Below are 110129 nucleotides of genomic sequence, written 5' to 3'. Positions count from 1 at the left end.
GCCGATGTTGGCGGGACCGGGCGCCGAGAACAGCTTGAAGCCGTTCCTGAAATCCTTCAGCGTCCGCGCCGGGCTGTCGGCCTTGACGACGAACTGCTCGATCACGTGCTGCGCGTTCTGCCCGTTGAGCGAGATGTACTTCAGCGTGTTGGGCCGGCGCGATTCCATGTTGGCGCCTTCGAGCGTCACCAGGTTCACTGCCGCGTCGATGCCGTTCGACACCAGCGCCTGCACGGTCAGCGGGTGGCTGGTCATGGGTACCTCCTCGATCTCCAGGTCGGCCTCCTTGAAGTAGCCGCGGTTCACGGCCACGTAGAACGGCAGTGCCGCGCTCGAGGGAAACACGCCGACCTTGATCCGGTCGGCCGCCTGGGCCGGCAGCACCGCGAACGCGGCGAGGACGAAGGCCACGGCGCCGGCGAGACGGGCGGTGGCACGAAGGGGCGCGGCGAAGGAAAGCTCAGGGCGTGGCATCGTGGGGTTCTCCGGAACGGGGTGGCGGGGGCAGGGCGGGATAGGCAAGCGGATCGAAGAAGGAACTGCCGGCGCGGTACACGCGCGCGGCCGACATGTCGGGCGGCGCGCCGTCTTCCACCGCGCCTTCGAAGGTGAGCTCGAGCTGCACGCCGCTCGGGTCGTAGACGAACAGCTGCCACAGCGTGGTGCCGGGCACGAGGAATTCGCGCCAGTCCAGCCCCGCGGCGCGAAAGCGCTCGACATAGGCGTGGTAGCCCGAGCAGGCCAGCGACACGTGGTCGATGGCGCCGCTGCCGTGCGGCACCTGGCCGCCCTGGCCCAGCGCCGGGCCACCGGCGTAGACGTGGATGATGGCTTGGCCGCCCGGCTGTCCGCAGGCCAGCCATGCGCCGGGGTAGCCGAAGTCGGGCCGCGCGATCTCGCGCAGGCCGATCACGCCGGTCCAGAAGGCGCGGGTGCGGCCGAGGTCCGCGGTCTTGATCGCGAGATGGAAGAGGCCGTGCGTGATGGCGGCGTTCGTCGCTGTCATGGCGCAGGCACCGGCTCGCGCTGCCCCAGCGACACGTCGCGGAACAGGGTGGAAAGGTCGCCGAGGAACCCGGGCCCGGTCTTCCAGCGCGTTCCGGCCACCGGATCGGCGCCGGCCAGCATGGTGTCGGTGGCCGTGATCGACAGCGCCATCGCGAAGCGGATGCGCTCGCGCCGCGCGGCATCCACCAGCGCCAGCCAGCCGCGCGGCGCCCGGCGGCCGGCGCGGATCTCGCGCTCGAGGATCAGCGCGGCGGCGCAGGCGTCCTCCATGGCCTGGGTCGCGCCCTGGCCCAGCGTGGGTGCCATGCCGTGGGCGCTGTCGCCCAGGTACATCACGTTGAAATCGGCTTCGCCGAACAGCACGTCGGACTCCTGCATGCGGGCCCAGTGGCTGTGCGGCAGGTTCGCGCACATGGCGTCCATCAGCCATTGCACCTGCGCGCTCGGCGCGCCCTGCGCGGGCTGGTAGGTGGCGCGCATCGTGGCTTCGGTCTTCCATTCGTCGCGCAGCGGCGCGCCGGGTTCGACCGGGTAGGTCGCCGCGATGTAGACATGCCCCGGCGGCACGCGGAAGGCCAGCAGCCGGTGCGGGCCGTTGAACCACTGGCCGTAGTCGTCGATCAGGCCGGCGCTGGTGTCGGGCACCAGCGTGCGCAGGATCGCCACGCCCACGTGGCGCGGCTCGGGCAGGCCCGAGAACGCGGCGCGGGTGGCGGAATAGCGGCCGTCCGCGCCGACCAGCAGGTCGATGTCGTCGATGCGGTGCTCGACGCCGTCCTGGACGTAGCGCACGGCGGTGCGTCCGCCGCCGCCCGTGGCCGCAGCGATCGACGCGATCTCGCAGCCATACCGGATCGCCGCGCCCGCGCCTTCGCGCAGCACGCGGTAGAGCTCCGACCAGCGGATGCGGATGCCGGGGTTGTCCGCCACCTGCGACAGCGGCAGGTCGAACAGCACCGTGCCGTCGGTCAGCGCGATCTGCCAGTGCTTCCACGGCAGGCTCGCGGCCTCGACCTCGGCGGCCAGCGCCGCGTCGCACAGGCGCAGCGCCTTGACCGCATTGGGGCCCACGTTGAGGCCGGTGCCGGCCTCGGAGTGGTCGTCGGGGCCGACGCGCTCCAGGCAATGCAGTTCGACGCCGGGCAGCGCGGCGAGCCGGCGGGCCAGGATGGCGCCGGCCACGCCGGCTCCGATGATCACGATCTTCATGCGGATGAGCTCTCGCTGAGAGGCGCCGCCGCGGCAGGCGCGCGACGCCGGTGTTGCCAGGGATGGCGTTGTTCGAAGGCGTGGCCGGTGGCGTGCATGGTGGGTGCGGGCACCTGCAGGATGCGTACCAAGTCGGCGCCGGCATCGGTTTGCAGGCGTGCTGTCATGCCGCGTGCGCGATCACCGCGACCAGTCCGCCGCCGTCCGGCCCCTGGTGCTCGGCGCCCCCCGAAACGAAGATGCGCGCGTCCCCCAGCACACCGGCCACCATGCCGCCGACCGCGCCGCGGATGTGGCGCTGGGCATTGATGTCGGTGTCGTCGAGCATCGTGTGGCGCACGCCGCGCACCTGGCCGCGGCGGTCGGGCTCGCACTTGACGAACACCGCCGCCACCCGCGCCGCATCGGCCGCGCTCAGCTGGGGCGCCGCGTTCATGCCCAGCGGCCGCAGCGCCTCGGCCACCGCGCCGATGTCCAGCGCGTCGCGCATCGGTGCGCAGGCCATGCGCAGCGTGCCTTCCCATGCCGCGCTGTGGCCGAGCACGATCACTTCGTTGGCCTCGACCTCGACGCCCGACGAAATGCTCGCGCGGCGGGAGAAGCGTTCGAAGTCGACCAGCATCGAAGCCTCCAGCGCCGGGTCGTCGGGCAGCTCGCCCAGTGCGATCGCCACGCCGAAAGCGCCGGCGGCGCGCGCCGCCGCCATCGAGCGGCCCGAGTCGGCGGTCAGCACCGTGTGGCCGGCCGCGGCGGCGGCCTGGGCGCGCGCGGCCGTCACGCAAGGGCACTTGACCTGCACGAAGGCCACGTCCTCGGCGCGGGCGATGCCGGCGTCGCGCATCGCCTCGCGCACCGCGCCGGCCACCGACGCCACCTGCGCCCAGCGCCCGACATGCTGCGCGGGCAGCGGCGCGCTGACGGCCGTGCCGATCGCCAGCGCGCCCGGGCCGGGCCCGGCGGCCGCGTCCGCCGCGGGCCGCCCGGTGCGGGCGAACACCACGTAGTGCGGACTCAGCACACCCTCGGTGCCGCCCGACAGGATGCAGGGCAGCTCGCGCAGCAGTTCGGCGGCGGGCCGGCCCAGCCGCGCGGCCAGCAGGTTCATCAGGGTCTGCGTGAAGTAGCCGCGCGTGAAGTCGTTGACGCCGCCATTGCCTTCGGTCTTGCCGATCACGGCCACCACCTGCGCGGGCTCGATCGCGCCCTCGTCGAACTGCGCGGCGAGCGCCGAGAGGTCGCCCGGATGGGCCATCGGCAGCCGGTGCACGGCCAGGCGCGGGCGCGTGGCGGCCTGCGCCGGCGCGGTGCCTGAGGGGAGGAGGGTGTGGGCGTCCATGGATGCTGCGGTGCAACAGATGAGCGCAGTATGGGCAGCCGGGGTGCAAACCTCCAGCGCAATGTTTCGCTCGGACCGAGCGCAAATTGTGTGCGGTGGGCGATTCGCCGCGTTCGCGGCCGCGCGCCCGCAGGCCGCTCAGCCCGGCAGCGCCGCCAGCCGGTTGACTAGCGTTTCCATGAACGATAGCGTGGCGATCGGCAGCATGCGGCCGGCGCGCGCCGCCAGCACCAGCTGGCTGTGCGTCAGCGCCCGGTCCGACAGCGGGATCGACACCAGCTCGCCGCGCCGCACTTCGTTGAGCGTGCCGATCTGGAACTGGAAGCTGATCGCGCCCGTCTGCCGCGTGAACTCCTTGAGCGTCTGCACGGTACTGGCCTCCAGCGCGACCTGCAGCGCGATGCGCGAGCGCGCCATCACGTCGTCCAGCAACCGGCGGCTGCCGAAGGAACGGTCGCCCAGCGCCACGGTGTACTTCTGGCAATCGGCCAGCCGCAGCGTGGCGCGCTTCGCCAGCGGATGGTCGGGCCGCAGCATCGCGCACAGCGGCTGCGCGATCGCGCTGATCACGCGCAGCGTCTCCGACGGCTGCGGGTCGTGCACCAGGATCAGTTCGACATCGTCGGCCATCAGCGACGCGACCAGATTGCCCGTCACGCCCGAGACGATCTGGAACTGCACGCCCGGGTGCGTCTGCTGGTAGTGCGCGATGGTGCCGGGGATCAGGTCGGTCGCGACCGATTCGGCGCAGCCGATGCGCACCGTGCCGCGCACCAGCCCGCGCAGCTGCTCGATCTGCGACTCGGCCGAGCGCATGTCGGCCATGCTGCGCCGCACCGCGGTGATCAGCACCTCGCCCGCTGCCGTGAGGCGCACGCCGCGCGGCAGGCGCTCGAACAGCGGCGTGCCGATGTCGGACTCGATCTCGAGGATCTTGCGGTTGAGCGCCGTCGAGGCCACGTGCAGCTTCTCGGCCGCCTTGCGGATCGAGCCCGCGCGCGCGACGGCATCGAGGTAGACGAAGTGGCGAGGCGGATGCAGCATGGGTAGTGGCGAAGATTGTTCCACAGGGCCATGCGCGGCCGGCCGGCGAACCCTGCGTAGGCCGCTGCCCACAGCGCTTCGCGCCCGGTCTTCGGCACGCGGACCGCCGCGCCGGCCTACGATGTCGGGCCATGACCGCGCCGCTGCCCCACAGTTCCGCTTTGCGCCCTGGCGACCTCGTGGTGGCACGGCCCGAGGGGCTCTACTGCCCGCCCGGCGACTTCTACATCGACCCCTGGCGGCCGGTAGCGCGCGCCGTCATCACGCACGCGCATTCGGACCACGCGCGCGCCGGCCACGGCCACTACCTCGCGCACACCGACAGCGCCGGCACGCTGCGCACGCGGCTCGGCGCCGACATCGCGCTGCAGACGCTGCCGTATGGCGAAGCCATCGAGCACCACGGCGTGCGCGTCTCGCTGCACCCGGCCGGCCACGTGCTGGGCTCGGCGCAGGTGCGGCTCGAACACGGCGGCCGCGTCTGGGTGGCCTCGGGCGACTACAAGACCGAGCCCGACGGCACCTGCGCGCCCTTCGAGCCCGTGCCCTGCGACACCTTCATCACCGAGTCGACCTTCGGCCTGCCGATCTACCGCTGGCCCACGCAGGCCGTGCTGTTCGCCGAGATCGACGCCTGGTGGCGCGCCAACGCGGAGGCCGGCCGCGCATCGGTGCTGTTCTGCTATGCCTTCGGCAAGGCGCAGCGCATCCTGCATGGCGTGGATGCCTCCATCGGGCCGATCGTGGTGCACGGCGCCGTCGAGCCGCTCAACGCGGTGTACCGCGCCGCGGGCGTGGCCTTGCCCGGGACGCTGCGCGTGACCGATGCGGGCGTCGATGCCGCGCTGCTCAAGCGGGCGCTGGTGCTGGCGCCGCCCTCGGCCCAGGGAACGCCGTGGATGCGCCGCTTCGGCCACCATGCCGACGCCTTCGCGAGCGGCTGGATGCAGCTGCGCGGCACGCGCCGCCGGCGCGGCGTGGACCGCGGCTTCGTGATGTCCGATCACGCCGACTGGCCCGGCCTGCAGCAGGCCATCGCGGGCACGGGCGCCGAGCGGGTGTTCGTCACACACGGCAGCGTGGCCGTGATGGTGCGCTGGCTCAGCGAGAACGGATTGGAAGCGCAGGGCTTCAGGACCGAGTACGGCGACGAAGATGATCAAGAGACTCCCTCCCCTTCCGGGGGAGGGTTGGGGAGGGGGCAAGCGGCGCTCGATGTGGACGCTGCCAGCCCCCATCCCGACCTTCCCCCAGCGGGGGAAGGAGCAAAGCCATGAAGGACTTCGCCGCGCTCTACCGCGAGCTCGACGCCAGCACCTCGAGCCTTGCCAAGCAAGCCGCGCTGCAGCGCTACCTGCGCGAAGCCGATCCGGCCGACGCGGCCTGGGCCGTGTACTTCCTCGCCGGCGGCAAGCCGCGCCAGCTCGTGCCCACCAAGCTGCTTCGGCTGCTCGCGCAGGAGGCGGCGGGCCTGCCCGAATGGCTGTTCGACGAGAGCTACGAGGCGGTCGGCGACCTGGCCGAAACCATCGCGCTGCTGCTGCCACCGCCCACCGAGGCGCACGACCTCGGCCTGGTGCGCTGGGTCGAGGAGCACCTGCTGCCGCTGCGCGAAGCCGGCAAGACAGCGCCCGACGAACTCCCCGCGCGGCTGCGCGCGCAGTGGCGCCAGCTCGCGGCCGAAGAGCGGCTGGTGTACTTCAAGCTCATCACCGGCGCCTTCCGCGTGGGCGTGTCGAAGCTGCAGGTCACGCAGGCGCTCGCGGGCGTGGGCGGCATCGATCCCAAGCGCGTGGCGCAGCGCCTCATGGGCTACACCCACATCGGCGGCCGGCCGCGCGCGGACGACTACCGCGCGCTGATCGCGCCGGAGTCGGGCGCGGAGCAGGTGCAGAAGACCAGCGGGCAGCCCTACCCGTTCTTTCTCGCGCATGCATTCAACCTGCCGCTCGAGCAGTTCGATGCCGCGCTCGGCCCGCCGGCCGACTGGATCGTCGAATGGAAGTGGGACGGTATCCGCGCGCAGCTGGTCAAGCGCGCGGGCGTCGCCTGGCTGTGGTCGCGCGGCGAGGAACTGGTGACCGAGCGCTTTCCCGAACTGGCCGTGCTGGGCGATGCGCTGCCCGACGGCACGGTGCTCGATGGCGAGATTGCCGTCTGGCGCGACGACCGCGTGCAGCCCTTCGCGGAGCTGCAGCAGCGCATCGGCCGCAAGACGCTGGGCGCGAAGCTGCTGCGCGAGATCCCGGTGGTGCTGCTGGCCTACGACATCCTCGAATGGGAAGGGCGCGACCTGCGCGCGCTGCCGCAATCGGAGCGCCGGTTGCTGCTCGACGAACTCGTCACGCGCATGCAGCACCCGTCGCTGCTGCCGAGCCCGATGCTCACCGGCATCGAGTGGAGCGACTTCGCACGCCAGCGCGAAGCGGCGCGCAGCCTGGGCGTGGAAGGCATGATGCTCAAGCGCCGGAACGCGCAGTACGGCGTGGGCCGCACCAAGGACGTGGGCGTGTGGTGGAAGTGGAAGATCGATCCACTCAGCATCGACGCCGTGCTCGTCTACGCACAGCGCGGCCACGGCCGGCGCGCGAGCCTCTACAGCGACTACACCTTCGCCGTCTGGGACGGCCCGCCCGAACAGGAAGGCCGCAAGCTCGTGCCCTTTGCCAAGGCCTATTCGGGCCTGACCGACGCCGAGATGGCGCGCGTGGACGCGATCATCCGCAAGACCACGGTCGAGAGCTTCGGCCCGGTGAAGAGCGTGGCGCCCACGCTGGTGTTCGAACTCGGCTTCGAGGGCATCGCGCGCAGCGCGCGCCACAAGAGCGGCATCGCGGTGCGCTTTCCGCGCATGCTGCGCTGGCGCGAGGACAAGCCGGTGGCGGAGGCCGATACCTTGCAGACGCTCGCTGCGCTGCTGCCGTCATGACCGCGCCACCGGACCCCGCATTTCTCCCTCCCCTCCCGGGGGAGGGCCGGGGTGGGGGCAGGCGGCGCATCAAGGATCAGCCGCCTGTTGTCGAAGGCCGCGAGCCCCCATCCCAGCCTTCCCCCGGAAGGGGAAGGAGCAAGGCAGCAGCAGTCAAGGCGGCGCTCGATGCCTGGTTTGCAGCGCGGGGCTGGAAACCCTTCAAGTTCCAGCGCGACATGTGGAAGGCCATTGCCGAAGGCAAGTCCGGCCTGCTGCATGCGACCACCGGCGCGGGCAAGACCTACGCAGTGTGGCTCGGTGCGCTGCAGGCGTTCTCGTCGGCGGCACCGCCGCCCTCGCGCGGCGGAAAGACCGCGCCGCCGCCGCTCACCGTGCTGTGGATCACGCCCATGCGCGCGCTCGCGGCTGACACGCTGCGTGCGCTGAAGCAGCCGCTCGAAGCCATCGGCGCCGAGGTGCATCCCTGGAGCGCCGGCGCGCGCAGCGGCGACACCTCGGCGGCCGAGCGCAGCGCACAGAACGAGCGCCTGCCCACGGTGCTCGTCACCACGCCCGAGAGCCTGTCGCTGCTGCTCGCGCGCGCCGATGCGAGCGAGGTGCTGGGCCGCGTGAAGATGGTGGTGGTTGACGAATGGCACGAGCTGCTCGGCAACAAGCGCGGCGTGCAGGTTCAGTTGGCGCTCGCGCGGCTCAGGCGCTGGAATCCTTCGTTGTGCGTGTGGGGCATGTCGGCCACGCTGGGCAATCTGCAGGAGGCCATGCATGCCTTGCTGGGCGATCAAGACGGCGTGCTGGTGCAGGGCGCGGTGCCCAAGAGGTTAATTGTCGATTCGCTGCTGCCCGGCCGGGCCGAGCGCTTTCCGTGGGGCGGCCACCTGGGCCTCACGATGCTGCCGCAGGTACTCGACGAGATTGCCGTCAGCAGCACCACGCTGGTGTTCACCAACACGCGCTCGCAATCGGAGATCTGGTACCAGGCCATGCTCGAGGCGCGGCCCGAATGGGCCGGCATCATCGCGCTGCACCACGGCTCGCTCGACCGCGCGGTGCGCGAGTGGGTCGAGCTCGGCCTGAAAAGCGGCGAGCTCAAGGCCGTGGTCTGCACTTCGAGCCTGGACCTGGGCGTCGACTTCCTGCCGGTCGAGCGCGTGCTGCAGATCGGTTCGCCCAAGGGCGTGGCGCGGCTGCTGCAGCGCGCGGGGCGCTCGGGCCATGCGCCGGGCCGGCCGTCGCGCGTCACGCTCGTGCCCACGCACAGTATCGAGATGGTCGAAGGCGCCGCGGCGCGCGCGGCCATCGCGGCCGGCCACATCGAGGCGCGCCACACGCCGGTGCAGCCGCTCGACGTGCTGGTGCAGCATCTGGTGACCGTGGCGCTCGGCGGCGGCTTCGTGCCCGACGAGCTGTATGCCGAAGTGCGCGGCACCGCCGCCTATGCCCAACTCTCGCCCGATAGCTGGGCGTGGTGCCTGGCCTTCGTGTCGCAGGGCGGGCCTTCGCTGGCCGCCTATCCCGACTACCGCCGTGCGGTGCCCGATGCAGAGGGCGTCTGGCGCGTACCGGACGCGCGGCTCGCACGGCGCCACCGCATGAACATCGGCACCATCGTGAGCGACGCGAGCATGGCGGTGCAGTACATGGGCGGCGCAAAAATCGGCAGCGTCGAGGAAGGCTTTGTCGCGCGCATGAAGCCCGGCGACTGCTTCCTGTTCGGCGGCCGGCTGCTCGAACTCGTGCGCATCCACGACATGACGGCCTGGGTGCGGCGCGCCACCGGCAAGCGCGCCGCGGTGCCGCGCTGGAACGGCGGGCGCATGCCGCTGTCGACCACGCTGGCCGACGCGGTGGTGCAGCAGCTCGCTCTGGCCGGCGAGGGGCGGTACGCATCGCCCGAGCTGCAATGCGTACGGCCTCTGCTCGAGATCCAGCAGCAATGGTCGGCCCTGCCCACGCCAGAGACCCTGCTGGCCGAAACGCTCGCCACGCGCGAAGGCTCGCACCTGTTCCTCTATCCCTTCGCGGGGCGCCATGTGCACATGGGCCTGGCGAGCCTCTTGGCCTGGCGCGTGGCGCAGCACGAGGCGCGCACCTTCTCCATCGCAGTGAACGACTACGGCTTCGAGCTGCTCAGCGCCACGCCGGTCGACTGGCCCACGCTGCTGCCTCAGGTGCTGCGCCTGCCGCAGGGCGAGGATGCGCATGCCACGCTGCTGCACGAGGTGCTGGCCTCGCTCAATGCGGGCGAACTGGCGCAGCGCCGCTTCCGCGAGATTGCGCGTGTTTCGGGGCTGATCTTCCAGGGCTATCCGGGCGAGAAGCGCAGCAGCAGGCAGCTGCAGGCCTCGTCCTCGCTGTTCTGGGAGGTGTTCCGCAAGTACGACCCCGCGAACAAGCTGCTGCTGCAGGCCGAGCAGGAGCTGCTTGCGCAGGAACTCGAGATCGGGCGCCTGGGTGCCAGCCTGGCGCGCATGGCGACTCAGCAACTCGTGCTGAAGCCGCTCGAGCGGCCGACGCCGTTCTCGTTTCCGCTCATGGTCGAGCTGTTCCGCGAGAAGCTGTCGAACGAGAACGTGGCCGACCGCATTGCGCGCATGGTCGAGCAGCTTGAAAAAGCCGCGGGCGGCGTGGTCACAGCCGGCGGCGTGGAGCGCGTGAAGAGCACGCTGGCGTTCGGCCAGGAAGGGCCGGGCAAGCCGAGCGCGCCGCGACGCGAGCGCAGGCGGCCTTCGCGGCCCCTGCCGCCGCTCTGAGCCGCTCAGTTCAGCCCGCGCCGCGCGCCTTGACCCAGCGCACGATGTCCGCCGCGCCCATGGCGCCAGCCTGGCGCGCCACTTCGCGGCCGCCGCGGAACAGCGCCAGCGTCGGGATGCTGCGGATATTGAAGCGCGCGCCGAGCGCCGGCACGGCTTCCGTGTCGACCTTGGCCAGCCGCACCCGCGGTTCGAGCTGGGCCGCGGCCTGTTCGTAGCCCGGCGCCATCTGGCGGCACGGGCCGCACCAGGGTGCCCAGAAGTCCACCAGCACCGGGATTTCATTTCGTGCAATGTGGCGGTCGAAGGTCTTTTCGTCCGGCAGCGCGGTGGAGTGGCCGGTGAAGAGCGCGCGGTGGCAGTTGCCGCAGTCGGGCGCACTGCCCAGTTGCGCCGCGCGCACGCGGTTGGTCGTGTGGCAGTGCGGGCAGACGATGTGCAGCAAGGACGATTCTTCGGTCATGCCGAAGAACTGGGGCTCGCGGGGGTGAATTGCAAGACGGCCGCAGGCCCGCCCATCTTTTGCGACACTCGTTGCCCGTGACCGCTTCGAATCTTCCTTCCGCATCGGCGCTCCCGGTCCAATGGGCCGGCGAACTGTTGCATCTGTTGCCCGAGCACGCCATCTGGTGGCCCGATGGCCGCGTGCTGTTCATTGCCGACCTGCACATCGGCAAGGCCGCGACCTACCGCGCACTCGGGCAGCCGGTGCCGGGCGGCACCACGCAGCAGAACCTGGCGCGGCTCGACGCGCTCGTCGCGGCCCATGCGCCGCAGCGCATCGTGTTCCTTGGCGATTTCCTGCATGCGGCGCAGGCGCGCACGCCCCAGGTGCTGGCGGCGCTTGCGGCCTGGCGCGCCGCGCATGCGTCCATCGGCATGACGCTGGTGCGGGGCAACCACGACAGCCGCGCGGGCGATCCGCCCGCCGCGCTCGGCATCGAGGTGGTCGACGAGCCCTATCTGCTCGGCCCTTTTGCCTGCTGCCACCATCCGCAAGCGCATGCCACGCATTTCGTGCTCGCGGGGCACCTGCATCCGGTGTGCAGGCTGCATGGCCCGGGGCGCGACAGCGTGCGGCTGCCGTGTTTCGCGAGCGATGCGCAGCAGGCCGTGCTGCCGGCTTTCGGCGAGTTCACGGGCGGGTGGCTGATGGAGCGCGCGCCGGGGCGGCGTTTCTTTGCCGTGGGCGGAGAAACCGTGTGGGCGCTGCCGCCGTCGGACTGAGGCATTTGCTCCTTCCCCCTCCGGGGGAAGGCTGGGATGGGGGCAGGCAGAGCGTGCCCAGTGTCAACGCCGCTTGCCCCCACCCCGGCCCTCCCCCGGAAGGGGAGGGAGAAAAGAAAAAGCCTCAAAGAACCACGGGTTCGTCCGGCAGCTCGTTCGTGTCGGGTTCGTTCTCGGCCAGCGGAAAGTGCGCCACCAGCAAGGCCGACATTTCTTCCAGCGCCTGCGTGAGCCCATCCTCGAAGCGGCCTTCGCGGAACGCCGCGCCCATGCGCTGCGCCATCGCGACCCATTCGGCATCGTCGACGCGCGCATCGATGCCGCGGTCGGCCACGATCTCTATCGCATGCTCGGCCAGCAGCAAGTAGATGAGCACGCCGTTGTTGTGCGCGGTGTCCCACACGCGCAGCTTGCCGAACAGCGTGACGGCGCGCTCGCGCGCCGAAGCGTTGCGCCGCAGGTAAGACCATGGCAGGCCCGCCTCCACGCAGATTCGGATCTCGCCGCTGTGCCGGCGCTCGCTCGCGGCCACGCGCGCCGCGAGGCGTTCCATGGCGGCATCGGGCAGCACGCGCCGCACATCGGCCTCGTCCATCCACTGGTGGCGCCAGATGCGGGCCAGCTTCGAGAAAAGCGTTGCCGATGCCATGCCTACCAGTCCCCCGAGGCGCCGCCGCCCCCGAAATCGCCGCCGCCGCCGGAGCTGAAGCCACCGCCGCCACCGCTGCTGCCACTGCTCCAGCCGCCGCCTCCACCACCGCCCCAGCCGCCGAATCCGCCACCACCGCCGCCGCGGCGTCCCGGGCTCGATGCGGCCACGGCCGAGAACAGCGACACCATGAGCGCCGCCATGCCTGCCAGCACCGCGATGACGATGCTGGTCGTGATGAGGAAGGCAATCACGCCGATGCCGCCGCCCATGACCACCGAGCCCAGCTTCTTGCCGACGATGGAGCGCACGATGGGCGCCGCAATGAAGACGCCGACGAACAGGAAGATCGCGAGATTCTCCCAGTCGATGCCTTCGCTGGAATCCTTGTCGCTGCCGCTGGAAGGCGCGGGTAGCGCCTCGCCGTCGACCAGCCCGATGAGCCGGGCCACGGCCGCGTTCAGCCCGCCCGCGAAGTCGTTGTTGCGAAAGCGCGGCTTCATCTCCTCGTCGATGATGCGGATGGCCGCGAGGTCGGGCACCGCGCCCTCGAGCGCCTTGGCCACCTCGATGCGCATCTTGCGATCGTTCTTGGCCACGATCACCAGGATGCCGTCGCCGACCTCCTTGCGCCCGATCTTCCAGGCATTGCCGACGCGGTTGGCGTAGCTCGCAACGTCTTCGGGCTGCGTGGTGGGCACCATCAGCACCACCATCTGCGAGCCCTTGCGCTGCTCGAATGCGGCCAGCTTGGCTTCGAGATCGGCGCGCTCGGATTCGGCCAGCGTCTGCGTCTGGTCGATCACCCGCGCCGTGAGCGCGGGAACCGGCAGCAGGCCCTGCGCCCATGCCGGTGCCGCAACGCCGGCCCACGCCGCCGCCAGCAGCAAGGCGGCCAGCGCGCGGCGGATCAGGGCGAGGGCCATCAGGCGGCCGTTTTACTTTTTAGGCGTACTGAAGTCGACCGTCGGCGGCGTCGAGATCTGCGCTTCGTTCTGCACCGAGAAGTTGGGCTTGGGCTGGTAGCTGAAGATCTTGGCCGTGATGTTGGTCGGGAAGCTGCGCGCCAGCACGTTGTATTCCTGCACCGTCTGGATGTAGCGGTTGCGCGCCACGGTGATGCGGTTCTCGGTGCCTTCGAGCGTCACGCGCAGATCGCGGAAGGCCTGGTTGGCCTTCAGCTCCGGATAGCGCTCGACCGTCACCATCAGCCGAGACAGCGCACTCGACAGCTCGCCCTGCGCCTGCTGGAACTTGTTGAAGGTCTCGGGGTTGTTGAGCGTCTCGGGCGAGACCTGGATCGAGGTGGCCTTGGCGCGCGCCTCGATCACCTTGGTGAGCGTGTCCTGCTCGAAGCTGGCTTCGCCCTTCACGGTGGCCACGATGTTGGGCACCAGGTCGGAGCGGCGCTGATACTGGTTGAGCACCTCGCTCCAGGCCGACTTGCTGGCCTCGTCGAGCGACTGGAACTGGTTGTAGCCGCAGCCGCTCAGGGACAGGGCCGCAGCAAGAATCAGGAGCCAGCGTTTCATCATCGTCATTTGCATTACCTCCGCAGAAGGAAGCCGAAGTTAGCATAGAAGGCTCATGGCCCTCGATCCTCTCCAAGCCCTGCAGGGCGCGAACCGCGCAGCAATGCCCGCTGCAGCGGCAAGCGCCGGCACGCTGCTGATGGCCGGCGCGACCGGCGCATTGGGCCAGGAGCTGCTGCGCCGGCTTGCGGGCAGCCACCGTTTCGCCCATGCGCGCGTGCTGGCATGCGAGCCGATCCGCGATGGCCTGCGCGGCGTCGAGACCTGCCTCGTCCCCGGCCTGCCGATCGCGCAATGGCCGCTCACCTCGGCCGACAGCGCGGTCATCGCCTTCGATCCGCCGCGGCTCTACCACGACCGAGAACGCGCGCTCTGGGCGCCGCAGCCTGCGGACCTGCCCGAACTCGCGCGCTGGCTGCGCGCCTGCGGCGTGCGGACGCTGGCCATCGTGCAGCCGCACGACCAGGGCAAGTTGCCCGAGGCGCTCAAGCGCGGCCTCGCGAGCCTCGACGAGCAGGCCGTGGTCGCCAACGGCTTCGACCGCGTGATCCTCGTGCGTTCGGCGCGCAAGCCGCTCCATGCAAAGTTCGCCAATCCCGCCGAAAGGCTCGCGGCCTGGATGCTCTCGATCGTGCGCTTCATGGTGCCGACGAGCGAGCAGCCGGTGCGCGCGTCGAAGGTGGCCGAGCTGGTTGACCTGGCGCTGCGCATCGCGCCGCCGGGCGTGCACGTGGCGGCGCCCGAGCTGGTGTGGGAGTCTGCGCAGGGCGACATGCAGGCCGTGGCCCGCCGCTGGCTACAGCCCTAGCCGAAACGCAGCGAGCGCAGCCCCACGGTGCGATCGACCCAGACGACGGCCACCAGCGTGACCACGATGCTCACCGTCGACACGGCCGCAGCCGTCGGATCGAAGTCCCAGCGCAGGTAGTCGAACAGCTGCAGCGGCAGCGTCGTCATGCCGATGCCCTTGAGCAGCAGGGACATGTTGAACAGGTCGAACGAGATCACGAATGCGAACAGCGCGCCCGTGATGATGCCCGGCTTGATCAGCGGCAGCGTCACGCGCACGAAGGCCCGCCACGGCGAAGCGCCGAGGCTGCGCGCGGCCTGCTCCAGCGAGCCGTCCTGGTTGTAGAGCGACGACGCGACGTTGGTGAACACATAGGGCAGGGTGACCAGCACATGGCCCACCAGCAGCCCGAACATCGTGCGCGTGCCGACGCCGCTCGCGTACAGGAAGAACAGCAGCGCGATCGCCGTGAGAATCTCGGGCAGCATGAGCGGCAGCATCAACAGCATGCGCAGGCCCTCGCGCAGCCGCGTGGCATGGCGCACCACGTAGAGCGCGCCGGCCACGCCGATCACGGTTGAGCACACGGTCGCGATCGCCGCCACCTGCAGCGAGGTGCCGATGGCGCGCATGAAGGCCTCGTTGGCGAACAGCGCGCCGAACCAGCGCAGCGAGATACCCTGCGGCGGAAAGGTCAGGAACTCGCCTGCGTTGAGCGACATCAGCACGATCACCGCGATCGGCAGCAGCAGGAACACGTAGACCGCGCCGACGTACGCCAGGCCGATGGCATCGGCCACGCGCGAGGCCAGGGGCTTGCGCTTCGTTCTCATTGCAGGCCCTTCATGAAGCGCCCCGTGAGGCGCGCATAGACCCACACCGCCACCATGCCGCAGGCCGAGAGCACCAGCGCCTGCGCCGCCCCGGCGGGCCATTGGAAGTTGTCGATCAGGTTCTGCACCACGAGCACCGACATCGTCTTGACCTGCGCCCCGCCCAGCATCACCGGCGTCACGTAGGCGCTCAGCGTGAGCACGAACACGAGGATGGTGCCGGCCTGGATGCCGGGCCACGACATCGGAAGAACGAGCCGCCAGAACACCTTGAGCCGGGAGGCGCCGAGCGAGCGCGCGGCCTGCTCCAGCGTCGGGTCGATGCTCTGGATCACGCCCACCAGCGGCAGGATCATGAACGGCAGGAACACATGCACCAGCGCGACCGTCACGCCCAGGCGGTTGTTCATGAGCTGCAGCCCGGTCTCGACCAGACCCAGATCGATCAGCACGCGGTTGATCACGCCGTTGCCCGACAGCAGGATCAGCCAGCCGAAGCTGCGCACCACCACGCCCACCAGGAGCGGCGACAGCACCAGCACATACAGCAGGCTGCCCCAGCGCGAACGCGTGCGCGCCAGGTGGTAGGCCACGGGGTAGCCCAGCAGCAGGCAGATGGGCACGGTCGTCGCGCCGAGCAGGAGCGTGTCGGCCAGCACGCCCAGGATGTAGCCGTCGCCGAGCGCATGGGCGTAGTTGCCGAGCGTGAAGCCCGCGCCATAGGGTGCCCCCACGGCCGTGGGCCGCAGGCTCATGGCGATGATGTTCAGGTAGGGCAGCACCAGGAACACGCCGATCAGCACCAGCGCGGGTGCGATCAGCCAGAACGCGCCGCGTCCCGGGCGCGCCTTGCGCCGGGCGCTGCTGTGCGGCGGCGCTTCGGCGGTCATCACGGCGCTCATCGGTGCACCCTTGGCGCTGCGCTCATGGCGCGGCCGCGATGATCCAGGCGTGGCCCGGGTCGAAGGCAAAGGCCGCCTGGGCGCCGGCGTCCAGGCGCCGGGCCGGCGAGGTCTGCACCAGCAGGCCCTGGCCACCGGCGCACTGCACCGTGTGCTCGACCGTGCTGCCGAGGAAGTAGGCCGACTGCACGCGTCCCGCGTAAGGCCCGTCGTTGCGAAAGCGGATCGCCTCGGGGCGGATCGTCACATGCACCGGCTGCCCCGTCGCAAGCGGCTGGTCGTGGCTTGCCGGCACGCTGCCGAGTGCGGTGCTCACGCGGTAGGTGGGATACGGACCGGGTTCGTCGGTCCGGCCTTCGACGCTGCCTTCGATGAGGTTCGAGCGGCCGATGAAGCGCGCCACTTCCACGCTGCGCGGGCGCATGTAGATCGCCTCGGGAACGTCGAACTGCAGCAGCTTGCCGCCGAGCATCACGGCCACGCGGTCGGACATCACCATGGCTTCCGACTGGTCGTGCGTCACGTAGAGCGTGGTGATGCCCACGCGCTTTTGCAGCTCGCGGATGAACACGCGCATGTCCTCGCGCAGCACCGCGTCGAGGTTCGCGAGCGGTTCGTCGAGCAGCAGCAGGCGCGGTTCGATCACCAGCGCGCGCGCCAGCGCCACGCGTTGCTGCTGGCCGCCCGAGAGCTGGCGCGGATAGCGCTCGGCCAAGGCGGTGAGCTGCACCATCGCGAGCACGTCGTCGATGCGGCGCTTGCACTCGGCCTTGCCGATGCCGCGCATCTCCAGGCCGAATGCCAGGTTGCGCCACACCGTCAGGTGCGGAAACAGCGCGTAGTTCTGGAACACCATGCCGATGTCGCGCTTCTCGGGCGGCAGGTCGGTGATGTCCTCGTCGTTCAGGCGCACGCGTCCTTCGTCGGGAAACTCGAACCCCGCCACGCAGCGCAGCGTGGTCGTCTTGCCGCAGCCGCTCGGACCCAGCAGCGAGATGAATTCGCCTTCCTCGGTCTTGAGGTCGAGGTGCGCGATGGCCGGCGCGGGTGCATTGTCGAAGTGCTTGCGCAGGCCGTCGAGCGACACCCGCGTGGTGCGGCGGCCCGTGGCGGCGCGCGCGTGGGCGGCCTCGCTCACTTCATCTCCCGGTTCCAGCGGTCGGTGATGGCCGCGACCTGCGGGTTCACCTTGGCCCAGTCGAACTGGAAGATCGACTTCATGCGGTCCCCGCTCACCGGCACGTCCTTGGCGAGGTCGGGCGGGAGCTTCGAGCGGGTGTTGGTCGGCGAGGTGAAGAACTCCTTGGCCATCATTTCCTGCACGTCGGGGCGCAGGATGAAGTCGAGGTACTTGTAGGCCTCTTCCTTGGCCGACGCATTCTTCAGCACGTTGAACGACTGTTCGAAGGCCAGCACGCCCTCGGTGGGCACCACCATCTCCACGGGCACGCCCTTTTTTTGCAGGGCCACGATCTCGGGGAAGTCGATCACCGCCACCGTCACGTCGCCGCGCGTGAGCATGGTCGACAGCGTGCCGCTCCAGTCGGCCTGCGTGAACGGCAGGAGCTTCTTGATCTCGGTGAAGGCGCGGTCGATCGCGTCCTGCGAGCCGCCGTAGAGCTTGGCCGTCATCAGCAGGAACAGCATCGCGGCCGTGTTGCCGATCTGGTAGAGCCCGATCTTGCCCTTGAACTCGGGGTTGCTCCACAGGTCCGACCACGACTTGGGCGGCGTCTTCACCAGGTCCTTGCGGTAGCCGATGCCGATGGTCGAGACAATGCCGCGCACCCCGTTGTCCTCGGCATTGCGCAGGATCGGGTACACGTTCGCGAGGTTGGGCACCTTGGCCGCGGGAATGGGCTCGAAGTAGCCTTCGGCACGCACCAGGCTCGCGATGTTCTCGTTGACCATCAGGATGCTGTAGGGCGGCTTGGCGACGCCGGCTGCGCGCAGGTTGGCCACGAAGTTCTTGCCCAGGCCCACGTCGAGCGTGGTTTCCACGCCGGCCGATCTCATGAACGTGGGCATCAGGTCGGAGCGCCAGAATTTTTCCCAGCGTCCGCCGTAGGTATTGACGACGAGATTCTGCGCGGCGAACGACATGCCCGGCATCGCGAGCGCGGACATGCCGGCTGCGGCGGCCATGGCTTGCAGGCAGTCGCGGCGGGAGAAGGCTTTCATGGTGGAGTCCTGGGAAAAGAAGAGAGAAAGAAGAGGCCGTTCAGGCGTTCGCCGGCTTGCGGTAGGCGTAGTTCTTGTCGAGCCTCTCGAGCAGGTACTCGCCGTAGGCCACCGGCTCGTAGCGGGGCGGATGCTGCGCGTCGGTGCAGGTCGGCAGGCATTCGATCAGCGCGTCCATGCCGGGGTCGAGGAAGTAGGGCAGCGAATAGCGGTCGCCCCCCGAGCGGTTGATGACGCGGTGCGGCGTGGACACGAAGCGGTCGTTGGTCCAGCGCGCGAGCATGTCGCCGACGTTGAGCACGTAGGTGTCCGGAATCGGCGGCGCCTCGATCCAGTCGCCGCCGCGCGGGCGCACCTGCAGGCCCCCGGAGTCGTCCTGCGCGAGCAGCGTGACGATCCCGTAGTCGGTGTGGGGCGCCGAGCCCATCTGGTCGTCTTCGACCGTCGGCTGCGGGGGATAGTGCAACGCGCGCAGGAAGGTGGTGGGATGGTCGAAGTGATGGTCGAGCGCGGTGGCCTCCAGGCCGAGGCTCATCGCGACCAGGCGCACGATGTAGCGGCCGAGCGCGTCGACCTCGCTCACGTACTGCGTCATGGCGGGCTTGAAGCCCGGCAGCCATCCGGGCCACTGGTTCGGCCCCTGCATCGGCAGGCCGGCGAGAAGGCCCGCGTCGTCCGGCGGCAGCTCGTGCATGAGCATCAGCGATTCGCTCATGTTGGGCCGGGTGACCCTGGCCACCGAAGAGGTCACGATGGTCGAGGTGGCCATGCCCATGTAGCCGCGATGGAAGGCGTTGATCGCGAGGGAGCGCTTCTGCTCGAGGGTAGAGGCATGGAACTCGCGCGAGGCCGCAAAGGCCGCGTCGCGCGTGGCGCGCTGCACGGTGTGGCCCGCGATGTAGGCAAAGCCGATGGTGCTCAGCGCTTCGTGAAGCTGCAGGGCCGCCTTCCTGGCAGCGGGGACACCCGGGTCGAGGTTGCCGCCGAGGTCGACAAGGGGAATGGAGTTCGGCATCGGATGTCAGCGAATCGGGTTGACGGAAGAACGGAGGTCGCCGCGCCATCGGCCAAGCAGCTCGCGCGAGTCCATGACCAGCCCCAGGTGCAGCGACACCATCGCGAGTGCCGCGCCCTCCAGGTGCGCATCGGTGCCGCGCACCAGGTCGCGCAGCACGATCACGCGGTAGTTGTGGTTGCTGGCGTCGAAGGCAGTGTTGAGCACGCAGCAGTCGGTGAAGCCGCCGTTGAGCACCACCGTCTCGATGCGCTGGTTGCGCAGCAAGAAGTCGAGGTCGGTCGGGTAGAAGGCCGAGAGGCGCCGCTTGCTGTCCACGCGCATGTCGCCGGGCTCCACGCGCGTGACCCACTCGGTCCACTTCGAGCCTTCGATGGCGTGCGCGTCGGCATTGGGAATCGCGCCCACGTGCAGCGGAAAGGTGCGCCGCCATGCGGACGGAATGCCGCGGATGTCGTCCACGCCATCGGGCCGCAGCACCGACCTGATGTGTACGATGCGCACGCCCAGCGCGCGCACCGCGTCGTGGAAGCTGTCGATGGGCGCCACCACGTCGCGCGCCCGCGGCGCGGGGCAGGGGCAGTCGGGGCTGTCGTCCAGGTGGCCCCGGTGCATGTCGATGGAAACCACCGCGGTGGTGGCCGGGTTGAGGTAGTCGGCGAACTGCGCCGCGTCGAGCTCGCGCTCCTCGTTGTAGACCCAGGCCTTCATCGGCGTTCTTCCCGCACATAGGGTTGGCCCAGTGCACCGGGCTCTTCGTCGGCGCCGCGCCGCGAGAGCGCGACCCACACCATCACCCCGAGCGTCACCGCATAGGGCGTCATCATCACGAAGTACTGCGGCAGCTGCACGCCGGCCGCCGCGAGCTGCGGGATCAGCGCCTCGATGCAGCCGAACAGCAGCGCGCCCGCGAGCGCCTTCCACGGCGACCAGCGCGCGAAGATCACCAGCCCCACCGCGATCCAGCCGCGCCCACCGGTCATGCCTGCGATCCACAGCTTGGTGCTGACCACCGAGATGTACGCGCCTGCCAGTCCCACCAGCGCCGAGCCCGCGAGCACCGCGGCCAGCCGCCACATGCTGACGCGGATGCCGGCCGCATCGGCCGCCTGCGGGTTCTCGCCCACCGCGCGCAGCCGCAGCCCGGCCGAGGTGCGCGAGAAGAACCACGCCACCGCCAGGAAGATCGGCGGCGTGAGCCAGACCATCGCGTTCTGCTCGAACAGCCGGCCGGCGCCGGGCAAGAGCGACAGCGGCCACAGCCCCATCGCGCCGATGCCTTCGGTGGCATGGTTGGTCCATTCGGCCAGCGAGCCGACCAGCGCCGTGAGGCCCTGGCAGAAGAACACCAGCGCGAGCCCCGCGATCACCTGGTTCACGCGCAGCCAGATCACCATCGCCGCGAACAGCAGCGAGACCGCGCTGGCCGCGAGCATCGCGAGCACCAGCGACACGGCCGGCTGCCCCATGGCGATCTGCGCGCCGATGCCCGCAAGCGCCCCCACGAGCATCAGGCCTTCGGCGCCGAGCGACAGCACGCCCGCGCGCTCGCTGATGATCAAGCCCAGCGCTGCGAGCGCATAGGGCACTGCGAAGTCCGGCGTGCTCGCGAGCCAGTTCAGCACGATGCCGCCGCTCATTGCAGAGCCTCTCCGCCCACGCGGCGCAGCCGGTGCCGAATGAAGAAATCGCTGGCCGCCACGCACACCACGATGATGGCCTGGATCAGCTGCACCATCGAGAACGGCACCTGGTAGAACACCTGCAGGCTGCGGCCGGTGACGAACAGCGCCGCCACCAGCAGCGCCACCACGGTGGCCGCGAGCGGGTTGTTGCGCGCGAGAAAGGCAATCAGGATGCCCGAGAAGCCGTACCCCTGGTAGAAGGCCTGCGTGAGCCGCCCTTCCTGCCCGGCGGCCACCGCCAGGCCCGCGAGCCCGGCCATCGCACCCGACAGCAGCACGGCGCCGTAGATGGTGCGGCGCACCGGCACGCCATTGGCATGCGCCACGCGCGGATTGGCGTCGACGAAGCGCAGGTACAGCCCGGCGCGGCTCACGCCCACCAGCCACCACGCGAAGAGCGCCACCACGGCCGCGAGCACGATGGCGCTGCTCACGCCGGCGCCCAGTTCGGGCAGCCGCTCGAAGACGCGGAACTGCGGCGAATAGGGGAAGTTGTCCTTCGGGTCCTTCCAGCCGCCATAGACCAGGTGCAGCAGGAAGTTGGCCGCCATGTAGTTGAGCATCAGCGTGGAAATGATCTCGTTCACGCCGAGCCTGATTTTCAGCCACGCCGGCCCCAGCACCCAGAGCAGCCCGCAGCCGATGGCGGCCGCGAACATCAGCGGCAGGCGCAAGGGCTCGGGCCCGATCTGCCACATCGAAACGGCCGTCGCGCCGATGGCTCCCCAGATCATCTGGCCCTCGAGCCCCAGGTTCCAGAAGCGCGCGCGAAACGCCAGCGAGCCGGCCAGCCCGACGAGGATCATGGGCGCGGCCTGGAACAGCACGGCGCGAAAGTTCTGACCGTCGAAGAAGGTCTGCATCACGAACTCGTTGGCGAGCTCGTTGGCGGGAACGCCGGCCGCCACAAGAATGGCGGCGGAGATCGCAAGGCCCGCAAGAAGCGCCGCCGCAAGGATCAGCGCCTGCTGCCGCCATCCCATGTGCTGGCGGATCTCGAGCGCATAGCGCCGGCGCGCCAGCGGCTGGCGCCGTGCGCGGTGCGCAGCGTCCGGATCGGTCTGCGCCGGCTGCGCGATGGCCGCGAGCGTTGCGTCAACCATGGTCCACCATCGCCTGTCCGATCGCCTGCCGGTCGGCGGGCTGCGCGAACTCGCCGGCAATGCGCCCGCGCGTCATCACGCCCACACGGTCGGCCAGCTGCAGCACCTCGTCGAGGTCTTCGCTGATCAGCAGCACCGCGGCGCCGCCGTCGCGCGCCGCGCGCAGGCGCGCATGCACCTCGGCGCTCGCGCGCACGTCGAGCCCGCGGCTCGGGCTGTGCGCGAGCACCAGCGAGGGCGCCTTGCCGAACTCGCGCGCGAGCACCAGCTTCTGCGCATTGCCGCCGGACAGCAGCGCGGCCTTCTGCGCCACCGAGCGCACCCCCAGCACATCGAAGGCGCGCACCGCTTCCTGCGCATCGTCCTGGATGCGGCTGCGCCGCAGATGCCAGGCCGGGCCGTAGCGGCCGGTATGCACGCGGCCGATCGCGTAGTTCTCGGCCACCGAAAGGCTGCCCGCGAGCGCCAGCCCGTATCGGTCGGCCGGGATCGCGGCAATGCCCACGTTGCGGCGCTCGGGCGCGGCCATGGCCTTGAGATCGCCATGGCCACTCAGATGAATCTCGCCTTCGAGCGGTCCGCCGGCATCGGGCAGGCCCATGATCGCGCCGGCCAGCTCGCCCTGTCCGTTGCCGCCGACACCCGCCAGGCCATAGATTTCGCCCGCATGCAGTTCGAGGTCGACGCCGTCGAGCACGCGGCGGCCCTCGGGCGAAGCCGCCGAGCGCAGCCCGCGCACCGTGAGCCGCACTGTGCCGCGCGGCGACTTCGCCGCCTGAAAGCCTTGCGTGGCAATCGACTCGCCCACCGTGAGCTTCACGAGTTCGGCCACCGACGTGGCGCCCGGCTCCAGCGTGGCCACCGTGCGGCCGCCGCGCATCACCGTCACGCGGTCGGCATAGCTCTTCACGTCGGCCATCTTGTGCGTGACCAGCACCACGGCAGAGCCGCCGCGCGCGAGGCATTGCACGGTCTGCAAAAGGCGCGCGGCTTCCTGGTCGGTGAGCACCGCGGTGGGCTCGTCGAGAATCAGGATGCGCGCGCCCGCCAGCAGCACCTTGAGGATCTCGACACGCTGCTGTTCCGCGATCGAGAGCGCATCGATGCGCTTCGATGGATCGATCTCGAAGCCCAGCTCCGAGGCCTTGTTGCGGATGTCGCGCGAAATCTCGCGCAGGCGCTCCCCGTGGCTCTGGAACCCGGCCGGCGCCGGCGCGGTGAGCAAAATGTTCTGTGCCACCGTGAACGGCCGCACCAGCTTGAAATGCTGGTGGACCATGCCGATGCGGTGCCTGGCCGCATCGCGCGGTCCGGCAAAGCGCACCACGTTGTCGTCGACCAGCAGCTGGCCCGCCTCCGGTGCATAGAGCCCGGCCGCGATGTTCATCAGCGAGGACTTGCCCGCGCCGTTCTCGCCCAGCAGCGCATGCACTTCGCCCCAGCGCGCTTCGAAGTGCGCGTCGGTCAGTGCCGCAAAGCCGTCGAAGGACTTGCGGATGCCGGTGAGCTGGAGCGCGTTGGGCATCGGCCGGCCTGCTTGCTTACTTCTGCGTGACCACGCCCTTGACGAACCAGTCCATCTTCCAGAGCTCGGCATCCGACAGCACCGCGCCCTTGGCCACGCGCTCCTTGCCGTCGCGGTCGGCGAGCGGGCCGGCGTAGACCTGCTTGCCCTTCAGGATGGCGTCGCGCTCGGCCGTGATCTGCACGGCCTTGTCCTTGGGCACCGCGGCGCCGAAGCCCGCGATGTCGGTGCCGCCGTCCTTCATCTCGATGAAGGCGCCGTACTGGCCGGGCTTCCAGTTGCCGGCCATGATCTTCTTGAGCTCTGGCGAAAGGAAGCGGTCCCACACCCACACCGACGAGCACAGCGTGGCCTTGGGCGCGAACTGGCGCAAGTCGCGGTGGTGGCCGGTGCCGTACACGCCGCGCTCCTGCGCCACGATCTGCGGCGTGGGCGAGTCCACGTGCTGGCCGATCACGTCGGCGCCCTGGTCGATCAGCGCGGCCGCGGCGGCGCGTTCCTTCACCGGGTCGTTCCACGCGCCGGTGTAGATCACGTTGACGGTGGCGTTGGGGTTCATCTTCTGCGCACCGAGCGCAAAGGCGTTGATGGTCCAGTTCACCACGCCGAAGGGGTTGGCCGCGACGAAGCCGAGCTTGCCGGTCTTCGACGCCGCGCCCGCGGCCATGCCGCAGAGATACTGGCTCTCGTAGGTGCGGCCGTAGAACGATTCGAGGTTGCTGCCGTTGGTGGTGCCCGAGCCGTTGAGGAACGCTACATCGGGGTACTTGGCGGCCAGGTCCTTGAAGCTGTCGGAATAGCCGAAGGCGGTGCCGATCACGATGTTGGCGCCGCGCTGGATGAACTTCTCGGCCGCGGGCTTGATGGCCGATGCGTCCTCGGGCACGTTCTCGACGAACTGGATCTTCTGGCCGATTTCCTTCTCGACCTTCACGCGCGCTTCGTCGAAGGCCTGGGTCCAGCCGCCATCGTTCTTCGGGCCGAAGTAGAGCATCGCGATCTTAGGCTTGTCCTTGAGCGTGAAGCCGTCGGCGGCCGCCGCGGGCAGGGTGAAGAACGCGCCGCCGGCTGCGAGCGCCAGGGCGAGGCCGGGGGTGAGAGTGCGCAGCATGGAGCAGCCTTTCGTGGGAAGCGTGGGAATGACGGAGAGGAAAAAAATCACTGCGTGCGTCACATCATGAAGTTGATGCGAAACACGTTGCCCTCGGGATCGAGCAGCACCGACTGGTACCAGTTGTAGTAGGTGACGTACGGCGGCTTCACCAGCGTGGCGCCGGCCTCGAGCGCGACGGGCACCATGCGGTCGACCTCGTCCTTGCTGTCGACGTCGATGTTCAGCAGGAACTTCACGCCGCGCGTGTCGGAGAATTCGGCCAGGTGCAGCAGCTCGTAGGCATCGAGCGCGTTGAAGCCCAGGCTCGACTTGCCAGTGTCGAGTCCGCGAAAGATCGGCGAGCGGATGGCCTCGATCTCGGGGAAGCCGAACACGCGCTGGTAGAAGCCGCTGAGCGCGACCACGTCCTTTGCGAAGACGTTGACGTAGGAGAGATGGGGCATGTCAGGTGCTCATTGCTTGTGTTCGGCGCTGTTGTTCTTCGCGCTCTTGTTCTTGGCGCTGTTGTTCAGGGCGCGTGCACAGGCCACCGGGTACTCCCCTCCGCGAATGTCCCCCGGCTTCGCCTCCTCCTTGATTTCGCTGCGGGGAGCACCCGGTGCCCTGTGCACCTGGGCACGCCGCTGGTGAACCGCTGATCAACGACCGCTCTGTCCAACGCTCCCGTCGATGGGGTGCCTTGCGCAGCGAAATCAAGGGGGAGGCCGCAGGCCGGAGGACATTCGCGGAGCAAGGTACCCCGTCGGCGGGAGCGCGCCCTGAACGACAACCAACGCGACGAACATAGAAACAGGACTTCATCTAGACCGCCACCTTGGTCCCACCAAAGGTCGTCTGCTTCACGAACTTGGAAGTCAGGTGGTCGCCCGACGAAATGGGTGCGTACTTCGGCTGCTCGCCCGGTGCCAGGCAGCTCGGCAGGCACTCGACCATCGCGTCGTAGTTGGGCTGGTGAAAGAACACCAGCGATTGGCGGCGGTTGGTGCTGGCCACCTCGAACGGCGGATTGACCACGCGGTGCAGCGTCGACACCCACTGGTCGTTGGTCCACTGCATCATCAGGTCGGCAATGTTGACCACCAGGCCGCCTTCCACCTGCGGCACGTCGACCCACTGGCCCGCCTTGTTGAACACCTGCAGGCCCTTGTCGTCGGGCAGCACGATGGTGAGGCTGCCGTAGTCGCTGTGCGCGCCCGCGCGCAGCTGGCCCGGCAGCGGCGCTTCGCGCTGCGGCGGATAGCTCAGCACGCGGAACATGCTGATGTGCCGGTCGATCTTGTCGTCGAAGAACGGTTCGGGCAGCGCAAGCCCGAGCGCGAAGATGCGCATCAGCGAGCGCGAGAGATCGCTCATGGCCTCGAAGTAGCTTTCATAGGCTTCGCGGAAGCCCTCGATCGGCGGCCAGCTGTTGGGCTCGAAGTGCGGGCCGGCGGCAGGGCCGCGGTGGTAGTCGTCTTGCGGCACGTTCGAGGGGCCGATGGAAAACGATTCTTTCAGGTCGCCGGGCGCGGCCTCTTCCAGGCTGTAGGAAAGCCCTTCTTCGCCTACGGCGCTGTAGCCGCGCACCGCGTCTTCGCGCGGCCGGTCGACCTTGCGCTTCTCGGCCAGCGGCATATCGAAGAACTGGCGCGAGAGCCGCGACACGCGCGCGATCAGCTCGGCGGGAATGCCGTGGTGGGTGATGACGAGAAAGCCGATGCTGCGGCAGGCCTCGTCGACCTTTGTCGCGACCTCCGCCTTGCCTTCGGCCGTGCCGGCGAAGTAGGGCGCGAGATCGATGATGGGTACGGACAGCAGTGTGGTCATGTGTCGGTCCTCGTGCTTGGCATGCCTTTCGCCATGCAACGTCTGTGCCAGTTGGACCAAATGGACAAAACGCGTTGGCCGCGTCAGCATGGTGCGTGCCGGCGGTGCGCGAAGGCCGCGCTGGCGCAACGCGATGCACAGCGGCCTTACAGTGGTGCGCGTTGAAAGAAGAGTCAGCAATCGATGGAGCGAGGGAAGATGCCGAAGACCAAGGCGCTGGCCGCAGCCAGCAGCACAAAGAAGATTCCGGTGAAGGGCCCGGCGCGCAAGCGCGCGACGCCCGCCGTGCGCAGCGCATCCGCGGTGAGCCGCAGGCTGCGCCAGATCGAGGACAAGCGCAGCGCCATCCTCGGCGCCGCACTGGGCCTGTTCTCGCGCTTCGGCTTGCATGGCACGTCCATCGACCAGGTGGCGGCGCGCGCCGATGTGTCCAAGAGCAACCTGCTCTACTACTTCGCGAACAAGGAGGAGCTGTACGTCAACGTGCTGCGCGACCTGCTCGCGCTGTGGCTCGAACCGCTGCGCGGCTTCAGCGCCGAGCAGGACCCGGCGGAAGCCATTGGCGACTACATCCGCCGCAAGCTCGTGGTCTCGCGCGACCGGCCCGATGCATCGCGCCTGTTCTGCCTTGAAATGATCCAGGGCGCGCCACTGCTGCGCGACGAACTCGACCGCGAGTTGCGCACGCTGGTGGAGCGCAAGTCGGAGGTCATCCGTTCATGGATCGAGGCCGGCAAGCTCGCGCCGGTCGATCCGCACCACCTGATCTTCGCGCTCTGGGCCATCACGCAGCACTATGCGGATTTCGGCGTGCAGGTGCAGGCGCTGACGGGGCATACGCTCGAAGATGCGGCGTTCTTCGAGCAGACGGTGGAGAACGTGCAGCGCATCGTGTTGCAAGGGATCGCGCCGCGTTAGGGAGTTACTCCCTCCGGAAAGGCGAGGCGGTCGGACTTGCTCCCTCTCCCTCCGGGAGAGGGCTGGGGTGAGGGCCAGCGGCATCGGAAGATGCGCTGCAATTGCAAAGGCCGCTGCACCCTCACCCTGACCCTCTCCCGCAAGCGGGAGAGGGGACAAGAAAGTCAGTGCGGCGGCGCCGCGATCTCGTGATATCGCCGATCGAAATAGATCAGGCTTTGCGCCGCCCCGCCAATGGCAATCGCCACCGCCTCGCAGAACAGCACGTCATGCGTGCCCGCACTCGTGGCCCGCACCACACGGCAGTCAAACGACGCCGCGGCATCTTCGAGCACCGGCGAGCCCGTGGCCTTGCGGCTCCAGCGGCCCGCGGCAAAGCGCTCGTCCATCGGCGTCTTGCCGCCGAACAGGCCCGAGAGCGTCTGGTGGCCCGCCGCCAGCACATTCACGCAGAGCACGCCGTTGGCCGTGAACGCGGGGTACACCGAGGCCGAACGGTTCAGGCACACCAGCAGCATCGGCGGCTCGTCGGTCACGCTGCACACGGCCGAGGCCGTGAAGCCGGCGCGGCCCGCGGGGCCGTCGGTGGTGATGATGTTGACCGCCGCGCCCAGCCGCGCCATGGCGTTGCGGTAGTCGGCCTTGGGCAGCGCGGCAGGCGCGCCGCTCGGCGTGACGTGGTCGGAGGCCATTGCGTTCAGCAGCATGAGAAAAAATTTCCGTGAGGGGCTTCAGGCCAGGATGCAGGCTTCGTCGAAGCCCAGCCGCGGCAGCCGGCCGAACACCTTGGCTGGATCGCCATGGCCGAGGTTGATCAGGAAGTTGGCGCTCCAATCGGTGCCCTCGAAAAAAGCACCATCGACTTTCGCCTTGTCGAAGCCCGACATCGGCCCGGCATCGAGCCCCACGGCGCGCGCGGCGATCAGCAGATAGGCCGCCTGCAGGCTGGCGTTGCGAAAGGCGGTTTCGTGCGCGGCCTCGGGGCTGCCGGTGAACCAGCTGCGCGCGTCGGCATGCGGGAACAGCGTGGGCAGCTTGTCGTAGAACCTGCGGTCCCACGCCGCAATCACGGTGAGGGGTGCCGCCATGGTCTTGTCGAGGTTGCCCTTGGAAAGCGCCGGCGCGAGGCGCTGCTTGCCTTCGGGCGTGCGAACGAATACGAAGCGCGCGGGCGAGCAGTTGGCCGAGGTCGGTCCCATGCAGGCAAGCGCGTAGATCTGCCGGATCTGCGCGTCGGTCACGGGTTCGGCGGTCCAGCCGTTGTGGCTGCGCGCTGCGGTAAAAAGAAGTGCCAGTGCGGCGTCGTCGAGGGCAGGTTTCATCATCGTGGTCATGCGAGAACGCCGGGTGCGCTGACCCGGGTGAGAAAGTCGAGCAGGCTGCGGTTGAAGGCGTCGGCCTCGGTCACGCTGTGCGCGTGGCCGCCGTGCGCCATGAAGTGGAGCGTCACGTCGTGCAGGCCATCGGCCAGGCGCTGCGAGCAGGTCCACGGCACCAGGGCGTCGTCCATGGCGGCGGCCACCAGCGAGGGCATGGTGATGTCGCCAAGGCGCGCGTCGACGTCGAAGGCGCGCAGCGCGCCGATGCGTGCGCGCATGTTGGCTTCGCCCGGGAAATGCGCAAACGCATGGTCGACCTCGTCGGCCACGCGCTGCGCATGTTCCGCGCACCAGGCGGCGGGGTACAGGAAGATCGGCTGCGCTTCGACGTACGCACGCGGGCCGCAGGCGCCGAGCAGCGCGAGCCGCGCATCGAAGCAGCGCGCCGAATGCGGATTGGGCTTCGACCACGCATTGACCAGCACCAGGCTTGCCACGCGCGAGGGCTCGTCGAGTGCCAGCTGCAAGCCCACGAGCCCGCCGAGCGCATGGCCCACCAGATGGCAGCGCGGCGTCGAGGTGGCGTCGAGAATCTGAACCACGTCGCGCACCATGTCGGCAATGGCGTAGCTCGCGTCCAGCGCGGCGGGGCTGCGGCCGGTGCCTCGCTGGTCGTACGCAATCACGCGATGGCCCGCCTCGACCAGCGCGCCAAGCTGCGGCTGCCAGAAGGCGGCCGAACCGCCGAGGCCCGACGACAGCAGCACCGCCTCGCCATCGGACGGCCCATGCACTTCGTAGTGCAGCGGCATGCTCATCAGGCCTTGTTGCCGACGTGGGCGATCGAGGCGATCTCGACCAGCGCATCGGGCTTCACCAGGCCGCACTGGATGCAGTAGCGCGCGGGCTTGGTGCCCGGAAAGAACTCGGCATACACCGCATTGACCTTCGCGTAGTCGGCCCAGTCCTTGATCATGATCATGTTGAAGGTCACGTCGTCCATGGTGCCGCCGGCCGTCGCGATCACGTTGCGGATCGTCTCGAGCACGTGGCGCGTCTGCGCGGAGGCGTCGCCCACGTGGACCACGTTGTTGTCCTTGTCGAAGGGCAGCGTGCCCGACACGTAGACGATGCCGTCGGCCATGGTGCCGGGCACGAAGGGCGCGATCGGGGTGGTGGTTCCGGCCGGGATGATGGCTTGCTTGGGCATGGGAGCTCCTTCCTGTGGTTGAACGATGGAATCAGGCGGCGAGCGCAACGCCCGGCGCGGCCTGCCCGGCGGCAGCCGGCGCGAAGGCGCGGACGAAGTCATCGACGGTGGAGACCCAGCCGAAGAAGGTCTCGACGTTGTAGACCGACGCCTTCTGTATGGCCGCACCGCCAAGCTCGTGCGTCGCGTCTTCCAGCATCACGGCGAAGTATTCGAGGTGGAAGGCGTCGCGCAAGGTCGACTCCACGCACACGTTGGTCGCGATGCCGGTGAACACCAGGTGGCGGATGCCGCGCGCGCGCAGCGTGCTGTCGAGCGTGCTGTTGAAGAAGCCGCTGTAGCGCGTCTTGGGCACCACGATGTCGCCGGGCTGCGGCTGCATCTCGGCAATGAGCTCGTAGTCCCAGCCGCCCTTGGCAAGGAACTTGCCCTGCAGCTCGGGCTTCGCGCGCATCGTCTTGAGCGCGTTCGACTTGTGCCAGTTGGGCGAGCCCGGCCCGCCGGCTTCGACATACGTGGCGTCCCAGCCGTTCTGCAGGAACACCACCAGCATGCCGGCCGCGCGCGCCGCCGCGATGGTGCGCGCGATGTTGGCAATGGTGCCCTGCGCACCGGAAATGTCGAAGCCGGCCGAGTCGACATAGCCGCCGATCGATGCATAGGCGTTCTGCATGTCGACCACGATCAGCGCCGAGTCGGTGGCATGCAGCGCGAGCGGTTCGGGCCGCGCGGGCAGCACCCGCGGTGCCGGGGCGCCGGGCAGGCGCGGCGCGCCAACGGGGATGTTCGATGTGAGGGTGGTGTTGCGTGCGGGAGTGCTCACGTGAGGCTCCTGCTCAGGCCGCAAGGCGCTCGGGTTCGGCCTGCGAGGGCACGGGGCTCTGCACATGCGCGCGGCTCTTCATCAGCGGCTGGATGCGTTCGCCGAAGGCCTCCACGCCCTGCACGAAGTCGTCGAAGGTCAGCAGCACGCCTTCGGTGCCCGGCACCTCGGCCATCTCGTCGAGCAGGCGCGCGACGGTGGCGTAGGAGCCGACCAGCGTGCCCATGTTGATGTTGACGGCCGAGGTCGGGTCGGTCATCTGGCGCACGTTGGTGTCGGCGCCCGACCTGGTGTCGGCCGCGCCCTGCTGGCCCAGCCAGGCGATGGCCTCGTGGTCGGCGCCGGCCTTGTAGTGCTCCCACTTGGCGCGCGCGGCTTCGTCGGTTTCGTCGGCAATCACCATCATCAGCACGTAGGTGGTGACGTGGCGGCCGGTTTTGCGCGTGGCCTCGATGAGCTTCTCGGCCGCGGGCGCGAAGGCCTTGGGCGTGTTCACGCCCTTGCCGAAGCAGAAGTTGTAGTCGGCGTACTTTGCGGAGAAGTCCATGCCCGCATCGCTCTGGCCCGCGCAGATCACCTTCATGTCGGCCTGCGGGCGCGGGCTCAGGCGGCAGTCGTCCATCTGGAAATGCGCGCCCTTGAAGTCCGACTGGCCGGTGCCCCAGAGGTCGCGCAGCACCTGGATGTATTCGGAGAGGTACTGGTAGCGCGTGCCGAAGAACTCGTCGCCGGGCCACATGCCCATCTGCGAATACTCGGGCCGCTGCCAGCCGGTGACGAGGTTGAGGCCGAAGCGGCCGTTGGAGATGGAGTCGATGGTCGACGCCATGCGCGCGACGACGGCCGGCGGCATCACCAGCGAGGCGGCGGTGGCAAAGAGCTTGATCTTCGTGGTCACGGCCGCGAGCCCGGCCATCAGCGTGAACGACTCGAGGTTGTGGTCCCAGAACTCGGTCTTGCCGCCAAAGCCGCGCAGCTTGATCATCGACAGCACAAAGTCCACGCCGTAGCGCTCGGCCTTCAGCGTGATCTCCTTGTTGAGCTCGAAACTGGGCTTGTACTGCGGCGCGTTCTCGGAGAGCAGCCAGCCGTTGTTGCCGATGGGAATGAAGATGCCAACGTTCATGCAGAAGCTCCTGTTGCGGGTTCGCAAAGCCCTATGCATGGCCCGTGCCAATTCAGGAAGTCATTTGAAATCAACGACTTGACTGTTTTCAAATGTTTTGTTTTGACCATTTGGTCCAAAGTGGAGCAAGCGAACCGTCCGCCTTGCGGCAGCACGGTGCGCCCAAGGCCAAAGCGGTGCAGCCCCCGCGCCGCCGATCGCGCGGCAAAATCACCCCATGCCCAAGACCCCACTCCGCGCCGCCGCGGCCATCGGCGGCACTGCCGACGACATCGAAGCAGCCTTCTACGAAGCGCTGCAGCGCGGCGACATCGATGCCCTGATGGCATGCTGGGCCGACGAGGACGAGGTTTTCTGCGTGCATCCCGGCGGCCCCCGGCTGGTGGGCGCCACCGCGATCCGCGCGGCTTTCGAGCAGATGTTCGGCAACGGCGCCATCCATGCGACGCCGGCGCGGGTGCGCAAGATCGAGTCGCTGGCGAGCGCCGTGCACAACGTGCTGGAGCGCATCGAGGTGCTCACGGCCGAAGGGCCCAAGCATGCCTTCGTGCTGGCCACCAACGTCTATCACAAGACCGTCGAAGGCTGGCGCCTGGTGGCGCACCATGCCAGCCCCGGCAGCGCGCGCGAGCCCAGCGAGTCGAGCGATCTGCCCCAGACCCTGCACTGAAGAGCGATGCGATGCCGCCCGACGCTTCATCTTCATCCACCTTGCATGCGGCCATGGGCTACATGGCGCCGCGCTGGCTGCCCGGCGGCAACCTGCAGACCATCTGGCCGGCGCTCTATGCGCGCCGCTTCGACGGTGCGGCGCCCGCGTACCGCCGCGAGCGCTGGACCGCGCCCGACGGCGACTTCATCGACGTCGATTTCGTCGATGCCGCCGTGCCCGGTCCGCAGCCGCTGCTGGTGATGTTCCACGGGCTGGAGGGCTCCTCCCGCAGCCACTATGCGGAGGCGTTCGCGGCCTTTGCAGCTCGACAGGGCATGGCCTTTGCCGTGCCGCATTTCCGGGGCTGCAGCGGCGAGATGAACCTGGCGCCGCGCGCCTACCACTCGGGCGACTACGAGGAGATCGGCTGGATCCTGCAGCGCATGCACGACCAGCACGCGCGCAATGGCGGCGGCCCGGTGCTGGCCGTGGGCGTCTCGCTCGGCGGCAATGCACTGCTGCGCTGGGCCTGCGAGGCCGGCGAGACGGCCCGCGACTCGGTCAATGCGGTGGCTTCGGTGTCTGCGCCGCTCGACCTGGCGGCCGGCGGCGCGGCCATTGGCCGCGGCTTCAACCGGCTGGTCTACACCCGCATGTTCCTGGCGACCATGAAGCCCAAGGCGCTGGCCAAGCTGGCGCAGTTTCCGGGCCTGTTCGACCGCGAGCGGCTGCTTGCCGCGCAGGATCTCTATGCCTTCGACGACGTGTTCACCGCGCCGCTGCACGGCTTTCGCAATACCGACGACTACTGGGCCCGCGGCTCGTCCAAGCCGCACCTGGGCGCGATCCGCGTGCCCGCGCTGGTGGTGAATGCGCTCAATGACCCGTTCATTCCGGCATGGAGCCTGCCCGGCCCCGGCGAGGTCGGCCCGCACGTCACGCTGTGGCAGCCCGCGCATGGCGGGCACGTGGGCTTTCCGCTCGGGCTGCCGCCCGGGCATGTGCGCGACATGCCCGAGCGCGTGGGCGGCTGGCTGGCCGGGTTTGCGCCCCCCATTCCGCCGCCAGCGCGAGCAAAATAGCTTTCATGGACGACATCGTCAAACAGGCCCTCGCCAAGTGGCCCAACGTGCCGCACTGCTACGGCTGGCTGGGCCTGGACGCGCGCGGCAACTGGTACATGCGCGACGACCGCACCCAGGCCGAGGGCCCGTTCCGCTTGGCCAAGGGCTCGATGCTGCGGCACGAGAAACTCATCGATTTCATCCAGCGCAACTACGACCACGACGATGAAGGCCAGTGGTTCTTCCAGAACGGCCCCCAGCGCGTGTATGTCGAACTGGAGGCTGCGCCTTTCGTCTGGCGCATTGCCGACGACAAGAGCTTTGCCGTCACGGCCCACACGGGGCAGGCGGTCGACAGCATATCGGCCTGCCTGCTCGACGAGCAGGGCCGCCTCTTCCTTGCCGCGCCCATCGGGCTCGGGCTGGTCCACACGCAGGACGTGGGCCTTGCCGCCGAAGCCGTGGAGCAGGGGCTCTGGACGCCCGACCCGGTACGCGCGGACGATCTGCCGCAGCGCTTCGGCCATGTGCTGAGCCCCTCGGCGCAAAGGCTCGTCTTGCTGTCCAAAGAGTAGCTGCAGCTTGCAGCGCCCATGAAAAAGCCGGCTTGAAGCCGGCTTTCTCTTTGGGGCGTGGCCCGCTTGTTTATTTATTTGCTTGCAGCCGCTGCGGGCGCCGAGGCAGCGCCGTCGGCGGGAGCCGCTGCCGCGGCGGGACGCTCGGGCACCGGGAACTTGGCGCCGCCGGCATTGGCCATGTAGACCACGGCACGGCCGATTTCGAGGTCTTCGAAGTCGCCGCCGCCCTGGGCCGGCATGGCGCCCTTGCCATGCAGCGCATGGTCGAGCAGCGTTTCGTAGCCCTGGCCGATGCGCGGGCCCCAGGCCGCGGCGTCGTTCAGGTGCGGGGCGCCGGGAATGCCGGGCGTGCCGTGGCAGGCCACGCACTGCGCCTTGAAAACGGCCTCGCCGGCTGCGAGCGGGCGGTTGGCATCGCGGATCTCGATGGTGCCGACCTTCTTGAGCCGTTCGGCCACTTCGCGGTCGCGCGCATCCTGCGACACGCCGTAGAGCGCCATGTTGTCGCCCTCGGCCGTGCCCGCGGGCTTGTTGCCCGAAACCACATAGGCCACAAGGCCCACGATGATCAGGATGGGTACAACGAAGGAGAAAAATACCGCCAGCAGCAGTTGCTTCGGGTTCTTGATCGGGCCGATGTGGGCGTCTTCTGTGGCCTGGTAGTGCGGGTCTGCGCTCATTGGCGTCCTCAATAACGGGGGCTCGTCGGGGGGCTTTTTCTAATCAACCGGCGATTATAGAGAGGCCCTTCGCCCAAAGGACGCAAGGCCGCTCACCGTCCGTCGCGCGAAAGCCTCAGCCCTTGCTGCCTGGCGTGGCCCAGCCGCCGCCCAATGTCTTGTACAGCGTGACCTGGTTCTGCAGCTGCAGCAGCCGCGTGGTGACCGCCGATTGCTGCGCCGTGTACAGCGAGCGCTGCGCGTCGAGCAGGTCGAGCGCGCTGGCAATCCCGTTGCGGTAGCGCATGTCCGAGAGCCTGAAGCGCACCGCTTCCGCATCGGCCTGCGCGCGCTGCGCACGCACCTGCTCGCCCAGCGTGGCGCGGCCCGCCAGGGCGTCGGCCACTTCGCGGAACGCGGTCTGGATCGACTTCTCGTACTGCGCCACGGCAATCTCGCGCCCCGCCTTGGCCGAGTCGAGCGTGGCCCTGTTGCGGCCCGCGTCGAAGATCGGCAGCGTGACCGACGGTGCGAACGACCAGGCCTTGGAGCCGCGGTCGAACAGGCCCGAGAACTCGCTGCTCGCGGTGCCCAGCGAGGTGGTCAGCGACACGCGCGGGAAGAAGTTCGCGCGCGCCGCGCCGATGTTGGCGTTGGCCGCAATCAGCTGCTGCTCGGCGGCGCGGATGTCGGGCCGTTCGGCCAGCAGGTCGGAGGGCAGGCCCGCCGGCACGTCGGGCATCGGCTTGACGCTGTCCAGCCCCTTGATGCCGCCCGCGGTGGCATCGGCCGGAACCGGCGCACCCAGCAGCAGGGCCAGCGCGTTCTCGTCCTGCATGCGCGTGCGCTGCTGCTGCGCATACGAGGCGCGCGCGGTTTCGGCCAGCGAGTTCGCGGCCTGGAAGTCGAGCTCCGACGACACGCCGTTGTCGAAGCGCATCTTGGTCAGGCGCACCGATTCCTCGCGCGTGACCAGCGTCTGGCGCGTGAGTTCGAGCAGCTCGTCGTCGGCAATCAGCGTGAGCCAGCCGGAGGCGACCGCGGCGATCAGGCTCACCTGCGCGGCCTTGCGCGATTCCTCGGTGGCCAGGTATTGCGCCAGCGCCTGGTCTTTCAGCGCGCGGACGCGGCCGAAGAAGTCGATCTCCCAGGCGGTGACGCCCAGGTTGACGCTGTACTGCGACGACACGCTGCCCGCGCTGCTGTCGAAGGCTTGGTAGGGGTTGGGGCTCGAGCGCGATCCGCTGCCCGTGAGGCCCACTGCCGGGAACAGCGCCGCGCGCTCGATCTGGAACTGCGCGCGCGCCTGCTCGATGTTGAGCACCGACACGCGCAGGTCGCGGTTGTTCTCCAGCGCGGTGCGGATCAACCCGTTCAGCCGCGAATCGGCGAAGAAGTCTTCCCACGGCACCGCCGCCGCGGCCTGGCCGGCCGGCTGCGCCGGGTCGCCCGGAAAGGTGGTCGGCACCGGCGCCGCCGGGCGCTCGTAGGTCGGAATCAGCGAGCAGCCGGCCAGCAGCATTGCCGCGGCCAGGGCTGTGGGAATCAGTTTCTTGGTCATGTTGCTTTTTCTTCCGTGATGCCGGCTGCTTCCGCATGCCGCTTGTCGGCCTCATGCTGGCGCGCACTGCCTTTGAACAGGCTGCGCACCACCACGAAGAACACCGGCACGAAGATCACGGCCAGCGCCGTGCCCGTCACCATGCCGCCGAGCACGCCCGTGCCAATGGCGCGCTGGCTGGCCGAGCCGGCCCCCGAGGCGAGCACCAGCGGCACCACGCCCAGGCCAAAGGCCAGCGAGGTCATGATGATCGGGCGGAACCGCAGGTGGGCCGCGGCCAGCGCCGATTCGACGATGCCCTTGCCCTGCGCCTGCAGGTCTTTCGCAAACTCGATGATCAGAATCGCGTTCTTCGCCGACAGGCCGATGATGGTGATCAGCCCCACCTGGAAGTACACGTCGTTCGAGTAGGCGCGCAGCATGGTCGCCAGCAGCACGCCCAGCACGCCCAGCGGCACCACCAGAATCACCGACAGCGGGATCGACCAGCTCTCGTACAGCGCGGCCAGGCACAGGAACACCGCCAGGATCGCAAAGCCGTACAGGATGATGGCCTGCGAACCCGCGAGCTTTTCTTCGCGCGACTGGCCCGTCCATTCGAAGCCGAAGCCCTGCGGCAGCTGGCTCGCGAGCTTTTCCATCTCGGCCATGGCGGCGCCCGTGCTGAAGCCCGCGGCGGCGTCGCCGCTGATGCGGATCGCCGGGTAGCCGTTGTAGCGCACCGTCTGCGTGGCACCCTTGACCCACTTGGTGGTCGCAAAGGCCGACAGCGGCACCGGCTGGCCCTTCGTGTTGCTCGCGTTCAGCCGCAGCAGGTCGTCGGGCTGCATGCGTGCCGGCGCATCGGCCTGCACCACCACGCGCTGCAGGCGGCCGCGGTTCGGAAAGTCGTTGATGTAGCTTGAACCCAGGCCCGTCGACAGCGTGGCGTTGATCGCATCGAAGGTCACGCCCAGGGCGTTGGCCTTGTCGCGGTCGATGTCGATCTGCAGCTGCGGCGCGTCTTCCAGGCCGTCGGGGCGCACCTGCGACAGGACCTTGCTCTGCCCGGCCATGCCCAGCAGCTGGTTGCGCGCGTTGATCAGCGCCTCGTGCCCCGCGCCCGCGCGGTCCTGCAGCCGGAAGCTGAAGCCGCTGGCATTGCCCAGTTCAGGAATGGGCGGCGGGCTCAGCGGATAGATGAACGCGTCGCGAATGCCCGAGAGCGCACCGAAGGCGCGGCCCGCAAGGGCACTGGCCGAGTGGGCCGGGTCCTTGCGTTCTTCCCAGTCCTTTAGCGTCACGAAGGCAAGGCCCGCGTTCTGCCCCTGGCCCGAGAAGCTGAAGCCCATCACGCCCACCATGCTCTGCACTTCGGGCTGCTTCAGGATGAAGCCCTCGACCTGCTGCATCACCGACAGCGCACGCTCCTGCGTCGCGCCCGGAGGCAGCTGCACGTTCACGATGATGTTGCCCTGGTCTTCCGCCGGCAGGAACGAGCTCGGCAGCCGCAGGTAGGTGAACACCACCGCGCCGATGATCGCCACGTAGATGATCAGGTAGCGCGCGGCGCGGCGCAGGATGCGCGCGACCACGCTTTCATAGCCCTTGGCCGTGCGCGTGAAGCCGCGGTTGAACCAGCCGAAGAAGCCGGTCTTCTCGTGGTGGTGGCCGGCTTCCACCGGCTTGAGCAGCGTGGCGCACAGCGCCGGCGTGAGCGACAGTGCCATGAAGGCCGAGAACGCGATCGAGGTCACCATCACCGCCGAGAACTGGCGGTAGATGTTGCCGGTCGACCCCGCGAAGAACGCCAGCGGCACGAACACCGAGATCAGCACCACCGTCACGCCGATGATGGCGCCCGAGATCTGCTTCATGGCCTTGCGCGTGGCTTCGAGCGGCGACAGCCCCTCCTCGCTCATGATGCGCTCCACGTTCTCCACCACCACAATGGCGTCGTCCACCACGATGCCGATCACCAGCACCATGCCGAACATGGTCAGCACGTTGATCGAGAAGCCCATCGCAAGCAGCATGGCAAAGGTGCCCAGCAGCGCAATGGGCACCACGATGGTCGGGATGATCGTGTAGCGCCAGTTCTGCAGGAACAGGAACATCACGATGAACACCAGCGCAATGGCTTCGAGCAGCGTCTTGACCACTTCGGTGATGGAGATCTGCACGAAGCGCGAGCTGTCGTACGGAATGTCCCACTTCACGCCCTGCGGGAAGAAAGCGCTGGAGTTCCGCCATCTTGGCGCGGATCGCCTTGGCCGACTGCAGCGCGTTGCCGTTGGGCGTGGGCTGCACGCCAATGCCCACTGCCGGCACGCCGTTCAGGCGCGCCGAGGTGGCATACGACTGGCCGCCGAGTTCCACCCGCGCCACGTCCTTCAGCCGCACGGTCGAGCCGTCGGTGTTGGCGCGCAGCACGATGTCCTTGAACTGGTCGACGTTGGCGAGCTGGCCGTTCACCACCACCGTGGCCGCAATGGCCTGGCCGGGGATGTTGGGCAGGTCGCCGATGGTGCCCGAGGACACCTGGGCGTTCTGCGCGCGGATCGCGTTGTTCACGTCCGTGGCCGACAGGTTGAAGCCCTGCAGCTTGTTCGGATCAATCCAGATGCGCATCGCGTTTTCAGAGCCGAACAGCTGGGCCTGGCCCACGCCGACAACGCGCTGCAGTTCCGGCACCACGTTGCGGGCGGCATAGTCGCCGAGCGCCACCGGGTCGAACTGCGGATTGTCCGAAGACAGCATCACGAACATCAGGAAGTTGTTGCGCGACTTGTCCACGCGCACACCCTGCTGCGTCACGGCCGCCGGCAGGCGCGGCGTGGCGCGGGAGAGCCGGTTCTGCACGTCCACCTGCGCGAGGTCGGGGTTGGTGCCGGCCTCGAAGCTGATGGTGATGGTGCCGGTGCCGTCGGCCTGGGCCACCGATTCCATGTAGATCAGGCCGGGCGAGCCGTTCATCTCGCGCTCGATCACGGACAGCACGCTGTCCTCCAGCGTCTGGGCCGAGGCGCCGGGGTAGGCGGTATTGATCACGATGGCCGGCGGTGCCACCGGCGGGTACTGCGAGATCGGCAGCTGGGTGATGGCGACACCGCCCCCCACCAGGATGAACAGCGCAATCACCCAGGCGAAGATCGGTCGGTCGATAAAGAATTTGGCCATGCGGGCGCGCTCCTGATTACTTCTTCTCGGCCGTGGCAGGCGCCGGACCGCTGGCTGCTGGCGCCGCCGCGGCAGACGCCGCCGGCGCTGCCGGTTGTGCCGCGCCGTTGGGCGCGGGCTTCTTCCAGGGCACCGCCTTCACCGGCGTGCCGGGCGGCATCATCTGCAGCTTCTGGAAGCCGTCGACCATCACCTGCTCGCCGGCCTTCAGGCCATCGAGCACCACCCACTGGTTGTCCTTGGCGGCGCTGATCTTCACCGTGCGCTGGCTGATCTTGCCGTCGGCACTCACCACCGACACCGTGTCGCCCTGCTGCGTGCGCGTGACCGCCTGCTGGGGAATCGTGATCGCGTTGCTGGCCTGCGCCTGCTCCAGCCGCACGCGCACGTACAGGCCGGGCAGCAGCTCGCCCTTGGGGTTGGGCACCTCGGCGCGCAGCGTGACCTGGCCGGTGGTCGAATCCACAGTCAGGTCGGAGAACAGCAGCTTGCCGGGCAGCGCGTAGTCGGTGCCGTCTTCCAGCACCACGTTCACGCTGGCCGCCTCTTCGCCGCCGGCGCGCTTGTACTGGCCGGCCGCCAGTGCGCGGCGCAGCTTCAGCACGTCGGAGGCCGATTGCGTGAAGTTCACGTACACCGGATTGATCTGCTGCACCACGGCCAGCTCGGTCGCGTCGCCCTGGCCCACCAGCGCGCCCTCCGTCACCAGCGCGCGGCCGATGCGGCCCGAAATGGGCGATGTCACGTCGGCATAGCTCAGGTTGATCTTGGCCGTCTGCACCGCGGCGCGGCCCGCGGCCACATCGGCCTCGGCCGTCTTTTGCGAGGCCACGGCCGTCGCGTATTCCTGCTTGCTCACCGCGTTGGCCTCGACCAGCGGCTTGTAGCGGTCGGCCAGTGCCTTGGCCTGCACGGCGTTGGCTTGGGCGCGCGCCAGCGTGGCCTGCGCGTTTTGCGAGGCGGCCACCAGCGGTGCGGGGTCGATGCGGAACAGCAGCTGGCCGGCCTTCACATCGCTGCCTTCGCGGAATTCGCGCTTCAGCAGGATGCCCGAGGCGCGGGCGCGAACCTGCGCCACGCGCGAGGCTTCGAGCCGGCCCGGCAGCTCGGTCACCAAGCCCACGTCGCCCGGTGTGGCAACCACCACCCCCACCTCGGGTGCGGGCCGGGCGCCGCCGCCGGCCGCGCCACCCGGGCCGGCTGGCGCATCGCCCTTGGAACAGGCCGCGAGCACCAACACCACAGCAGCGGCCACGATCGCGAGGCGCGGCGAGAACGACGATTGACGCGAAACATGCAGGAGAGGCATGCGAATCCTTTGAAGCAAAGACGGGAGATGGCGCGTTCGCGGAGCGAACAGAAAGCCAGCATAAACAGCCGGGCCATCGGGGAAGCCCGATAGTTTACATACATTCATGGATGTATAGTGACAACACTGAATGGCCCCACGACTCGGAAAGGGCTTGGCTTTACAAATTGGGAGACTTGGTGGCACGTCGTACGAAGGAAGAGGCACAGGCCACGCGGAATCGCCTGCTCGATGCCGCGGAGCTGCTGTTTCAGGCGCAAGGCGTCTCGCAGACCTCGCTGCAGCAGATTGCGCAGCAGGCCGGGGCCACGCGCGGCGCCATCTACTGGCACTTCAAGGACAAGGCCGACCTCTTCAACGCGATGATGGAGCGCGTCATCCTCCCGCTCGAAGCCGGCCCCCGGGCCGCCGCCGCGGCCGCGGGCAAGGACGACGACCCGCTGGCCGAAATAGAGGAGGGCATGGTGCATGCGCTCACCCTCATGACCACCGACCCCCAAGTGCGCCGCGTGTTCGACGTGGCCACCCACAAGGTCGAATACACGCACGACATGGCCTCGGTGCAGCAGCGCCACCTGGATGCGCGCAACGCCTGCGTGAGCGATTTCGAAAAAGCCCTGCGCCTGGCCGCGCGGCGCGACCACATCAAGCTGCCCGTGCCCGGTGACGTGGCGGCCCAGGGCCTGCACGCCCTGCTGAGCGGGCTCATCCAGAACTGGCTGCTCGACCCCACCGCCTTCGAGCTGGTGCCCACCGGCCGCCGCACATTCCGCGTTTACCTGGCCGGGCTGGGCTTTGCGCGGAACTCTCCGGCGGGCATCGGGAACGAAGCCGAAGAAATCGCCGCCTGATGGGCGATAATGCGAGGCTCCGGTTCTGCCGGAGCCCAGATTCCTCGCTGTATTTCAACGGATAGAATTCGGCCCTCCGAAGGCTGAGATCCAGGTTCGATTCCTGGCGGCGGGACCAGATATAAAGCCGGACACTTTCAAAGGTGTCCGGCTTTTTTGTTTGCCGTCTGGGGAACGCTTTTCCAACCGCCTCTTTTCATTTTTTGCGCAGTGTCGGATGCCGTGCACCAGGGGGCGCATCGAGTCGGGTAGGAATGCACGATGCACTCAGGACGCTGTACTGCATAGGCCGGTCACAATCTATAGCAACCCGCTGCCCGCATTGCCTTCAGTACATAGCCAACGCACGTTCCCCCCATGCCTTCATCCAAGTCCATCTACGATCGGCCATCCGGAGCCCCGAGCCACGTCGTCAAAGAAGAGCACATCGAATACGGCTTCATTGGCAAGCTTCAAGGCCTGAAGTACGAATATCGTGACGACATCCGCGATCGCGCCGGACTGGAAAAGAACTTCCGCGAAAAGTTCGAGGCCCTCAACCGGGTAAAGCTGACCGAAGCTGAGTTCGCCAGGCTCTTGGATGAGATCGTCACCCCGGATGTCTTCACCGCCGCCAAGGCCCTGCGCAGCATCAATGCATTCACTCGCGACGACGGCACGCCGCTGAACTACACCCTGGTGAACATCAAGGACTGGTGCAAAAACCACTTCGAGGTCGTCCACCAACTCCGCATCAACACCGACAACAGCCACCACCGCTACGACGCCATCCTCCTCATAAACGGCGTGCCCTGTGTGCAGATTGAGCTGAAAACCCTGGGCATGAATCCACGCCGGGCCATGGAGCAGATCGTCGAATACAAGCACGACCCGGGCAACGGCTACACCAAGACGCTGCTCTGCTTCATGCAGCTCTTCATCGTCAGCAACCGCGACCGCACCTACTACTTCGCCAACAACAACGCCCGCCACTTCGCCTTCAATGCCGACGAGCGCTTTCTGCCCATCTATGAGTTTGCAGGCGAGGACAACCGCAAGATCACCCAACTCGACGAGTTCGCCGAGCACTTCCTGAAAAAGTGCGACCTCGGCCGCACCATCAGCCGCTACATGGTGCTGCTCGCGGGAGAGCAGAAGCTCATGATCATGCGGCCGTACCAGGTCTATGCCGTGCAGCACATCGTCAAGCGCATCGACGAAGACAACGGCAACGGCTACATCTGGCACACCACTGGCAGTGGCAAGACGCTCACCTCCTTCAAGGCCTCTACCCTGTTGAAGGAAAACGACCACATTCACAAGTGTGTGTTCGTCGTGGACCGCAAAGACCTCGACCGCCAGACGCGGGAGGAGTTCAATAAATTCCAGGAAGGCTGCGTCGAAGAAAACACCAACACCGCCGCCCTTGTGCACCGCCTGCTTTCTGAGGATTACGCCGACAAGGTCATCGTCACCACCATTCAGAAGCTGGGCCTGGCGCTGGACGAAAACAGCAAGCGCAACAAGCAGCGCAGCAAGAACGGCCAGGCCACTTACAAGGAACAGCTCGAAGCGCTGAAGGACAAGCGCATCGTCTTCATCTTCGACGAGTGCCACCGTTCGCAATTTGGCGAGAACCACAAAGCTATCAAAGCGTTCTTCCCCAAGGCGCAGCTCTTCGGCTTCACCGGCACGCCGATATTTGGTGGGCCCAAGGGCAACGCCAGTCGCGTAAAAATCGACGGCGAGGTGGCCTCGTATCAGACCACCGAAGAGCTCTTCCATCAGCAGCTCCACGCCTACACCATCACCCACGCCATCGAGGACGGGAACGTCCTGCGGTTCCACGTCGATTACTTCAAGCCCGAGGGCAAGAAGCCGCCAAAGCCCGGCGAGGCCATCGCCAAAAAGGCAGTCATCGAGGCCATTCTTTCCAAACACGATGCCGCCACCGGCGGACGTCGCTTCAACGCTATCCTTGCCACCGCGTCCATCAACGACGCCATCGAATACCAGGCCCTGTTCAAGGCCATGCAGGCAGACAAACAGGCTGCCAATCCCGACTTCAAACCGCTGAACATCGCCTGTGTCTTCTCCCCACCTGCGGAGGGCGACCCAGATGTGAAGCAAATCCAGGAAGACCTGCCGCAAGAGCAGGCCGACAACGAAGAAGATCCCGAGGGCAAGAAGGCCGCTCTCAAGGCTATCTTTGCCGACTACAACGCCCGCTACGGCACCAATCACCGCTTGAGCGAGTTCGACCTTTACTACCAGGATGTGCAAAAGCGCATCAAAGACCAGCAGTGGCCGAATGCGGACTATCCGGCTGCGCAGAAGATCGACATCACCATCGTGGTGGACATGCTGCTCACCGGCTTTGATTCCAAGTTCCTGAACACGCTCTACGTGGACAAGAACCTCAAGCACCATGGCCTCATCCAGGCCTTCTCCCGTACCAACCGCGTGCTCAACGGCACCAAGCCTTACGGCAACATCCTCGACTTCCGCCAGCAGCAGGATTCGGTCGATGCCGCCATCGCCCTTTTCTCTGGCGAGAAGACCGGCGAGCAGGCGCGGGAAATCTGGCTAGTGGACAAGGCCCCTGTGGTCATCCAGAAACTGGAGACCGCCGTGCAGAAGCTGGATGACTTCATGAAGTCCCAGAGCCTGGCCTGCACGCCCTCCGAGGTGGCCAACTTGAAAGGCGATGAGGCCCGCGCAGCCTTCATCACCCACTTTAAGGAAATCCAGCGGCTCAAGACCCAGCTCGACCAATACACCGACCTCAGCGCAGACAACAAAACCACCATCGAGCAGGTGCTGCCCAATGAAAGCCTGCGTGGCTTTAAAGGCCAGTACTTGGAAACCGCCAAGCAGCTCAGAGACCAGCACGGAAAGACCGGCGGCAAGGACGACACGACAGAGGACCCGGTGGACCAGCTCGACTTTGAATTCGTGCTCTTCGCCTCCGCCGTTATTGATTACGACTACATCATGGGCCTCATCGCCAAGTTCTCGGCCAAAGGACCAGGCAAGGCCAAGATGACCCGCGAGGAACTAATCGGCCTCATCAGTGCCGATGCCAAGTTCATGAACGAGCGCGATGACATCGCCGAATACATCGCCACGCTCCAGGCTGGTGAAGGCCTCTCTGAGGCCGCCATCCGCGACGGCTACACCCGCTTCAAGGCGGAGAAGAGCGCCAAGGAACTCGCCGCCATCGCCGCCAAGCACGGTCTCGCCGCCGACACCCTGCAAGCCTTCGTGGACGGCATCCTCGACCGAATGATCTTCGATGGCGAACGGCTCAGCGACCTCATGGCCCCACTGGACCTCGGCTGGAAAGCCCGCACCCATGCCGAACTAGCCCTGATGGAAGACCTGCATCCCCTTCTCACTAAGCGCGCCGGTGGCCGCGACATTTCAGGACTCAGCGCGTATGAGCAGTAAGAACAAAACCACCGACACGAAGGAAGCGACCAAGTCCGGGCTCGTGCCGAAGCTGCGCTTTCCGGAGTTTCGAGAGGCGGGGCGGTGGCAGCTAAAGCTTCTCGGCAGCCTTTTCTCCCAGCGGGAAGAGATTGGGTACACCAATCTCCGACTGCTCTCTTTGATGGACAAGGAAGGCATCATTCCGCAGGAAGAGAGCAACCGGAAGAATAGCGCGAGTGGGGACCTTTCTAAATACCTACGTGTCGCTTCAGGCGACATCGCGTACAACACCATGCGGATGTGGGAGGGCCGAAGCGCACTCTCGAAGCTCGAAGGCATCGTGAGCCCTGCATACACGATTTGCCGTCCTGCCCAAGGGACAAACAGTCTCTTCTTCTCCTACTACTTCAAAACTCCGCAGTTGATTGCTGAATTTGCACGCTACTCGCAGGGGTTGGTCAAAGATACACTGAATCTTAAGTTTGACGCATTTGCTCGCATTCCCGCGGCGACACCTTGCGACCTCGCCGAACAGAAAAAAATCGCTGAGTGCCTGAGTTCGGCGGACGAAGTAATCGCCTCGCAAGCGCGGAAAGTGGACGCGCTCAGGACCCATAAAAAAGGACTGATGCAGCAGCTTTTCCCTCGCGAAGGCAAAACCCAGCCCCGCCTCCGCTTCCCCAAATTTCGAAACGCCGCGGATTGGGTGAGTGATTCGCTGGGCACTATATTTGAGACAACTTCTGGAGGCACTCCCAGTCGCACTGAAAAGGCCTACTGGAACGGAAAAATTCCGTGGATTACGACGTCACTAGTGGACTTCCGGGTGATTACCAGTGCCGAGGAATTTCTAACTGCAGACGGATTGGCCAATTCGTCAGCAAAGCTCTTTCCTAAAGGAACCGTATTGATGGCCATGTACGGCCAAGGCAAAACGCGTGGACAAGTCGCCTTGCTGGGAATCGAGGCAGCAACAAACCAAGCGTGCGCTGCGATTCTTCCCCGAAAAGGCATAGATCCATATTTTGTTTACACGAACTTGGCAGGTCGATATGACGAAGTTCGGGGAATGAGCAATAGCGGCGGGCAAGAAAACCTCAGCCAAGGTCTCATACGGGAGATGCAGTTCGCGTTTCCGCCAGACACTGCAGAACAGCGGAAAGTCACTTCCTGCCTAAGCAGCTTTGACGCCTTGGTCACCGCTGAAACCCAAAAGCTTGAAGCCCTCAAGATCCACAAGAAAGGGTTGATGCAGCAGCTTTTCCCTTCACCGGATGAGATTGAGGCATGAGTGGCATTCGTACTTACCCAAGTCTGGGCAACTTGGTGAAACGACTTCGCGACGATCTGAATAATCCGACGAAGCCAACACAGCTAGTTCTGCTCTACGCCTACAACCGAACGGGCAAGACGCGGCTTTCCATGGAGTTCAAGAACGAGGGGAAGCGCAAGAACAACGGCAACGCCAACACCCTTTACTTCAACGCCTACACAGAAGACCTATTCAATTGGGAGAATGATCTCGTCGGTGACACCGCCCGCTACTTGCGGCTCAATCCGGACTCTACTTTCTTCAATGGCCTGAAAGACCTCGCGCTCGACGAAACCATTGCCGGCTTTCTCAGCCGCTACTCCGACTTCGACTTCGATATTGATTACGAGACTTGGAAGGTCTCCTTCCGCAAAGGTGAGGCGGAGAACATCAAGATCTCCCGTGGCGAGCAGAACATCTTCATTTGGTGTCTATTCATGGCCATTTGCGAGCGCATGCTCGACGGACATGTCTCCTATCAGTCGACGGAGTACCTATACATCGACGATCCCATATCATCACTGGACGACAATAACGCCATTGCCGTGGCCTGCGACCTCGCCCAGCTCCTGCGCCGGGCCGCAAGCCGCAAAGACCAGAACGGCGCTCCTGCGCCCATCAAGGTGGTTTTTTCTTCCCACCACGCCCTTTTCTTCAACGTGATGTGCAACGAAATCGGCAGGGCGAAAGAGGGGGAGCCGAAAGTGACTCACAAGCGCTACTTCCTGCACCGCCCGAATGGAGACGGCGCATATACCCTGCGAGCCACTGAGGACACGCCGTTCTTCCATCACGTCGCGTCACTCGCCGAACTCCAACTGGCCGCGGAGCCCAGGACCGGCAAGCTCTACACCTTCCATTTCAACGCCCTGCGCAGCATTATGGAAAAAACCGCGTCGTTCTTTGGGCACGCGGACATTTCCTTCTGCCTCAAGGCGTTGAGCAATGAGGAAGACAGAGCGCTTTACAACCGCGCCCTGAACCTTCTCAGTCATGGCAAATACGCCATCCACGAACCAACTGAAATGGGCGAAGACAACAAAGATCTTTTCCGGCGCATTCTGGAAGACTTCACCACCAAATTCCAGTTCGACGTGCCTGACATTCTTGAGGCGACACCGACACCGGCCGCAGCACCGGCAACCGCCGCCGCACCTGCCACGACCCCATGAACGAATCCAATCAAAAACGGCTCAATCAGACACTCTGGAGCATCGCCGACCAACTGCGCGGGGCGATGGATGCGGACGACTTCCGCGACTACATGCTGTCCTTCCTCTTCCTGCGCTATCTTTCCGACAACTACGAGACGGCGGCGAAGAAGGAACTGGAGCGAGACTACCCCGATGTGGGAGGCGACACCCGTAAGGTTCCGCTGGCGCTTTGGTATGCGAACAACGTGGACGACATCCCGGCGTTCGAGAAGCAGATGCGCCGCAAGGTGCATTACGTCATCCAGCCCGCGCACCTGTGGAACAGCATCGCCAACATGGCGCGCACCCAGAACGCGGACCTGTTGAACACGCTGCAAGCGGGCTTCAAGTACATCGAGACGGAATCCTTCGAGAGCACCTTCCAGGGCCTTTTTTCCGAGATCGATCTGAGTTCTCCCAAGCTCGGCAAGACCTATGCCGACCGGAACGCCAAGCTCTGCGCCATCATCCAGAAGATCGCCGAAGGGCTGGCGGAGTTTTCTACCGACATCGACGCGCTGGGCGATGCCTATGAATACCTGATCGGCCAGTTTGCCGCCGGGTCCGGCAAGAAAGCGGGCGAGTTCTACACCCCGCAGCAGATTTCCGACATCCTCTCTGCCATCGTCACGCTGGACAGCCAGGAACCGAGAACCGGGACCAAGAAACGACTGGAGAGCGTGATGGACTTTGCCTGCGGTTCCGGTTCGCTGCTGCTCAACGTGCGCAAGAAGGTGAATAAGGCTGGCGGCACTATCGGCAAAATCTTCGGCCAGGAGAAGAACATCACGACCTACAACCTCGCGCGCATGAACATGCTGCTTCACGGGGTGAAGGACACGGAGTTCGAGATCTTCCACGGCGATACCCTGCTCAACGAGTGGGACATGATGCGGGAACAGAACCCGGCCAAGAAGCCGAGCTTTGATGCCATCGTCGCCAACCCGCCCTTCAGCTACCGCTGGGAACCGACCGACGCGCTGGCCGACGACGTGCGTTTCAAGAGCCACGGCCTCGCGCCCAAGTCCGCTGCCGACTTCGCCTTCCTGTTGCACGGCTTTCACTATCTCAAAGACGAGGGCGTGATGGCCATCATCCTGCCGCACGGCGTGCTGTTTCGGAGCGGAGCGGAGGAACGCATCCGCACCAAGCTGCTGAAGGACGGGCACATCGACACGGTGATCGGCCTGCCCGCTAATCTGTTCTATTCCACCGGCATACCCGTGTGCATCCTGGTGCTGAAGAAGTGCAAGAAACCGGACGACGTGTTGTTCATCAACGCGGCGGGGCACTTCGAAAAAGGCAAGCGCCAGAACCAGCTGACCGGCGAGCACATCGCCAAGATCATCAAGACCTACCAGTTTCGCGAGGAAGAAGCGCGCTACTCACGCAAGGTCGAGATGGCCGAGATCGAGAAGAACGATTTCAACCTGAACATCTCGCGCTATATCAGCACGGCAGTGGGCGAGGCCGAGATTGTTCTGGATGACACACACCAAGAGCTGATGGAGATTGAAAAGGCTATTGCGGCGGCGAAGGACAAGCACAACGCTTTTCTGAGAGAACTGGGTTTGAAGCTGTTGCCATAGTCACTCACACTGACTGGTCCGCGCAAGCCTCGGCTTCAGCCTGCGCGAAGAAGGTCGCGGCATGTCGCTGCACCAATCGGTACAGCTTGGCCTGCTCCTGGCGCCAGCGCTCGGAATGAACAGGTGCGCCATCCGGCGCCCCGCTCGGCTGGCCGATCGACGAGGTGCCGCGCCACATGGTGTGGACGCTCGGCTCCAGGCTCTGGTGCCTGCGGGTGCCGAAGGAAAGCACCGCAACCGCGTCGAGCCACGCGCTGAACCTCATGGAGCTTGGCGGCAAGCTGATCCGCGGCAGCTCCAGGGTTGCCGGGCACGCGGACCCACTGATCTCTGCATTCGCGCAAGGGGTGGACTCAAAACGGATTGGCCGGGCGCATACAGGAGGTCAGCTCTTGCGTGAGGGTTTGCGTGCAGGCTTCATCGGCTTGTTTAGAACTGCCTGGTTCTTTCTTCGCAGCAAACCGCCCTCCGATGTCGGGGCGTTTGTAGCAACGATCCCCTCGAAAAGCACAGGCAATGTTGTGCCCAAGCTGTGGCACAGCGTCGCCAGGGTCATCAAAGAGGGGTTGATGTAGCCCCCTTCGAGCTTGGATATCCGCGACCGTTCGATTTCTGCGTCGAAGGCCAAGGCGACCTGGGTCTTGCCTGCGGCAAGTCGGAGCTTCTTCAGATTTTTTCCTAGCGCCAGGGTTACCGCATTGGGCAGTGTTCCGATCGCTGGTTCTGGGGGAGGAGGCGCTTTTCGATTGGCATTTTTCATTGCCGTCGAGGGTCAAGAAGTGTGCACCTCAGGGAAACGTCTTAAAGGACACATATGAAGCGATGTGTTCTATAAGACGCACTTTTGATACGATGTACCGCGCAACGGCGAAGACCGGAGCGATGCCAAAAAACAATCAGGGATGGATTGAAATGAATAACGGGATATTTCTCGTGGGCGCAGCCTTTGTGCCGTCGGCTCGCGGTGGCAGCGGCGGAGTCGATGTTGCGGGAGGGGATCGAGGACCGTCGCCATGAAACGGTCTGAAGGCGGGCTCAAGCGGCTCGCGTGCCTCACTCCTGATTCACCCTTCGACAGGGCCTTCATGGAATGCAAGACCTTGGCGCAGTTGGCGGACTGGTATGACCGCCGCATGGCATCCGGCCGCCGGATGTCATCCGACGAGCTGGGTTTTCTCGTCGCGCATGTCTCCGGCCTCAGGGCCGCAGAGAAGATGGCACGCAGCGACCGCGCCGTGGAGAGAAAGGCCGACGAGTTCGCCAGGTTCTTCTATGGTCAGGACCATCGCGACTTCGGTGAGATCCGCGCAAGGCAGATCGTGATCGAAGGGGCTCGGCTCGACGAGGTGCCGCGCCACATGGTGTGGACGCTCGGCTCCAGGCTCTGGTGCCTGCGGGTGCCGAAGGAAAGCGCCGCAACCGGGTCGAGCCACGCGCTGAAGCTCATGGAGCTTGGCGGCAAGCTGATCCGCGGCAGTTCCAGGGTCGCCGGGCACGCGGAACCGCTGATCTCTGCATTCGCGCAAGGGGTGGTCCTGGGGTTCTACCGGCTGGCGAAGATCGACATCTCTACGGCGCTGGAGGGCGTGGGTTTCTGGCGGCGCTGCGAGTTGGTCAGCATCCACCAGGTAGGCGTTGACCGGGGCCAGCGGATTCGTGCGCAGGATGATCGAAAACCGAGTCGGTAGCTTGTCTGCGGCGCGGCCAGATCGACCAGCAAATGAACGCCGGCGCTAGTGATCAAGCGGTGCCGCGGCAACGCGGATAGTCCGAGCACCCCCAGAATTCTTGGCCCGCGTTCGCTCCCTTTCTGGCCGTGCGTCGCACCATGGGCTGCGTGCACTTGGGGCAACTCGGTGCGGCTGTCTTCGCCGCTTGGGACGCTGCGTTGCTAGCCTGCTCCGTCGCCCTGTTGTCGGCTTCGGACTTGGTCGAAGAGCTGTCTCGGGCTTGCTTCAACAATCGGTGCAACTGCGGTCCATCGAGCAGGCGAAGGTTGCGACCACTGGCGAACGCTTCGGCTTCCGGTGTAAATCGACCGGACGTGACTACGAATCCACCGGCTGCGCCCTTGGCCGCCATGACGCCATAGAGCTCGCGCACCACGGGCACGCCGACCTTGAGGGCCCGCCATTGCTTGCATTGCACCAGGTACTTCTCTCCGTTCTTGCGAAGCGTGAGATCGATGCCGTCATCCGGGCCCGGCTCGAAGTTCTCCGCAACCTGGTAGCCCTGCAGGCGGAAACCCTCGCCCACCAGCATCTCGAACTCTCGCCAGCTCATGTCGTCAAGGATGTCGGGAGCGTCTGAACGGGTCACGTTGTCCATCAACGCACGCCTCGTGCGACGGCGCCAAGCTGAGATGGCTGCGCCAGCGAGGCAGAGGATCGGCACGATGTACTGCCCAGCGGTTGCAAGGCCGCGCCCTACGGTTCCGACCATCGCGTTGCCCAGCTCGCCGGGGCCGAGGGCACTGGGAAGGGGCGCTATCGCGATGCGGTGGAGCAGCAGGTACCCGGCAAGAGCCAGGATGACCCCCACGTACCAAGGCAACAGGGCAATCAGATCGACCAAGTCTTCTGCGGGGCTGGTTCTTTTGCGGCGGGCCATCGATGAATTCCTCCTTCTGACGGATTCTGCCCAAAAGTGATCGATCTTGATACAGTGCGTTACAGGGCGGCTTGTTCAAGCATTTCCAAGAAACTGGGCTACGACCGGCCTCTGCTTGAACGGGGTAAGTCAATGAGGGTCGAACGTGGTCAGGCAAGGAGCTTCGTTGTGCCTTCGGGGCTTCGTTTAGGTCGAGTGGGAACTTCCGGTTCAAACTGCTTGCGGTCAGTCAACTCGGTGTACCTCCAACCTGGCTCAGACCTTGAACAACTACCCTCAATACAAGCCGCTTCGAAACCTCCTGCGCCAGTACAACCTACAGGGCTCAATCGAGGACATATGGTGGTACTTCCAAGCGGTGGACCTTCCCTCCTCGAATGAGAAAGTATGGACCGGCCAAGGCTTCACCAAGCTCAAGGAAGTCCTTCACAAGTGGGAGATAGCCATACTGGCGCGCGAAATCGTCTTGAACGCGACACCAGAAGGAGAGCTTCGTCTTCGCCCCTGGCTTGGCATGGCACGCGTCCTCAATATGCTGCGCCGAGTCGACAACGACATGGCAGGCGCCCACATGACGCCAGAACGGGCGTACAACAGCTTGACCCCCACGGGCCAGCTTCAGTTTCCGTGGCAGCGCCCGCGTCAGTTCAACGCGCTCATGCGCTACTTCAAGGTGTTCTCAGAGTCTGACGTGGAGCGCCTTCTTGTGCGCGAAACTGGGGTCAGCACGAAGGAATGGTTTTTCGTGGGCTTTGGCGCTGCGGGCCTTCTACAGCACGAATGCGGGATCTCCGCTCACCAGGACTACCGACCCTTTGGTATCGAGCTGGAGCGATCCAAAACGGTGTTTGACAAACTGTCCCAGCCCTTCGAGGAACTTCGAGCAAAAGTCAATGACGCAGCCAGGTACGACGACACCTGGATGTACACCTGGAACCCGCTCGAAGCCAAACCACTCGTGGGCTTGGACCCGACGCACCCTGAGCGCCTACATTGCCCTATTCCCTACTACGTCTTGAAGCGCGCAAGTCAAGGTCTCTTCTACGAAATCGCTCAAGCTGAAGGCTTCAACAACCCGTTTGGCGCTTCGTTTCAAGCCTATTTGGGTGAGGTGCTGGGCGTGACATTTCCAAGCCCTCAGTTCACGATTTACGAGGAGCGTGAGTACAAGGTGGGGCGCAATCGAAAAGACGGCGTGGACTGGATATTGACCGACGACCGGGCGAACTTGTTTATCGAATGCAAGGCCAAGCGCATGAACGTGGGCGCCAAGTCAGCGGTTGACTCAGCGATCATTAGCCAGCAAGTGGACTACCTGGCGAAAGCCGTCATACAGCTCTACAAGAACATAGCTGACGCACTGGCGGGCCACACGCACTGGCCGCGAAACGACCGGCCAATTTTTCCGCTTGTCGTGACGCTCGAAGACTGGTACTTGTTTGGCACGTCAGCAGACCTTTTGGCAGAGGGTGTGCGAACGAAAATGGCAGAGGCGAACCTTGACCTCAGATGGCTTGACACCATGCCCTACACAGTGGCCTCATGCGAGGACTTCGAAGACGTGAGCCCAACGATTGCTGAGGTAGGCATTCATGCGTTCTTCAGCTTGAAGCACTCGGGCGACCAGCAGCGCTGGATGATCCAGCACTTTGCCAAAGAACACTTCATCGAGGTGTACCGAAGAACGGTTCACCGAGACCTCTTCAGGGAAGAGTGGGACCAAATCCTTCCGGAAAATGTTCTGCCCTTCAGACTCAAGAATACAGAGTCAAGGTCGTCCTGATCAGGTGCCTACCCGCTGCTTGGTTGACTGCCGACGGACTTGCCGATGACTAATGAGACTGGAGCATTCTCAGAATCGGCCGTTCACAGCTCCTGTCTGATGACTGCTCTCTGCATACGGATCACTGTCCCACCGTGGCCTCAGCGGAAACGAAGTACCGGAACTTCTTCTTCCAGCCAACCGCTGGACTGCGCTCGGGAGCGGATCGTGGACTGCTAGATCTGCGTCCCTATTAATTTGTCCAAGGTTTTGCCTGGCTTGACCCCGCAGGCCGAACACCACCGAGCAAACAGCAGCACGTCGACGAAGTTCTCGCCACGTTCAAGCTTGGAGACGTAGGACTGGCCCACGCCCAGGGCTTCGGCCATCTGCACCTGCGTTAGTCCGGCCTTCACCCGAACGCTGCGCATCAGGTTGCGCAGCGCCTCGTATTCGGCGTGATAGAGGGAAACGGACATGCGCTCATCGTCTAGTCCGATACGGAATAGTCGTAACGCGACTTTTCGAGATACGATCCAGCAAGCAACGGCGAAGACCGGAGCGAAAAAAATCAATCAGGGATCGGATCGAAATGAAAAACGGGATATTTCTCGTGGGCGCAGCCTTTGTGCTGTCAGCTCGCAAAGGGAGCGGCGAAGTCGATGGGGTGGGGGAGGGGATCGGCCTTCCTGCGACCGGGCTTTCCGTCACGCCAGCGCAGGCTGGGCCTACACCAGTGGTGCCGAGTCCGCCGGCCACTGAACCTACCGCCATCGCCAATTCGCTGAACTGCTGAGGTCCGTTGCCATGAAACGGACTGAAGGCAGGCTCGAGCGGCGCTCTTGCTTCTCTCCAGATGCGCCCTTCGACAGGGCATTCATGGAGTGCAAGACCTTGGCGCAGTTGGCGGACTGGTATGACCGCCGCATGGCGTCCGGTCGCCGGATATCCGGTGATGAGTTCGGTTTTCTTGTCGCGCATGTCTCGGGCCTCAGGGTCACGGAGAAGATGGCACGCAGCGACCGCGCCGTGGAGAAGAAAGCCGACGAGTTCGCCGAATTCTTCTATGGCCAGGACCATCGCGATTTCGGTGAAATCCGCGCAAGGCAGATCGTGATCGAAGGCGCTCTGTTCGACGAGGTTCCGCGTCACATGGTGTGGACGCTCGGCTCCAGGCTCTGGTGTCTGCGGGTGCCAAAGGAAAGTACCGCAACCGCGTCGAGCCACGCGCTGAAGCTCATGGAGCTTGGCGGGAAACTGATCCGCGGCAACTTGAGGAGCGCCGAGCACGCGGACCCGCTGGTCTCAGCATTCGCGCAAGGCGTGGCCTTGGGGCTCTACCGGCTGGCGAAGATAGACATCTCCACCGCGTTGGAGGGCGTGAGCTTCTGGCGGCGCTGCGAGTTGGTCAGCATCCACCAGGTAGGCGTTGACCGCGGCCAGCGGATTCGTGCGCAGGATGATCGAAACCCGAGGCGGTAGCTACTTGTCCGCGGCGCGGCCCAACGGCTCGCCTTCGATCAACTACCCCTGCGCTCATAAGCCAACTCCATCCGATAAGCCAACCCCAAGAACAGCGACTGCGCCAAACACAGCGTGCTCGTGAGCGAGCGAAATCCGAAGGTGGCACCGTCCTGCGCCAGCAGCACCGCGCTGGCGCGTCCGGCCAGCGGGCTGAGCTGGCTGTCGGTGATGGCCAGCAGCCGCGCGCCCTGCGCGAGCGCCGACTCCACCACGTCCAGCGTTTCCTGCGCGTAGGGCTCGAACGAGATGGCGACCAGCACGTCGCCCGGCGCCAGCGCGCGCAGTTCGCCCTGCTGCATGTGGCCGAGGCCGTGCAGCCAATGCACGGGCTTGGCCGTGTGCTGCAGCGCATAGGCCAGGTAGGCGCCGACCGGGAACGCGCGGCGCGAGGCCGCGAGCCACAGGGCGGGGGCGTCCAGCATCAGCTCCACCGCCGCGTCGAAGCGCTCGTCGGGCAGGCCGGCCTGCAGCGCCTGCAGGCTCTCGATGCTGCCGCCGATCACCTCGTGCGCGATGCGCGCGGGGGTGATCGGCGCGGCGCCGGCACCACCCACCAGCGAGCGGATGCGCTCCTGGTAGTCGCGATGCGGCGCCAGCCGCTGGGCCGCGCCGGCGCGGAACAGCGCCTGCATCTCCGAGAAGCCGGAAAAGCCGAAGTGCTTGGCAAAGCGCACCACGGCCGAAGGCTGCACGCCGCACTCGCTGGCGGTTTCCTGCACGCCGTCCAGCGCCAGCCGGTCGCGGCTGGTTTCCACGTAGCGCGCGATCAGCTTGAGCTGGCGGCTCAGGCCTTCGAAGCCGGCGCGCACGGCCTGCAGAAAGTCCTCGGCGCTGGCGTACGGGCCGGCAGCGATGGCTGGTGGCACCGCTGGCGGAGTAGAAATTCTATTTTTCATTTATCTAGAAATATTTTTCTATTTTCGCTAAGATCGGCCGCATCGGACAAACGAACCACGCATACCGGCCGCGCGGGGGCATTCTGAACCCGCCGCCGGCGCCACCACGGAGACAACGCTTCATGCGCAACCTTTCCTTTCCCACGGGCCGCCCGGTCGACATCGCCTGCCTCGGGCGCCTGGCGGTCGATCTTTACGCCGACCAGATCGGCTGCAGCCTGGAGGACGCGACCAGCTTTTCCAAGTATCTGGGCGGCTCCTCGGCCAACATTGCCTTCGGCACCGCGCGGCTGGGCCTGGCCTCGGCCATGGTCTCACGCGTGGGCGACGAGCAGAACGGCCGTTTTTTGCTCGACACGCTGCGGCGCGAGGGCTGCGATGTGAGCCAGGTGCAGGTCGATCCGCAGCGCCTCACAGGCATGGTGCTGCTGGGCATCAAGGACCAGCACACCTTTCCGCTGCTGTTCGCGCGCGAGAACTGCGCCGACATGGCGCTGGACGCCGCCGCCATCGATGAAGGCTTCATCGCCGGCTGCCGCAGCTTGCTGATCACCGGCACCCACCTGAGCACGCCCACCGTGTTGGCCGCCAGCCGGCGCGCGCTGGACCTGGCCGGCCGCCACGGCGCAGTGCGGGTGCTGGACATCGACTACCGCCCGGTGCTGTGGGGCCTCACGGGCCGGGGCGACGGCGAGACGCGCTACGTTGGCAGCCAGGCAGTGAGCCGGCACCTGCAGGAACAACTGGGCCAGTTCGAGCTGATCATCGGCACGGAGGAGGAATGGATGATTGCCGGCGGCGTCGAGGGCGACCTGATGGCCTGCCTGCGCCGCGCCCGCGAATGCACGCAGGCGGTGTTCGTGGTCAAGCGCGGCGCGCTGGGCTGCAGCATCGTCGACGGCGCGGTGCCGGCGCGCATCGACGACGCGCTCACCGTGCTGGGCGAGCGCATCGAGGTGCTGAACGTGCTGGGAGCGGGCGACGCCTTTGCGTCCGGTCTGATGAGCGGGCTGCTGCGCGGCAAGGACTGGCGCGAATCGGCCGCCATCGCCAACGCCTGCGGCGCGATCGTCGTTTCGCGCCACGGCTGCGCGCCGGCGATGCCGACGCCGGCCGAATTGGCGCACTGGTTCTCCGGCCACCGCCATCCGCGCCCGGACCATGATCCGCAGTTGGCCCACCTGCACCGCGCGAGCGTTCGGCGCAAGGAATGGCCCGAACTCTATGTGCTGGCCTACGACCATCGCTCGCAGTTCGAAGACATGGCGCGCGAGACCGGCGCCGAGCCGGCGCGGCTCGCGCGCCTCAAGCACCTGCTGAACGAAGTGGTGGCCGGCATCGAGCACGACGAGCCCGGCTTCCGCGGCCGCCTTGGCGTGCTGGTCGACGGCCGCCCCGGCCTGGGCGAATCCGCACTGCACGCCGCCACCGGCCGCGGCTGGTGGCTGGGCCGGCCGATCGAGCAGCCGGGTTCGCGCCCCTTGCGTTTCGACGGCATGCGCTCGCTGGGCTCGCAGCTCAGGCACTGGCCGCGCGAGCAGGTGGTGAAGTGCCTGGTCTTCTATCACCCGGGCGATGCCGCCGCGCTGCGCCACGAGCAGGACGAATGGCTGCTGCAGGTGGCCGAGGCCACGCGCGCCAGCGGCCATGAACTGCTGCTGGAAGTGATCCCGCCGCGCGACACGCTCGCGCCCGGCGACACGGGCGAAGCGGTGGTGCAGGCCATCCGCCACTTCTACGACCTGGGCCTTCGGCCCGAGTGGTGGAAGGTCGGCACGCTGTCGGCGCATCAATGGGAGGCACTCGACGCGCTGGTGCGCGAGCGCGACCCATACTGCCGCGGCGCCGTGATCCTCGGGCTGTCGCAGCCGCTGGAGGAACTGGTGGCGGGCTTCGCGCAGGCGCGCGTGCCGCTGGTCAAGGGCTTCATGGTCGGCCGCTCGGTGTGGTGCGATCCGAGCCAGGCCTGGCTGCGTGGCGAGATCGACGACGCCGGCTTCAAGGCCCGGGTGGCCGCCAACTTCCTGCGCCTGGTCGAGGGCTGGCGCGCCAGCCGTGTTGCCGCCCCGGTGGGCGAGGAGGCACTGCAATGAGCTTGCTGGTCAAGGCCGCGACTACAGGGCGCGTGATCGCGGATGTCACGCCTGCTTCGGCGGGATGGACGCATGTCGGCTTCAAGGCGTTGCGCCTGGCGGCCGGCGAGGAAGAGGCGCTGGCCACCGGCGCACGCGAGCTGTGCATCACGGTGCTCACTGGCCAGGTCGACGTGACGGTGAACGCGCAGCGCTACAGCGCGCTGGGCAGCCGGGGCTCGGTGTTCGAGGACCGCTCGCCTACGGCAGTCTATGTGCCGCCGGGGCGCGAAGTGCGCATCGTGGCGCGCGGCGCGGCCGAGGTGGCGCTGAGTTCCGCGCCGGCCCGCGGGCTGCACCCGGAGCGCGTGATCGAGCCCGCGCAGATGGCGCGCAGTGTGCGCGGGCAAGGCAGCAACACGCGCCACGTGTGCGACATCCTGCCGCAGACCGAGCCGGCCGAAGGCCTGCTGGTGGTGGAGGTCATCACGCCTGCCGGCCACGCGTCGAGCTACCCGCCGCACAAGCACGACACCGCGGGCGATGGCGAAACGGTGCTGGAAGAAACCTACTACCACCAGCTCAATCCGGCGCAGGGCTTCGCCTTTCAGCGCGTCTACACCGACGACCGCAGCCTGGACGAGACGATGGCCGTGGAGCACCGCGACACCGTGCTGGTGCCGCGCGGCTACCACCCCTGCGTGGCGCCGCACGGCTACGACCTGTACTACCTCAACACGATGGCCGGCCCGCAGCGGCACTGGGCCTTCCGCAACGACCCGGCGCACGAATGGATGCTGGCGCCGCGCTAGCGCGGGCCACCAGCCACCCACTCACGCGAGACGAACGACACGGCCCAGCGTGGCCGGCGGTCATTGCCGCGCGTGACAGGCAACAAAGAAGACAGATCCAAAACCCTGGAGACAAGACACCATGACCAAGCGAACCACCCTCCGCCTGCTGGCGGCCACGCTGCTGGCCGGCCTCAACCTCGGCGCCGCGCAGGCGCAGCCCGCCGCCTATCCGCACCAGCCGCTGAAGTGGGTCGTGCCCTACGCGCCGGGCGGCACCACCGACGTGATCGCGCGCCAGCTCGCGCAGCGCATGGGGCAAGCGCTCGGCCAACCCGTCATCGCAGACAACAAGCCGGGCGCGGCCAGCATCATCGGCGCCACCTTCATCGCCCGCTCGGCGCCGGACGGCTACACGGTGGGCACGGTCGACTCGGGCACGCTGGCCTTCAACCCGGCGATGTACGCCAGCCTCAGCTACAACGCCGAGAAGGACTTCAGCTTCATCGGCGGCCTGGGCCGCATGCCGCTGGTGCTAGCCGTGCACCCCGCGTTCCCGGCAAAGAACGTGCAGGAGTTTCTGGCGCTGGTTCGCAAGTCGCCGGGCTCCGTGTCCTCGGCCTCGTCGGGGCCGGGCTCGCCGCTGCACGTGGCGCTCGAACTGTTCAAGCAGCAGACCAAGACCGACATCCTGCACGTGGCCTACAAGGGCTCGGCCCCCGCGCTGCAGGACCTGATGGCCGGCCAGGTGAATTCGATGTTCGTGGACCTGCCGCCCAGCCTGTCGATGATCAAGGCCGGCAAGCTCCGCGTGCTGGCTGTGGCCACGCCACAGCGCCTGGCCATCCTGCCGGACGTGCCCACGATGGCCGAGGCCGGCGTGCCGGGCTACGAAGCCTACGCATGGCAGGGCCTGGTCGGCCCGGCCGGGCTGCCGGCGCCGGTGCTGGAGCGGCTCAACAAGGAACTGGTGACTGCGCTCAAGCAGCCGGAGACGCGGGCCAAGCTCGAAGAGATCGGCATCCAGCCGATGCCGATGGCGCCGCAGCAGTTCGCCGATTTCGTGCGCAGCGAGCAGAAGCTGTGGGCCGGCGTGATCAAGGCCGCCAACATCCGGCTCGATTGATGGCGCACATTTTTCAGGGAGACTTTCAATGACCAATTCGCCATTCACCCGCCGCCATGCCATGGGCGCCCTCGCGGCGCTCGGAGGCAGTGCCTTGCTGCCCGCTGCCGCACAACCTGGTGCTTATCCGAACAAGCCGATCGAGTTGATCGTGCCCTTCCCGCCGGGCGGCGGCACCGATGCGCTGGCGCGCACGCTGGCCGAGGCCACGCGCAAGCACCTGCCGCAGAGCCTGATCATCGTCAACAAGGCCGGCGCCAGCGGCGGCGTGGGCTGGGCCGAACTCGTGAACGCGCGGCCCGATGGCTACAAGATCGGCATCATCACGGTGGAGATCACGATCATTCCGCACATGGGCGCGGTGCGCTTCACCTCCGACGACGTGATGCCAATCGCCCGGCTCAACGCCGATCCGGCGACCATCGCCGTGCGCCACGACTCGCCCATCCGCAGCATCGAGGAACTGCTCGCGGCCAGCAAAAAGGCCGGCGCCGAAGGCTTGAAGGTCGGCAACGCCGGCCCCGGTTCGCTGGGCCACCTGGCCGCGGTGATGCTGTCCGACAAGACCGGCGTGCCCTTCACCCACGTGCCCTACCGCGGCGCCGGCCCGGCGCTGCTGGACCTGACGGGCGGCCACGTGGAGGCGCTGTCGCTCACGCCGCCGGACATGGCGGCCTTCGTGGCCGACGGCAAGGTGCGGCCGCTGGCCGTGATGGGCGCGCAGCGCATCGGCTCGGGCTGGGAACAGGTGCCGACGCTGAAGGAGCGCGGCATCGACGTGCAGGTCACGGGCTGGCGCGGCCTGGCGGCGCCCCGCAACACGCCGCCGGAAGTCGTCACCGTGCTGCGCCAGGCTTTCGCCAAGTCCATGCAGGAGCCGGCGCTGAAGGAAACCATGCACAAGCTCAACCTGCGGGAAGGCTATCTGGACCAGCCGGAGTTCCGCGCCGTGATGGCGCAGGACAACGCCATGTACCGCGCGCTGATCAACAAGCTCAACCTCAAGATCTGACTTCATGCAATCGACATCTTCTTCCCCGCTGCAGGACAAGGTCGCCGTGGTCACCGGCGCGGCCGGCACCATGGGCCGCGCGACGGTGCAGGCCCTGCTCGACGACGGCTGCCGCGTGGCCATGATCGACCGCGCCGAGGCGCCGCTGCGCGAACTGGAGACTGCATTGGGAGCGCGCGTGGCGGGCTTCGTCTGCGACATCACCGACCCGGCCGCGGTCGCCGCCGCGCATGCGGCCGTGCGCGGGCGCTTCGGCGAGGTCGACATCCTCGTCAACAACGCCGGCGTGCTGACCAACCAGAAGATCGAGGCCACGGCGGTCGAGGAATGGCGCCAGGTGCTGGCCGTCAACCTCGACGGTGCGTTCTTCTGGAGCCAGGCCGTGGTGCCCGCCATGAAGGCGCGGCGCTGGGGGCGCATCGTCAACACCGGCTCGCTGGCCGCCAAGACCGGCGGGCTCACGGCCGGCACGGCCTACTCGGTGTCCAAGGGCGCCATGGGGGCGCTGACCTTCTCGCTGGCGCGCGAGCTGGCCGGCCACGGCGTGACCTGCAACGCGATCGCGCCCGCCTATGTGCGCACGCCGATGGTGACGCAGCAGCTGTCCGCGCAGCAGCAGGCCGAGCTGCTGCGCCAGATTCCCGTGGGCCGCTGGTGCGAGCCCGAGGAGTTCGCGCATGCCGTGCGCTTCCTGGCGTCGCCGCTGTCAGGCTTCATCACGGGCGAGATCCTGGACATGAACGGCGGCCTGCTGATGGACTGAAACCCTGTGCACTGGAGCGAGACATGAGCGATTCCCTTCCCGGCCCCGCGGGCCGTTTCAGCGGCAAGACCGCATTCATCACCGGCGGCGCCAGCGGCCTGGGCCTGGCCAGCGCGCGCCGGCTGCTGCGCGAGGGCGCCAGCGTGGCGCTGGCCGACGTCAACGCCGAGCAGCTGCGCCGCGTGGCCGACGAACTGGCGCAGCCGCCGGGCCGCGTCACCCACCACGAGCTGGACGTGACCGATGCCGCCCAGGTCGAGGCGGCCGTGGCCGCGGCCTGGCAGGCGCATGGCGCCATCGACGTGCTGGTCAACAGCGCCGGCGTGAGCTTCCAGGGCACGGTGCTGGACAACCCCCCCGAGGCCTGGAACCGCGTGCTGGCCATCAACCTGACCGGCACCTACCTGTGCACCCAGGCCGTGGCGCGCCGCATGGTCGAGCGGCGCCAGGGCCGCATCGTCATGATCGCCTCGATCTCGGGCCAGCAGGTCTGGTCGGGCCGCGTGGCCTATTGCGCGTCCAAGGGCGGCGTGCTGGCGCTGGCCAAGTCTTGTGCGATCGACCTGGCGCCCTATGGCATCACGGTCAACTCGGTCTCGCCCGGCCCGATCGAGACCGCGCAGACCGCCGTGCTGCACGGCCCGGCGATCCGCCAGGCCATCGTGCAGGCCACGCCCATGGCCCGCTACGGCCAGGCCGACGAGGTGGCCGATGCCATCGCGTTTCTGGCGAGCGACGACGCGCGCTTCGTGAACGGGCACGACCTGGTGGTCGATGGCGGTCTCACGAGCGCCGCCATCCTCTACGACCTGAAGCAGAATCCACAGCAATGAGTTCTTCGATCCGCGCGCTGATCTTCGACTGCGACGGCACCTTGGTCGACAGCGAGCCCTGGCTGGTCGAGGCCATGCTGGCCGAGGGCGCGCTGCATGGCTTGCCGCCGACGGCACGCGCCGTGCTCGACGCGCACCGCGGCGCACCAATGTCGCGCCAGATGGCCCTCGTGGCCGAGCGCTGCGGCGCGCCGCTGCCCACCGACTTCGAGACCTGCGTGCGCGCGCGCATGGCCGATCTGTTCCACGCGCACCTGCAGCCCATTGCCGGTGCGATGGAACTGGTGCGCGGCCTGAAGCTGCCGTTCTGCGTGGCCTCCAACGGCCCACGCCACAAGATCGAGCTGGTGCTGGGCCTCACCGGCCTGCTGCCCTGGTTCGAGGGCGCGGTCTACAGCGCCTACGAGGTCGGCGCCTGGAAGCCCGACCCGGATCTGTTCGTGCATGCCGCGCAGCAGATGGGCTTCGCGCCGGCCGATTGCGCCGTGGTGGAAGACAGCGCCTCCGGCATCGCAGCCGGCCTGGCCGCCGGCATGCGCGTGTTCGCGCTCGGCGAGCAGCCGCCCAACCTGCCGTCCGCCGTGCAGCGCATCGCCAGCCTGGCGGACCTGTCGGCCCATCTGGCGGCGCCGCACTGAACCACAAGAACATGCCGATTCCATCCATCCACCCGACGAGGAGACAAACCATGCGTCACACATCCAAAGCCAACACGCGCGCCACGCGCCGCACCGTTCTGCAGCATGGCCTGGCCGCCGCCGCGGCCATCGCCAGCCCGCTGAGCTTCGCGCAGGGCGCGTGGCCCAGCAAACCGGTCACGCTGGTCGTGGGCTACCCGCCCGGCGGCCAGACCGACTTCGCCGGCCGCATGGTCACGGCCGGCATGCAGGCCGTGCTGGGGCAGGGCGTGGTGATCGACAACAAGGCCGGCGCCGGCGGCAACATCGGCACCGACAACGTGATGAAGGCGGCGCCCGACGGCTACCGCCTGCTGGTGGGCAACGGCAACATCACGCTCAACCCGCACACCTACCGCAACACGGCGATGGCGGACCCTCTGAAGCTCACGCCCATCGGCCTGCTGCTGCAGTCCTCGCTCATCCTGGCCGTGCCCAACAGCGTGCCGGCGAAGAACCTCAAGGAGTTCGTCGAGTGGGCCAAGGCGCAGGACAAGGAAAAGAACGGCATCGACTACGCCTCGGCCGGCCCCGGCAGCCTGACGCACGCGACGATGGAACTGTTCCGCGAGCGCATCGGCAAGCCCCGAATGAACCACGTGCCCTACAAGGGCAGCGGCCCGGCCATGACCGACCTGATCGCCGGCCGCGTGGTTGCGATGTTCGACGCCGCCTCGGTCATTGCGCCGTTCATCAAGTCGGGCCAGCTGCGGCCGCTGATGGTGACCGGCGCCAAGCGCGTGCCGGCCTTCCCCGACGTGCCCACGGCCATCGAGAGCGGGCTCAAGGACTTCGAGGTGATCTCCTTCATCGGCCTGTACGGCCCGCCCGGCCTGAACGCCGACATCGTGAAGAAGACCAACGGCGCAATGAACACCGCGCTGAAGGACGCGGGCATCCAGAAGGGCATCGTCGAGCGCGGCGACGAACCCGGCGGCGGCACGCCGGAGCAGCTGGCACAGATGACGCACCACTACTTCAAGCTGTGGGGCGACATCGTGAAGGCGAACGACATTCGCGCGGAGTGAGCGCGGGGTTGGCGATTCCCTCGCGCGCTTTCATCGCAATGTCCGCGATGACTTCATTCAATTACCGCAGAGCAGCCGACACAGCGGCGCGCAGCGCGAGCAAATAGCTGTCAGAGCCGAACCCGCAGATCTGGCCCCTGACAACTTCTGCAAACACCGAGTGGTGGCGGAAGGTTTCGCGTGCGTGGATGTTCGACATGTGCAGTTCGACCACTGGCACCGTCAGGATCGCCAAGGCATCGCGGATGCCGTAGCTGTAGTGCGTCCACGCGCCCGCGTTGATCAGCACGGCATCCACGCCGTCGGTGAAGCCTTGGTGGATGCGCTCGCACATCGCTGCCTCGCTGTTGGTCTGGAAGCTCTCGACCTCGGCGCCGAGTTCGCGGCCGAGTGCCTGGAGCTGCGCATCGATCTCGTCCAGTGTGACAGTGCCGTACTGCACCGGATCGCGCTTGCCGAACATGTTGTGGTTGATGCCGTGCAGCATGAGGATCTTCATGGTGTCTCCTCTTCTTCAGACCAGCGGGATGGTCATGCGCTCGATGAGGGCGCGCGTGTCGGGACGCACGCCGCGCCACCACGCGAAGGCCTCGGCCGCCTGCTCGACCAGCATGCCGACGCCGTCGGCCAGCTGCGGCACGCCTGCGTTCCGGGCCAGGCGCAGGAACGGCGTGAGGCCTTTGCCGTAGACGAGTTCGTAGGCCAGCTTCGCGCCTTTCAGCACTTCGGCGGGCACCGGCGGCAGCTCTGCCTTCAAGCTCGCGGAGGTCGCATTGACGACGATGTCGAAGCGCTGCCGGGCAAGGTCCTCGTAGCCCGACACAATCACGCGGCCATGCGATGCGAAGCTGTCGGCCAGCGTCTTGGCGGTCGCCAGCGTGCGGTTGGCCACGACGAGTTCCGCCGGCTGCTGTGCCAGGAACGGCAGCAGCGCACCACGCGCAGCGCCGCCGGCGCCAAGCAACAGCACGCGCGCGCCCTTCATCGCAACGCCGAGGTTGCGCGTGATGTCGTTGACCAGGCCGACCCCGTCGAAGTTGTCCGCATGGATGCGGTCGCCCTCGAACTTCAGTGCGTTGGTGGCGCCGGCCAGCTCGGCCCGCTCGAGCTTGTCTGTTGCGAGCTCGAAAGCCTGCAGCTTGAAGGGCGCGGTGATGTTCATGCCGCGGCCGCCGGCGTCGCGAAACGCAAGCACGGCACCAGAAAATCCGTCGAGCGGGCCTTCGATGGCGCTGTAGTCGATGTCCTGTCCGGTCGCCTGCGCGAAGCTGCCGTGGATCATGGGCGACTTGGTGTGCCCGATGGGATTGCCGATGACGGCGTAGCGGTCGGTCATGAGGTTCGTCTCCTTCACTTGCTGTAGAGCACGCCATCGGCCTGCATGGATGCGATCTGCGCGTCGCTGAAGCCCAGGCTGGCGGCGACCTCGGCGTTGTGCTCGCCCAGGTCGGGCGCCACCTGCGTCTGCGTGGTGTCGCAGTCCGAGAAGCGGAATGGCAGGTTGGGCAGGCGGATCTTCCCCAGCGCCGGATGGTCCTGTTCGACCACCATGCCGCGCGCCTGGATCTGCGGATCGGCCAGCACCTCGTCGATGCGCTGGACCTTGGCGCAGGGCACGTCGATGGCGTCGAGCATCTTCAGCACCTCGGCCACGGGGCGTGCTTCCACCCAGGCCCGGACGACCGGCAGGATCTCCAGCCGGTTCGCGTTGCGCCCGGCCGAGGTGTGATAACGCGTGGCGTCGCTGAAGCCGGCCGGCCCGCCGGTCTGCGCCACCAGCGCGGCAAAGCGCTTCCAGGCGTCGTCGACCTGCGCCGCAATCACCAGGTCGCCGTCCTGCGCACGGAACACGCCATAGAGCGTGGAGTTGGGCATGTCGTGGCCGGTCTGCACCGGAACTTCCTTGCCGCCCGAAAGGGTGTAGCACTGCACCGCGTACTCGTGCATCGACACCAGCGTGTCGTAAAGCGCCATGTCGATGTGCTGGCCCTTGCCCGACTTCACGCGGCCGAGCAGCGCGGCATTGATCGCGGCCACCGCGTGGATGCCGGTGTACATGTCGCCCAGCGAGATGCGCAGCAGCGGCGGGGCCTCACCGGGGTTGCCGACCATCTGCATGATGCCGCTCTTGGCCTCGGCGATCAGGCCGAAGCCGGCGCGGTGCGCATCGGGACCGGTGTGGCCGTAGGCCGAGATCGAGCAATACACAAGGCCGGGATTGCGCGTCGCCAGTTCCTCATAGCCCAGGCCCAGCTTCTTCAGCGCGCCGGGGCGGTAGTTCTCGACGAACACGTCGGCGCTGTCCACCAGCTTCTGCATCAGCTCGTTGCCGCGAAGGTCCTTGGTGTTGACGCAGAGCCCTTTCTTGCCCATGTTCTGCTGCAGGAAGTAGCCGCTGTGGTCGCCAACGAACCAGGCGTGCTGGCGGCCGGCGTCGCCGGTGCCGGGCCGCTCGACCTTGATGACTTCGGCACCCAGTGCCCCCAGGCAGCGGCCGACGTACGGGCCGGCCAGGAAGTGGCTGTAGTCGACGACGCGGATGCCGGCCAGCGGCAGGGCTTGCCGCGTGCTCATGAGGGCCTCCGCGGCACCATCACGCGGTGCTCGCCCTTTTGCACCACTTCGTCGCGTTGGTTGATCAGCTCCGATGGCAGCACCAGGATGCCCCAGCCCGGACGGCTCTTCGATTCGCGCTTGGTGCCGACGTGGAACCTCACGCGCACCGTATCGCCCAGCTTGATCGGCCCGACGAAGCTCCATTCCCAGCCAAGCGACATGCCGGGCATGAAGCGCATGTCGCTCTTCGTCTTGAGGCCGTCGGCGACCGACAGGCCGAACAGGCCATGCGCGACGCGCGTGCCGAATGGCGTGGTGCGCGCATAGGCCTCGTCGGTGTGCACGGGCGTGTGGTCGCCGGTGAGGTCCGCGTAGGCCATCACACGGGCTTCGGTCACTTCGTAGGGCGGGCTGATGCACTTCTCGCCGACGACGGCGTCGTCCCAGTACTTGTCTTCGATGGTGGTCATGGTGTGTCTCTGTGGAATGGGTTGTTCAGGCGCGGGGATTGACGGCCAGGGCCTGCGCGACCGCGCCGGCCCTGGCCTGGATGAATTCGACGGCGAGGCCGTCAGGCAGGCGCAGCCAGTTGCGGCCCTGCGGCATTTCGGTGACGCCGAAGGCCCGCGCCGCGGCGAGCGCGGCTTCGAGGTCTTCGCACATCACGCCGAGGTGGCCGAGGCGGCCCTCGGGACCTGCGTAGTCAGGCTTGGCCATGAATTGCATGCCGCCCAGCGTCCAGTACTGGATCGGCTCCTTTGCCGTGCCCTGTACTTCGCGCATGGTCATGCCGCACACGTCGTGGAAGAACTTGATGTGCCAGTGGATGTCCTTCACCCAGATCGCGACATGCTCGACATAGGCTCTTGGCGCGGCGCTCATTTATTTCGCCTCCATGCGGCGCTCGATGCCCTTGATCGCGGCGACCAGCGTCTGGTTGACCGGCGTCGGCACGTTGTACTTTTGGCCATTGCGCACCACCGAGCCGTTGATGAAGTCGATCTCGGTGATCGACCCCTTCTCCAGGCTCTGCAGCATCGAGGTCTTGAATTCGTAAGGCAGGCCTTCGGCGGCCATCAGCCAGGCGTCGCGCGGCTCGTCGATCGACAGTGCGACGCCGCCGGCCTTGGCCACCGCCATCGCCTCGGCGACGGCCGCGATGGCCGTGGCTTCGATCTCCGGCACCGCATAAAGGCTGCCGTAGACCTGCCCCGTGATGGCGCTCAACGCGCCCGTGGATACGTTGATGAGGAGCTTGTCCCACATCACGCCCATGATGTTGTCGCTGACCTCGCAGGGCAGATCGGCGCGCTCGAACTCGGCGGCGATCGCGTTGGCGCGTTCGCTGATGGCGCCGTCGAGCTCGCCGATCACCGTGCGCTTGCCTCGCGTGCCGGCAATGATGTGGCCGGGGCCGAGCAGCACGCCGCCAACATAGGTCTTGCCGGCCAGCACATGCTCGCGGCCCACCACCTCGGACAGGATTTCTTCGTGGCCCATGCCGTTCTGCAACGACATGACGGCCGTGCCGGGTCCGACGATGCCCTTGGCGCTTTCAATGGCCGAACGCGTGTGGAAGGACTTGACCAGCACGATCACCAGATCGGCGGGTTCGAGGCCGCTGCTGTCCAGCGTCGCGCGAACCTTGACGACGCGCTCCGTGTCGCCGTCCTTCATGCGCAGGCCATCGCGCCTGATGGCGTCGACGTGCGCCTCGAAAGGGTCGATCAGCGTGACGTCGGACCCTGCGGCGGCGAGTGTTCCGCCAATGGCACACCCCAGTGCACCGGCTCCGAGAAAGTAGATCTTCATGCGTGTCTCCGTTGGAATGGGTGAACGATAGGTTTCGACCAACATTGCGTCCATGACATGGTTGAAATGATCTACATTCCGTTTTGAAATGAACCTCGACGACGACTCCGATGACGGCACAGCGCTGCTCAGCGTCAAGCTGCTGCGGCTCTTCGACTTTCTCTACAGCACGAACAGCGTGACGCGCGCCGCCGAGCAACTCGGCCAGAGCCAGCCGACGGTGAGCAACTGGCTCGGGCGCCTGCGCAGGCAGTTGGGGGATGAGCTGTTCGTGCGCACCGCCGCCGGCATGCAGGCCACGCCGCGTGCGGAGGAACTGATCGTGCCGGCGCGCGAAGCGCTGGCTTCGCTGCGGCGCCTGGCCGCGCCTGCGCAGGCCTTCGACCCATCCAGTGCCACGCGCCGTTTTCGCATCTGCATGACGGACGCCAGCCACATCACTCTGCTGCCCCAGCTGCTGGCACACGTGCGTGCCGTGGCGCCGGGGGTGAGATTGGAAGCGGCACGCATCGACGAGCAGAGCGCGCAGGCGCTGCAATCCGGGCAGGCGGACCTGGCCATCGGATTGGTGCCTTGGCTGGAGTCAGGCTTCTATCAGCAGGTGCTTTACCCGCAAGATTGGGTGTGCCTGGTCAACGCGCGCCATCCGCGCATCGGCGGCAAGGGCTTCAGCCTGCGCGACTACAAGGCGGAGGCGCACGTCGGCATCGTCGGCGGCACGGGTGTTCAGCTGCTGGAGGCGGCCTTGCTGCGGCAACGCGTGGCGCGCCGCATCCTGCTGGAACTTCCAGGCTTCCTGGGCCTGGCCGCCATCGTGTCGACGACGGACCTGATTGCCACCGTGCCGCGCCACATCGGCGAGACGCTGGCGCGCACCGGCGAACTCAAGGTGTTCGATTGCCCGGTGCCGGTCCCGCCCTTCACCGTCAAGCAGCACTGGCATGCGCGCTACCACCAGGACCCGGCCAACCGCTGGCTTCGGGGATTGTGCGAAGACTTGTTTGCGAAGAGGGCTGCCAAGCCGACGCTGAAGCGCAATCGCGTGCCCTGAACTCTCTGCAGCGAAGCCGAGGTGCAGGGTCGGCCGCTTGCCCACCTGCCGTTGACCAGCCCGGCTACCCCTTATCCGACTTGCGCCGCGTGGGCCCTGAACGCACAGGCAGCTCATCCACAATGAGCTGCGATGCCGCCATGTCCAGGCCGTCGCGCGTTGCGGGTAGCGTTACCACCGTGCAAGCTTAAAAGGCTGGAGCGCGGGCGGGGCGCGGGGATGCAATCCTCGTTCTCTGTCCTCGCGGTCAGAGCGACCGCTCAACACATATTGAATCCGCCATGCGACTGGGCCAGCATGGGAACCGCGACATCGGAAGCCGGAGGCTGGAGGCTACTCCCGCAGCGTGAAAACAATCGACATATAGCTGACCGGTCCTTCGCGGATCATTGCATGTCGCGCAAAAAAGCATCTGCCAATGCTGAGGCGTTCATGTCGGACCGCCGCGAGGCTCCACGCTTCGTTGCCCTGGGGTGAGGTTTTTCCGACATGCAACTTCGGATCGAGATGGCGCGGCATCGTCCGGTGACATCGATCGATCTGGGCGCAAGTTCATGCGCGCCACCTTGGCGGGTTCAACAATTTCTTATCTACCGCATAAGCAAACATCGTTTGCGGCATTGTTGCCGGCCCGCCTAGCATGAGCTCAATGACAAGGCCGCACGGGAAAGTCCGGCCAATCTCATATGGCCCGAGATGGAGACAGATCGGCAATGCACTCACACGAGAAGAATGTCTATGGATCGCGCAACGGCATTGAGCTGCCAGTTCGTTCGAAAGGCGCCGAACCCGTGAGCCTGGGAATTTTTGACTTCATCGTTGTAGGCGCGGGATCGGCCGGCTGCGTTCTGGCAAATCGCCTGTCCGAAGACCCTGATGCGCGCGTGCTGCTGGTGGAAGCGGGAGGAACAGACTGGAATCCGCTGATCCATGTGCCCATCGGTGCGGGGTTGATGCTGCGCACGACCATGCACGGCTGGAACTATCGCACGCAGCCGATCCCCGGCCTGGGCGGACGTACCGAGTACTGGCCGCGCGGCAAGGTGCTTGGAGGAACATCGTCCATCAACGGCATGGTGTACATCCGAGGTGCCGCTCAGGACTACGACGACTGGGCCCATGGCGGCTGCGCGGGCTGGTCGTTCCAGGATGTCCTGCCGTACTTCATCAAGGCGGAGCGCAATCTCGACCGGACGGATTCGTACCACGGTGACGAAGGGCCATTGACGGTGCAAACGGGTCACTGGAAGGACCCCTTGTTCTCGGCGTTCGTCCAGGCCGGCGTCGAGGCCGGCCATCCGTCGAACGAGGACTTCAATGGGCCGGTACAAGACGGATTCGGCCGCTATGACTTCACCATCCGGGACGGCAGGCGCTGCAGTGCTGCAGTCGCCTATCTCGCGCCGGCCCGCAAGCGACCGAACTTGAAGCTCCTGAAGCGCGCCATGGCCCATCGCGTCCTGTTCGAGGGCAGCCGGGCCTACGGGCTGGAGTTTTCCATCGGCGGGCAGATCCTCCGGGTACGCGCACGGCGCGAGATCGTCATCAGCGCCGGGACGATCGGTTCACCGCGGTTGCTCTTGTCGTCCGGCATCGGCGACGCCGCCGCGTTGGCCTCGCTGGGCATTGCCTGCATCGCGGACGTGCCAGGCGTCGGCAGGAATCTTCAGGACCACGTGAACGTTTCCATGCAATACGGCTGCAAGCAGCCCATCACCATGCATCAGTTGGTGCGCTGGGACAGAGCCGCCATCCACATGGCGAACGCCTTGCTCTTGCGCCGCGGGCCGTTCTCGCAATTTCCGGTGCAAGTCGGTGGATTTCTGCGCTCGCGCACGGGCCTCTCGGTACCCGATGTCCAGATTCATTTCTGGAATGGACTGGGGGCCAGCCGGCTGCGCTTTCCATGGTTGCAGAGAAGGACGGCCTTGGAGCGCGATGGCTTCATGGTGAACGCCTGCGTGCTGCGGCCCCGCAGCGTGGGGACGGTCAGCTTGCGGTCGAACGATCCGCGCGAGGCGCCGGCCATGGCTCCCAACCATCTTTCGGACGAAGCCGACCTGTGTGTCCTGCGCGAGGCGATCCTGGAGGTCAGGCGCATCTGCGGACAGCACAGCATGGCCGAATTCGTCGACGAGGAACTCTCCCCAGGCCCGGGAACCACCCACGATTCGGAGCTGGATGGATGGATCCGGGCGAATGCACATGGCTTTCATCACCAGGTGGGGACATGCAGGATGGGCACGGACGACCAGGCGGTCGTTGATCCCTTCCTTTGCGTGAAAGGGCTCCAAGGTCTGCGCGTTGCGGACGCATCGGTGATGCCCAAGCTCATCGGCGGCAACACGAACGCGCCCGTGATCATGATCGCCGAGAAAGCTGCGGACCTCATCAAGAACCACCATCAACACTGATTCAGGGAGTATCGATATGCCGGAAATCCACGTCTATCTGGGCGCGCTGTTCGACAATGAACAGAAGAAATCGATGATGCGGGAGGTCTCGAATGCCGTGATCCGTACCTTGGACGTCAAGATCGAGAACGTCATCGTGCAGATTGTCGAGGCATCCCTCGACGACAAGATGAAGGGCGGCGAGAGTTCCGGGAGCGGCAGGCGAGGCTCGGGCAATGACGCGCGAGCACTATGACGTCGTCGTCATCGGAGGCGGCGCGGGTGGCATCGCCGCCGCAGTCGGCGCCGCCAAACTGGGAGCGAAGACGCTCCTCGCGGAGAAGTACGGCTTTCTCGGCGGCACCGCGACTGCGAACTCGGTGCTCGCTTACTGCGGCTTCTTCACACGAGAAGAATCACCCCGCCAACTCGTGGGCGGCGTCGGAGGAAGTGTCCTGGAAGCACTGGGTGCGTTGGGGATCCCGGTGCAGCCTCGGCGCACCGCCCACAGCGGCACCTGGATCGTCATCCTCAATCCAGAGGCACTGAAGGTCGCACTGGACCGCGTGGTCACGATAGCCCCTGTCGATGTGCGCCTTCACACCACCTTCGTCGATGCGCAGCGAGAACCCGAAGGCGTAACCTCGGTACGGCTGTATGGCCCCTCGGGACTCACAACGATTTCTGCAGGCGCCATAGTCGACGCCAGCGGCGATGCGGTCGTCGCGGCAGCCCTACCCGATGGCATCTCCGGTGCGTCTTGCATACATTCGCGAAATGCGGCTTCGCTGCCCGTTCGGATCGGTGGCGTCGCACCCGATGCAACATTCGACCGGGCAATCCTCGAGGAGGCACTGCGAGAAAGCCGGCAGCGCGAGACCGAGACGGTTCGCAAAGGGGGCGGGTTCATCACCCGGCTCCCCGGCTCGACCGACATCTGGTGGCTGGGCATCGATCTGGAGTTCGATGCCAATGATCCCGGCGAGATGACGGCTGCGGAGCAGACCGCGCGAAGCCGGGCATGGCGGGCTGTGGAGTATTTGAGGCACCGGCATCCTGGTTTCGAACATGCTTTCGTGTCCTCAACGGGCCCGGGCATCGGGGTGCGCGAAAGCAGGCATCCCCGCGCCAGGCTGACATTGACTTCCGACGACCTGTTCGAAGGCCGCCAACGCAGTGATGGCATCGCTTGTGCGGGCTGGCCTTCCGAACTGCACGTTCACGGCGAGCAGCAATACCTGGGCGTGGGCGGTGCCGGGTACTTCCACGTTCCGCTGGATGCGTTGCGGTCGGCCGCCTACGAGAACCTGTGGCTGGCTGGCCGCATCATCGGCGCCGATCCCATTGCATATGGGTCCATCCGGGTGATGGGGACGGCATTTGCAACCGGACACGCGGCGGGCGTTGGTGCTGCCCTTCAGGCAAGTCGCACCGTCGTCGATGCGGATGCGATTCGCATGGCCCTTCGCGCGCAGGCCGCGGTCCTGGAAGCTTGAGCATTCATGAGGAGACACCATGGACAACCTGCGTAGAGCCTTTGTCATTTCCGCCTGCAGCGTATTGGCCTCGGGCACGGTCGATGCCCAACAGAAACCTCCAGCCTGGCCAACCAGGCCCGTCCGCCTCCTGGTCGGCTTTCCAGGGGGTTCAAGCCCCGACATTGCCGCGCGCTCCATTGCCGAGCCACTGTCCAGGCTGCTTGGTCAAGCGGTGGTGGTCGACAACAAGCCGGGGGCCTCAGGAAATATCGCCGTCGACATGGTGGCCAAGGCGACTGACGAACACACATTGGGCGTTGTCATCAACGGCAATCTCACGTCGTCGAAGATGCTGAACCCAACTCTCTCCTTCGACCCCGCGAAAGACTTTGCCCATCTGTCGCTTCTTGCAACGGCCCCCTTGATTCTGGTGGCGATTCCCGAGGTGCCCTCGGGCAGCGAGTTTTTCGACGCCGCCAGGTCTTCGGGCGACCGATGGAGCTACGGTTCGGTTGGCATGGGGTCGCTGGGCCAACTCGGCATGGAGCTTCTCAAGAGTCAACTTCCTGGCTTTCGGGCCGAGCACATTCCTTATCAGGGCAACCCGCAGATCATCGCTGCCCTGCTCGGGAACCAAGTGCAATTGGCACTGATTCCACCTGGCGTCGCCTTGCCGCACGTCAGATCCGGAAAACTCAAGGCAATTGGACTGACCGGAGACCGCAGCCCGCTCGCACCTGAAGTCGCTTCGTTCAGTGATATGGGCTTACAGGGCTTCCATCTCGAGGTCTGGGTGGGATTGGTCGGTCCGGCCAGTCTTTCACCGGCATTGAGGGCACGCATCGGCACGGAGATTGGACGCGTGATGAAGTCGCCTGAGGTGCGGCAGCTGCTTCTCGAGCGAGGCTGGTCGCCTGTGGGCAGTTCGGCAGAGGGAATGCGGATGAGAGTGGAGAAGGAAACAGCCCTCATGACACGCATCATCCAGACCAAGGGCATTCAATTGCAGTAACGTTCTCGCCCCTCGGCCAATCGCCAGTTCACAGCGCGAAGCGGCTGCCGGTCATTCGCCTTCGCGTAGACTGATTTCGTAAGTTCAGCCGCAGGGAGAAAGCAATGAAACCAGATGCCCAACCGCAATCGGCACTGCGCTCCAAGGAACACGAAGATCCCGCGGATCGCAAGGGCATGCTCCGAGGCCGCCTGCTGTCGCCCGAATTGCTGCGCGCTTTTGTCGCGGTCGTCGAATGCAACGGCTACACGGCTGCGGCGCAATACCTGCACCGCACGCAAGCTGCGATCAGCCAGCAGATCGCGCGGCTCGAGGATTGCACCGGGATCGATCTGTTCGAGAAGCCCACGAGGCAGCTGAAATTGACGGAACAGGGCCGGGTGTTGCTCGACTACGCCCGCCGGCTTTTGGCCCTGAACAACGAGACGATGGACAAGTTGCGGCCTGGCGTCGTGAGCGGTTCGGTTCGCATGGGCGCGACGAACCTCTACGCAACCACAGTGCTGCCTTCGCTACTTGCTGAATTCTCGGATCTCTATCCTGCCATTCACATCGACTTGCAGGTGGGTGTGGCAGAGGAGATGCAAAGAAAGCTCGGACCGGCGTTCGATCTCACGATCAATGCTTTCCAAGGAGGAGAAGGCAATGGCGTCCTTCTCCGTAAAGATCCGGTTGTCTGGGCCGTTTCGAAGAAATCGTCTCCTCAGCACAAGCGGCCGGTTCCTCTTGCGCTGCTTCCGCAAGGCTCGCTCCTCAGGCGGTGGGCGGAAGAGGCGCTGACGGCTTCCGGCGAGCGCTGGGTAGTGGTGCAGGAGAGTTCCAGTGTTGAGGTGCTGAAGGCCTCCGTGGTGGCGGGGTTGGCGGTCGGAGTCTTTCAGGAGGCGACGATCAGCCCGGTTGCTGATATGCGAATCCTGACGCCGGAGGACGGCTTCCCGAAGCTGCCATCTTCGGAAATGTGGCTGGAGCGGGCGAACCGCGAACTGCCACGAGCGGCCAAGTGCCTGTACGAGTTTTTGCTGGAGCAGCTACCTCCATGGGCAGCCGAATGACAGGCCTTACTGTGCGTGAGCGCGCGATGGCCCAGCGCATCTTTGACGGCGAAACGATCGAACGCATCGCCGACGAGCCGAAGCGCCTATCCTTTGCCCGCCTTGCGCCGCGCAGGCCCTGAACGCACAGGCGCCTCATCCACGATGAGCTGCGACGCCTCCACGTCCTTCCACAACTGATCGCGCCGCGCCAGCACCTGTGGCACGGCCTCGTGCCGCAGCTGCGCAACCGCCGACACCAGCGCATTGCAGACAAAAAACGCCGCGGTGTAGGAGTCGAACGGCGATGCGTTGGACGTGCGCACCTGCACCCGGTGGTGCGCCAGCGCGGCCAGCGGCGCGGCGGCGCTGTCGGTGATGGCCAGCACCTGCGCGCCGGCTTCGCGAAAGCGCTGCGCCACCTTCACCGGCCCGCTGGCGTAGCGGCGGATGCTGAAGGCCAGCAGGGCGTCTTCGGGCTGGATCCACAGCAGCTGGTCGGTGGCGGCCACCGCGCCCGCGCCCAGCTCGTGCACGCCGGGGCGGCACATGTTGAGGTGCAGGGCCAGCCAGGCGGCCACGGGCGCGCTGTTGATCTGCGCCAGCACGAAGAGGCGCCCCTTGCCTTTGGCAATGCGCGTGGCCATGGCCTCGAACGCCGCCATGTCCAGGCCGTCGCGCGTGGCGGTGATGTTGTGCTGGTCGTGCAGCAGGGCGTCGTCCACGCACTGCTGCAGGCTGCGCTGGGTGCCGATGGTCACGGGGGCGCGCTGCCCCGCGGTCTGCAGCAGGGCGGTGACTTCGGCCCGCGCTTCGCGCTGCGCCTCGGCATAGCTCGCATAGCCCAGCTTGGCGAACAGCCGCACCACGGTGGAGGCGCTGGTGCCGTTGTGCGCGGCCAGGGCGGTGGCGGATTCCAGCAGCGCATGCGGATAGTCGCGCCCCAGGGCCTCGGCCAGGGCGCGTTCACTGGCCGTCAGCTCGCCGCCCTGGCGGGCCAGGCGCTCGGTGAGCAAGCCGGTCGATTCTTGCAATGATAATTTCATTGATGTCTCTTTTATGAAAAAAGCATTGCAAACACGGACAACGCGTGCAACACTGCGGCCCAAAATTCGCCCCGCCGCCGCGGGGTTCATCGAAGGACGAAGATGCAGGATACCCTTGAAGAGAGCCGCCCGCAGCTGCGGGCTCGCATCCTGGACTGGCTGGCCGGCCAGGGGCAGGCGATGCAAGATCTGTTGCAGAAAGTGGTCGACATTGACAGCGGCAGCCGCAACGAAGCGGGCGTGACGGCCGTCGCCACGGCACTGCGCGAGCGGCTGGAGGCGGCCGGCGTGGCCGTGCAGTTCGAGCCCGTGCCCGGCTATGGCGTGCTGCTGCATGCGCAGGTGCCCGGGCCCGCCGAGGGCGCGCCCATCCTGCTCATGGGGCACATGGACACCGTGTACCCGGCTGGCACCGCGGCGCGCCGGCCCTTCCGCGTGGAAGAGGGGCGCGCCTACGGTCCGGGCGTGGCCGACATGAAGTCGGGCCTGGTGATGAATGTGTTCGTGGCCGAGGCCTTCGCGCGCTGCGGCGGGCTGAAGGCGCCGCTGCAGCTCTTCTTCTCGTGCGACGAAGAGATCGGCTCGGCCGCCACGCGCGACCGCATCATGGCCACGGCGCGCGGCGCGCGGGCGGTGCTCAACGCCGAACCGGGCCGCGTCAGCGGCAACCTCGTCACCAGCCGCAAGGGCTCGATGGTGGTGGAGTTCGAGGTCGAGGGCGTCGCCGCCCATGCGGGCATCAATCACGCGGCCGGCGCCAGCGCCATCGAGGCGCTGGCCCGCAAGATCCTCGCGCTGCATGCGCTGACCGACCCGGCCACGGGCGTCACCGCCAACGTGGGCGTGGTGCATGGCGGCATCGTGCCCAACATGGTGGCGCCGCATGCCAAGGCCGAGCTGGACATGCGCTTCACCTCGGAAACCGATCCGGACGAGCTGCTCGCGAAGGTGCGCGCCATCGTCGAGGAAGAGTCCGTGCCGCGCACCAAGGGGCGCGTGACCGAATCGCGCCGCACCATGCCCATGAAGCCCACGCCCGACGATCTGCTGGCGCTCTACCAGCGCGGCGCCAGGGCGCTGGGCTTCGAGGTGCAGGGCGAGTTCACCGGCGGCGCGGCCGACAGCGGCCTGACCGCCTCGGTGGGCGCGCCCACGCTGTGCGGTACCGGTCCCGTGGGCGGGCACGCGCACACCGAGCGCGAGTACTGCGAGCTCGCCACCTTCGTGCCACGCGCCCAGGCCGTGGCGCTGGCCATCCTGGACCACCCCTGATTTTCGAGAGCCGATTCATGCATTCCACACAACCCACCCGCCGCCACATCCTCAACGCCGGCCTGGGGCTTGGCCTTGCGGGCCTGGCTCCGCTGGCGGCGCACGCCGACGACAAGTACCCCTCGCGACCCATCACGCTCGTGGTGCCGTTCCCTCCCGGCGGGTCGGTGGACATCATGGCGCGCCAGTATTCGGAGCCGCTGTCTAGCGCGCTGGGCGTGCCCATCGTGGTGGAGAACCGCGCCGGCGCGGGCGGCTCGGTGGCGTCGCAGATGGTGGCGCGCGGCAAGCCCGACGGCTACACGCTGGTGGTGTCGTCGCAGAGCAGCCACCTGGCCAACCCGCTCACGCAGCCCAAGGTGGGCTACGACCCCGTCAAGGACTTCGAGAACATCGCCATCCTGGGCCGCCAGCCCAACGCGCTGGTGGTGCATTCGAGCCTGCCCATCAAGACCTTCAAGGAGTTCATCGACTACGCGAAGAAGAACCCCGGCAAGCTCAACTACGGCAGCGGCGGCGTGGGCAGCATGGGCCAGCTCAACGTGGAGATGCTCAAGGCTGCCACGGGCGTGTTCACCACGCACATTCCCTACCGCGGCGGCTCGCCGCTGATCACGGCGGTGCTGTCCAACGAGGTGCAGTTCATCCTCGACAACCTGGTCATCATGCTGCCGCACATCCAGGCCGGCAAGGTGCGCGCCCTGGCGGTGGCGGCCGACCAGCGCCTGCCGCAACTGCCCGACGTGCCCACCATGGCCGAAGTGGGCTACCCGCAGCTCAACCTCACCTCGTGGACCGGCCTCGCCGCCCCGGGCGGCACGCCGGACGCCATCGTGCAGACGCTGTACAAGGCCGTGCGCCAGGTGGCCACGTCGCCGGCCATGCAGGCCAGCCTCAAGGACCGCGGCGTGATCGCGCCCGAGGAAATGACGCCCGCCGCCTTCGAGAAGATGATGTCCGAGCGCCTCGTGAAGTTTGGCGAGGTGGTGCGCAAGGCGGGGATCACCGCCGAGTAGCAGGCTGCTGTTGCTGCTGCCGCCACAAACGGGGTTCGCGGCGGCAGTCAGCGCGATGATGCCGGGGCCGTCAATTCCATCGACGAGCGCAGCTTGCCGTGGATGTACTCCCCCGCAATCACCGGCTCGAAGCGGGCCGGATGGGCGGCATCGCAACAGGAGGGCAGGCATTCGACGCTCGTGCTTTCTTCAGGACCGGTGAACGCCACCATCGACAGGCGCTGCGTGGAGCCGGTCAGGTCGCGCGGCGGGTTGCTGACGCGGTGCAGTGTCGACCGCCACCGGCCGTTGGTCCAGCGCTGCATGAGGTCGCCGACGTTGATCACGAAGCTGTCCGCAATCACCGGCACGTCGTGCCAGCGGCCCTGAAGATCGCAGACCTCCAGCCCGCCCGGCGCATTGTCCTGGCGCAGGATGGTGAGGCCGCCGTAGTCGTGGTGCGCGCCGTAGCGCAGCTGGCCCGGCCGCGGCTCGACCGGCTGGTCCGGATAATTGACGAAGCGCAGCGTGAGCGAGGGCTCGCCAAAGCAGGCATCGAACCAGTCTTCGGGCAGGTCGAGCGCCAGCGCCGACATGCGCATGAGCCGGCCGCACAGGCCATGGATGGCGTCGAACCAGGCATTGATGTTCTGGTCGAACCCCGGCGGCTCGCTGGGCCACAGATTGCGCTGGCCCCGGCCATCGCGTTCGCGCTGCAGCGACGCGAAGACGAGCGCCTCGCAAAGGTCCGGCGGCGTCTCGCCATGCAGGGTGGCCGCCACGCTCTCGATGCCCATCGGCAGGTAGCCGCGGCCCTTGACCTTCTCGGGGGGCATCAGTTGCGACTTGTGGTCGAGCGGCAAGGCGAAGAATGCCTTGGCCTGCGCGTAGACATCGTCCGCCAGGCGCGCGGAGACGCCATGGTTGACGATGGCCGCAAAGCCGGTCTCCTCGAAGGCCCTGCCAAACTGCCGGGCGATGTCGAGCCGCGCGGCGGCATCCCCGCTCATGAACGGCGCCATGTCGATCAGCGGCACCGACGCGGTGCCGTGGCTGGCTTGCTGCGTCATTGCCAGGCCGCCTTGGCGCTGCTGAACCGAAGCGTGTAGGCGGCCTTGTAGTCCAGCGTCGCAGGGTAGATGCCGGCCGCCGACATGGTGTCGAAGAAGCGCTTCCAGCGTGCGTCCGACATGGCGCCGGCACCGGCCTGCAGCGCATCGCCATGCTTCACCATGGCCAGCTCCTTCATCTGCTTCATCTTGAAGTGGAAGAGCGCGACGTCGTGCTTCGGGTCCGCGGCAACCACGGCGTTCAGCGCGGGTGCGTAGTCGCCATCGATGCATTGCTGCCACCCGGCCCGGGTCGCCTCGACGAATGCGGCAACCGCCTTTTCGTTGGCGGCAATGTAGCGGTCCATCGCGAAGATCGTCGATGCGTAGTTCTCGTAGCCGTAATCGGCCAGCAGGATCGAGACCGGCGGCTTCGGCAGCGCCTTGCCAAGCAGCTGGGCGTCTTCCGTGATGTAGCCCTGCTGAACCGCCTTGGCATCGGCCAGGAAGGGCGCCGGTGAATACGCGTAGGGGCGCAGCTGGCTGTCGCTGAAACCGTGCTTCTGCTTGAGGAAAGCCCAGAACTCCGCCTGCGAGAACTTGGCGACCATGATCGGCCGGCCCTTCAGGTCGGCCAGCGTCTTCACGCCTTGGTCCGCATGCGCGACCAGCGTCTGCGGATCCTTCTGCAGGAAGGCGGCAATGGTGCGCGCGGGAATGCCGCGCGCCGCCATGTTGAGCGTGGTGAAGCTCGAACCCATGCCAAGGTCCAGCTCGCCCGCGGCCACCAGCAGCGGCACGTTCCGGTCGGGGCTGCCGCCGATCAGTTCCACCTCCAGGCCGGCCTTCTTGTACAGCCCGGCGGCCTGCGCCTGGAACCAGCCGCAATGCTCGGCCTGCGGGTACCAGTTCAAGCCGAACCGGAGCTTGTCGGCGCCATGCGCGGGTGCAGCGATGGCCGCGATCAGCGACAAGGGGAAGGTCCAGCGCCGCAGCAGCGTGGAGCGGCCAGTATTGAAGAATTTCATGCGTTCGTCCCTGTGGATGCGTTGCCTTGGAAGAAATATCCAGGCGCTGCATCGCCACCATGCGAAGCCGTCCGCTGAAAGCACCGGCAGATGCCGGCGGAGCGGATGAAACGCACGAAGCAAAACGAGGCTTGCCTGGATGTCATCCGGAGCAATGTCCCGCAGATGGTGCATCTGCTGACCGCTTCTACTCCGCGTTGATGTGGCGAGCAGAATCTGTGCCAGCGAGTGGCCTGCCGATGAGTCAGGGCCGGGGCGGCAGCGCATGCGCCCCGCGCCATCGAAAGCAGGCCTCGCGCACCTCGTCGACCAGCGCTGCCAGCGGCTCCGGCGCCGTGCTCCCTTCGGCCTGCTGGATCACGAAGCGGGCGGGCGGCAGCGGCGGCAGGAAGCTGCCCGGCGCAATGGAGCGCAGCAAGGGCGGCATGCCGGAAGGCGTCAGCACGGTAATGGCCAGGCCGGCGGCCGCGGCGGCCGCCAGGGCGCCAGAACTCTGCGCGGTCAGCACGATCTGCCAGTTCGTCGTTCCGTGGCCGGCCAGCGAGGCGAGCGCGGCTTCGCGGAACGGGCAGGGCTCCGACAGAAACGCGAGCGGGGCGGGGGCATCGGGGTCGAGCAGCGCCCTTTCCGAAAAGGCCCACACCAGCGGTTCCATCCAGAGCGTTTCGGTGTCGCTGCCGGCGTCGCAGACCGTGCCGACCATCAGGTCCAGCGAGCGCTGCCGCACCTGCCTGGCAAGCACCGTGCTGATGCCGCAGGTGATTTCCACATGCACGTCGGGCCTGCGCTGGCGAAAGCCCGCGAGCGCGGCGAACAGCCATTCGCTGGAAAACCCCTCCGAGCATCCGAGGCGCAGCGTCGCCGGCGCATGGCGGGGCGCCGCAAGCCTGGAGACCGCCTGCTGCTGCAGGTTGAGGATGCTCCGGGCATAGCTCAGCAGCACGCTGCCCTGGGCCGTGAGCTGCAGCGACCGGGTGGTGCGGTCGAAGACGCGGCAGCCCAGCTGCTCTTCCAGCCGCCGGATCTGCGCGCTCACGGCCGATTGCGTCAGGTGCATGGCTTCGGCCGCCCGGGTCACGCTGCCGTGGTCGGCCACCGAGACGAAGGCGCGCAGCTGTTGGGAGTCGAGCATCGGTTTCAGTGAGATTGGTTCTGAATGGCTGCAAATTATGTTGCTTGTGTGCAGGGTTCGTGCTGCCTAGCCTTGGCCTTCTGAACCACTCACCCCTGCACGCCATGAAAGAACTCCTGTACATCGAGACCTCGCCAAGGACCACGCGCTCCGCCAGCATCGAAGTGGCCGGCGCCTTCATCGACGAAGTCAAGCGCGTCCACCCGGCATGCCATGTCACCACGCTGAACCCCTGGACGATGGCGCTCCCGGAGCTGTCGCAGGACATGCTCGACGCCAAGTACGCCGGCATCAACGGCGTGCCGCTCACCGCCGCCCAGCAAACGGCCTGGGACGAGGTGCGGCGCATTGCCGCGCCTTTCCACGCGGCGGATCACATCGTGCTGGCGATGCCGCTGTGGAACTTTGGTATTCCCTACAAGCTGAAGCACCTGATCGACGTGGTGTCGCACAAGGACGTGCTGTTCCGCTTCGACGCCTCGGGCCTGTCGGGCATGCTGCAGACGCGGTGCGCGACCGTGGTGTGCGCGAGGGGCCTGGACTACCCGCTGGGAAAGGACGGCTCAGCGCACGCGCTCGACTTTCAGCTGCCCTACATCGAGACCTGGCTGCGCTTCATCGGCGTGCGCGAGGTGCGCTCCGTGGTGGTCGAGAAGACGCTGATGGGGCCGGACGTCGATGCCGGTGCAAGGGCTGAGGCCAGGCGCCGCGCAGTGGAGCTTGCCGAGGGGCTCTGAGGGCCCTAAGAGCGGGGCGGTTGCAGGGGCATGCGGAGCCTGACACCATGGCTGCATGACCACCTATCAACTCCACTACTGGCCCACCATCCAGGGCCGCGGGGAATTCGTGCGGCTCGCGCTCGAGGCGGCCGGTGCGGACTATGTCGACGTGGCGCGGCTGCCTGAATCGAAGGGCGGCGGCGAGTCCGCACTGGGCGACCGGCTCGACGACCCCGAGATCGTCCGCCCGTCCTTCGCACCGCCGTTCCTGATCGACGGCGACATTGTCGTGGGACAAACCGCGGCCATCCTGCTGTACCTCGGGCCGCGGCTGGGCCTCGCGGGCGTCGGCGAATCCGACGGCCTCTGGACGCACCAGCTGCAGCTCACCATTGCCGACGTGGTGGCGGAGGCGCACGACACGCACCATCCGATCTCCACCGGTGCCTACTACGAGGACCAGCGCGATGCCGCCGTGCAGCGCGCGCGGGCTTTCCGCGAAGAGCGGATTCCCAAGTTCCTGAACTGGTTCGAGCGCGTGCTGCAGCGCAATCCCGCGGGGCCGTCGCACCTCGTGGGCGATGTGCTGACCTACGCCGACCTGTCGCTGTTCCAGCTGGTCGAAGGCCTGCGCTACGCGTTCCCGAAGGCCGCGGCCCGCGCGCTGGCCGACACGCCGGCGGTCGAGAAACTGCACGACAACGTCCGCCGCCGCCAGCGCGTGCACGACTACCTGCAAAGCCCGCGCCGCATCGCGTTCAACGAGGACGGGATCTTCAGGCGCTATGCCGAGCTGGATGGCTGAGGCCTGCGCATCGGCAGGCATGCCATCGGGCTACACGAACTTGCCGGTGATGCCTCCATCCACGAGCAGCTCGGTGCCGGTCACATAGGCCGCCGCATCCGACGCCAGGAACGCGCAGGCATGGGCCACGTCCCAGGCCGTGCCCATGCGGCCCATGGGCACCTGCCGGGCGCGGGCAGCCTTGGCCTCGTCCAGGCTGGTGTCCGAGAACACCTTTGCCACCGTGTTGGCGATGCGCGGCGTGTCGATCAGCCCCGGCACGACGGTGTTGGCGCGCACGCCCTGGGCTGCATATTGCTGCGCCACCATGCGCGTGAACTGCGTGACCGCGGCCTTGGTCACGCCGTAAGCCAAGTGCGGATAGCCCAGGTAGCGCATGCCTGCAATCGACGAGATGGCGACGATGGCGCCGCGCCCGCGCTCGACCATGCCGGGCAGCACCTGCCGGGTGGACAGGAGCAGGCTGCGCACGTTCACTGCGTGGATGCGGTCGAAGTCCTCGGCGCTGGTCTCCATGGGGCCGCCGGTCTTGCCGATACCCACGTTGTGGTGCAGCACGTCGACCGTGCCGAAGCGCTCGCGTGCTTCGCCAAAGAGCCGGGCCACGTCGGCCTCGTCCGCCGCATCGCCGATGAAGGTCTCGGCGGTGCCGCCTTCGGCGCGGATCAGCGCGGTGGTTTCCTCGGCGGAGGCGGCGTCGCGGTCTGCCACGCACACACGAGCGCCGAGCCGGGCATAGGTGACGCTCGACGCCCGCCCGATGCTCCAGCCCGGTCCCGCCGAGCCCGCGCCCAGCACGAAGACGACACGCCCCGACAGGTCCAGTGGCAGCGCAGGAGGAGTGAGGCTCATGAGTCGCCCTTCCCGCTCGCTCCCACGAACGGAATCGCATGCTCGACGGTGTCCCAGATGAAGCGCCCCGATGGGCTTTGCTGCTCCTCGACGATGTGCGCCACCAGCCCCGCGGCGCGCGAGATCACGGCGAAGCCGCGCATCACGCCTGTGGGCACGCCGATCTCGCCGAGCAGCGCGGCCACCGCACCGGTCGCGTTGATGGTGATGGGGCGTCCGGCCACGGCGTCCACCGCGGCGGACAGGCGCTCCAGCGCCCGTACCTTGTCGCCGGCCAGTTCGGGCTCGGCGCGCGCCATGTCGAGCAGCTTGTAGGCGCGCGGGTCCACCGGCTTGTGCAGGTGGTGGCCGAAGCCCGGCACCGGGCTCTTGAGACCTTTGTAGTGGCGCGCGATCTCCATCGCTTCGGCATCGGGGTCGGCGGCCGCGCCGATGCGGTCGAGCAGGCCGGAGCAGTTCTCCATGGTGCCCACGAACGAACTGCCCACGGCCAGCAGCCCGGCCGAGACGGCGCCCTGCAGGTTCTCGGGCGCACTCATGTAGATCAGGCGCGTGGCAATGGCGCTGGGCGTAAGGCCGTGCTCCATCAGCACCACCAGCACCGCGTCGGTGATGCGCAGGTCCACGCCGCGCGGCGTGCGGTTCAGGATCTGCATCAGCATCACCTCGGTGAAGGTCTTCTTGCCGAGCAGGTCTTCGACCAGGTCGGCATCGCGGTAGTGCAGGCTGGTGAGCGTGTGGGTGCACAGGCGGGTGACGGGAGTTTCGGAGGTGGAAGTCATGGCGTGGTCTCTTTCATTCAGGAAGTGGCGGCGGTGCCCATGGCGAGTTCGCGCACGGCGCTCTTGAGCACCTTGCCCACGGGCGAACGCGGCAGGGCCTCGTGAAAATGGATGTGCTTGGGCGTCTGCACGGGGCCCAGGCGCTCGCGCACGAAGGCGATCAGCTCGACCTCGGTGGCATGGCGTCCGGGGCGCAGCTGCACGGCGGCCTGCACCGCCTCGCCCCACTTGTCGTCGGGAATGCCGAACACCGCGCACTCGTGCACGGCCGGGTGCTGGCCCAGCGCGTTCTCCACGTCCACCGGGTACACGTTGAAGCCGCCCGTGATGACCATGTCCTTCAGGCGGTCCTTCAGGTAGAGATAGCCGCGCTCGTCGATCAGGCCCCGGTCGCCGGTGTGCAGCCAGCCGTCCACCAGCGTCTCGGCGGTTTTTTCGGGCAGGCGCCAGTAGCCGGTCATCAGCAGGTCGCCGCGCGCCACCACTTCGCCGACCTCGCCGGCGGGCAGCAGCCGGCCGTCCGGCGCCATGATGGCCACGTCGCTGAACCAGGCGGTGCGGCCCACGGCGGCCCAGTTGCGCTCATCCTCGAAGTCCTCGGGAAGCATCACGGTGAGGATCTGGGGCGCCTCGGTCTGGCCGTATGTGGTGCCCAGCACCGGGCCGAAGAACGCGCGCACCTCGCGGATCTTTTCGGAGGGCATCGGCGCGCCGCCATAGATCAGCCGGCGCAGGCGCGGGAAGTCGGCGCGCGACGCGCCCGGCAGCGCCATCAGCATGTAGACCAGCGTCGGCGGCATGAAGCACGCCGTGCCGCCGCGCTCGCGGAAGGCCGTGCGCACGGCCTCGGCGCCGGCTGCGGGCAGCACCACGTGGCAGCCGCCTTGCGCGAGGATGGGCAGCACGTAGGTCGAGGTGCCGTGCGTGATCGGCGCCGCCACGACGTAGCGCTCGTGCTCGTCGAAGCCCCAGGCGTGGATCTGGTTGGCGATGTTGGCGAGCCATGCGCGGTACGGCTGCATCACGCCCTTGGGCGCGCCGGTGGTGCCGCCGGTGAACTTGATCGCCTGCGTGGCGTCCAGCGGCAGCGCGAACGAAGGGCGTGGCGCGCCGGCATGCCGGGCCACCAGGGCCGCGATGGTGGTTTCATCCCGCGGCGCCGTGCCGGTGTGGATGCGCGTGCCGGGCGCGCCGTCGAGCAGCCCGGCGCAGGCACCGTCGAGCACGAGGATCGAAGGCTCGGTGGCATCGACGATGCGGCGGATCTCCGGCCGCGTGCTCTGCGGATTCAGCGGCACCCAGACCTTGCCGCAGGCCAGCACCGCGAGCAGCGCAGCGATGTGCTCCGCGCTGTTCTTCGCGCAGATGGTCACGCGGCTTTGCGGTGCGGGGTCGAGGGCGACGAGCGCGGCCGCCAGCGCCGCCACCTGGGCGGCGAGCGCCTCGTAGCGGAGGGTGCCTTCGGGGGCGTCGATGGCAATGTTGTCGGGCCAGCGCGCCGCGGCGCGCCAGAAGAAGTCGATGGGAAACATGGGTCGGTGTGCTCCTGTGCGGATCTCTTGTCGTCGTTACTCGGCCTTGGCGCCGGACTCCTTCACCACTTCGCGCCAGCGCTTGATCTCGGCCGCGGCAAAGCTGCGCATCTGCTCGGGCGTGCCGGGTTCGGGGGTGGCGGCCAGGTCCTGCAGGCGCTGGCGCACCTCGGGCGCGGCCAGCACCTTGCCGAGCGCGGCATTCAGGCGGTCGATCACGGGGCGCGGCGTGCCGGCGGGGGCGGCCAGGCCGAACCACGACTGCACGTCGAAGCCCGGATAGCCCGACTCGGCCAGCGTGGGCACGTCGGGCAGCAGCGGCGAACGCCGGGCGCTGGTGATCGCGAGGGCGCGCAGGCGCCCGCCCTGCACGTGCGGCAGGGCCGACGGCGTGTTGTCGAACATCGACTGCACCTGGCCGCCCAAGAGGTCGGTGACCGCTGGCGCGCTGCCGCGGTAGGGCACGTGCAGCATGTTGAGCTTGGCCTGCATCTTGAACATCTCGCCCGACAGGTGGATGGACGAGCCGCTGCCGGACGAGGCAAAGGTGATGCCTTCCTTGGACTCCTTGGCGAAGCGCACGTAGTCGGCCACGCTCTTCACGGGCAGCGACGGATTCACCACGAGGATGTTGGGAATCTTCGCGATCAGGCCGATGGGCTCGAAGTCCTTGACCGGGTCGTAGCCCAGCTTGCCGTAGAGCGAGGCGTTGATGGTGTTCGCGATGGTGTAGACGTAGAGCATGTAGCCGTCGGCGGGCGCGCGGGCCACGTACTCGGCGCCCACGTTGCTGTTGGCGCCCGTGCGGTTGTCCACCAGCAAGGGCTGGCCGAGCTGCTCGCCCAGCCTGACGGCGACGAGGCGCGCGATCACGTCCGTGGCGCCGCCGGCGGCGTAGCCGACCACGAGCTTCACGGGCTTGGACGGCCATGGGGCGGCGGGCTGCGCCTGCAGGGGCAGCGCGGCGCAGCAGGCGAGGGCGGCGGCGAACGCCAGCCCATGCCGGCGGGGTGCGGAATACGAAGTCACTTCTTGTCTCCAGTTGGGTATGCAATGCCTGTCGCGGGCCGCGTCTTGCCGTGCTGCGGCACACTGCGCGATGGCTCCGTCGACCGAGAAATTCTTTCGTATGCCCTCCCGAACCGCGAACAAGAACGTCCGCCAGCCGGACGTTTCAGCCCGTGCCGCGGCAGGCGCCGAGCCCGGCGAAGACGCCGGCAGCCGCACGCTGCGGCGCGGCCTGCAGTTGCTGGACGCCGTGCTGGCCAGTGGCCGCGAAGGCCTGCGCGTGGTGGACCTGTGCCGCGCGGCGGGGCTGGAGCGCGCCACGGTCCACCGCCTGCTGGCCACGCTGGTGGAGAGCGGCTATGCCGCCCAGCGCGGGCGCTTTCGCTATGTGGCGGGGCCGCGGCTGGCGGCCATGGCGCAGCCCGCCGGCATGCCCAACATGGCGATGCGCCTGCGTCCGGTGCTGGAACGCGTGAGCGCAGCCTGCGGCGATGCGGCTTTCGCGATCGTGCGCGAAGGCCCGGCATCGCACTGCATCGCGCGCCATGTGGGCACGCATCCGGTACAGATCCTGGTGATCCAGGTGGGCACGCGCCAGCCGCTGGGCGTGGGCGCGGCGGGCCTGGCGCTGCTGTCGGCGTTGCCGGACGACGAGATGGCGTCCGCCATCGCTGCCAATGCCCCCGTCCTCGGGCGCTACGGCGGCATGACGCCCGAGCGCATGGCGCTCCTGGTGCGCGCGACGCGCGAGCGTGGCTGGTCGGTCATCGGCAACCATGCCACCGATGGGGTGCTGGCCGTGGGCATGGCGGTGCGCAGCAGCGAAGGCGAGCCCGTGGCCGCCGTCAGCGTGGCGTCGACGCTGGACCGCATGCCGCGCGAGCGCCAGCAGCTGATCGCGCGCTGGATGCGCGAGGCGCTGGCCGCGCTGCTGCCGGGCGGGCTGTAAGCCTGCAGGGTGCGGCTACGCGCCGCCCTCGTCCTCGTCGTCATTGCGAATGCGCAGCGCCGTTTCATACAGCGCATTGCGCGGCGCGCCGCTGATCTCGGCCGCGAGCCGCACCGCGGTCTTCACGGGCAGCTCGGCCAGCAGCAGGCGCAGCACGCGTTCGCCTTCGGCGCTGCCGTCGTCGGCGGCCGCGGCCACGGGGTGCAGCACCAGTGCGAATTCGCCGCGCGTGCGGTCGCGGCCGGCTGCGAACCAGCCCGGCAGCTCGGCGGCGGCGAGGGTCGCGATTTCCTCGAATTGCTTGGTGAGTTCGCGGCCGACGGTGATGCGGCGCTCGCCCAGCGCCGCGAGGGCGCGCGCCACGGCCTCGATGCGGTGCGGCGCTTCCAGCAGCACCACCGCGCGCCGCTCCTGCGCCAGCGCCTTCACGGCCGCGTCGCGCTCGCCGGCCTTGGTCGGCAGGAAACCCGCGAACACGAAGGCGCTGCTCTCGTCGCCCGCCGCCACGAGGCCGGCGGCGCCGACCAGCGTGGTGACGCTGCTCGCGCCCGGCAGCGGCAGCACGCGCTGGCCGGCACCGCGCACCGCCGCGACCAGCCGCGCGCCCGGGTCGCTCACGCCCGGCGTGCCGGCGTCGCTCACGTAAGCAATGCGCTCGCCCAGCGCGAGCCGCGCGACCACGGCCTGGGCAGCCTCGGCCTCGTTGTGCTGGTGCACGGCCAGCAGCTGGGCATTCGGCCGGTCGATGCCGTAGGCGCGCAGCAGGCTCTGCGTGTGGCGCGTGTCCTCGCAGGCGATGGCGTCCACCAGCTGCAGCACATGCAGCGCGCGCAGCGTGATGTCGGCCAGGTTGCCGATGGGCGTGGCCACCACGTACAGCGTGCCCTGCGGATAATGCTGTGCACCCGAGGCATCGCGCGCGGCCGCAAGGGCGGCGCCGAAGGAAGCGGGTACTAGTGAAGCCAAGGGGTTTCTCCGTAGGAACAAAAAAGAAAGCCGGCAGGGAGGGCAAGCATGAAGACCATCACGACCAAGCATCGTGGCGACGCGGCGGAAGACGCCGCGCTCGACCACCTTCAATGCGCGGGCCTGGCGCTGGTTGCGCGCAATTATCGAACGCCCGGGCGCGGCGGCGGCGAGATCGACCTGATCATGCGCGATCCGCGCGACGCCACGCTGGTGTTCGTGGAGGTGCGCCAGCGCAGCACCGGCACGCACGGCGGTGCCGGCGGCAGCATCACGGGCGTCAAGCAGCGGCGCATCGTCTTTGCCGCGCGCCACTACCTGAACGGTCTGCGCACGCTGCCGCCGTGCCGCTTCGACGTGGTGCTGGTCGAGGAGCGCATCACCTGGCTGCAGGGGGCGTTCGACGCGGGCGGGAACTGACAGCGCGCCGCAGGCTCCACCCCCACACATATCGCAAACGTCTTGTTTCATCGCCCCCCGGTATCATCGCGCCCCATGCTCGAGCAACGGATTCAGCAACACTTCATCGATAGCGCCGACCTCAAGTACCAGGCCGGCCCAGTCCTCAGCAAACCCATTTCGCAGGCAATGCAGGCCATCCTGGCGTGCGTGACCAGCGGCGGCAAGGTGCTGGCCTGCGGTGCGGGCGTCTCGGGCCTGCTGGCGGCGCAGTTCGCGGCGCATTTCGTCGGCCGCTTCGAGCGCGAGCGCCCCGAGCTCGGCGCCATCGCGCTGCCCGGCGACAGCACCGACCCCACGGCCGACAGCGCCAACGCCATCGACGCCGACCGCTTTGCCCGCCAGGTGCGCGCACTCGGCCAGGCCGGCGACGTGCTGCTTGCGCTCAGCGCCAGCGGTCAGTCGGCGGCCGTGCTGGCGGCGGTCATGGCCGCGCACGAGCGCGACATGACGGTGGTCGCGCTGCTGGGCAACGCCAGCGCCGGCCAGCCGGCATCGCCCGCCGCGGGCAGCAGCGGAACCGGTGGCGCCATCGGCCGCGCGCTGCGCGAAACGGACGTCCAGATCGGCGTGTCGCACGAACGTGCGGCGCGTATCCACGAAGTCCACCTGCTCGCACTGCACTGCCTGTGCGACGGCGTGGATGCCCAGCTACTCGGAGAACAGGAAGCTTCCACATGACAACGACACCGTTCCAACGCCTCGCCATTGCTCTTGCCGCGGGGACCGTGCTGGTTGCCGGGCTGTCGGCCTGCGTGCCGCTCGTGGTCGGAGGGGCCGCAGCGGTGGGCATGGGCATGGTGGCGACCGATCGCCGCAGCTCCGGCGCCCAGCTCGACGACCAGGGCATCGAGCTGCGCGCGGCCGCCCGTGTGCGCGAAATCGCCAACGACAACATGTACGTGAGCGTCACCAGCTTCAACCGCCAGGTGCTGCTGACGGGCGCCGTGGGCAGCGAGGCCGACCGCCGCCGCGTCGAGGACGTGGTGCAGCGCGTGGACAACGTGCGCTCGGTGGTCAACGAGGTCACCGTCGGCCAGTCCAGCACTTTCCAGGAACGCTCGAACGACGTGTTCATCAGCGGCAAGGTCAAGGCCTCGCTGCTCGACGCCAAGGACATCTTCGCCAATTCGTTCAAGGTGGTGACCGAGCGCGGCGTGGTCTACCTGATGGGCATCGCGACGCGCCGCGAAACCGACCGCGCGACCGAAATCGCACGCGGCATTTCGGGCGTGCAGAAGGTGGTGCGCGTGGTCGAGGTGGTGAGCGAGGCCGAACTGGCCAGCCAGGCGCAGCGGGGCGGCACGGGGGCATCCACACCCGCTCCTGCACCCGCGCCGTCGTCGGCACCCGGGACTTCTTCTTCGTCGCGCGTGCCGCTGCCGCCGATGGAGCCGCTGCCGCCGGCGCAACCCGGCACCCCGACGACCTCGCCGGTGCGCTGATCCAGCAAAAAAACAAGGCCCGTTTGCACGGGCCTTGTTTTTACTTGAGCCGGATGATCAGGCTCGACGTATCCCAGCGCTTGCCGCCGGCCTGCTGTACGTCGGCATAGAACTGGTCGACCAGCGCCGTGACGGGCACGCGCGCGCCGTTGCGCTTGGCCTCGTCGAGCACCAGGCCCAGGTCCTTGCGCATCCAGTCGACGGCAAAGCCGTAGTCGAACTTGCCCTCGATCATGGTCTTGCCGCGGTTGTCCATCTGCCAGCTCTGGGCGGCGCCCTTGCCGATCACATCGAGCACCAGCTTCATGTCGAGGCCGGCGCGCTGGCCGAAGGCAATGGCTTCGGAGAGGCCCTGCACCAGGCCCGCGATGGCGATCTGGTTCACCATTTTGGCCAGCTGGCCGGCGCCGCTCGCGCCCAGCAGCGTGACGGCGCGCGCGAAGGCGGTCATCACCGGCTTGACGCGTTCGAAGCTCGCCTTGTCGCCGCCGCACATCACGGTGAGCGCGCCGTTCTGCGCGCCGGCCTGGCCGCCGGACACGGGCGCGTCGATGAACTGCAGTCCGGCCGACGCCGCCGCATTCGCCAGTTCGCGTGCCACGTCGGCCGAAGCGGTGGTGTGGTCGACGAGCACGCTGCCCTTCTTCATGCCCGCGAAGGCGCCGTTCGGGCCCAGCACCACGGCGCGCAGGTCGTCGTCATTGCCCACGCAGCTGAAGACGATGTCGGCGCCCGCGACCGCTTCGCGCGGGGTGGCGGCATGGCGGCCGGGCGCGCCGAATTCGGCGACCCAGGCCTCGGCCTTGGCCGGTGTGCGGTTGTAGACCGTGACCTTGTGGCCGGCCTTGGCCAGGTGCCCGGCCATCGGGCCGCCCATGACGCCAAGGCCCAGGAAGGCCACCGTCTGGGAGGGGGTGGATTCGTAGGTTCGGGGGTTGATGCTGCTCATGGGCGAGAGCTTAAAGCCAACCCGATGCCCGCGTCATCCGCGTCTATACGATCGCGAAATGCTCCGTGCCGGCCGACAAGTCGGTGCTGCGCGCACGCTGGCTGTTGAGCTTGATCTGCAAGCGCAGGTCATTGGCCGAGTCGGCGTTGCGGATCGCGTCCTCGAAGGTGATCGAGTGGCTCTCGAACAGGTCGAACAGCGCCTGGTCGAAGGTCTGCATGCCGAGGTTGCGGCTCTTCTTCATGATCTCCTTGATCTCGCCCACTTCGCCCTTGAAGATCAGGTCGGAGATCAGCGGCGTGTTCAGCAGCACTTCCACTGCCGCCACGCGGCCCTGGCCGTCCTCGGTGGGCACCAGGCGCTGCGAGATCAGCGAGCGCAGGTTCAGCGACAGGTCCATCAGCAGCTGGGCGCGGCGCTCTTCGGGGAAGAAGTTGATGATCCGGTCCAGCGCCTGGTTGGCGCTGTTGGCGTGCAGCGTGGCCATGCACAGGTGGCCGGTTTCCGCGAAAGCCACCGCGTGCTCCATGGTCTCGCGGTCGCGGATTTCGCCCATCAGGATCACGTCGGGCGCCTGGCGCAGCGTGTTCTTGAGCGCGGCTTCCCAGCTGTCGGTGTCGATGCCCACTTCGCGCTGCGTCACCACGCAGTTCTTGTGCGGATGCACGAACTCGACCGGGTCTTCCACCGTCACGATATGGCCGTAGGAGTTCTCGTTGCGCCAGTCGACCATCGCCGCCAGCGTGGTCGACTTGCCCGAGCCCGTGGCGCCCACCAGGATGGTGAGGCCGCGCTTGGTCATGGACACGTCCTTCAGCACCTGCGGCATGCCCAGGCCGTCGATGGTCGGCAGCTTGGCCGGGATGGTCCGCAGCACCATGCCGACCTTGCCCTGCTGCACGAACGCGTTCACGCGGAAGCGGCCGATGCCGGTGGGCGAAATCGCGAAGTTGCATTCCTTGGTGCGCTCGAACTCGGCCGTCTGGCGGTCGTTCATGACCGAGCGCGTGAGCGCCAGCGTGTGCTGCGCGCCCAATGCCTGCTGCGACACCTTGGTGACCTTGCCGTCGACCTTGATCGCGGGCGGGAAGTCGGCGGTGATGAACAAGTCGCTGCCGTTGCGGCTCACCATGAGCTTGAGCAGGTCGTTGATGAATTGGCTGGCTTGATCGCGTTCCATGATGTCGGTGCTCCGAAGGGCTGTGGATCAGCCTGGGAAATTCTCGGGGATCTTGGCCTTGCCGCGCGCTTCCGCCGCCGAAATGGCATTGCGGCGCACGAGCTCGGTCAGGTTCTGGTCCAGCGTCTGCATGCCCGCACCCTGGCCGGTCTGGATGGCCGAATACATCTGCGCCACCTTGGCCTCGCGGATCAGGTTGCGGATGGCCGGCGTGCCCAGCATGATCTCGTGCGCCGCCACGCGGCCCTGGCCGTCCTTGGTCTTGCACAGCGTCTGCGAGATCACGGCCTGCAGCGATTCGGACAGCATGGCGCGGATCATTTCCTTTTCCTCGCCCGGGAACACGTCGATGATCCGGTCGATGGTCTTGGCGGCCGACGAGGTGTGCAGCGTGCCGAACACCAGGTGGCCCGTTTCGGCCGCGGTCATGGCCAGGCGAATGGTTTCCAGGTCGCGCAGCTCGCCCACCAGGATGGCGTCCGGGTCTTCGCGCAGCGCCGAGCGCAGGGCGTTGGAGAACGAGAGCGTCATCGGACCGACCTCGCGCTGGTTGATCAGGCACTTCTTGGATTCGTGCACGAACTCGATCGGGTCTTCCACCGTGAGGATGTGGCCGTACTCGTTTTCGTTCAGGTAATTGACCATCGCGGCCAGCGTGGTCGACTTGCCCGAGCCGGTGGGCCCCGTCACCAGCACCAGCCCGCGCGGCTTGAGCGCCAGTTCCGCGAAAATCTTCGGCGCGTTGAGCTGCTCCAGCGAGAGGATCTTCGAGGGAATGGTCCGGAACACCGCCGCCGCGCCGCGCGCCTGGTTGAAGGCATTCACGCGGAAGCGCGCCAAGCCGTCGATCTCGAACGAGAAGTCGACCTCCAGGAACTCTTCATAGTGCTTGCGGTGCGTGTCGCTCATGATGTCGTACACCATGGCGTGCACCGACTTGTGGTCGAGCGCATCGACGTTGATGCGCCGCACGTCGCCGTGGACGCGGATCATCGGCGGCAGGCCGGCCGACAAGTGCAGGTCGGAGGCTTTGTTCTTGACGCTGAATGCCAGCAGTTGGGTAATGTCCACGGGGGTCCTCGGCTCGAGTTCGGTGACGTTTTGATACGATTTTGGAAGATTATGACGATGATTGGCGACGACCTCCAGCAAGTAAAGAACCGGATCGCATTGGCCTGCGCTGAACACGGGCGCAACCCGGCCGAAGTCCGGCTGCTGGCGGTGTCCAAGACCTTTGGGCCCGAGGCCGTGCGCGAGGCCCATGCGGCAGGGCAGCGGGCCTTCGGTGAGAACTATGTGCAGGAGGCGCTGGACAAGATCGCGGCGCTTGCGGATCTGCGCGCGGAACTCGAATGGCACTGCATCGGCCCTCTGCAGAGCAACAAGACGCGGCCCGTGGCCGAGCAGTTCGACTGGGTGCACGGCATCGACCGGCTCAAGATTGCCGAGCGTCTTTCGGCGCAGCGGCCGCCGCATCTGCCCCCGCTTCAGGTGTGCCTGCAGGTCAATGTGGACGGCGGCGCCAACAAGTCCGGCGTGCCGCCGGACGAGGCATTGCCGCTCGCGCGCGCTGTGGCGGCGTTGCCACATTTGCGGCTGCGCGGGCTCATGGCCATTCCGGAACCGGCGCCGGATTTCGCCGCGCAGCGCGAACTGTGCCTGCGTGCCCGCGCCGTGTACGACGCCATTCGCGCCGCCGGCATCGACATCGACACGCTCTCGCTGGGCATGAGCGCTGATCTGGAAGCAGCCATCAGCGCCGGCAGCACGATGGTGCGCATCGGCACAGCCATCTTCGGTGGCCGGCTCCGCAAACCCGCCTGACCGGCGCTAAACGGCCAGCGGCAGCCGGGCGCTGCTCTTGATTTCTTCCATCACCGCGTAGGTGCGGGTTTCGCGCACGCCGGGCAGTTGCCACAGCACCGTGCCCGCGAAGTCGCGATAGGCCGTCATGTCGGCCATGCGGGTCTTGAGCAGGTAGTCGAAGCCGCCCGCGACCATGTGGCATTCCATGATTTCGTCGCGCACCTGCACGGCCGCCTTGAACTGGTCGAACACGTTGGGTGTGGTGCGGTCGAGCAGGATCTCGACGAACACCGTGAGGCCGCGACCGAGCTTGTGCGGATCGAGCCGCGCCTCGTAGCCCTGGATGAAACCGTCGCGCGTGAGCCGCTGCACCCGCGCCAGCACCGCGGTGGGCGAGAGCGCCACCATCTCGGCCAGCTTGAGGTTGGTGATGCGGCCATCTTCCTGAAGAATCTTCAGCAGCCGGAGGTCGATGCGATCCAGGTCCAGGTCAGACATTGGTGAATTATCCGGCTGAGCCCATATTTTTTGGCAAAAGATTCAGCCTATATCCAAAGACCATAGGGGATAGAACCAAGGAACTGCCATGCACCTGCCCAACCCGTACCGCCCTGAAGCGGATGTCGTCTCGCACCGCCTCGCCTCGCTCGAAGGCGCGCTCGACTGGAGCGCCGCGGCCGCCGCCGCCACGCCCTGGGTGGAGGCGGTGCGCCGCCATCCGCCGCCGTTCTGGGCCATGGAAAGCCTGCTGCGCGAATACCCCATTTCGAGCGCCGAGGGCCTGGCGCTGATGCGCCTGGCCGAGGCGCTGCTTCGCGTGCCCGATGCCGCCACCGCCATCGCGCTCACCGCCGACCAGCTCGGCCGCGCCGATTTCGAGGGCACGGCCGATTCCACGCTGTCGCGGCTGTCTTCCGCCGCGATCGCGATGTCGAAGAAGTTCCTGCCCGAAGGCGACCATCCGCCCGGCCTCATGGCCAAGCTCGGCGCGCGCACGGTGGTGGCCGCGACGCTGCGCGCGGTGCAACTGCTCGGGCGCCAGTTCGTGCTGGGACAGACCATCGCCGAAGCCATGGACGAGGCCCGCTCGGCGCATCGCAGGCAGGACGCCCTGCGGTTCAGCTACGACATGCTCGGCGAAGGCGCGCGCACCGACGCCGATGCGCTGCGCTATCTCGACAGCTACACGCATGCCATCGGCGCCATCGCGGCCGGCGCCGATGCGGCGCGTGCGCCCGAGCACAACGACGGCATCTCCATCAAGCTCAGCGCGCTGCATCCGCGCTACGAGGACGCGCAGCGCGAGCGCGTGATGCGCGAACTGGTGCCGCGCGTGTGGCAGCTCTGCGAACTCGCGGCCGATGCCAACCTCAACCTCACCATCGATGCGGAAGAGGTCGACCGGCTCGAACTCTCCCTCGACGTGTTCGAGGCGCTGGCCGCGCGCGTGGCCGCCGAACGGCCGCAGTGGCGCGGCTTCGGCCTGGCGCTGCAGGCCTACCAGACGCGGGCGCTGGAACTCATCGCGCATGTCACGGCGGTGGCGCGCCGGCACCAGCTGCGGCTGATGTGCCGCCTCGTGAAGGGCGCCTACTGGGACGCCGAGATCAAGCGCGCCCAGGAGCTCGGCCTGCCGCACTACCCGGTCTTCACGCACAAGCACCACAGCGACGTCAGCTACCTGGCCTGCGCGCGCGCGCTGTTGTCGGCGCCCGATGCGGTCTATCCGCAGTTCGCCACCCACAACGCGGGCACCATCGCGGCCATCCTGCAGATGGCCGAAGCGGCCCGGGCGCCCTTCGAGCTGCAGCGCCTGCATGGCATGGGCGAGGGCGTTTACCGCGAAGTCATGAAGAGCACCACCGCGCCGGTGCGCGTGTATGCCCCGGTGGGCCAGCACAAGGACCTGCTCGCCTACCTCGTGCGGCGCCTCTTGGAAAACGGTGCCAATTCGTCGTTCGTGAACCAGCTGGGCGACGAGCACGTCGACATCGGCGAACTGCTCATGTCGCCGCTCTGGCTCGAGGAGGCGAACCCCGCCCTGCCGCTGCCGCCCGCGCTCTACGGCCCGGCGCCGGCGCGGCGCAACAGCGAAGGCGTCGACCTGGCCGTCGAGCCGATGCGTGCGCCGCTGCTCGCGGCCCTTGCGACCACCGCGGTGCCCGCTGTCGAAGTGTTCGATGCCGCGAGCGCGCCCAAGGCCGTTGCCGCCAGCGCCGCCGCTTTCCGCAGCTGGCGCAAGACGCCGGTCGAGGCGCGCGCCGCCATGCTGCGCCAGGCCGCTGACGCGCTGCAACGCGAGCTGCCGCGCTTCTGCGCGCTGCTGGTCAAGGAGGCCTTCAAGACCTGGGGCGACGCGGTGGCCGAAGTGCGCGAGGCCGTCGACTTCCTGCGCTACTACGCCGACGAGGCCGAACGCATCATGCAGCCCGTGGCGCTGCCCGGTCCCACGGGCGAGAGCAACGAACTGCGGCTCACGGCGCGCGGGCCCTGGGTGTGCATCAGCCCGTGGAATTTTCCGCTCGCGATCTTCATGGGGCAGGTGGCGGCCGCGCTGGCCACCGGCAACACGGTGCTGGCCAAGCCGGCCGAGCAGACGCCGGCCGTCGCGCTCGAAGCCGTGAAGCTGCTGCACGCCGCGGGCGTGCCGGCCGACGCGCTGCAGTTGCTGCACGGCCCGGGCGAAACGGTGGGTGCCGCGCTGGTGGCCGCGCCAGGCGTGGCGGGCGTGGTGTTCACCGGCTCGACCCAGGTGGCGCGCATCATCCACCGCGCGCTCGCGGCCAAGGAGGGCCCGATCGTGCCGCTGATCGCCGAGACCGGCGGCATCAACGCGATGCTGGTCGATTCGAGCGCGCTGCCCGAGCAGGTGGTCGACGCCGTGGTGCAGAGCGCGTTTCGCTCGGCCGGCCAGCGCTGCTCGGCGCTGCGGCTTTTGGTGCTGCACGAGGGCATCGCCGACGCGGTGATCGAGATGATCCGCGGCGCGGCCGCAGAGCTGGCCGCGGGCGACCCGGCGATGCTGTCGACCGACGTGGGACCGGTCATCGACGCCGAGGCGGCCGACAACATCCGGCGCCATCTGAAGCGCCTGGATTCGGAAGCAAAGCGCCTGCTCGCGCCGGCTTCTTCTTCTTCTTCCTCTTCAACCGAAGGCAACCGGATCGCGCCACAGGCCTACGAGGTGCCCTCCATCGACAGCGTGACCAGCGAGATCTTCGGGCCCGTGCTGCAGATCGCGCGCTGGGGCCAGGGCGCGCTGAGCGACCCGGCGGAGGTGATCGAACGCATCAATGCACTCGGCTACGGCCTCACGCTCGGCCTCCAGACCCGCATCGATTCGCGCGCCCAGGCGCTTGCCACGCGCGCGCATGTGGGCAACATCTACGTGAACCGCAACATCATCGGCGCGGTGGTCGGCGTGCAGCCCTTCGGCGGCGAGGGCCTGAGCGGCACCGGGCCCAAGGCCGGCGGGCCGCACTACCTGTACCGCTTCTGTGCCGAGCAGACGGTCACGGTCAACACCACGGCGGCCGGCGGCAATGCGGCGCTGCTGAGCGCGATTGCATAAGGCTGCGGCCGTCCATCTTCAACGCAAGGGATTGCCGTCTGCGCGCGCCGACGATTGCCGGCTGTTGAACTCGTCGATCAGCGCGCCGTAGGCCGGGCTCGTGCGCAGCCGCGCGTATTCGGCGGCGGCCTGCCGGTAGGCGGGGCTCGACGGATCGGCGCCTGCTTCGCCATTCTGCCGCGCGGCCAGGCCGGAGCGCATCCACAGCTGCGTGTCCGCGGCCACCGCCGCGCGGCTGTTCGCCGACACGCGCGGCTCGGGCTGCGGCGAGCCCTCGGCATAGCCCGGCGCCGACGCGGTCGCGAGCCACTGCCGCGCCTCGGCCGAGACGGCGGCACGCGTGGTGGACGAGCTGAACGGCACGGGCCGCGGGTCGCCCTCCGCATAGTTGCCGGCATGGCTCGGCGCGGCGGCCAGGCCCAGCAGCGACGAGACGGCGGCCGTGGCGAGCAGGCGGGTGCAAGAGCGGGTCATGGAATCGGTCCTTTCGATCGGTGGTTGGTAGCCTCCACTCTAGAAACCGCAGCTCGGGTGCCGATGACCCGGCGATGACCGTTTTGTCATGTCCGGCCAAACCTCTCTTGCATAACCGCCATCGCGGCGCGCATAAGCCATGGCGCGGCGGGCGCGAGAGGTCTATCGTTGCGGGCATCCATTCAAACCAAGGGATCTCCCATGAGTGAAAAGCTCTCCTTCGTCAATCCGACCGCCGACAGCCCCTGGGGCACCTACCTCTCGCAGGTCGACCGCGTGGTGCCCTATCTCGGCCCGCTGGCCCGCTGGGTGGAAACGCTCAAGCGCCCCAAGCGCGCGCTGATCGTCGACGTGCCGATCGAGATGGACGACGGCACCATCGCCCACTTCGAGGGCTACCGCGTGCAGCACAACATGAGCCGCGGCCCGGGCAAGGGCGGCGTGCGCTTCCACCCTGACGTCACGCTGGAAGAAGTGATGGCGCTGTCGGCCTGGATGACCATCAAGACGGCCGCCGTCAACCTGCCGTACGGCGGCGCCAAGGGCGGCATCCGCGTCGACCCCAAGAAACTGTCGCTGCAGGAGCTGGAGAAGGTCACGCGCCGCTACACCAGCGAGATCGGCATCATCATCGGCCCGCACACCGACATTCCCGCGCCCGACGTGAACACCAACGCGCAGATCATGGCGTGGATGATGGACACCTACTCGATGAACACCGGCGGCACCGCCACCGGCGTGGTCACCGGCAAGCCGCTGCACCTGGGCGGCTCGCTGGGCCGCGTCAAGGCCACGGGCCGCGGCGTGTTCGTCACGGGCCGCGAAGCGGCGCGCCGGCTGAGCCTCGATCTGCACGGCGCGCGCATCGCGGTGCAGGGCTTCGGCAACGTGGGTTCGGTCGCGGCCGAGCTCTTTGCCGAGGCGGGCGCCAAGATCGTCGCGGTGCAGGACCACACCGGCACCATCGTCAATTCCAACGGCCTCGACCTCGCGACGCTGATTCCGGTGGCCAACAAGGAGGGCGTGATCGCCTTCAAGGGCGGCGACGTGGTGCCCAACGAAGACTTCTGGGAGGTGGCCTGCGACATCCTGATTCCCGCGGCGCTCGAAGGCCAGATCACCGCCGAGCGTGCACAGAAGACGAGTGCCAAGCTGGTGCTCGAAGGCGCCAACGGCCCCACAGTGCCCACGGCCGACGACATCCTGGCCGAGCGCGGCGTGCTGGTGGTGCCCGACGTGATCTGCAATGCCGGCGGCGTGACGGTCTCGTACTTCGAATGGGTGCAGGACTTCTCGTCTTTCTTCTGGGACGAGGACGAGATCAACGTGCGCCTCGACCGCATCATGATGAAGGCGCTCAACCAGATCTGGGATACGGCCGACAGGCACAAGATCTCGCTGCGCACGGCGACATACGCCGTTGCTTGCGAACGTATCCTGATGGCCCGCCAGGAACGCGGTTTGTACCCCTGATCCACTGAAGCCAAGGTTGTACGCTCGGGGGATGAGTACCTCTCCCGAGCAACAACTTCCCGCCATTCCTGAAGACGCCCTCGCCCGCCTGCAGACGCTCATGGCCGATGGGCGGCGCAAGCTGCTGGGGCTGGTCGGCGCACCGGGCGCGGGCAAGTCCACGCTCGCGCTGGCGCTGCTGCGGGCCGCTGGTGCCGGGCGCGCGCAGGTCGTACCGATGGACGGTTTCCACCTGGCCAACGTCGAGCTGCAGCGGCTCGGCCGCGCCGGCCGCAAGGGCGCGCCCGACACCTTCGACAGCGCCGGCTATGTGGCGCTGCTGCAGCGGCTGCGCACGCAGGGGCCGGACGACCCGATCGTCTACGCACCCGAATTCCGCCGCGAGATCGAGGAGCCGATCGCCGGCGCCATCGCGGTGCTGCCTTCGACGCAACTGGTCATCACCGAGGGCAACTACCTGCTGCACGACGATGGCCCCTGGGCCGGCGCGGCGGCCATGCTCGACGAGGTCTGGTACGTCGACATCGACGATGCCGTGCGCGAGGAGCGCCTGCGGAAGCGCCACCAGCAGTTCGGCCGCAGCGCCGAGGCCGCGCGCGACTGGGTGGCCGGCACCGATGCGCCCAACGCACGCCTGATTGCCGCCACGCGCGAGCGCGCGCACCACCTGCTGCGCTGGTCCTGAAAATTTGCGGCGCGAGGGGAACGCCGGCGCCGGGCCATGCTCGAAGCTTCGCCGGCGGGCACGCCGGTTAGGATTCGCCGCTCCATGACCCTGCCTCCCTTTTCCACTCCTGCCTCTTCCGTCCTTCGCACGCCCGTTCTGGTTCTCGGCCTCGCGTCCATGCTGGTGCTCGCCAGCTGCGGCAGCAGCAGCACGCGCCGCGTGTCGTACGAGACCGAGGAGTTCGATTCCACCACCACCCACACGCGCACCTACTCCGCCACGGAAGCCCAGACCTGCGAAGCCGCGCGCCGCGCGCTGCTGAGCCAGGGCTACATGATCAGCGCGGCCAACACCGACCTGGTGACCGGGCGCAAGAGCTTCCAGCCGGCGTCCGAGGTGCATGTGGAGGTCGAGTTCCGCGTGGTGTGTGCGCGCGAAGGCGGCGGCAAGGCCGGCAAGCGCAGCACCGTGGCCTTCGCGACCGCGCTGCAGGACCGCTACGGCATCAAGAAGGTCAACAACTCGGCCAGCGTGGGCGTGGGCGCCTTCGGCTCGCTCTCGCTGCCCTTTGCCGGCAGCGACGACGCGATGGTCAAGGTGGCCAGCGAAACGCTCACCGACGAGCTGTTCTACGACCGCTTCTTCGCGTTGCTCGATCGCTTTCTCGAAGGCCAGGGCGGCGAAGAGCCCGAGGTGCCGAGCGTGGCGCCTGAGATGCCACGACCCTCTGCGCCGCCGGCGCCCGCGGCGCCAGCCCTCACCTTTCCCGTGAAGCCGGTGCCGAACCCGGGTTGAGCGCGCGCTGCGCCGCGCCGCCAGATAGCAAGACATGTCTTACAATCTGGCATGGCTTCCAAGATCGATTCTCCTGACGCGGCGCAGTGCGCCTCGCATGTCCGCACCGCGGTGTCGCAGCTGTCGCGCCAGCTGCGCAGCGGCGCGGCCGCGCCCGACGGCCCGAGCGTAGCCAAGCTCAGCGTGCTGGGCCAGCTGCACCGGCACGGGCCGTGCACGCCCACCGCGCTCGCGGGGCATGAACGCGTCAAGCTGCAGTCGCTGACCCGGCTGCTGGCCGAACTCGAAACCGAGGGCTGGATCGGGCGCGCGCCGCATGTCACCGACGGGCGCCAGTGGGTGCTGTCGCTCACGCCCGAGGGCCTGCGCCGGCTCAAGGCGCTGATGCGCTCGCGCGAGGCCGCATTGGCCCGCGCCATCGGCGCCACGCTGAGCGCCGAGCAGCGCGCGCTGCTGCTGCAGGCCTGCGGGTTGCTCGACCGCATTGCCGGCGCGCTCGAAGGCGGCGGCGAGCCCTCGGCGGGCGCGGCCCGGCCGCGATGATGATGCCCACGGCACCGGCCCTGCGGCGCATCGGCAGCTTCTGGCGCGAGGGCCGCTGGCGCGCGGGCGCACAGCTGGCGGCCGCGGTGGCGCTGGCATGGGGGGTGGCGGTGGCGATGCGGCTGCCCGAAAGCTTCTGGGCCGTGATGAGCGTGCTGATCGTCATGCGCCCGAGCGCCGGCGCCACGCTCGACGCCGGCTGGGAGCGCGTGCGCGGCACGGCCGCCGGCGCGCTCTGCGGACTCGCGGGGGTCTACCTGCAGCACCTGGGCGCGCCAGTGCTCGCGACCACGCTGGCCACCGTCATGCTGCTGGCTTTCGCCGGCGCTGCGCTGCCGGGCTTGCGCAGTGCGCCCGTGGCCGCGCTGATCGTCCTTTCGGCCAGCGCCATTCCCGGCCACTCGGCGCTCGAGGTGGCGCTGCTGCGCATGCTGCAGATCGGCATCGGGGTGGGGGTGGCGCTGGCGGTTTCCGTCGTCGCGTCGGAGTACCGCGCGGGTCCGCGTTTCGATGCGGGTTGTGCCGCATTGCTGCGCGGTATGGCAAAGCGTCTTTTGGCGCTGGGGAGCGGCGGTGCTGCCGGGCCGCCAGCCGAAACCGAGGCCGAGCGCGTGAATGCCGCGGCGCGCGCGGCGCTCGCCCGCCTGGCGGTGCTCGCGGGCAGTGCCGACCTGGAAGCCCGCTGGCGGCGCCGCGGCGCTGCCGTGCCGGCGGCGCAGTCCTGCCGCAGCAAGGCGCGGCTCGCGGCGCGGATCTTCCAGGACGCCACCGTGCTTGAACGCATGTTCCGCCGGGCGCCGGCTGCCGATCCCGTGTGGCAGGACACCGCGCGGACCGCGGCCGCCGCGCTCGCCGCCATGGCCGATGCGCTCGATGGCAAGGGCGCGCCCGATCTCGCGAAGCTTGCGCAGATCGCAAGGCGGCATGAGGTGCCGGGCGATTCGTCCGCCTTGCTGCTGGCGGCGCCGGTGTGCCTGCTGTTCGAAGACCTGCAGCGCATGCAGCGCTGCGTGGCCGCGGCCGCGGCCACAGCATCCGCGGCCTGAGGCCGCTCAGCGCACCAGCGTCGACTTGCCGAACAGGCTCTCGATCAGCTCCACCGCCACTTCGGCGGTCTGGTTGCGCACGTCGAGCGCCGGATTCAGCTCCACCACGTCGACCGAGCCGAGGCGGCGGGTGTCGGCGACCATTTCCATGCACAGCTGCATCTCGCGGTAGGTGGGGCCGCCGCGCACGCCGGTGCCCACGCCGGGCGCGATGCCGGGGTCGAGGCAGTCGAGGTCGAAGCTCACGTGCAGGTGGGTGTCTTCGTCCACGTCCTGCAGCGCCTCGGTCATGGTGGTGCGCATGCCGTGCTCGTCGATGTGGCGCATGTCGAACACATGCAGGCCCAGCGTGCGGATGGCGTCCTTCTCGTCCTCGTCGACGCTGCGGATGCCGATGAAGCGGATGGCGTCGTGCTCCAGTGCGGCGCGCTCGCCGCTCCAGCCGGTGAGCGCCGCGGGCCCGTGGCCCAGCAGGCAGGACACGGGCATGCCGTGCAGGTTGCCGCTCGGGCTGGTGGTTTCGGTGTTGACGTCGGAGTGCGCGTCGAGCCACAGCACGCGCAGCTTCTTGCCCCGCTTGCGCGCATGCCAGGCCACGGCGCTGATCGAGCCGATGGCCAGGCAATGGTCGCCGCCCATCATGAGCGGCACGTGGCCGGTGCCCAGGGCGGTGTCGACGGCGGCGTAGACGGAGCGGTTCCAGGCAATCACTTCATCGAGATGGCGCAGGCCGTTGGCCGGCGCGGTCCAGGGGGTGGCGGGGCCCGCGAGGTTGCCGCGGTCGATGACAGTAAAGCCCTGCCGCGCGAGCGCCTCCGGGAGCCCGGCCACGCGCAGCGCATCGGGGCCCATGCCGGCGCCGCGCACGCTGGCGCCGATGTCGGTGGGCGCGCCGATCAGTTCGAGGGTGGTGCCGTTGCCGTTGCTCATGTCGATGTTCGTCCGATGTGCTTCCACAGATAGGCATAGCCGAGGGCGTCCATGAAGGCGGCTTCCTTGTTGTCCGTGGCCGCGCTGTGGCCGCCTTCGATGTTCTCGTAGAAGCTGCTGTCGTAGCCCATGGCGGCCAGCTTCGCATGCATCTTGCGCGCATGCACCGGCCCCACGCGGTCGTCGCGCGTCGATGTGGTGAAGAGCGCCGGCGGATAGGGCTGCCCGGGCTTGGCGTTCTCGTAGGGCGAGAAGGCCTGGATCCAGGCCCATTCCTCCGGTTGCTCGGGGTCGCCGTATTCGGCAATCCACGAGGCGCCGGCCGACAGGTGGGTATAGCGCTTCATGTCGAGCAGCGCCACCTCGCTCACGACGGCGCCGTAGAGCCCGGGATGGAGCGTGAGCATGTTGCCCATCAGCAGCCCGCCGTTGCTGCCGCCCATGGCGCCCAGGTGCCGCGGCGAGGTGATGTTGCGCGCGACGAGGTGCTCCGAAACCGCGGCGAAGTCTTCGCAGGTGCGCAGGCGGTTGTGTTGCAGCGCGGCCTGGTGCCAGCGCGGCCCGTACTCGCCGCCGCCGCGGATGTTGGCGACCACGTAGACGCCGCCCTGCTCGAGCCAGGCGCGGCCGATGGCGCCGCTGTAGCTGGGCTGCAGCGAGATCTCGAAACCGCCATAGGCGTATTGCAGTGTGGGGTTGCGGCCGTCGGCCTGCAGGCTCTTGGGCGCGATCTCGAAGTAGGGCACGCGCGTGCCGTCCTTCGAGGTGGCGAAATGCTGGCTCACGCGATAGCCGGAGGCGTCGAAGAAGGCGGGGCTGTCCTTCAGCGGTTCGGGTTCGCCCTGGCCGATGGTGCCGATGTAAAGCGTGGTCGGCTGCAGGAAGCCGCTGACGGTCAGAAAATAGTCGTCGTTCTCGTCTTCGTCGATGCCGCCGGCCTCGATGGTCGAGAGCTCGGGCGCGCCGCCCAGGCTCTCGCGCTTCCATTCCTTGGCGCCGGCCTGCGGCGTGAGCACTTCGAGCCGGTTCACCACGTCGTGCATCACGTTGAGGATCAGGTGGTGGCGGGTCCACGAATAGTCGTCGAGCGCGGTGGTGTCGTCGGGCTCGAACAGCACGGTGATCTCGCGCTGGCCGGCCATGTAGTCGTCGAAGCGCGCCGCCAGCAGCGAGCCCGGCTGGTAGGTGGCGCCGCCCACGGTCCAGGGGCTGCGCGGCTCGACCAGCATCCACTCGCGCGTGACCTCGGCGCTGGCATCGTCGGGCACGTCGATCTTCACCAGCCGGCCGTCGCTCGTGCGCAGCCAGGTCTCGCTGTCGTAGAAGTCCATCTGGCGCGAGACAAAGTCACGCTCGAAGCCCGGCGTGTTGTCGCGCCAGGCGCTGACCGTCATGTCGTCCTCGCCGCCTTCGTAGACCATGGCCGCGCTCGCAAGCGGTGTGCCGCGCTTCCATTCCTTGACGATGCGCGGATAGCTCGAACTGGTCATCGAGCCGGGGCCGAAATCGGTGGCCACGTAGAGGTGGTCGATGTCCTTCCATGCCACGTTGCTCTTGGCCTCGGGCAATGTGAAGCCGCTGGCGACGAACTGCTTGAGCTCGAGGTCGAACTCGCGCACCACGTTCGCGTCGGCGCCGCCGCGCGAGAGCGAGATCAGGCAGCGCTTGTAGCCGGGCTGCAGGCAATCGGCGCCGTGCCAGACCCAGTTCTCCTTGTCGGCCTCGGCCAGCGCGTCGAGGTCGAGCACGGTTTCCCAGTCGGGCTGGGGCTTGCGGTATTCGGCCAGCGTGGTGCGCCGCCACAGGCCCTTGGGGTTCTTCTTGTCGCGCCAGAAGTTGTAGAACAGCGGGCCGATCTTGCGCACCATCGGGATGCGGGCCTCGGAGTCGAGCACTTCGAGGATGCCCTGCTCCATGCGCTCGAAGGCGGGCGACTGCGCGTAGCGCTGCACGGTCTTCGCGTTGTGCTCGCGCGCCCATGCGAGCTGTTCGGCGCCGTCGATGTCTTCGAGCCACTGGTGCTCGTCGGGCTGCGTGGAAGAGGTGGTGGATGTCATGGGCGCAGTGTACGAAGCCGGCGTGAAGAAAGGCATGCCGCCGGCAGGGTCGGCCAAAGCTATTGAATTCATAGCGCACCGGGCGCGGGTCTAGTGACAAACCCGTGTTCCGCCGTTTGGCCTCGATGCGCGGGGCTCCCACGGGTATCCTGCCGGACGGACGGCGCTTGGCGCAACAAGGAGACATGACACATGAAACACCTGAGCGGTCTTGATGCCACCTTCCTGCACCTGGAAACCCCCGAGATGCCGATGCACGTGGGCTCGCTCAACGTGCTCGACCTGCCCCAGGGCTACAAGGGCGATTTCTACGAGGACGCCAAGCAGTTCATGGCCAGCCGCATTCACCTGGCCGACGTGTTCACGCGCAAGCTCGCGCTGATGCCCTTCGACATGACCAACCCGGTGTGGGTGGCCGACGAGGACATCGACCTCGACTACCACGTGCGCCACATCACGCTGCCCCGGCCCGGCACCAACCGGCAGCTGCAGCAGTACGTGGCGCGGCTGCATTCCACCTTGCTCGACCGCAGCCGTCCGATGTGGGAGTTCTTCATCATCGACGGCCTGAAGAGCGGCCAGGTGGCGCTCTACACCAAGGTGCACCATGCGGGCATCGACGGGCAGGCCGGCGTGGCGCTCGGCAAGGCCATTTTCGACCTCGAGCCCGCGGGCCGTGTGGTGAAGCCGCCGCGCGCGCGTCCGCGCAGCAGCGGCTACCAGCTGGGCATGGCCGAGCTCGCGACCGCGGCGCTGCGCAACACGGCGCAGCAGTACGTCAAGCTCTTCAAGATGGCACCGGCCATCGCGCGGGCGCTCGGCGGCCTGGCCAAGCCCGACGAGAAGGCGGCCGAGAAGAACACCGCCACCGCGCCGAAAAAGTTCAACCTGTTTGCGCCGCGCACCTCGCTCAACGTGTCGATCACCAACCAGCGCACCTTTGCGGGCCGCACCATCTCGCTGGCCGAGACCAAGCACATCGCCAAGCATTTCGGCGTGTCGCTCAACGACGTGGTGATGGCCACCGTGGCCGGCGCGCTGCGCCACTACCTGGCCGACAACAACGAGCTTCCCGCCAAGCCGCTGGTGGCCGGCGTGCCCGTGAGCCTGCGCGAAGCTGGCGACGAGACCTCCAACAACCAGGCCAGCATGATCCTCGTGAGCCTGGCCACCGACATCACCGACCCGGTGCAGCGGCTGAAGGCGATCAACGCATCGTCGACCAGCTCGAAGTCGACCATGAACCGCTTCAAGGCGGTGATCCTCGACGACTTCCCGACCTTTGCCGCGCCCTGGCTGGTGTCGGGTATCGCCTCGATGGTGGGGCGCTCGGGCCTGGTGAACCTGCTGCCGCCGGCCGCCAACGTGGCCATCTCCAACGTGGCGGGCGCGCCGTTCCCGATGTACTTTGCGGGCGCGCTGGTCACCAGCTACTACCCGGTGTCGATCGCGAGCCACGGCACTGCCCTCAACGTCACGGTGCAGAGCTACAACGGCCGCATGGACTACGGCCTCATCGCCTGCCGCCGCGCGGTGCCCGACATCACCGAGATCGGCGACTACATGCTGGCCGAGCACCAGCTGCTGCTGGGCCTGACGCAGACGCATCCCGCGGCGGCGGGCGCGGCGCCTGCCAAGGCTGCGGCTGCTCCCGAGCCGGCGCCCGCCGTGAAGGCGGCGCCCAAGCCCGCCGCTAAACCTGCCGCAGAACCCGTTGCGAAAAAGGCGGCCGCAAAGAAGCCGCCGGCAGCGAAAGCTCCCGCGGCCAAGGCACCGGCCGCCAAGACCGCCGTGAGGAAAGCGCCGGCCAAGGCAGCCGCTCCCAAGGCCGCGCCCCGCAAGCCCGCCGCGCCCGCCAAACGCGCCAGGGTGGCCGCTGCGGCATGATCGGCGGACCCTCCGCCGCGAAAATTGGGGCAGTTGGACTAGTTTTCCGACCGTTCTAGCTTTCCAGGCCTAGGCACTCTGGAAGAAGATCACTCCATCGCGAATCCCGCGACCCGACGATCAACTTCCAGGACATCCACATGAGCACCACGCAAGCTTCCTTCTCTTCCGCTGCCATCCACGTCATCGGCCAGTACAACGACGCCGGCAAGACGCTGGTGGGCGCCTACCGCGCCGGCGTTCATCGCCTGCTCGGCGGCGCTGCTTCGCGCTACAGCGAATTCCTGGGCAGCCGCCAGATTCCGCTGGTGAGCGAGCAGGTCAAGGCCAACCTGATCGGCGCGCAGGAAAAGATCAACGGCTTCCTGGCCAACCGCCTGGACATCGATACCGGCCGCATCGTCTCGGTGATGGACCGCGTGGCTGCCGGCACCGCAAGCGGCATCGAAACCGTGGCCGGCCGCGTGGCGCGCGTCGAATCGCCCGTCGTCAGCTCGGTGGTCAAGACGCTGAACGCGCTGAACCAGCCGATCGCCAACGTGTCGGTGCAGATCGCCGACAAGGTCGCTGCCGGTGCGAAACAGATCGAAGTGCGCGTGAGCGGCACCGAAGAAGCGAACAAGCCCGTGCGCAGCGTGAAGGCCAAGGCCGCCGCCGCCAAGAAGCCGGTTCGCCGCAGCACCGCCGCCCGCAAGGCGGCCTGACCCTGGAGCAACAACGCATGGCGACCCGCCTCGATCCGACGGACGATTCCAAGAAGAAGAGGGCGGCGCCTGCGAAGCCTGCAAGGAAAACTCCTGCGGCCAGGAAGGCGCCCGCAGCCGGGAAGAGGTCTGCGGCATCGAAGAAAAAAAGAACGGCTGCTGCCGCACCGGACGCCGGGCCGAGCGCAAAGGCCGGCGGTGCCGAG

Annotated in this window: 106 protein-coding genes, 1 tRNA gene and 1 pseudogene (2 of these 108 running past the window's edge); 50 read left to right on the top strand and 58 right to left on the bottom strand. The window is 67.4% G+C overall.

The annotated features are described in order from the left end of the window. The 5 genes from QFZ47_RS10280 to QFZ47_RS10260 all read right to left on the bottom strand — a co-directional run. Nucleotides 1–474 carry the 5' portion of an ABC transporter substrate-binding protein gene (locus QFZ47_RS10280; RefSeq protein ID WP_307655549.1) on the bottom strand. It extends 534 nt beyond the left edge of the window, so 474 of the gene's 1008 nt are visible here — the first part of the coding sequence; its start codon is at nt 472–474; its stop codon lies beyond the left edge, outside the window. Next, nucleotides 461–1006: a VOC family protein gene (locus QFZ47_RS10275; protein WP_307655548.1), complete on the bottom strand. Its 546-nt coding sequence runs from the start codon at nt 1004–1006 to the stop codon at nt 461–463. The genes QFZ47_RS10280 and QFZ47_RS10275 overlap by 14 nt, the downstream gene beginning before the upstream one ends. Further along, nucleotides 1003–2217: an FAD-dependent oxidoreductase gene (locus tag QFZ47_RS10270; RefSeq protein WP_307655547.1), complete on the bottom strand. Its 1215-nt coding sequence runs from the start codon at nt 2215–2217 to the stop codon at nt 1003–1005. Before QFZ47_RS10270 ends, QFZ47_RS10275 begins: the two co-directional genes overlap by 4 nt. Nucleotides 2218–2380: 163 nt before the next feature. After that, nucleotides 2381–3553, bottom strand: coding sequence for a cyanuric acid amidohydrolase (gene atzD / locus QFZ47_RS10265; protein WP_307655546.1), 1173 nt, complete (start codon nt 3551–3553; stop codon nt 2381–2383). A gap of 138 nt (nt 3554–3691) precedes the next feature. After that, nucleotides 3692–4597 (bottom strand): LysR family transcriptional regulator, encoded by a 906-nt coding sequence (locus QFZ47_RS10260; RefSeq protein WP_307655545.1) that lies wholly within the window; start codon nt 4595–4597, stop codon nt 3692–3694. A 131-nt stretch (nt 4598–4728) separates the two neighbouring features. On the opposite strand from QFZ47_RS10260, the gene QFZ47_RS10255 reads away from it, so the two are divergent. Genes QFZ47_RS10255 through QFZ47_RS10245 form a run of 3 tightly spaced genes read left to right on the top strand, consistent with a single transcriptional unit; the run spans nt 4729 to nt 10279 of the window. Further along, nucleotides 4729–5874, top strand: a complete 1146-nt coding sequence (locus tag QFZ47_RS10255; RefSeq protein ID WP_307655544.1) for a ligase-associated DNA damage response exonuclease — start codon at nt 4729–4731, stop codon at nt 5872–5874. Next, nucleotides 5871–7526: an ATP-dependent DNA ligase gene (locus QFZ47_RS10250; protein ID WP_307655543.1), complete on the top strand. Its 1656-nt coding sequence runs from the start codon at nt 5871–5873 to the stop codon at nt 7524–7526. The genes QFZ47_RS10255 and QFZ47_RS10250 overlap by 4 nt, the downstream gene beginning before the upstream one ends. Next, on the top strand, nt 7523–10279 hold the full coding sequence (locus QFZ47_RS10245; protein WP_307655542.1) for a ligase-associated DNA damage response DEXH box helicase: 2757 nt from the start codon (nt 7523–7525) through the stop codon (nt 10277–10279). The genes QFZ47_RS10250 and QFZ47_RS10245 overlap by 4 nt, the downstream gene beginning before the upstream one ends. Before the next feature lie 10 nt (nt 10280–10289). Here QFZ47_RS10245 and trxC read toward each other — a convergent pair whose 3' ends face one another. Beyond that, nucleotides 10290–10742, bottom strand: a complete 453-nt coding sequence (gene trxC, locus QFZ47_RS10240; RefSeq protein ID WP_307655541.1) for a thioredoxin TrxC — start codon at nt 10740–10742, stop codon at nt 10290–10292. A gap of 77 nt (nt 10743–10819) precedes the next feature. Between trxC and pdeM the strand changes: the two genes are divergently transcribed. Further along, nucleotides 10820–11506, top strand: a complete 687-nt coding sequence (pdeM, locus tag QFZ47_RS10235) for a ligase-associated DNA damage response endonuclease PdeM (RefSeq protein ID WP_307655540.1) — start codon at nt 10820–10822, stop codon at nt 11504–11506. Between the two features lie 124 nt (nt 11507–11630). Here the strand turns inward: pdeM and QFZ47_RS10230 are convergent, their stop codons facing one another. Genes QFZ47_RS10230 through QFZ47_RS10220 form a run of 3 tightly spaced genes read right to left on the bottom strand, consistent with a single transcriptional unit; the run spans nt 11631 to nt 13687 of the window. Continuing rightward, nucleotides 11631–12155, bottom strand: coding sequence for a TPM domain-containing protein (locus QFZ47_RS10230; RefSeq protein WP_307655539.1), 525 nt, complete (start codon nt 12153–12155; stop codon nt 11631–11633). 2 nt (nt 12156–12157) lie between these two features. After that, nucleotides 12158–13081 carry a TPM domain-containing protein gene (locus QFZ47_RS10225; RefSeq protein WP_307655538.1) on the bottom strand — a complete coding sequence of 308 codons (924 nt, stop codon included), beginning with the start codon at nt 13079–13081 and terminating at the stop codon, nt 12158–12160. 12 nt (nt 13082–13093) lie between these two features. Next, on the bottom strand, nt 13094–13687 hold the full coding sequence (locus QFZ47_RS10220; RefSeq protein ID WP_307658920.1) for a LemA family protein: 594 nt from the start codon (nt 13685–13687) through the stop codon (nt 13094–13096). A 55-nt stretch (nt 13688–13742) separates the two neighbouring features. Here QFZ47_RS10220 and QFZ47_RS10215 point away from each other — a divergent pair, with 55 nt between their 5' ends. Next, nucleotides 13743–14495 carry a hypothetical protein gene (locus tag QFZ47_RS10215; RefSeq protein ID WP_307655537.1) on the top strand — a complete coding sequence of 251 codons (753 nt, stop codon included), beginning with the start codon at nt 13743–13745 and terminating at the stop codon, nt 14493–14495. On the opposite strand, the gene QFZ47_RS10210 is transcribed toward QFZ47_RS10215, so the two are convergent. The 12 genes from QFZ47_RS10210 to QFZ47_RS10155 all read right to left on the bottom strand — a co-directional run bounded on the left by QFZ47_RS10210 (nt 14492) and on the right by QFZ47_RS10155 (nt 26641). Beyond that, complete coding sequence (locus QFZ47_RS10210; protein ID WP_307655536.1) at nt 14492–15310, bottom strand: ABC transporter permease; 819 nt, start codon at nt 15308–15310, stop codon at nt 14492–14494. The genes QFZ47_RS10215 and QFZ47_RS10210 overlap by 4 nt on opposite strands. Continuing rightward, nucleotides 15307–16212 (bottom strand): ABC transporter permease, encoded by a 906-nt coding sequence (locus tag QFZ47_RS10205; RefSeq protein WP_307655535.1) that lies wholly within the window; start codon nt 16210–16212, stop codon nt 15307–15309. Before QFZ47_RS10205 ends, QFZ47_RS10210 begins: the two co-directional genes overlap by 4 nt. 22 nt (nt 16213–16234) lie before the next feature. Continuing rightward, a complete protein-coding gene (locus QFZ47_RS10200) occupies nt 16235–17350 on the bottom strand; it encodes an ABC transporter ATP-binding protein (protein WP_307655534.1) in 1116 nt (371 codons plus the stop codon). Next, nucleotides 17347–18393 (bottom strand): ABC transporter substrate-binding protein, encoded by a 1047-nt coding sequence (locus QFZ47_RS10195; protein ID WP_307655533.1) that lies wholly within the window; start codon nt 18391–18393, stop codon nt 17347–17349. The genes QFZ47_RS10200 and QFZ47_RS10195 overlap by 4 nt, the downstream gene beginning before the upstream one ends. Before the next feature lie 40 nt (nt 18394–18433). After that, nucleotides 18434–19408, bottom strand: a complete 975-nt coding sequence (locus tag QFZ47_RS10190; protein WP_307655532.1) for an isopenicillin N synthase family dioxygenase — start codon at nt 19406–19408, stop codon at nt 18434–18436. Nucleotides 19409–19414: 6 nt separating this feature from the next. Beyond that, complete coding sequence (locus QFZ47_RS10185) at nt 19415–20119, bottom strand: cysteine hydrolase family protein (RefSeq protein ID WP_307655531.1); 705 nt, start codon at nt 20117–20119, stop codon at nt 19415–19417. Further along, complete coding sequence (locus QFZ47_RS10180) at nt 20116–21048, bottom strand: ABC transporter permease (protein ID WP_307655530.1); 933 nt, start codon at nt 21046–21048, stop codon at nt 20116–20118. Before QFZ47_RS10180 ends, QFZ47_RS10185 begins: the two co-directional genes overlap by 4 nt. After that, on the bottom strand, nt 21045–22196 hold the full coding sequence (locus QFZ47_RS10175; RefSeq protein ID WP_307655529.1) for an ABC transporter permease: 1152 nt from the start codon (nt 22194–22196) through the stop codon (nt 21045–21047). Before QFZ47_RS10175 ends, QFZ47_RS10180 begins: the two co-directional genes overlap by 4 nt. Continuing rightward, a complete protein-coding gene (locus tag QFZ47_RS10170) occupies nt 22189–23721 on the bottom strand; it encodes an ABC transporter ATP-binding protein (RefSeq protein WP_307655528.1) in 1533 nt (510 codons plus the stop codon). Before QFZ47_RS10170 ends, QFZ47_RS10175 begins: the two co-directional genes overlap by 8 nt. A 16-nt stretch (nt 23722–23737) precedes the next feature. Then, the gene (locus tag QFZ47_RS10165; protein WP_307655527.1) at nt 23738–24832 is read right to left on the bottom strand and encodes a BMP family ABC transporter substrate-binding protein; all 1095 of its coding nucleotides are present in this window, start codon (nt 24830–24832) and stop codon (nt 23738–23740) included. Between the two features lie 59 nt (nt 24833–24891). Next, nucleotides 24892–25278: a VOC family protein gene (locus QFZ47_RS10160; RefSeq protein WP_307655526.1), complete on the bottom strand. Its 387-nt coding sequence runs from the start codon at nt 25276–25278 to the stop codon at nt 24892–24894. Nucleotides 25279–25636: 358 nt separating this feature from the next. Further along, on the bottom strand, nt 25637–26641 hold the full coding sequence (locus QFZ47_RS10155; RefSeq protein ID WP_307655525.1) for an isopenicillin N synthase family dioxygenase: 1005 nt from the start codon (nt 26639–26641) through the stop codon (nt 25637–25639). Between the two features lie 198 nt (nt 26642–26839). On the opposite strand from QFZ47_RS10155, the gene rutR reads away from it, so the two are divergent. Then, entirely contained in the window at nt 26840–27559 is a 720-nt protein-coding gene (rutR, locus tag QFZ47_RS10150) for an HTH-type transcriptional regulator RutR (RefSeq protein WP_307655524.1), read from the top strand. Nucleotides 27560–27723: 164 nt separating this feature from the next. On the opposite strand, the gene rutF is transcribed toward rutR, so the two are convergent. The 6 genes from rutF to rutA are packed head-to-tail and all read right to left on the bottom strand — an operon-like array spanning nt 27724 to nt 32037. Further along, entirely contained in the window at nt 27724–28266 is a 543-nt protein-coding gene (gene rutF / locus QFZ47_RS10145; protein ID WP_307655523.1) for an NADH-dependent FMN reductase RutF, read from the bottom strand. 24 nt (nt 28267–28290) lie between these two features. Continuing rightward, the gene (locus QFZ47_RS10140) at nt 28291–28881 is read right to left on the bottom strand and encodes a malonic semialdehyde reductase (protein WP_307658919.1); all 591 of its coding nucleotides are present in this window, start codon (nt 28879–28881) and stop codon (nt 28291–28293) included. An 8-nt stretch (nt 28882–28889) separates the two neighbouring features. After that, entirely contained in the window at nt 28890–29690 is an 801-nt protein-coding gene (gene rutD, locus QFZ47_RS10135; RefSeq protein ID WP_307658918.1) for a pyrimidine utilization protein D, read from the bottom strand. Nucleotides 29691–29695: 5 nt separating this feature from the next. Further along, a complete protein-coding gene (gene rutC / locus QFZ47_RS10130; RefSeq protein WP_307655522.1) occupies nt 29696–30088 on the bottom strand; it encodes a pyrimidine utilization protein C in 393 nt (130 codons plus the stop codon). Nucleotides 30089–30119: 31 nt separating this feature from the next. After that, complete coding sequence (gene rutB / locus QFZ47_RS10125) at nt 30120–30911, bottom strand: pyrimidine utilization protein B (RefSeq protein WP_307655521.1); 792 nt, start codon at nt 30909–30911, stop codon at nt 30120–30122. Nucleotides 30912–30924: 13 nt separating this feature from the next. Next, the gene (rutA, locus tag QFZ47_RS10120; protein ID WP_307655520.1) at nt 30925–32037 is read right to left on the bottom strand and encodes a pyrimidine utilization protein A; all 1113 of its coding nucleotides are present in this window, start codon (nt 32035–32037) and stop codon (nt 30925–30927) included. A 217-nt stretch (nt 32038–32254) separates the two neighbouring features. On the opposite strand from rutA, the gene QFZ47_RS10115 reads away from it, so the two are divergent. From QFZ47_RS10115 to QFZ47_RS10105, 3 genes are read left to right on the top strand one after another with little or no spacing between them, the layout of a single operon-like run. After that, on the top strand, nt 32255–32707 hold the full coding sequence (locus tag QFZ47_RS10115) for a YybH family protein (RefSeq protein ID WP_307655519.1): 453 nt from the start codon (nt 32255–32257) through the stop codon (nt 32705–32707). 53 nt (nt 32708–32760) lie between these two features. Then, the gene (locus QFZ47_RS10110) at nt 32761–33771 is read left to right on the top strand and encodes a YheT family hydrolase (RefSeq protein ID WP_307658917.1); all 1011 of its coding nucleotides are present in this window, start codon (nt 32761–32763) and stop codon (nt 33769–33771) included. Nucleotides 33772–33776: 5 nt separating this feature from the next. Beyond that, nucleotides 33777–34328, top strand: coding sequence for a DUF2946 family protein (locus QFZ47_RS10105; RefSeq protein ID WP_307655518.1), 552 nt, complete (start codon nt 33777–33779; stop codon nt 34326–34328). 74 nt (nt 34329–34402) lie between these two features. Here the strand turns inward: QFZ47_RS10105 and QFZ47_RS10100 are convergent, their stop codons facing one another. From QFZ47_RS10100 to QFZ47_RS10085, 4 genes and pseudogenes are all read right to left on the bottom strand, one after another. Then, nucleotides 34403–35011, bottom strand: coding sequence for a c-type cytochrome (locus tag QFZ47_RS10100; RefSeq protein WP_307655517.1), 609 nt, complete (start codon nt 35009–35011; stop codon nt 34403–34405). 115 nt (nt 35012–35126) lie between these two features. Continuing rightward, nucleotides 35127–36551, bottom strand: a complete 1425-nt coding sequence (locus tag QFZ47_RS10095; protein WP_307655516.1) for an efflux transporter outer membrane subunit — start codon at nt 36549–36551, stop codon at nt 35127–35129. After that, nucleotides 36548–39710 (bottom strand): annotated as a pseudogene (locus tag QFZ47_RS10090) (efflux RND transporter permease subunit). The gene QFZ47_RS10095 and the pseudogene QFZ47_RS10090 overlap by 4 nt, the downstream one beginning before the upstream one ends. Nucleotides 39711–39726: 16 nt before the next feature. Further along, on the bottom strand, nt 39727–41019 hold the full coding sequence (locus tag QFZ47_RS10085) for an efflux RND transporter periplasmic adaptor subunit (RefSeq protein ID WP_307655515.1): 1293 nt from the start codon (nt 41017–41019) through the stop codon (nt 39727–39729). 176 nt (nt 41020–41195) lie between these two features. On the opposite strand from QFZ47_RS10085, the gene QFZ47_RS10080 reads away from it, so the two are divergent. The 6 genes from QFZ47_RS10080 to QFZ47_RS10055 all read left to right on the top strand — a co-directional run bounded on the left by QFZ47_RS10080 (nt 41196) and on the right by QFZ47_RS10055 (nt 49375). Next, nucleotides 41196–41870, top strand: a complete 675-nt coding sequence (locus QFZ47_RS10080; RefSeq protein WP_307655514.1) for a TetR family transcriptional regulator — start codon at nt 41196–41198, stop codon at nt 41868–41870. Between the two features lie 43 nt (nt 41871–41913). Then, nucleotides 41914–41988, top strand: a tRNA-Arg gene (locus tag QFZ47_RS10075). A gap of 239 nt (nt 41989–42227) precedes the next feature. After that, entirely contained in the window at nt 42228–45299 is a 3072-nt protein-coding gene (locus QFZ47_RS10070; protein WP_307655513.1) for a type I restriction endonuclease subunit R, read from the top strand. Further along, nucleotides 45289–46572, top strand: a complete 1284-nt coding sequence (locus QFZ47_RS10065; RefSeq protein WP_307655512.1) for a restriction endonuclease subunit S — start codon at nt 45289–45291, stop codon at nt 46570–46572. The genes QFZ47_RS10070 and QFZ47_RS10065 overlap by 11 nt, the downstream gene beginning before the upstream one ends. Next, on the top strand, nt 46569–47765 hold the full coding sequence (locus tag QFZ47_RS10060; RefSeq protein ID WP_307655511.1) for an AAA family ATPase: 1197 nt from the start codon (nt 46569–46571) through the stop codon (nt 47763–47765). The genes QFZ47_RS10065 and QFZ47_RS10060 overlap by 4 nt, the downstream gene beginning before the upstream one ends. Further along, nucleotides 47762–49375 (top strand): type I restriction-modification system subunit M, encoded by a 1614-nt coding sequence (locus tag QFZ47_RS10055; RefSeq protein ID WP_307655510.1) that lies wholly within the window; start codon nt 47762–47764, stop codon nt 49373–49375. Before QFZ47_RS10060 ends, QFZ47_RS10055 begins: the two co-directional genes overlap by 4 nt. 4 nt (nt 49376–49379) lie before the next feature. Here QFZ47_RS10055 and QFZ47_RS10050 read toward each other — a convergent pair whose 3' ends face one another. Both QFZ47_RS10050 and QFZ47_RS10045 read right to left on the bottom strand, forming a co-directional pair. Then, nucleotides 49380–49640 carry a hypothetical protein gene (locus tag QFZ47_RS10050; RefSeq protein ID WP_307655509.1) on the bottom strand — a complete coding sequence of 87 codons (261 nt, stop codon included), beginning with the start codon at nt 49638–49640 and terminating at the stop codon, nt 49380–49382. A 120-nt stretch (nt 49641–49760) separates the two neighbouring features. Beyond that, nucleotides 49761–50135, bottom strand: coding sequence for a helix-turn-helix domain-containing protein (locus QFZ47_RS10045; RefSeq protein WP_307655508.1), 375 nt, complete (start codon nt 50133–50135; stop codon nt 49761–49763). A gap of 253 nt (nt 50136–50388) precedes the next feature. Here QFZ47_RS10045 and QFZ47_RS10040 point away from each other — a divergent pair, with 253 nt between their 5' ends. Continuing rightward, nucleotides 50389–51063: a hypothetical protein gene (locus QFZ47_RS10040; RefSeq protein WP_307655507.1), complete on the top strand. Its 675-nt coding sequence runs from the start codon at nt 50389–50391 to the stop codon at nt 51061–51063. 52 nt (nt 51064–51115) lie between these two features. On the opposite strand, the gene QFZ47_RS10035 is transcribed toward QFZ47_RS10040, so the two are convergent. After that, a complete protein-coding gene (locus QFZ47_RS10035) occupies nt 51116–51985 on the bottom strand; it encodes a restriction endonuclease (RefSeq protein ID WP_307655506.1) in 870 nt (289 codons plus the stop codon). A gap of 262 nt (nt 51986–52247) precedes the next feature. On the opposite strand from QFZ47_RS10035, the gene QFZ47_RS10030 reads away from it, so the two are divergent. Further along, on the top strand, nt 52248–53768 hold the full coding sequence (locus tag QFZ47_RS10030) for a hypothetical protein (RefSeq protein WP_307655505.1): 1521 nt from the start codon (nt 52248–52250) through the stop codon (nt 53766–53768). Nucleotides 53769–53983: 215 nt separating this feature from the next. Here the strand turns inward: QFZ47_RS10030 and QFZ47_RS10025 are convergent, their stop codons facing one another. Next, a complete protein-coding gene (locus QFZ47_RS10025) occupies nt 53984–54226 on the bottom strand; it encodes a helix-turn-helix domain-containing protein (protein WP_307655504.1) in 243 nt (80 codons plus the stop codon). A 328-nt stretch (nt 54227–54554) separates the two neighbouring features. Between QFZ47_RS10025 and QFZ47_RS10020 the strand changes: the two genes are divergently transcribed. After that, nucleotides 54555–55229, top strand: coding sequence for a hypothetical protein (locus tag QFZ47_RS10020; RefSeq protein WP_307655503.1), 675 nt, complete (start codon nt 54555–54557; stop codon nt 55227–55229). Nucleotides 55230–55267: 38 nt separating this feature from the next. Here QFZ47_RS10020 and QFZ47_RS10015 read toward each other — a convergent pair whose 3' ends face one another. Next, a complete protein-coding gene (locus tag QFZ47_RS10015) occupies nt 55268–56167 on the bottom strand; it encodes a MurR/RpiR family transcriptional regulator (protein ID WP_307655502.1) in 900 nt (299 codons plus the stop codon). Nucleotides 56168–56289: 122 nt separating this feature from the next. Here QFZ47_RS10015 and QFZ47_RS10010 point away from each other — a divergent pair, with 122 nt between their 5' ends. The 8 genes from QFZ47_RS10010 to QFZ47_RS09975 all read left to right on the top strand — a co-directional run bounded on the left by QFZ47_RS10010 (nt 56290) and on the right by QFZ47_RS09975 (nt 64469). Continuing rightward, nucleotides 56290–58260, top strand: a complete 1971-nt coding sequence (locus QFZ47_RS10010) for a bifunctional 5-dehydro-2-deoxygluconokinase/5-dehydro-2-deoxyphosphogluconate aldolase (protein ID WP_307655501.1) — start codon at nt 56290–56292, stop codon at nt 58258–58260. Beyond that, nucleotides 58257–59051 carry a 5-deoxy-glucuronate isomerase gene (gene iolB / locus QFZ47_RS10005; protein ID WP_307655500.1) on the top strand — a complete coding sequence of 265 codons (795 nt, stop codon included), beginning with the start codon at nt 58257–58259 and terminating at the stop codon, nt 59049–59051. Before QFZ47_RS10010 ends, iolB begins: the two co-directional genes overlap by 4 nt. Nucleotides 59052–59172: 121 nt before the next feature. Continuing rightward, the gene (locus QFZ47_RS10000) at nt 59173–60156 is read left to right on the top strand and encodes a Bug family tripartite tricarboxylate transporter substrate binding protein (RefSeq protein ID WP_307655499.1); all 984 of its coding nucleotides are present in this window, start codon (nt 59173–59175) and stop codon (nt 60154–60156) included. Between the two features lie 28 nt (nt 60157–60184). Next, complete coding sequence (locus QFZ47_RS09995; RefSeq protein ID WP_307655498.1) at nt 60185–61168, top strand: Bug family tripartite tricarboxylate transporter substrate binding protein; 984 nt, start codon at nt 60185–60187, stop codon at nt 61166–61168. 4 nt (nt 61169–61172) lie between these two features. After that, a complete protein-coding gene (locus QFZ47_RS09990; RefSeq protein WP_307655497.1) occupies nt 61173–61931 on the top strand; it encodes an SDR family NAD(P)-dependent oxidoreductase in 759 nt (252 codons plus the stop codon). 23 nt (nt 61932–61954) lie between these two features. Further along, on the top strand, nt 61955–62764 hold the full coding sequence (locus tag QFZ47_RS09985; RefSeq protein ID WP_307655496.1) for an SDR family NAD(P)-dependent oxidoreductase: 810 nt from the start codon (nt 61955–61957) through the stop codon (nt 62762–62764). Beyond that, nucleotides 62761–63402 carry an HAD family hydrolase gene (locus tag QFZ47_RS09980; RefSeq protein WP_307655495.1) on the top strand — a complete coding sequence of 214 codons (642 nt, stop codon included), beginning with the start codon at nt 62761–62763 and terminating at the stop codon, nt 63400–63402. Before QFZ47_RS09985 ends, QFZ47_RS09980 begins: the two co-directional genes overlap by 4 nt. A 50-nt stretch (nt 63403–63452) precedes the next feature. Further along, nucleotides 63453–64469: a Bug family tripartite tricarboxylate transporter substrate binding protein gene (locus tag QFZ47_RS09975; protein WP_307655494.1), complete on the top strand. Its 1017-nt coding sequence runs from the start codon at nt 63453–63455 to the stop codon at nt 64467–64469. 61 nt (nt 64470–64530) lie between these two features. Here QFZ47_RS09975 and aroQ read toward each other — a convergent pair whose 3' ends face one another. Genes aroQ through QFZ47_RS09945 form a run of 6 tightly spaced genes read right to left on the bottom strand, consistent with a single transcriptional unit; the run spans nt 64531 to nt 68837 of the window. Further along, a complete protein-coding gene (gene aroQ / locus QFZ47_RS09970) occupies nt 64531–64968 on the bottom strand; it encodes a type II 3-dehydroquinate dehydratase (protein WP_307655493.1) in 438 nt (145 codons plus the stop codon). Nucleotides 64969–64983: 15 nt separating this feature from the next. Then, on the bottom strand, nt 64984–65805 hold the full coding sequence (gene aroE / locus QFZ47_RS09965; RefSeq protein WP_307655492.1) for a shikimate dehydrogenase: 822 nt from the start codon (nt 65803–65805) through the stop codon (nt 64984–64986). Nucleotides 65806–65819: 14 nt separating this feature from the next. Continuing rightward, entirely contained in the window at nt 65820–67043 is a 1224-nt protein-coding gene (locus QFZ47_RS09960) for a CaiB/BaiF CoA transferase family protein (protein ID WP_307655491.1), read from the bottom strand. Beyond that, the gene (locus QFZ47_RS09955) at nt 67040–67495 is read right to left on the bottom strand and encodes a MaoC family dehydratase (RefSeq protein WP_307655490.1); all 456 of its coding nucleotides are present in this window, start codon (nt 67493–67495) and stop codon (nt 67040–67042) included. The genes QFZ47_RS09960 and QFZ47_RS09955 overlap by 4 nt, the downstream gene beginning before the upstream one ends. Nucleotides 67496–67520: 25 nt before the next feature. Continuing rightward, entirely contained in the window at nt 67521–67907 is a 387-nt protein-coding gene (locus QFZ47_RS09950; protein WP_307655489.1) for a VOC family protein, read from the bottom strand. Continuing rightward, nucleotides 67908–68837 carry a ketopantoate reductase family protein gene (locus tag QFZ47_RS09945; protein WP_307655488.1) on the bottom strand — a complete coding sequence of 310 codons (930 nt, stop codon included), beginning with the start codon at nt 68835–68837 and terminating at the stop codon, nt 67908–67910. Nucleotides 68838–68925: 88 nt separating this feature from the next. On the opposite strand from QFZ47_RS09945, the gene QFZ47_RS09940 reads away from it, so the two are divergent. The 6 genes from QFZ47_RS09940 (at nt 68926) to QFZ47_RS09915 (ending at nt 75823) form a co-directional block, all read left to right on the top strand. Then, a complete protein-coding gene (locus tag QFZ47_RS09940) occupies nt 68926–69888 on the top strand; it encodes a LysR family transcriptional regulator (RefSeq protein ID WP_307655487.1) in 963 nt (320 codons plus the stop codon). A gap of 791 nt (nt 69889–70679) precedes the next feature. Beyond that, nucleotides 70680–72302: a GMC family oxidoreductase gene (locus QFZ47_RS09935; protein WP_307655486.1), complete on the top strand. Its 1623-nt coding sequence runs from the start codon at nt 70680–70682 to the stop codon at nt 72300–72302. A gap of 16 nt (nt 72303–72318) precedes the next feature. Then, on the top strand, nt 72319–72537 hold the full coding sequence (locus tag QFZ47_RS09930) for a tautomerase family protein (RefSeq protein ID WP_307655485.1): 219 nt from the start codon (nt 72319–72321) through the stop codon (nt 72535–72537). Next, nucleotides 72518–73777, top strand: coding sequence for an FAD-dependent oxidoreductase (locus QFZ47_RS09925; RefSeq protein WP_307655484.1), 1260 nt, complete (start codon nt 72518–72520; stop codon nt 73775–73777). Before QFZ47_RS09930 ends, QFZ47_RS09925 begins: the two co-directional genes overlap by 20 nt. 19 nt (nt 73778–73796) lie before the next feature. Further along, nucleotides 73797–74771 carry a Bug family tripartite tricarboxylate transporter substrate binding protein gene (locus QFZ47_RS09920; protein ID WP_307655483.1) on the top strand — a complete coding sequence of 325 codons (975 nt, stop codon included), beginning with the start codon at nt 73797–73799 and terminating at the stop codon, nt 74769–74771. 104 nt (nt 74772–74875) lie between these two features. Beyond that, on the top strand, nt 74876–75823 hold the full coding sequence (locus tag QFZ47_RS09915) for a LysR substrate-binding domain-containing protein (protein WP_307655482.1): 948 nt from the start codon (nt 74876–74878) through the stop codon (nt 75821–75823). An 86-nt stretch (nt 75824–75909) separates the two neighbouring features. Here QFZ47_RS09915 and QFZ47_RS09910 read toward each other — a convergent pair whose 3' ends face one another. Beyond that, nucleotides 75910–76848, bottom strand: a complete 939-nt coding sequence (locus tag QFZ47_RS09910) for a MurR/RpiR family transcriptional regulator (RefSeq protein ID WP_307655481.1) — start codon at nt 76846–76848, stop codon at nt 75910–75912. 102 nt (nt 76849–76950) lie between these two features. Between QFZ47_RS09910 and QFZ47_RS09905 the strand changes: the two genes are divergently transcribed. Both QFZ47_RS09905 and QFZ47_RS09900 read left to right on the top strand, forming a co-directional pair. Continuing rightward, nucleotides 76951–78120: a M20 family metallopeptidase gene (locus QFZ47_RS09905; RefSeq protein ID WP_307655480.1), complete on the top strand. Its 1170-nt coding sequence runs from the start codon at nt 76951–76953 to the stop codon at nt 78118–78120. Between the two features lie 17 nt (nt 78121–78137). Continuing rightward, nucleotides 78138–79136, top strand: a complete 999-nt coding sequence (locus QFZ47_RS09900) for a Bug family tripartite tricarboxylate transporter substrate binding protein (protein WP_307655479.1) — start codon at nt 78138–78140, stop codon at nt 79134–79136. 47 nt (nt 79137–79183) lie between these two features. Here QFZ47_RS09900 and QFZ47_RS09895 read toward each other — a convergent pair whose 3' ends face one another. The 3 genes from QFZ47_RS09895 to QFZ47_RS09885 all read right to left on the bottom strand — a co-directional run bounded on the left by QFZ47_RS09895 (nt 79184) and on the right by QFZ47_RS09885 (nt 82324). After that, nucleotides 79184–80185, bottom strand: coding sequence for an isopenicillin N synthase family dioxygenase (locus tag QFZ47_RS09895; protein ID WP_307655478.1), 1002 nt, complete (start codon nt 80183–80185; stop codon nt 79184–79186). Continuing rightward, the gene (locus tag QFZ47_RS09890; RefSeq protein ID WP_307655477.1) at nt 80182–81192 is read right to left on the bottom strand and encodes an ABC transporter substrate-binding protein; all 1011 of its coding nucleotides are present in this window, start codon (nt 81190–81192) and stop codon (nt 80182–80184) included. The genes QFZ47_RS09895 and QFZ47_RS09890 overlap by 4 nt, the downstream gene beginning before the upstream one ends. 244 nt (nt 81193–81436) lie before the next feature. Then, nucleotides 81437–82324 carry a LysR family transcriptional regulator gene (locus QFZ47_RS09885; RefSeq protein ID WP_307655476.1) on the bottom strand — a complete coding sequence of 296 codons (888 nt, stop codon included), beginning with the start codon at nt 82322–82324 and terminating at the stop codon, nt 81437–81439. Between the two features lie 104 nt (nt 82325–82428). On the opposite strand from QFZ47_RS09885, the gene QFZ47_RS09880 reads away from it, so the two are divergent. Next, a complete protein-coding gene (locus QFZ47_RS09880) occupies nt 82429–83061 on the top strand; it encodes an FMN-dependent NADH-azoreductase (protein WP_307655475.1) in 633 nt (210 codons plus the stop codon). A gap of 55 nt (nt 83062–83116) precedes the next feature. Then, complete coding sequence (locus QFZ47_RS09875) at nt 83117–83848, top strand: glutathione S-transferase (RefSeq protein ID WP_307655474.1); 732 nt, start codon at nt 83117–83119, stop codon at nt 83846–83848. Nucleotides 83849–83878: 30 nt separating this feature from the next. Here QFZ47_RS09875 and QFZ47_RS09870 read toward each other — a convergent pair whose 3' ends face one another. From QFZ47_RS09870 to QFZ47_RS09855, 4 genes are read right to left on the bottom strand one after another with little or no spacing between them, the layout of a single operon-like run. Continuing rightward, complete coding sequence (locus tag QFZ47_RS09870) at nt 83879–84700, bottom strand: SDR family NAD(P)-dependent oxidoreductase (protein WP_307655473.1); 822 nt, start codon at nt 84698–84700, stop codon at nt 83879–83881. Next, nucleotides 84697–85482: a citryl-CoA lyase gene (locus QFZ47_RS09865; RefSeq protein WP_307655472.1), complete on the bottom strand. Its 786-nt coding sequence runs from the start codon at nt 85480–85482 to the stop codon at nt 84697–84699. Before QFZ47_RS09865 ends, QFZ47_RS09870 begins: the two co-directional genes overlap by 4 nt. Nucleotides 85483–85499: 17 nt before the next feature. Continuing rightward, nucleotides 85500–87014 (bottom strand): class I adenylate-forming enzyme family protein, encoded by a 1515-nt coding sequence (locus QFZ47_RS09860; protein ID WP_307655471.1) that lies wholly within the window; start codon nt 87012–87014, stop codon nt 85500–85502. 36 nt (nt 87015–87050) lie between these two features. Continuing rightward, a complete protein-coding gene (locus QFZ47_RS09855) occupies nt 87051–88043 on the bottom strand; it encodes a tripartite tricarboxylate transporter substrate binding protein (protein WP_307655470.1) in 993 nt (330 codons plus the stop codon). A gap of 100 nt (nt 88044–88143) precedes the next feature. Between QFZ47_RS09855 and QFZ47_RS09850 the strand changes: the two genes are divergently transcribed. Further along, the gene (locus QFZ47_RS09850) at nt 88144–88971 is read left to right on the top strand and encodes an IclR family transcriptional regulator (protein ID WP_307655469.1); all 828 of its coding nucleotides are present in this window, start codon (nt 88144–88146) and stop codon (nt 88969–88971) included. Between the two features lie 15 nt (nt 88972–88986). On the opposite strand, the gene rsmI is transcribed toward QFZ47_RS09850, so the two are convergent. Continuing rightward, nucleotides 88987–89937, bottom strand: coding sequence for a 16S rRNA (cytidine(1402)-2'-O)-methyltransferase (gene rsmI / locus QFZ47_RS09845; RefSeq protein ID WP_307655468.1), 951 nt, complete (start codon nt 89935–89937; stop codon nt 88987–88989). Nucleotides 89938–89985: 48 nt separating this feature from the next. On the opposite strand from rsmI, the gene QFZ47_RS09840 reads away from it, so the two are divergent. The 3 genes from QFZ47_RS09840 (at nt 89986) to QFZ47_RS09830 (ending at nt 91841) form a co-directional block, all read left to right on the top strand. Next, entirely contained in the window at nt 89986–90357 is a 372-nt protein-coding gene (locus QFZ47_RS09840; protein ID WP_307655467.1) for a YraN family protein, read from the top strand. Between the two features lie 75 nt (nt 90358–90432). After that, nucleotides 90433–91077, top strand: coding sequence for an SIS domain-containing protein (locus QFZ47_RS09835; RefSeq protein ID WP_307655466.1), 645 nt, complete (start codon nt 90433–90435; stop codon nt 91075–91077). Beyond that, nucleotides 91074–91841, top strand: coding sequence for a BON domain-containing protein (locus QFZ47_RS09830; RefSeq protein WP_307655465.1), 768 nt, complete (start codon nt 91074–91076; stop codon nt 91839–91841). The genes QFZ47_RS09835 and QFZ47_RS09830 overlap by 4 nt, the downstream gene beginning before the upstream one ends. A 40-nt stretch (nt 91842–91881) precedes the next feature. Here QFZ47_RS09830 and QFZ47_RS09825 read toward each other — a convergent pair whose 3' ends face one another. The 3 genes from QFZ47_RS09825 to QFZ47_RS09815 are packed head-to-tail and all read right to left on the bottom strand — an operon-like array spanning nt 91882 to nt 95041. After that, a complete protein-coding gene (locus QFZ47_RS09825) occupies nt 91882–92790 on the bottom strand; it encodes an NAD(P)-dependent oxidoreductase (protein WP_307655464.1) in 909 nt (302 codons plus the stop codon). A 43-nt stretch (nt 92791–92833) separates the two neighbouring features. Next, nucleotides 92834–93970 carry a PilT/PilU family type 4a pilus ATPase gene (locus QFZ47_RS09820; RefSeq protein ID WP_307655463.1) on the bottom strand — a complete coding sequence of 379 codons (1137 nt, stop codon included), beginning with the start codon at nt 93968–93970 and terminating at the stop codon, nt 92834–92836. A gap of 27 nt (nt 93971–93997) precedes the next feature. After that, nucleotides 93998–95041 (bottom strand): type IV pilus twitching motility protein PilT, encoded by a 1044-nt coding sequence (locus QFZ47_RS09815; RefSeq protein ID WP_307655462.1) that lies wholly within the window; start codon nt 95039–95041, stop codon nt 93998–94000. A 51-nt stretch (nt 95042–95092) separates the two neighbouring features. Between QFZ47_RS09815 and QFZ47_RS09810 the strand changes: the two genes are divergently transcribed. After that, nucleotides 95093–95794: a YggS family pyridoxal phosphate-dependent enzyme gene (locus QFZ47_RS09810; protein ID WP_307658916.1), complete on the top strand. Its 702-nt coding sequence runs from the start codon at nt 95093–95095 to the stop codon at nt 95792–95794. Nucleotides 95795–95800: 6 nt separating this feature from the next. Here the strand turns inward: QFZ47_RS09810 and QFZ47_RS09805 are convergent, their stop codons facing one another. Then, complete coding sequence (locus QFZ47_RS09805; RefSeq protein ID WP_307655461.1) at nt 95801–96274, bottom strand: Lrp/AsnC ligand binding domain-containing protein; 474 nt, start codon at nt 96272–96274, stop codon at nt 95801–95803. An 88-nt stretch (nt 96275–96362) separates the two neighbouring features. On the opposite strand from QFZ47_RS09805, the gene QFZ47_RS09800 reads away from it, so the two are divergent. Beyond that, on the top strand, nt 96363–99347 hold the full coding sequence (locus tag QFZ47_RS09800) for an L-glutamate gamma-semialdehyde dehydrogenase (RefSeq protein ID WP_307655460.1): 2985 nt from the start codon (nt 96363–96365) through the stop codon (nt 99345–99347). A gap of 18 nt (nt 99348–99365) precedes the next feature. Here the strand turns inward: QFZ47_RS09800 and QFZ47_RS09795 are convergent, their stop codons facing one another. Next, a complete protein-coding gene (locus QFZ47_RS09795) occupies nt 99366–99821 on the bottom strand; it encodes a hypothetical protein (protein WP_307655459.1) in 456 nt (151 codons plus the stop codon). A 201-nt stretch (nt 99822–100022) separates the two neighbouring features. On the opposite strand from QFZ47_RS09795, the gene QFZ47_RS09790 reads away from it, so the two are divergent. From QFZ47_RS09790 to QFZ47_RS09770, 5 genes are all read left to right on the top strand, one after another. Continuing rightward, the gene (locus QFZ47_RS09790) at nt 100023–101294 is read left to right on the top strand and encodes a Glu/Leu/Phe/Val family dehydrogenase (protein WP_307655458.1); all 1272 of its coding nucleotides are present in this window, start codon (nt 100023–100025) and stop codon (nt 101292–101294) included. A gap of 31 nt (nt 101295–101325) precedes the next feature. Continuing rightward, on the top strand, nt 101326–101979 hold the full coding sequence (locus QFZ47_RS09785; protein WP_307655457.1) for a nucleoside/nucleotide kinase family protein: 654 nt from the start codon (nt 101326–101328) through the stop codon (nt 101977–101979). Between the two features lie 84 nt (nt 101980–102063). Then, nucleotides 102064–102756 (top strand): DUF2242 domain-containing protein, encoded by a 693-nt coding sequence (locus QFZ47_RS09780; protein ID WP_307655456.1) that lies wholly within the window; start codon nt 102064–102066, stop codon nt 102754–102756. A 51-nt stretch (nt 102757–102807) separates the two neighbouring features. Next, entirely contained in the window at nt 102808–103299 is a 492-nt protein-coding gene (locus tag QFZ47_RS09775) for a MarR family winged helix-turn-helix transcriptional regulator (protein ID WP_307655455.1), read from the top strand. Further along, a complete protein-coding gene (locus QFZ47_RS09770; RefSeq protein WP_307655454.1) occupies nt 103296–104345 on the top strand; it encodes an FUSC family protein in 1050 nt (349 codons plus the stop codon). The genes QFZ47_RS09775 and QFZ47_RS09770 overlap by 4 nt, the downstream gene beginning before the upstream one ends. A gap of 6 nt (nt 104346–104351) precedes the next feature. Here QFZ47_RS09770 and rocF read toward each other — a convergent pair whose 3' ends face one another. Both rocF and QFZ47_RS09760 read right to left on the bottom strand, forming a co-directional pair. Further along, nucleotides 104352–105275: an arginase gene (gene rocF, locus QFZ47_RS09765; protein ID WP_307655453.1), complete on the bottom strand. Its 924-nt coding sequence runs from the start codon at nt 105273–105275 to the stop codon at nt 104352–104354. Continuing rightward, nucleotides 105272–107368 carry a prolyl oligopeptidase family serine peptidase gene (locus QFZ47_RS09760; protein WP_370880631.1) on the bottom strand — a complete coding sequence of 699 codons (2097 nt, stop codon included), beginning with the start codon at nt 107366–107368 and terminating at the stop codon, nt 105272–105274. Before QFZ47_RS09760 ends, rocF begins: the two co-directional genes overlap by 4 nt. Before the next feature lie 156 nt (nt 107369–107524). Here QFZ47_RS09760 and QFZ47_RS09755 point away from each other — a divergent pair, with 156 nt between their 5' ends. From QFZ47_RS09755 to QFZ47_RS09745, 3 genes are all read left to right on the top strand, one after another. Further along, nucleotides 107525–109219: a WS/DGAT/MGAT family O-acyltransferase gene (locus tag QFZ47_RS09755; protein WP_307655451.1), complete on the top strand. Its 1695-nt coding sequence runs from the start codon at nt 107525–107527 to the stop codon at nt 109217–109219. 140 nt (nt 109220–109359) lie between these two features. Continuing rightward, nucleotides 109360–109923, top strand: a complete 564-nt coding sequence (locus tag QFZ47_RS09750) for a hypothetical protein (RefSeq protein WP_307655450.1) — start codon at nt 109360–109362, stop codon at nt 109921–109923. A 17-nt stretch (nt 109924–109940) separates the two neighbouring features. Next, a protein-coding gene (locus QFZ47_RS09745; protein WP_307655449.1) for a phasin family protein crosses the window boundary here: on the top strand, nt 109941–110129 show its beginning. 342 nt of this gene lie beyond the right edge of the window; the window shows 189 of its 531 coding nt (coding positions 1–189); the start codon lies at nt 109941–109943; its stop codon lies off the right edge, out of view.

The organism is Variovorax paradoxus (assembly GCF_030815975.1).
Lineage (GTDB): Bacteria > Pseudomonadota > Gammaproteobacteria > Burkholderiales > Burkholderiaceae_C > Variovorax > Variovorax paradoxus_N.
Note: the sequence above shows the minus strand (reverse complement) of the source record. Positions and strands in the feature narration are given on the sequence as shown.

Bases quoted from the DNA above. Each gene is read 5' to 3' on its own strand.
- QFZ47_RS09820 (WP_307655463.1), bottom strand. From the start codon at position 93,970: ATGGAACGCGATCAAGCCAGCCAATTCATCAACGACCTGCTCAAGCTC.
- QFZ47_RS09875 (WP_307655474.1), top strand. From the start codon at position 83,117: ATGACCACCTATCAACTCCACTACTGGCCCACCATCCAGGGCCGCGGG.
- QFZ47_RS10055 (WP_307655510.1), top strand. From the start codon at position 47,762: ATGAACGAATCCAATCAAAAACGGCTCAATCAGACACTCTGGAGCATC.
- QFZ47_RS09990 (WP_307655497.1), top strand. From the start codon at position 61,173: ATGCAATCGACATCTTCTTCCCCGCTGCAGGACAAGGTCGCCGTGGTC.
- QFZ47_RS09980 (WP_307655495.1), top strand. From the start codon at position 62,761: ATGAGTTCTTCGATCCGCGCGCTGATCTTCGACTGCGACGGCACCTTG.
- QFZ47_RS10010 (WP_307655501.1), top strand. From the start codon at position 56,290: ATGCGCAACCTTTCCTTTCCCACGGGCCGCCCGGTCGACATCGCCTGC.
- QFZ47_RS10255 (WP_307655544.1), top strand. From the start codon at position 4,729: ATGACCGCGCCGCTGCCCCACAGTTCCGCTTTGCGCCCTGGCGACCTC.
- QFZ47_RS09780 (WP_307655456.1), top strand. From the start codon at position 102,064: ATGACCCTGCCTCCCTTTTCCACTCCTGCCTCTTCCGTCCTTCGCACG.
- QFZ47_RS09865 (WP_307655472.1), bottom strand. From the start codon at position 85,482: ATGACTTCCACCTCCGAAACTCCCGTCACCCGCCTGTGCACCCACACG.
- QFZ47_RS10180 (WP_307655530.1), bottom strand. From the start codon at position 21,048: ATGAGCGGCGGCATCGTGCTGAACTGGCTCGCGAGCACGCCGGACTTC.
- QFZ47_RS10185 (WP_307655531.1), bottom strand. From the start codon at position 20,119: ATGAAGGCCTGGGTCTACAACGAGGAGCGCGAGCTCGACGCGGCGCAG.
- rutR (WP_307655524.1), top strand. From the start codon at position 26,840: ATGCCGAAGACCAAGGCGCTGGCCGCAGCCAGCAGCACAAAGAAGATT.
- QFZ47_RS09775 (WP_307655455.1), top strand. From the start codon at position 102,808: ATGGCTTCCAAGATCGATTCTCCTGACGCGGCGCAGTGCGCCTCGCAT.
- QFZ47_RS09840 (WP_307655467.1), top strand. From the start codon at position 89,986: ATGAAGACCATCACGACCAAGCATCGTGGCGACGCGGCGGAAGACGCC.
- QFZ47_RS10215 (WP_307655537.1), top strand. From the start codon at position 13,743: ATGGCCCTCGATCCTCTCCAAGCCCTGCAGGGCGCGAACCGCGCAGCA.
- QFZ47_RS09905 (WP_307655480.1), top strand. From the start codon at position 76,951: ATGCAGGATACCCTTGAAGAGAGCCGCCCGCAGCTGCGGGCTCGCATC.
- QFZ47_RS10230 (WP_307655539.1), bottom strand. From the start codon at position 12,155: ATGGCATCGGCAACGCTTTTCTCGAAGCTGGCCCGCATCTGGCGCCAC.
- QFZ47_RS10035 (WP_307655506.1), bottom strand. From the start codon at position 51,985: ATGGCCCGCCGCAAAAGAACCAGCCCCGCAGAAGACTTGGTCGATCTG.
- QFZ47_RS10020 (WP_307655503.1), top strand. From the start codon at position 54,555: ATGAAACGGACTGAAGGCAGGCTCGAGCGGCGCTCTTGCTTCTCTCCA.
- QFZ47_RS09750 (WP_307655450.1), top strand. From the start codon at position 109,360: ATGAGCACCACGCAAGCTTCCTTCTCTTCCGCTGCCATCCACGTCATC.
- QFZ47_RS09830 (WP_307655465.1), top strand. From the start codon at position 91,074: ATGACAACGACACCGTTCCAACGCCTCGCCATTGCTCTTGCCGCGGGG.
- QFZ47_RS09880 (WP_307655475.1), top strand. From the start codon at position 82,429: ATGAAAGAACTCCTGTACATCGAGACCTCGCCAAGGACCACGCGCTCC.
- QFZ47_RS10175 (WP_307655529.1), bottom strand. From the start codon at position 22,196: ATGGTTGACGCAACGCTCGCGGCCATCGCGCAGCCGGCGCAGACCGAT.
- QFZ47_RS09975 (WP_307655494.1), top strand. From the start codon at position 63,453: ATGCGTCACACATCCAAAGCCAACACGCGCGCCACGCGCCGCACCGTT.
- QFZ47_RS10205 (WP_307655535.1), bottom strand. From the start codon at position 16,212: ATGAGCGCCGTGATGACCGCCGAAGCGCCGCCGCACAGCAGCGCCCGG.
- QFZ47_RS10155 (WP_307655525.1), bottom strand. From the start codon at position 26,641: ATGACCACACTGCTGTCCGTACCCATCATCGATCTCGCGCCCTACTTC.
- QFZ47_RS10060 (WP_307655511.1), top strand. From the start codon at position 46,569: ATGAGTGGCATTCGTACTTACCCAAGTCTGGGCAACTTGGTGAAACGA.
- QFZ47_RS09960 (WP_307655491.1), bottom strand. From the start codon at position 67,043: ATGAGCACGCGGCAAGCCCTGCCGCTGGCCGGCATCCGCGTCGTCGAC.
- QFZ47_RS09910 (WP_307655481.1), bottom strand. From the start codon at position 76,848: ATGAAATTATCATTGCAAGAATCGACCGGCTTGCTCACCGAGCGCCTG.
- QFZ47_RS09800 (WP_307655460.1), top strand. From the start codon at position 96,363: ATGCACCTGCCCAACCCGTACCGCCCTGAAGCGGATGTCGTCTCGCAC.
- QFZ47_RS09985 (WP_307655496.1), top strand. From the start codon at position 61,955: ATGAGCGATTCCCTTCCCGGCCCCGCGGGCCGTTTCAGCGGCAAGACC.
- QFZ47_RS09995 (WP_307655498.1), top strand. From the start codon at position 60,185: ATGACCAATTCGCCATTCACCCGCCGCCATGCCATGGGCGCCCTCGCG.
- QFZ47_RS10065 (WP_307655512.1), top strand. From the start codon at position 45,289: ATGAGCAGTAAGAACAAAACCACCGACACGAAGGAAGCGACCAAGTCC.
- QFZ47_RS09895 (WP_307655478.1), bottom strand. From the start codon at position 80,185: ATGACGCAGCAAGCCAGCCACGGCACCGCGTCGGTGCCGCTGATCGAC.
- QFZ47_RS09955 (WP_307655490.1), bottom strand. From the start codon at position 67,495: ATGACCACCATCGAAGACAAGTACTGGGACGACGCCGTCGTCGGCGAG.
- trxC (WP_307655541.1), bottom strand. From the start codon at position 10,742: ATGACCGAAGAATCGTCCTTGCTGCACATCGTCTGCCCGCACTGCCAC.
- QFZ47_RS09850 (WP_307655469.1), top strand. From the start codon at position 88,144: ATGCCCTCCCGAACCGCGAACAAGAACGTCCGCCAGCCGGACGTTTCA.
- QFZ47_RS09810 (WP_307658916.1), top strand. From the start codon at position 95,093: ATGACGATGATTGGCGACGACCTCCAGCAAGTAAAGAACCGGATCGCA.
- QFZ47_RS10070 (WP_307655513.1), top strand. From the start codon at position 42,228: ATGCCTTCATCCAAGTCCATCTACGATCGGCCATCCGGAGCCCCGAGC.
- QFZ47_RS09930 (WP_307655485.1), top strand. From the start codon at position 72,319: ATGCCGGAAATCCACGTCTATCTGGGCGCGCTGTTCGACAATGAACAG.
- QFZ47_RS09950 (WP_307655489.1), bottom strand. From the start codon at position 67,907: ATGAGCGCCGCGCCAAGAGCCTATGTCGAGCATGTCGCGATCTGGGTG.
- QFZ47_RS09760 (WP_370880631.1), bottom strand. From the start codon at position 107,368: ATGCCTTTCTTCACGCCGGCTTCGTACACTGCGCCCATGACATCCACC.
- QFZ47_RS10105 (WP_307655518.1), top strand. From the start codon at position 33,777: ATGGACGACATCGTCAAACAGGCCCTCGCCAAGTGGCCCAACGTGCCG.
- QFZ47_RS09915 (WP_307655482.1), top strand. From the start codon at position 74,876: ATGAAACCAGATGCCCAACCGCAATCGGCACTGCGCTCCAAGGAACAC.
- QFZ47_RS10095 (WP_307655516.1), bottom strand. From the start codon at position 36,551: ATGACCAAGAAACTGATTCCCACAGCCCTGGCCGCGGCAATGCTGCTG.
- QFZ47_RS09860 (WP_307655471.1), bottom strand. From the start codon at position 87,014: ATGTTTCCCATCGACTTCTTCTGGCGCGCCGCGGCGCGCTGGCCCGAC.
- rutA (WP_307655520.1), bottom strand. From the start codon at position 32,037: ATGAACGTTGGCATCTTCATTCCCATCGGCAACAACGGCTGGCTGCTC.
- QFZ47_RS10115 (WP_307655519.1), top strand. From the start codon at position 32,255: ATGCCCAAGACCCCACTCCGCGCCGCCGCGGCCATCGGCGGCACTGCC.
- QFZ47_RS09795 (WP_307655459.1), bottom strand. From the start codon at position 99,821: ATGACCCGCTCTTGCACCCGCCTGCTCGCCACGGCCGCCGTCTCGTCG.
- QFZ47_RS10245 (WP_307655542.1), top strand. From the start codon at position 7,523: ATGACCGCGCCACCGGACCCCGCATTTCTCCCTCCCCTCCCGGGGGAG.
- QFZ47_RS10210 (WP_307655536.1), bottom strand. From the start codon at position 15,310: ATGAGAACGAAGCGCAAGCCCCTGGCCTCGCGCGTGGCCGATGCCATC.
- rutF (WP_307655523.1), bottom strand. From the start codon at position 28,266: ATGCTGCTGAACGCAATGGCCTCCGACCACGTCACGCCGAGCGGCGCG.
- QFZ47_RS09805 (WP_307655461.1), bottom strand. From the start codon at position 96,274: ATGTCTGACCTGGACCTGGATCGCATCGACCTCCGGCTGCTGAAGATT.
- QFZ47_RS10000 (WP_307655499.1), top strand. From the start codon at position 59,173: ATGACCAAGCGAACCACCCTCCGCCTGCTGGCGGCCACGCTGCTGGCC.
- QFZ47_RS09770 (WP_307655454.1), top strand. From the start codon at position 103,296: ATGATGATGCCCACGGCACCGGCCCTGCGGCGCATCGGCAGCTTCTGG.
- QFZ47_RS09785 (WP_307655457.1), top strand. From the start codon at position 101,326: ATGAGTACCTCTCCCGAGCAACAACTTCCCGCCATTCCTGAAGACGCC.
- atzD (WP_307655546.1), bottom strand. From the start codon at position 3,553: ATGGACGCCCACACCCTCCTCCCCTCAGGCACCGCGCCGGCGCAGGCC.
- QFZ47_RS09825 (WP_307655464.1), bottom strand. From the start codon at position 92,790: ATGAGCAGCATCAACCCCCGAACCTACGAATCCACCCCCTCCCAGACG.
- QFZ47_RS10085 (WP_307655515.1), bottom strand. From the start codon at position 41,019: ATGCCTCTCCTGCATGTTTCGCGTCAATCGTCGTTCTCGCCGCGCCTC.
- QFZ47_RS10160 (WP_307655526.1), bottom strand. From the start codon at position 25,278: ATGCCCCATCTCTCCTACGTCAACGTCTTCGCAAAGGACGTGGTCGCG.
- QFZ47_RS10190 (WP_307655532.1), bottom strand. From the start codon at position 19,408: ATGCCGAACTCCATTCCCCTTGTCGACCTCGGCGGCAACCTCGACCCG.
- QFZ47_RS10270 (WP_307655547.1), bottom strand. From the start codon at position 2,217: ATGAAGATCGTGATCATCGGAGCCGGCGTGGCCGGCGCCATCCTGGCC.
- QFZ47_RS09890 (WP_307655477.1), bottom strand. From the start codon at position 81,192: ATGAAATTCTTCAATACTGGCCGCTCCACGCTGCTGCGGCGCTGGACC.
- rocF (WP_307655453.1), bottom strand. From the start codon at position 105,275: ATGAGCAACGGCAACGGCACCACCCTCGAACTGATCGGCGCGCCCACC.
- QFZ47_RS10050 (WP_307655509.1), bottom strand. From the start codon at position 49,640: ATGAGGTTCAGCGCGTGGCTCGACGCGGTTGCGGTGCTTTCCTTCGGC.
- QFZ47_RS10025 (WP_307655504.1), bottom strand. From the start codon at position 54,226: ATGTCCGTTTCCCTCTATCACGCCGAATACGAGGCGCTGCGCAACCTG.
- QFZ47_RS09940 (WP_307655487.1), top strand. From the start codon at position 68,926: ATGAACCTCGACGACGACTCCGATGACGGCACAGCGCTGCTCAGCGTC.
- QFZ47_RS10015 (WP_307655502.1), bottom strand. From the start codon at position 56,167: ATGAAAAATAGAATTTCTACTCCGCCAGCGGTGCCACCAGCCATCGCT.
- QFZ47_RS09835 (WP_307655466.1), top strand. From the start codon at position 90,433: ATGCTCGAGCAACGGATTCAGCAACACTTCATCGATAGCGCCGACCTC.
- QFZ47_RS10195 (WP_307655533.1), bottom strand. From the start codon at position 18,393: ATGAAAGCCTTCTCCCGCCGCGACTGCCTGCAAGCCATGGCCGCCGCA.
- QFZ47_RS10170 (WP_307655528.1), bottom strand. From the start codon at position 23,721: ATGCCCAACGCGCTCCAGCTCACCGGCATCCGCAAGTCCTTCGACGGC.
- QFZ47_RS10220 (WP_307658920.1), bottom strand. From the start codon at position 13,687: ATGAAACGCTGGCTCCTGATTCTTGCTGCGGCCCTGTCCCTGAGCGGC.
- QFZ47_RS09885 (WP_307655476.1), bottom strand. From the start codon at position 82,324: ATGCTCGACTCCCAACAGCTGCGCGCCTTCGTCTCGGTGGCCGACCAC.
- QFZ47_RS10140 (WP_307658919.1), bottom strand. From the start codon at position 28,881: ATGAAACCTGCCCTCGACGACGCCGCACTGGCACTTCTTTTTACCGCA.
- QFZ47_RS10275 (WP_307655548.1), bottom strand. From the start codon at position 1,006: ATGACAGCGACGAACGCCGCCATCACGCACGGCCTCTTCCATCTCGCG.
- QFZ47_RS09920 (WP_307655483.1), top strand. From the start codon at position 73,797: ATGGACAACCTGCGTAGAGCCTTTGTCATTTCCGCCTGCAGCGTATTG.
- QFZ47_RS10260 (WP_307655545.1), bottom strand. From the start codon at position 4,597: ATGCTGCATCCGCCTCGCCACTTCGTCTACCTCGATGCCGTCGCGCGC.
- QFZ47_RS10165 (WP_307655527.1), bottom strand. From the start codon at position 24,832: ATGCTGCGCACTCTCACCCCCGGCCTCGCCCTGGCGCTCGCAGCCGGC.
- QFZ47_RS10100 (WP_307655517.1), bottom strand. From the start codon at position 35,011: ATGAGCGCAGACCCGCACTACCAGGCCACAGAAGACGCCCACATCGGC.
- QFZ47_RS09790 (WP_307655458.1), top strand. From the start codon at position 100,023: ATGAGTGAAAAGCTCTCCTTCGTCAATCCGACCGCCGACAGCCCCTGG.
- QFZ47_RS09925 (WP_307655484.1), top strand. From the start codon at position 72,518: ATGACGCGCGAGCACTATGACGTCGTCGTCATCGGAGGCGGCGCGGGT.
- QFZ47_RS10250 (WP_307655543.1), top strand. From the start codon at position 5,871: ATGAAGGACTTCGCCGCGCTCTACCGCGAGCTCGACGCCAGCACCTCG.
- QFZ47_RS09945 (WP_307655488.1), bottom strand. From the start codon at position 68,837: ATGAAGATCTACTTTCTCGGAGCCGGTGCACTGGGGTGTGCCATTGGC.
- QFZ47_RS09900 (WP_307655479.1), top strand. From the start codon at position 78,138: ATGCATTCCACACAACCCACCCGCCGCCACATCCTCAACGCCGGCCTG.
- QFZ47_RS09755 (WP_307655451.1), top strand. From the start codon at position 107,525: ATGAAACACCTGAGCGGTCTTGATGCCACCTTCCTGCACCTGGAAACC.
- rutD (WP_307658918.1), bottom strand. From the start codon at position 29,690: ATGCCGCTGCACTACGAAGTGCATGGGCCGTCCGATGGCGAGGCGGTG.
- QFZ47_RS10040 (WP_307655507.1), top strand. From the start codon at position 50,389: ATGAAACGGTCTGAAGGCGGGCTCAAGCGGCTCGCGTGCCTCACTCCT.
- QFZ47_RS09870 (WP_307655473.1), bottom strand. From the start codon at position 84,700: ATGAGCCTCACTCCTCCTGCGCTGCCACTGGACCTGTCGGGGCGTGTC.
- rutC (WP_307655522.1), bottom strand. From the start codon at position 30,088: ATGCCCAAGCAAGCCATCATCCCGGCCGGAACCACCACCCCGATCGCG.
- aroE (WP_307655492.1), bottom strand. From the start codon at position 65,805: ATGACCGACCGCTACGCCGTCATCGGCAATCCCATCGGGCACACCAAG.
- aroQ (WP_307655493.1), bottom strand. From the start codon at position 64,968: ATGAAGATCCTCATGCTGCACGGCATCAACCACAACATGTTCGGCAAG.
- QFZ47_RS10225 (WP_307655538.1), bottom strand. From the start codon at position 13,081: ATGGCCCTCGCCCTGATCCGCCGCGCGCTGGCCGCCTTGCTGCTGGCG.
- QFZ47_RS10110 (WP_307658917.1), top strand. From the start codon at position 32,761: ATGGGCTACATGGCGCCGCGCTGGCTGCCCGGCGGCAACCTGCAGACC.
- iolB (WP_307655500.1), top strand. From the start codon at position 58,257: ATGAGCTTGCTGGTCAAGGCCGCGACTACAGGGCGCGTGATCGCGGAT.
- QFZ47_RS10045 (WP_307655508.1), bottom strand. From the start codon at position 50,135: ATGAAAAATGCCAATCGAAAAGCGCCTCCTCCCCCAGAACCAGCGATC.